Source organism: Gymnodinialimonas sp. JB5-7 (assembly GCF_055693405.1).
In genome coordinates, this window is sequence record NZ_JBVFUX010000012.1 from 1856149 (window position 1) to 1962484 (window position 106336).

General features: G+C 61.2%; 125 protein-coding genes, 2 tRNA genes, 21 pseudogenes and 1 riboswitch (2 of these 149 running past the window's edge). Of the genes and pseudogenes, 87 read left to right on the forward strand and 61 right to left on the reverse strand.

The features are described from left to right. Positions 1–380 carry the 5' portion of a nicotinate-nucleotide adenylyltransferase gene (locus ACZ1HK_RS17865; RefSeq protein ID WP_472629822.1) on the reverse strand. The gene continues 310 nt to the left of window position 1, outside the view, so the window shows 380 of its 690 coding nt (coding positions 1–380); the start codon lies at positions 378–380; its stop codon lies off the left edge, out of view. Positions 381–465: 85 nt separating this feature from the next. After that, positions 466–618 carry a hypothetical protein gene (locus ACZ1HK_RS17870; protein WP_472629823.1) on the reverse strand — a complete coding sequence of 51 codons (153 nt, stop codon included), beginning with the start codon at positions 616–618 and terminating at the stop codon, positions 466–468. Between the two features lie 486 nt (positions 619–1104). Between ACZ1HK_RS17870 and ACZ1HK_RS17875 the strand changes: the two genes are divergently transcribed. Both ACZ1HK_RS17875 and ACZ1HK_RS17880 read left to right on the forward strand, forming a co-directional pair. Then, on the forward strand, positions 1105–1740 hold the full coding sequence (locus ACZ1HK_RS17875) for a PAS domain S-box protein (RefSeq protein WP_472629824.1): 636 nt from the start codon (positions 1105–1107) through the stop codon (positions 1738–1740). Continuing rightward, a complete protein-coding gene (locus ACZ1HK_RS17880; RefSeq protein WP_472629825.1) occupies positions 1737–3065 on the forward strand; it encodes a putative bifunctional diguanylate cyclase/phosphodiesterase in 1329 nt (442 codons plus the stop codon). The genes ACZ1HK_RS17875 and ACZ1HK_RS17880 overlap by 4 nt, the downstream gene beginning before the upstream one ends. Positions 3066–3072: 7 nt before the next feature. Here the strand turns inward: ACZ1HK_RS17880 and ACZ1HK_RS17885 are convergent, their stop codons facing one another. Continuing rightward, positions 3073–3345 carry a hypothetical protein gene (locus ACZ1HK_RS17885; protein ID WP_472629826.1) on the reverse strand — a complete coding sequence of 91 codons (273 nt, stop codon included), beginning with the start codon at positions 3343–3345 and terminating at the stop codon, positions 3073–3075. Positions 3346–3515: 170 nt separating this feature from the next. On the opposite strand from ACZ1HK_RS17885, the pseudogene ettA reads away from it, so the two are divergent. The 4 genes and pseudogenes from ettA to ACZ1HK_RS17905 all read left to right on the forward strand — a co-directional run bounded on the left by ettA (position 3516) and on the right by ACZ1HK_RS17905 (position 7402). Then, a pseudogene (ettA, locus tag ACZ1HK_RS17890) lies at positions 3516–5170 on the forward strand (energy-dependent translational throttle protein EttA). 761 nt (positions 5171–5931) lie between these two features. Beyond that, the gene (locus ACZ1HK_RS17895) at positions 5932–6159 is read left to right on the forward strand and encodes a hypothetical protein (protein ID WP_472629827.1); all 228 of its coding nucleotides are present in this window, start codon (positions 5932–5934) and stop codon (positions 6157–6159) included. Between the two features lie 279 nt (positions 6160–6438). Beyond that, positions 6439–6894 carry a hypothetical protein gene (locus ACZ1HK_RS17900; protein WP_472629828.1) on the forward strand — a complete coding sequence of 152 codons (456 nt, stop codon included), beginning with the start codon at positions 6439–6441 and terminating at the stop codon, positions 6892–6894. A gap of 301 nt (positions 6895–7195) precedes the next feature. After that, positions 7196–7402 carry a cold-shock protein gene (locus ACZ1HK_RS17905; protein ID WP_368473918.1) on the forward strand — a complete coding sequence of 69 codons (207 nt, stop codon included), beginning with the start codon at positions 7196–7198 and terminating at the stop codon, positions 7400–7402. A 145-nt stretch (positions 7403–7547) separates the two neighbouring features. Here the strand turns inward: ACZ1HK_RS17905 and ACZ1HK_RS17910 are convergent, their stop codons facing one another. Together ACZ1HK_RS17910 and ACZ1HK_RS17915 are read right to left on the reverse strand one after the other, a co-directional pair. Further along, the gene (locus ACZ1HK_RS17910) at positions 7548–7751 is read right to left on the reverse strand and encodes a dodecin family protein (RefSeq protein ID WP_472629829.1); all 204 of its coding nucleotides are present in this window, start codon (positions 7749–7751) and stop codon (positions 7548–7550) included. A gap of 609 nt (positions 7752–8360) precedes the next feature. Beyond that, positions 8361–8513, reverse strand: coding sequence for a hypothetical protein (locus ACZ1HK_RS17915; RefSeq protein WP_472629830.1), 153 nt, complete (start codon positions 8511–8513; stop codon positions 8361–8363). Positions 8514–8690: 177 nt separating this feature from the next. Between ACZ1HK_RS17915 and ACZ1HK_RS17920 the strand changes: the two genes are divergently transcribed. Next, positions 8691–9230, forward strand: a complete 540-nt coding sequence (locus ACZ1HK_RS17920; RefSeq protein ID WP_472629831.1) for a DUF4329 domain-containing protein — start codon at positions 8691–8693, stop codon at positions 9228–9230. A gap of 99 nt (positions 9231–9329) precedes the next feature. Here ACZ1HK_RS17920 and gcvP read toward each other — a convergent pair whose 3' ends face one another. The 3 genes and pseudogenes from gcvP to gcvT form a co-directional block, all read right to left on the reverse strand. Next, entirely contained in the window at positions 9330–12167 is a 2838-nt protein-coding gene (gcvP, locus tag ACZ1HK_RS17925) for an aminomethyl-transferring glycine dehydrogenase (protein ID WP_472629832.1), read from the reverse strand. A gap of 65 nt (positions 12168–12232) precedes the next feature. Continuing rightward, positions 12233–12595, reverse strand: coding sequence for a glycine cleavage system protein GcvH (gcvH, locus tag ACZ1HK_RS17930; RefSeq protein WP_472629833.1), 363 nt, complete (start codon positions 12593–12595; stop codon positions 12233–12235). After that, positions 12592–13709, reverse strand: a pseudogene (gcvT, locus tag ACZ1HK_RS17935) (glycine cleavage system aminomethyltransferase GcvT). The gene gcvH and the pseudogene gcvT overlap by 4 nt, the downstream one beginning before the upstream one ends. A gap of 139 nt (positions 13710–13848) precedes the next feature. Then, positions 13849–13950, reverse strand: a riboswitch (glycine riboswitch). A gap of 74 nt (positions 13951–14024) precedes the next feature. Here gcvT and ACZ1HK_RS17940 point away from each other — a divergent pair. After that, positions 14025–14564 carry a gamma-glutamylcyclotransferase family protein gene (locus ACZ1HK_RS17940; RefSeq protein ID WP_472629834.1) on the forward strand — a complete coding sequence of 180 codons (540 nt, stop codon included), beginning with the start codon at positions 14025–14027 and terminating at the stop codon, positions 14562–14564. Here ACZ1HK_RS17940 and ACZ1HK_RS17945 read toward each other — a convergent pair. Continuing rightward, the gene (locus ACZ1HK_RS17945; protein WP_472629835.1) at positions 14561–15334 is read right to left on the reverse strand and encodes a penicillin-binding transpeptidase domain-containing protein; all 774 of its coding nucleotides are present in this window, start codon (positions 15332–15334) and stop codon (positions 14561–14563) included. The two genes, ACZ1HK_RS17940 and ACZ1HK_RS17945, sit on opposite strands and share 4 nt — an antisense overlap. Positions 15335–15393: 59 nt before the next feature. Further along, positions 15394–15810: a tellurite resistance TerB family protein gene (locus ACZ1HK_RS17950; protein WP_472629836.1), complete on the reverse strand. Its 417-nt coding sequence runs from the start codon at positions 15808–15810 to the stop codon at positions 15394–15396. Positions 15811–15907: 97 nt separating this feature from the next. On the opposite strand from ACZ1HK_RS17950, the gene ACZ1HK_RS17955 reads away from it, so the two are divergent. The 4 genes from ACZ1HK_RS17955 to ACZ1HK_RS17970 all read left to right on the forward strand — a co-directional run bounded on the left by ACZ1HK_RS17955 (position 15908) and on the right by ACZ1HK_RS17970 (position 21241). Then, positions 15908–17554 carry a lysine--tRNA ligase gene (locus tag ACZ1HK_RS17955; RefSeq protein WP_472629837.1) on the forward strand — a complete coding sequence of 549 codons (1647 nt, stop codon included), beginning with the start codon at positions 15908–15910 and terminating at the stop codon, positions 17552–17554. A 64-nt stretch (positions 17555–17618) separates the two neighbouring features. Then, complete coding sequence (locus tag ACZ1HK_RS17960; RefSeq protein WP_472629838.1) at positions 17619–18062, forward strand: DUF4864 domain-containing protein; 444 nt, start codon at positions 17619–17621, stop codon at positions 18060–18062. 303 nt (positions 18063–18365) lie between these two features. Next, complete coding sequence (locus ACZ1HK_RS17965; protein WP_472629839.1) at positions 18366–20657, forward strand: glycosyl hydrolase family 28-related protein; 2292 nt, start codon at positions 18366–18368, stop codon at positions 20655–20657. A gap of 113 nt (positions 20658–20770) precedes the next feature. Next, positions 20771–21241: a DUF427 domain-containing protein gene (locus tag ACZ1HK_RS17970; protein ID WP_472629840.1), complete on the forward strand. Its 471-nt coding sequence runs from the start codon at positions 20771–20773 to the stop codon at positions 21239–21241. 6 nt (positions 21242–21247) lie between these two features. Here ACZ1HK_RS17970 and ACZ1HK_RS17975 read toward each other — a convergent pair whose 3' ends face one another. The 3 genes from ACZ1HK_RS17975 to ACZ1HK_RS17985 all read right to left on the reverse strand — a co-directional run bounded on the left by ACZ1HK_RS17975 (position 21248) and on the right by ACZ1HK_RS17985 (position 22939). Further along, positions 21248–21769, reverse strand: coding sequence for a hypothetical protein (locus ACZ1HK_RS17975; protein WP_472629841.1), 522 nt, complete (start codon positions 21767–21769; stop codon positions 21248–21250). Positions 21770–21840: 71 nt separating this feature from the next. Then, entirely contained in the window at positions 21841–22320 is a 480-nt protein-coding gene (locus ACZ1HK_RS17980; protein WP_472629842.1) for a HugZ family pyridoxamine 5'-phosphate oxidase, read from the reverse strand. A gap of 40 nt (positions 22321–22360) precedes the next feature. Beyond that, positions 22361–22939: a hypothetical protein gene (locus ACZ1HK_RS17985; RefSeq protein WP_472629843.1), complete on the reverse strand. Its 579-nt coding sequence runs from the start codon at positions 22937–22939 to the stop codon at positions 22361–22363. A 373-nt stretch (positions 22940–23312) separates the two neighbouring features. On the opposite strand from ACZ1HK_RS17985, the gene ACZ1HK_RS17990 reads away from it, so the two are divergent. The 4 genes and pseudogenes from ACZ1HK_RS17990 to ACZ1HK_RS18005 all read left to right on the forward strand — a co-directional run bounded on the left by ACZ1HK_RS17990 (position 23313) and on the right by ACZ1HK_RS18005 (position 25282). Continuing rightward, positions 23313–24137 (forward strand): DUF6206 family protein, encoded by an 825-nt coding sequence (locus ACZ1HK_RS17990; RefSeq protein WP_472629844.1) that lies wholly within the window; start codon positions 23313–23315, stop codon positions 24135–24137. A gap of 22 nt (positions 24138–24159) precedes the next feature. Beyond that, positions 24160–24617: pseudogene (locus tag ACZ1HK_RS17995) on the forward strand (tRNA (cytidine(34)-2'-O)-methyltransferase). Between the two features lie 44 nt (positions 24618–24661). Next, positions 24662–24976, forward strand: coding sequence for a DUF5665 domain-containing protein (locus ACZ1HK_RS18000; protein ID WP_472629845.1), 315 nt, complete (start codon positions 24662–24664; stop codon positions 24974–24976). A 75-nt stretch (positions 24977–25051) separates the two neighbouring features. After that, positions 25052–25282 carry a TFIIB-type zinc ribbon-containing protein gene (locus tag ACZ1HK_RS18005; protein ID WP_472629846.1) on the forward strand — a complete coding sequence of 77 codons (231 nt, stop codon included), beginning with the start codon at positions 25052–25054 and terminating at the stop codon, positions 25280–25282. Positions 25283–25856: 574 nt separating this feature from the next. Here the strand turns inward: ACZ1HK_RS18005 and ACZ1HK_RS18010 are convergent. Then, a pseudogene (locus tag ACZ1HK_RS18010) lies at positions 25857–26378 on the reverse strand (DUF1972 domain-containing protein); the annotation flags it as partial. A 111-nt stretch (positions 26379–26489) separates the two neighbouring features. Between ACZ1HK_RS18010 and ACZ1HK_RS18015 the strand changes: the two are divergent. Beyond that, positions 26490–27140 (forward strand): sugar transferase, encoded by a 651-nt coding sequence (locus ACZ1HK_RS18015; protein WP_472629847.1) that lies wholly within the window; start codon positions 26490–26492, stop codon positions 27138–27140. Here the strand turns inward: ACZ1HK_RS18015 and ACZ1HK_RS18020 are convergent. Continuing rightward, on the reverse strand, positions 27137–27871 hold the full coding sequence (locus tag ACZ1HK_RS18020) for a metallophosphoesterase (protein WP_472629848.1): 735 nt from the start codon (positions 27869–27871) through the stop codon (positions 27137–27139). The two genes, ACZ1HK_RS18015 and ACZ1HK_RS18020, sit on opposite strands and share 4 nt — an antisense overlap. Positions 27872–28048: 177 nt before the next feature. Between ACZ1HK_RS18020 and ACZ1HK_RS18025 the strand changes: the two genes are divergently transcribed. Next, positions 28049–29413, forward strand: coding sequence for a polysaccharide biosynthesis/export family protein (locus ACZ1HK_RS18025; RefSeq protein WP_472629849.1), 1365 nt, complete (start codon positions 28049–28051; stop codon positions 29411–29413). A 278-nt stretch (positions 29414–29691) separates the two neighbouring features. Here ACZ1HK_RS18025 and ACZ1HK_RS18030 read toward each other — a convergent pair whose 3' ends face one another. From ACZ1HK_RS18030 to ACZ1HK_RS18040, 3 genes are all read right to left on the reverse strand, one after another. Beyond that, the gene (locus ACZ1HK_RS18030; RefSeq protein WP_472629850.1) at positions 29692–29904 is read right to left on the reverse strand and encodes a hypothetical protein; all 213 of its coding nucleotides are present in this window, start codon (positions 29902–29904) and stop codon (positions 29692–29694) included. Between the two features lie 207 nt (positions 29905–30111). Continuing rightward, entirely contained in the window at positions 30112–30666 is a 555-nt protein-coding gene (locus ACZ1HK_RS18035) for a hypothetical protein (RefSeq protein ID WP_472629851.1), read from the reverse strand. A gap of 47 nt (positions 30667–30713) precedes the next feature. Further along, entirely contained in the window at positions 30714–31148 is a 435-nt protein-coding gene (locus ACZ1HK_RS18040; RefSeq protein ID WP_472629852.1) for a hypothetical protein, read from the reverse strand. Between the two features lie 80 nt (positions 31149–31228). Between ACZ1HK_RS18040 and ACZ1HK_RS18045 the strand changes: the two genes are divergently transcribed. Then, entirely contained in the window at positions 31229–31582 is a 354-nt protein-coding gene (locus tag ACZ1HK_RS18045) for an MmcQ/YjbR family DNA-binding protein (RefSeq protein WP_472629853.1), read from the forward strand. Between the two features lie 103 nt (positions 31583–31685). Here ACZ1HK_RS18045 and ACZ1HK_RS18050 read toward each other — a convergent pair whose 3' ends face one another. Together ACZ1HK_RS18050 and ACZ1HK_RS18055 are read right to left on the reverse strand one after the other, a co-directional pair. Beyond that, entirely contained in the window at positions 31686–32261 is a 576-nt protein-coding gene (locus tag ACZ1HK_RS18050) for a hypothetical protein (protein WP_472629854.1), read from the reverse strand. 162 nt (positions 32262–32423) lie between these two features. Continuing rightward, positions 32424–33293: a hypothetical protein gene (locus ACZ1HK_RS18055; protein ID WP_472629855.1), complete on the reverse strand. Its 870-nt coding sequence runs from the start codon at positions 33291–33293 to the stop codon at positions 32424–32426. On the opposite strand from ACZ1HK_RS18055, the gene ACZ1HK_RS18060 reads away from it, so the two are divergent. Beyond that, positions 33280–33636 (forward strand): hypothetical protein, encoded by a 357-nt coding sequence (locus ACZ1HK_RS18060; RefSeq protein ID WP_472629856.1) that lies wholly within the window; start codon positions 33280–33282, stop codon positions 33634–33636. The two genes, ACZ1HK_RS18055 and ACZ1HK_RS18060, sit on opposite strands and share 14 nt — an antisense overlap. A gap of 3 nt (positions 33637–33639) precedes the next feature. Here the strand turns inward: ACZ1HK_RS18060 and uvrB are convergent, their stop codons facing one another. Next, a complete protein-coding gene (uvrB, locus tag ACZ1HK_RS18065; RefSeq protein WP_472629857.1) occupies positions 33640–35835 on the reverse strand; it encodes an excinuclease ABC subunit UvrB in 2196 nt (731 codons plus the stop codon). 479 nt (positions 35836–36314) lie between these two features. Here uvrB and ACZ1HK_RS18070 point away from each other — a divergent pair, with 479 nt between their 5' ends. The 12 genes and pseudogenes from ACZ1HK_RS18070 (at position 36315) to ACZ1HK_RS18125 (ending at position 43935) form a co-directional block, all read left to right on the forward strand. Continuing rightward, a complete protein-coding gene (locus tag ACZ1HK_RS18070; protein ID WP_472629858.1) occupies positions 36315–37394 on the forward strand; it encodes a hypothetical protein in 1080 nt (359 codons plus the stop codon). Between the two features lie 208 nt (positions 37395–37602). Then, the gene (locus ACZ1HK_RS18075) at positions 37603–38655 is read left to right on the forward strand and encodes a hypothetical protein (protein ID WP_472629859.1); all 1053 of its coding nucleotides are present in this window, start codon (positions 37603–37605) and stop codon (positions 38653–38655) included. Between the two features lie 139 nt (positions 38656–38794). Then, on the forward strand, positions 38795–39106 hold the full coding sequence (locus ACZ1HK_RS18080) for an ETC complex I subunit (RefSeq protein ID WP_472629860.1): 312 nt from the start codon (positions 38795–38797) through the stop codon (positions 39104–39106). After that, positions 39106–39558: a GNAT family N-acetyltransferase gene (locus tag ACZ1HK_RS18085; RefSeq protein ID WP_472629861.1), complete on the forward strand. Its 453-nt coding sequence runs from the start codon at positions 39106–39108 to the stop codon at positions 39556–39558. The genes ACZ1HK_RS18080 and ACZ1HK_RS18085 overlap by 1 nt, the downstream gene beginning before the upstream one ends. A gap of 92 nt (positions 39559–39650) precedes the next feature. Further along, a tRNA-Arg gene (locus ACZ1HK_RS18090) sits at positions 39651–39727 on the forward strand. Between the two features lie 287 nt (positions 39728–40014). After that, positions 40015–40302, forward strand: a complete 288-nt coding sequence (ihfB, locus tag ACZ1HK_RS18095; protein ID WP_472629862.1) for an integration host factor subunit beta — start codon at positions 40015–40017, stop codon at positions 40300–40302. A gap of 40 nt (positions 40303–40342) precedes the next feature. Continuing rightward, entirely contained in the window at positions 40343–40711 is a 369-nt protein-coding gene (locus ACZ1HK_RS18100) for a LapA family protein (protein ID WP_472629863.1), read from the forward strand. A 3-nt stretch (positions 40712–40714) separates the two neighbouring features. Then, a pseudogene (locus ACZ1HK_RS18105) lies at positions 40715–41358 on the forward strand (phosphoribosylanthranilate isomerase). 150 nt (positions 41359–41508) lie between these two features. Further along, positions 41509–42739 (forward strand): annotated as a pseudogene (gene trpB / locus ACZ1HK_RS18110) (tryptophan synthase subunit beta). A 26-nt stretch (positions 42740–42765) separates the two neighbouring features. Then, positions 42766–42912: a hypothetical protein gene (locus tag ACZ1HK_RS18115; RefSeq protein ID WP_472629864.1), complete on the forward strand. Its 147-nt coding sequence runs from the start codon at positions 42766–42768 to the stop codon at positions 42910–42912. A 25-nt stretch (positions 42913–42937) separates the two neighbouring features. Then, positions 42938–43303 (forward strand): annotated as a pseudogene (locus ACZ1HK_RS18120) (M20/M25/M40 family metallo-hydrolase); the annotation flags it as partial. 80 nt (positions 43304–43383) lie between these two features. Then, positions 43384–43935 (forward strand): M20/M25/M40 family metallo-hydrolase, encoded by a 552-nt coding sequence (locus ACZ1HK_RS18125; protein WP_472629865.1) that lies wholly within the window; start codon positions 43384–43386, stop codon positions 43933–43935. A gap of 74 nt (positions 43936–44009) precedes the next feature. Here ACZ1HK_RS18125 and ACZ1HK_RS18130 read toward each other — a convergent pair whose 3' ends face one another. The 5 genes and pseudogenes from ACZ1HK_RS18130 to pth all read right to left on the reverse strand — a co-directional run bounded on the left by ACZ1HK_RS18130 (position 44010) and on the right by pth (position 46202). After that, complete coding sequence (locus ACZ1HK_RS18130) at positions 44010–44396, reverse strand: DUF2237 family protein (protein WP_472629866.1); 387 nt, start codon at positions 44394–44396, stop codon at positions 44010–44012. Between the two features lie 33 nt (positions 44397–44429). Further along, on the reverse strand, positions 44430–44768 hold the full coding sequence (locus tag ACZ1HK_RS18135; RefSeq protein WP_472630873.1) for a DUF2332 family protein: 339 nt from the start codon (positions 44766–44768) through the stop codon (positions 44430–44432). After that, positions 44683–45252 (reverse strand): annotated as a pseudogene (locus ACZ1HK_RS18140) (DUF2332 family protein); the annotation flags it as partial. The pseudogene ACZ1HK_RS18140 and the gene ACZ1HK_RS18135, both read right to left, overlap by 86 nt. Continuing rightward, positions 45194–45439, reverse strand: coding sequence for a DUF2332 family protein (locus tag ACZ1HK_RS18145; protein ID WP_472629867.1), 246 nt, complete (start codon positions 45437–45439; stop codon positions 45194–45196). The gene ACZ1HK_RS18145 and the pseudogene ACZ1HK_RS18140, both read right to left, overlap by 59 nt. Positions 45440–45503: 64 nt before the next feature. Next, complete coding sequence (pth, locus tag ACZ1HK_RS18150) at positions 45504–46202, reverse strand: aminoacyl-tRNA hydrolase (protein ID WP_472629868.1); 699 nt, start codon at positions 46200–46202, stop codon at positions 45504–45506. Positions 46203–46389: 187 nt separating this feature from the next. On the opposite strand from pth, the gene ACZ1HK_RS18155 reads away from it, so the two are divergent. From ACZ1HK_RS18155 to ACZ1HK_RS18165, 3 genes are read left to right on the forward strand one after another with little or no spacing between them, the layout of a single operon-like run. After that, entirely contained in the window at positions 46390–47037 is a 648-nt protein-coding gene (locus tag ACZ1HK_RS18155; RefSeq protein ID WP_472629869.1) for an alcohol dehydrogenase catalytic domain-containing protein, read from the forward strand. After that, positions 47001–47330 (forward strand): hypothetical protein, encoded by a 330-nt coding sequence (locus tag ACZ1HK_RS18160; RefSeq protein ID WP_472629870.1) that lies wholly within the window; start codon positions 47001–47003, stop codon positions 47328–47330. Before ACZ1HK_RS18155 ends, ACZ1HK_RS18160 begins: the two co-directional genes overlap by 37 nt. A gap of 51 nt (positions 47331–47381) precedes the next feature. After that, complete coding sequence (locus ACZ1HK_RS18165; protein WP_472629871.1) at positions 47382–48023, forward strand: FkbM family methyltransferase; 642 nt, start codon at positions 47382–47384, stop codon at positions 48021–48023. Positions 48024–48080: 57 nt separating this feature from the next. Here the strand turns inward: ACZ1HK_RS18165 and ACZ1HK_RS18170 are convergent, their stop codons facing one another. From ACZ1HK_RS18170 to ACZ1HK_RS18180, 3 genes are all read right to left on the reverse strand, one after another. Next, on the reverse strand, positions 48081–48548 hold the full coding sequence (locus tag ACZ1HK_RS18170) for a DUF1203 domain-containing protein (RefSeq protein ID WP_472629872.1): 468 nt from the start codon (positions 48546–48548) through the stop codon (positions 48081–48083). Between the two features lie 77 nt (positions 48549–48625). Further along, positions 48626–49690, reverse strand: coding sequence for an agmatine deiminase family protein (locus ACZ1HK_RS18175; protein ID WP_472629873.1), 1065 nt, complete (start codon positions 49688–49690; stop codon positions 48626–48628). A 111-nt stretch (positions 49691–49801) separates the two neighbouring features. Continuing rightward, positions 49802–50458 (reverse strand): 50S ribosomal protein L25/general stress protein Ctc, encoded by a 657-nt coding sequence (locus ACZ1HK_RS18180; protein WP_472629874.1) that lies wholly within the window; start codon positions 50456–50458, stop codon positions 49802–49804. A gap of 135 nt (positions 50459–50593) precedes the next feature. On the opposite strand from ACZ1HK_RS18180, the gene ACZ1HK_RS18185 reads away from it, so the two are divergent. Both ACZ1HK_RS18185 and ACZ1HK_RS18190 read left to right on the forward strand, forming a co-directional pair. Further along, positions 50594–50965, forward strand: a complete 372-nt coding sequence (locus ACZ1HK_RS18185) for a hypothetical protein (protein ID WP_472629875.1) — start codon at positions 50594–50596, stop codon at positions 50963–50965. Then, complete coding sequence (locus ACZ1HK_RS18190; RefSeq protein WP_472629876.1) at positions 50940–51812, forward strand: MFS transporter; 873 nt, start codon at positions 50940–50942, stop codon at positions 51810–51812. Before ACZ1HK_RS18185 ends, ACZ1HK_RS18190 begins: the two co-directional genes overlap by 26 nt. Here the strand turns inward: ACZ1HK_RS18190 and ACZ1HK_RS18195 are convergent. Further along, complete coding sequence (locus ACZ1HK_RS18195; RefSeq protein WP_472629877.1) at positions 51732–52895, reverse strand: alpha-hydroxy acid oxidase; 1164 nt, start codon at positions 52893–52895, stop codon at positions 51732–51734. The genes ACZ1HK_RS18190 and ACZ1HK_RS18195 overlap by 81 nt on opposite strands. A 308-nt stretch (positions 52896–53203) precedes the next feature. Here ACZ1HK_RS18195 and ACZ1HK_RS18200 point away from each other — a divergent pair, with 308 nt between their 5' ends. The 3 genes from ACZ1HK_RS18200 (at position 53204) to ACZ1HK_RS18210 (ending at position 55357) form a co-directional block, all read left to right on the forward strand. Beyond that, positions 53204–53698: a MarR family winged helix-turn-helix transcriptional regulator gene (locus ACZ1HK_RS18200; protein ID WP_472629878.1), complete on the forward strand. Its 495-nt coding sequence runs from the start codon at positions 53204–53206 to the stop codon at positions 53696–53698. Positions 53699–53766: 68 nt separating this feature from the next. Further along, entirely contained in the window at positions 53767–54906 is a 1140-nt protein-coding gene (locus ACZ1HK_RS18205; RefSeq protein ID WP_472629879.1) for an Acg family FMN-binding oxidoreductase, read from the forward strand. Next, complete coding sequence (locus ACZ1HK_RS18210) at positions 54896–55357, forward strand: MarR family winged helix-turn-helix transcriptional regulator (RefSeq protein ID WP_472629880.1); 462 nt, start codon at positions 54896–54898, stop codon at positions 55355–55357. Before ACZ1HK_RS18205 ends, ACZ1HK_RS18210 begins: the two co-directional genes overlap by 11 nt. On the opposite strand, the gene ACZ1HK_RS18215 is transcribed toward ACZ1HK_RS18210, so the two are convergent. Together ACZ1HK_RS18215 and trpA are read right to left on the reverse strand one after the other, a co-directional pair. After that, the gene (locus ACZ1HK_RS18215) at positions 55354–55512 is read right to left on the reverse strand and encodes a hypothetical protein (protein ID WP_472629881.1); all 159 of its coding nucleotides are present in this window, start codon (positions 55510–55512) and stop codon (positions 55354–55356) included. The genes ACZ1HK_RS18210 and ACZ1HK_RS18215 overlap by 4 nt on opposite strands. 581 nt (positions 55513–56093) lie before the next feature. Beyond that, entirely contained in the window at positions 56094–56885 is a 792-nt protein-coding gene (trpA, locus tag ACZ1HK_RS18220) for a tryptophan synthase subunit alpha (protein ID WP_472629882.1), read from the reverse strand. Positions 56886–57014: 129 nt separating this feature from the next. Between trpA and ACZ1HK_RS18225 the strand changes: the two genes are divergently transcribed. Both ACZ1HK_RS18225 and ACZ1HK_RS18230 read left to right on the forward strand, forming a co-directional pair. Beyond that, positions 57015–57206: a hypothetical protein gene (locus ACZ1HK_RS18225; protein WP_472630874.1), complete on the forward strand. Its 192-nt coding sequence runs from the start codon at positions 57015–57017 to the stop codon at positions 57204–57206. Positions 57207–57222: 16 nt separating this feature from the next. Further along, positions 57223–57735 (forward strand): hypothetical protein, encoded by a 513-nt coding sequence (locus ACZ1HK_RS18230; protein ID WP_472629883.1) that lies wholly within the window; start codon positions 57223–57225, stop codon positions 57733–57735. Here ACZ1HK_RS18230 and ACZ1HK_RS18235 read toward each other — a convergent pair. Further along, positions 57732–59063, reverse strand: coding sequence for an MATE family efflux transporter (locus ACZ1HK_RS18235; protein ID WP_472629884.1), 1332 nt, complete (start codon positions 59061–59063; stop codon positions 57732–57734). The genes ACZ1HK_RS18230 and ACZ1HK_RS18235 overlap by 4 nt on opposite strands. Before the next feature lie 364 nt (positions 59064–59427). On the opposite strand from ACZ1HK_RS18235, the gene ACZ1HK_RS18240 reads away from it, so the two are divergent. From ACZ1HK_RS18240 to ACZ1HK_RS18250, 3 genes are all read left to right on the forward strand, one after another. Next, entirely contained in the window at positions 59428–59799 is a 372-nt protein-coding gene (locus tag ACZ1HK_RS18240; RefSeq protein WP_472629885.1) for a hypothetical protein, read from the forward strand. A 91-nt stretch (positions 59800–59890) separates the two neighbouring features. Further along, the gene (locus tag ACZ1HK_RS18245) at positions 59891–60886 is read left to right on the forward strand and encodes a sensor histidine kinase (RefSeq protein WP_472629886.1); all 996 of its coding nucleotides are present in this window, start codon (positions 59891–59893) and stop codon (positions 60884–60886) included. Continuing rightward, on the forward strand, positions 60883–61254 hold the full coding sequence (locus tag ACZ1HK_RS18250; protein WP_472629887.1) for a response regulator: 372 nt from the start codon (positions 60883–60885) through the stop codon (positions 61252–61254). The genes ACZ1HK_RS18245 and ACZ1HK_RS18250 overlap by 4 nt, the downstream gene beginning before the upstream one ends. A gap of 9 nt (positions 61255–61263) precedes the next feature. On the opposite strand, the gene acdA is transcribed toward ACZ1HK_RS18250, so the two are convergent. Further along, positions 61264–62457: a 3-sulfinopropanoyl-CoA desulfinase gene (gene acdA / locus ACZ1HK_RS18255; RefSeq protein ID WP_472629888.1), complete on the reverse strand. Its 1194-nt coding sequence runs from the start codon at positions 62455–62457 to the stop codon at positions 61264–61266. A 94-nt stretch (positions 62458–62551) separates the two neighbouring features. Between acdA and ACZ1HK_RS18260 the strand changes: the two are divergent. From ACZ1HK_RS18260 to ychF, 3 genes and pseudogenes are all read left to right on the forward strand, one after another. Then, positions 62552–62725 (forward strand): annotated as a pseudogene (locus tag ACZ1HK_RS18260) (helix-turn-helix domain-containing protein); the annotation flags it as partial. 58 nt (positions 62726–62783) lie between these two features. Continuing rightward, positions 62784–63356, forward strand: a complete 573-nt coding sequence (locus tag ACZ1HK_RS18265) for a LysR family transcriptional regulator substrate-binding protein (RefSeq protein WP_472629889.1) — start codon at positions 62784–62786, stop codon at positions 63354–63356. Between the two features lie 77 nt (positions 63357–63433). Then, positions 63434–64530, forward strand: a pseudogene (gene ychF, locus ACZ1HK_RS18270) (redox-regulated ATPase YchF). 51 nt (positions 64531–64581) lie between these two features. On the opposite strand, the gene ACZ1HK_RS18275 reads toward ychF, so the two are convergent. The 5 genes from ACZ1HK_RS18275 to ACZ1HK_RS18295 form a co-directional block, all read right to left on the reverse strand. Further along, on the reverse strand, positions 64582–64983 hold the full coding sequence (locus tag ACZ1HK_RS18275) for a hypothetical protein (protein WP_472629890.1): 402 nt from the start codon (positions 64981–64983) through the stop codon (positions 64582–64584). Positions 64984–65151: 168 nt separating this feature from the next. Further along, positions 65152–65583: a VOC family protein gene (locus ACZ1HK_RS18280; RefSeq protein ID WP_472629891.1), complete on the reverse strand. Its 432-nt coding sequence runs from the start codon at positions 65581–65583 to the stop codon at positions 65152–65154. A gap of 66 nt (positions 65584–65649) precedes the next feature. Next, positions 65650–65859, reverse strand: coding sequence for an SRPBCC domain-containing protein (locus ACZ1HK_RS18285; RefSeq protein WP_472629892.1), 210 nt, complete (start codon positions 65857–65859; stop codon positions 65650–65652). A gap of 37 nt (positions 65860–65896) precedes the next feature. Then, positions 65897–66130, reverse strand: a complete 234-nt coding sequence (locus ACZ1HK_RS18290) for an SRPBCC domain-containing protein (protein WP_472629893.1) — start codon at positions 66128–66130, stop codon at positions 65897–65899. Next, positions 66123–66461, reverse strand: a complete 339-nt coding sequence (locus ACZ1HK_RS18295) for an ArsR/SmtB family transcription factor (RefSeq protein ID WP_472629894.1) — start codon at positions 66459–66461, stop codon at positions 66123–66125. Before ACZ1HK_RS18295 ends, ACZ1HK_RS18290 begins: the two co-directional genes overlap by 8 nt. A 149-nt stretch (positions 66462–66610) precedes the next feature. Between ACZ1HK_RS18295 and rarD the strand changes: the two are divergent. The 3 genes and pseudogenes from rarD to ACZ1HK_RS18310 all read left to right on the forward strand — a co-directional run bounded on the left by rarD (position 66611) and on the right by ACZ1HK_RS18310 (position 69033). Next, positions 66611–67491: pseudogene (rarD, locus tag ACZ1HK_RS18300) on the forward strand (EamA family transporter RarD). A gap of 47 nt (positions 67492–67538) precedes the next feature. Further along, positions 67539–67628, forward strand: a tRNA-Ser gene (locus ACZ1HK_RS18305). Between the two features lie 141 nt (positions 67629–67769). Beyond that, a pseudogene (locus tag ACZ1HK_RS18310) lies at positions 67770–69033 on the forward strand (DUF6538 domain-containing protein). 754 nt (positions 69034–69787) lie between these two features. Here ACZ1HK_RS18310 and ACZ1HK_RS18315 read toward each other — a convergent pair. Both ACZ1HK_RS18315 and phnF read right to left on the reverse strand, forming a co-directional pair. Then, a pseudogene (locus ACZ1HK_RS18315) lies at positions 69788–70567 on the reverse strand (protein NO VEIN domain-containing protein). 247 nt (positions 70568–70814) lie between these two features. Then, positions 70815–71525 (reverse strand): phosphonate metabolism transcriptional regulator PhnF, encoded by a 711-nt coding sequence (gene phnF, locus ACZ1HK_RS18320; protein ID WP_472629895.1) that lies wholly within the window; start codon positions 71523–71525, stop codon positions 70815–70817. Positions 71526–71618: 93 nt separating this feature from the next. Between phnF and phnG the strand changes: the two genes are divergently transcribed. From phnG to phnN, 11 genes and pseudogenes are all read left to right on the forward strand, one after another. Beyond that, entirely contained in the window at positions 71619–72095 is a 477-nt protein-coding gene (gene phnG, locus ACZ1HK_RS18325; RefSeq protein ID WP_472629896.1) for a phosphonate C-P lyase system protein PhnG, read from the forward strand. Positions 72096–72110: 15 nt separating this feature from the next. Beyond that, entirely contained in the window at positions 72111–72665 is a 555-nt protein-coding gene (phnH, locus tag ACZ1HK_RS18330) for a phosphonate C-P lyase system protein PhnH (protein ID WP_472630875.1), read from the forward strand. A gap of 4 nt (positions 72666–72669) precedes the next feature. After that, positions 72670–73763 (forward strand): annotated as a pseudogene (locus ACZ1HK_RS18335) (carbon-phosphorus lyase complex subunit). Then, positions 73760–74647 (forward strand): alpha-D-ribose 1-methylphosphonate 5-phosphate C-P-lyase PhnJ, encoded by an 888-nt coding sequence (locus tag ACZ1HK_RS18340; RefSeq protein WP_472629897.1) that lies wholly within the window; start codon positions 73760–73762, stop codon positions 74645–74647. The pseudogene ACZ1HK_RS18335 and the gene ACZ1HK_RS18340 overlap by 4 nt, the downstream one beginning before the upstream one ends. Next, complete coding sequence (locus ACZ1HK_RS18345) at positions 74644–74805, forward strand: hypothetical protein (RefSeq protein ID WP_472629898.1); 162 nt, start codon at positions 74644–74646, stop codon at positions 74803–74805. The genes ACZ1HK_RS18340 and ACZ1HK_RS18345 overlap by 4 nt, the downstream gene beginning before the upstream one ends. 152 nt (positions 74806–74957) lie before the next feature. Continuing rightward, positions 74958–75257, forward strand: coding sequence for a transglutaminase domain-containing protein (locus ACZ1HK_RS18350; RefSeq protein WP_472629899.1), 300 nt, complete (start codon positions 74958–74960; stop codon positions 75255–75257). Beyond that, a complete protein-coding gene (locus tag ACZ1HK_RS18355) occupies positions 75238–75507 on the forward strand; it encodes a hypothetical protein (RefSeq protein WP_472629900.1) in 270 nt (89 codons plus the stop codon). The genes ACZ1HK_RS18350 and ACZ1HK_RS18355 overlap by 20 nt, the downstream gene beginning before the upstream one ends. After that, complete coding sequence (locus ACZ1HK_RS18360; protein ID WP_472629901.1) at positions 75504–76073, forward strand: histidine phosphatase family protein; 570 nt, start codon at positions 75504–75506, stop codon at positions 76071–76073. Before ACZ1HK_RS18355 ends, ACZ1HK_RS18360 begins: the two co-directional genes overlap by 4 nt. Next, entirely contained in the window at positions 76070–76840 is a 771-nt protein-coding gene (phnK, locus tag ACZ1HK_RS18365) for a phosphonate C-P lyase system protein PhnK (RefSeq protein ID WP_472629902.1), read from the forward strand. Before ACZ1HK_RS18360 ends, phnK begins: the two co-directional genes overlap by 4 nt. Before the next feature lie 11 nt (positions 76841–76851). Next, a pseudogene (gene phnL, locus ACZ1HK_RS18370) lies at positions 76852–77529 on the forward strand (phosphonate C-P lyase system protein PhnL). 17 nt (positions 77530–77546) lie between these two features. After that, positions 77547–78071, forward strand: a pseudogene (gene phnN / locus ACZ1HK_RS18375) (phosphonate metabolism protein/1,5-bisphosphokinase (PRPP-forming) PhnN); the annotation flags it as partial. Here the strand turns inward: phnN and ACZ1HK_RS18380 are convergent. Then, a pseudogene (locus ACZ1HK_RS18380) lies at positions 78053–78633 on the reverse strand (DUF1045 domain-containing protein). The pseudogenes phnN and ACZ1HK_RS18380 sit on opposite strands and share 19 nt — an antisense overlap. Positions 78634–78732: 99 nt before the next feature. Between ACZ1HK_RS18380 and ACZ1HK_RS18385 the strand changes: the two are divergent. Then, positions 78733–79914 carry an alpha-D-ribose 1-methylphosphonate 5-triphosphate diphosphatase gene (locus tag ACZ1HK_RS18385; protein WP_472629903.1) on the forward strand — a complete coding sequence of 394 codons (1182 nt, stop codon included), beginning with the start codon at positions 78733–78735 and terminating at the stop codon, positions 79912–79914. Positions 79915–79918: 4 nt separating this feature from the next. On the opposite strand, the gene ACZ1HK_RS18390 is transcribed toward ACZ1HK_RS18385, so the two are convergent. From ACZ1HK_RS18390 to ACZ1HK_RS18410, 5 genes are all read right to left on the reverse strand, one after another. Beyond that, complete coding sequence (locus ACZ1HK_RS18390) at positions 79919–80050, reverse strand: hypothetical protein (RefSeq protein ID WP_472629904.1); 132 nt, start codon at positions 80048–80050, stop codon at positions 79919–79921. Continuing rightward, positions 80047–80286 carry a hypothetical protein gene (locus ACZ1HK_RS18395; protein ID WP_472629905.1) on the reverse strand — a complete coding sequence of 80 codons (240 nt, stop codon included), beginning with the start codon at positions 80284–80286 and terminating at the stop codon, positions 80047–80049. Before ACZ1HK_RS18395 ends, ACZ1HK_RS18390 begins: the two co-directional genes overlap by 4 nt. Continuing rightward, positions 80261–80668, reverse strand: coding sequence for a hypothetical protein (locus ACZ1HK_RS18400; RefSeq protein ID WP_472629906.1), 408 nt, complete (start codon positions 80666–80668; stop codon positions 80261–80263). Before ACZ1HK_RS18400 ends, ACZ1HK_RS18395 begins: the two co-directional genes overlap by 26 nt. Before the next feature lie 90 nt (positions 80669–80758). Beyond that, on the reverse strand, positions 80759–81094 hold the full coding sequence (locus tag ACZ1HK_RS18405; RefSeq protein ID WP_472629907.1) for an amidohydrolase family protein: 336 nt from the start codon (positions 81092–81094) through the stop codon (positions 80759–80761). Positions 81095–81205: 111 nt separating this feature from the next. After that, complete coding sequence (locus tag ACZ1HK_RS18410; RefSeq protein ID WP_472629908.1) at positions 81206–81910, reverse strand: hypothetical protein; 705 nt, start codon at positions 81908–81910, stop codon at positions 81206–81208. Positions 81911–82261: 351 nt separating this feature from the next. Between ACZ1HK_RS18410 and ACZ1HK_RS18415 the strand changes: the two genes are divergently transcribed. The 9 genes from ACZ1HK_RS18415 (at position 82262) to ACZ1HK_RS18455 (ending at position 86711) form a co-directional block, all read left to right on the forward strand. Continuing rightward, entirely contained in the window at positions 82262–82531 is a 270-nt protein-coding gene (locus ACZ1HK_RS18415; protein WP_472629909.1) for a hypothetical protein, read from the forward strand. A 2-nt stretch (positions 82532–82533) separates the two neighbouring features. Then, positions 82534–82827 carry a PhnD/SsuA/transferrin family substrate-binding protein gene (locus ACZ1HK_RS18420; protein WP_472629910.1) on the forward strand — a complete coding sequence of 98 codons (294 nt, stop codon included), beginning with the start codon at positions 82534–82536 and terminating at the stop codon, positions 82825–82827. Next, the gene (locus tag ACZ1HK_RS18425) at positions 82796–83131 is read left to right on the forward strand and encodes a PhnD/SsuA/transferrin family substrate-binding protein (RefSeq protein WP_472629911.1); all 336 of its coding nucleotides are present in this window, start codon (positions 82796–82798) and stop codon (positions 83129–83131) included. The genes ACZ1HK_RS18420 and ACZ1HK_RS18425 overlap by 32 nt, the downstream gene beginning before the upstream one ends. Continuing rightward, complete coding sequence (locus ACZ1HK_RS18430; RefSeq protein WP_472629912.1) at positions 83094–83243, forward strand: hypothetical protein; 150 nt, start codon at positions 83094–83096, stop codon at positions 83241–83243. Before ACZ1HK_RS18425 ends, ACZ1HK_RS18430 begins: the two co-directional genes overlap by 38 nt. 79 nt (positions 83244–83322) lie before the next feature. Next, positions 83323–84144 carry a phosphonate ABC transporter ATP-binding protein gene (gene phnC / locus ACZ1HK_RS18435; RefSeq protein ID WP_472629913.1) on the forward strand — a complete coding sequence of 274 codons (822 nt, stop codon included), beginning with the start codon at positions 83323–83325 and terminating at the stop codon, positions 84142–84144. Positions 84145–84228: 84 nt separating this feature from the next. Continuing rightward, entirely contained in the window at positions 84229–85080 is an 852-nt protein-coding gene (gene phnE / locus ACZ1HK_RS18440) for a phosphonate ABC transporter, permease protein PhnE (RefSeq protein WP_472629914.1), read from the forward strand. After that, entirely contained in the window at positions 85080–85574 is a 495-nt protein-coding gene (locus ACZ1HK_RS18445; protein ID WP_472629915.1) for a PhnE/PtxC family ABC transporter permease, read from the forward strand. Before phnE ends, ACZ1HK_RS18445 begins: the two co-directional genes overlap by 1 nt. Then, positions 85528–85938, forward strand: coding sequence for a PhnE/PtxC family ABC transporter permease (locus tag ACZ1HK_RS18450; RefSeq protein WP_472630876.1), 411 nt, complete (start codon positions 85528–85530; stop codon positions 85936–85938). The genes ACZ1HK_RS18445 and ACZ1HK_RS18450 overlap by 47 nt, the downstream gene beginning before the upstream one ends. A 263-nt stretch (positions 85939–86201) precedes the next feature. After that, positions 86202–86711 (forward strand): DapH/DapD/GlmU-related protein, encoded by a 510-nt coding sequence (locus tag ACZ1HK_RS18455; protein ID WP_472629916.1) that lies wholly within the window; start codon positions 86202–86204, stop codon positions 86709–86711. 652 nt (positions 86712–87363) lie between these two features. Here the strand turns inward: ACZ1HK_RS18455 and ACZ1HK_RS18460 are convergent. Further along, positions 87364–88005, reverse strand: a complete 642-nt coding sequence (locus tag ACZ1HK_RS18460; protein WP_472629917.1) for a LysR family transcriptional regulator substrate-binding protein — start codon at positions 88003–88005, stop codon at positions 87364–87366. Positions 88006–88052: 47 nt separating this feature from the next. Continuing rightward, positions 88053–88223, reverse strand: coding sequence for a helix-turn-helix domain-containing protein (locus ACZ1HK_RS18465; RefSeq protein ID WP_472630878.1), 171 nt, complete (start codon positions 88221–88223; stop codon positions 88053–88055). Between the two features lie 137 nt (positions 88224–88360). Here ACZ1HK_RS18465 and ACZ1HK_RS18470 point away from each other — a divergent pair, with 137 nt between their 5' ends. From ACZ1HK_RS18470 to ACZ1HK_RS18505, 8 genes and pseudogenes are all read left to right on the forward strand, one after another. Further along, complete coding sequence (locus ACZ1HK_RS18470) at positions 88361–89002, forward strand: ABC transporter ATP-binding protein (RefSeq protein ID WP_472629918.1); 642 nt, start codon at positions 88361–88363, stop codon at positions 89000–89002. Positions 89003–89222: 220 nt separating this feature from the next. After that, positions 89223–89504, forward strand: coding sequence for a TOBE domain-containing protein (locus ACZ1HK_RS18475; RefSeq protein WP_472629919.1), 282 nt, complete (start codon positions 89223–89225; stop codon positions 89502–89504). After that, a pseudogene (locus ACZ1HK_RS18480) lies at positions 89504–90424 on the forward strand (carbohydrate ABC transporter permease). Before ACZ1HK_RS18475 ends, ACZ1HK_RS18480 begins: the two are co-directional and overlap by 1 nt. 228 nt (positions 90425–90652) lie before the next feature. After that, positions 90653–91333, forward strand: coding sequence for a carbohydrate ABC transporter permease (locus ACZ1HK_RS18485; protein WP_472629920.1), 681 nt, complete (start codon positions 90653–90655; stop codon positions 91331–91333). Between the two features lie 111 nt (positions 91334–91444). Beyond that, positions 91445–92701 (forward strand): annotated as a pseudogene (locus ACZ1HK_RS18490) (extracellular solute-binding protein); the annotation flags it as partial. An 87-nt stretch (positions 92702–92788) separates the two neighbouring features. After that, positions 92789–93490: a metallophosphoesterase gene (locus ACZ1HK_RS18495; protein ID WP_472630880.1), complete on the forward strand. Its 702-nt coding sequence runs from the start codon at positions 92789–92791 to the stop codon at positions 93488–93490. Further along, positions 93451–93609: a hypothetical protein gene (locus ACZ1HK_RS18500; RefSeq protein ID WP_472629921.1), complete on the forward strand. Its 159-nt coding sequence runs from the start codon at positions 93451–93453 to the stop codon at positions 93607–93609. The genes ACZ1HK_RS18495 and ACZ1HK_RS18500 overlap by 40 nt, the downstream gene beginning before the upstream one ends. A 49-nt stretch (positions 93610–93658) precedes the next feature. Next, on the forward strand, positions 93659–94645 hold the full coding sequence (locus ACZ1HK_RS18505; RefSeq protein ID WP_472629922.1) for an aldo/keto reductase: 987 nt from the start codon (positions 93659–93661) through the stop codon (positions 94643–94645). Here the strand turns inward: ACZ1HK_RS18505 and ACZ1HK_RS18510 are convergent. The 8 genes and pseudogenes from ACZ1HK_RS18510 to merF all read right to left on the reverse strand — a co-directional run bounded on the left by ACZ1HK_RS18510 (position 94642) and on the right by merF (position 100131). Continuing rightward, positions 94642–94998 (reverse strand): hypothetical protein, encoded by a 357-nt coding sequence (locus ACZ1HK_RS18510; protein ID WP_472629923.1) that lies wholly within the window; start codon positions 94996–94998, stop codon positions 94642–94644. The genes ACZ1HK_RS18505 and ACZ1HK_RS18510 overlap by 4 nt on opposite strands. A gap of 300 nt (positions 94999–95298) precedes the next feature. Then, on the reverse strand, positions 95299–95760 hold the full coding sequence (locus ACZ1HK_RS18515; RefSeq protein WP_472629924.1) for a hypothetical protein: 462 nt from the start codon (positions 95758–95760) through the stop codon (positions 95299–95301). Positions 95761–95773: 13 nt separating this feature from the next. Beyond that, positions 95774–96331, reverse strand: a complete 558-nt coding sequence (locus ACZ1HK_RS18520) for a TetR/AcrR family transcriptional regulator (RefSeq protein ID WP_472629925.1) — start codon at positions 96329–96331, stop codon at positions 95774–95776. A gap of 184 nt (positions 96332–96515) precedes the next feature. Continuing rightward, positions 96516–97699 (reverse strand): annotated as a pseudogene (arsJ, locus tag ACZ1HK_RS18525) (organoarsenical effux MFS transporter ArsJ); the annotation flags it as partial. Positions 97700–97767: 68 nt separating this feature from the next. Continuing rightward, a complete protein-coding gene (locus ACZ1HK_RS18530; RefSeq protein WP_472629926.1) occupies positions 97768–98766 on the reverse strand; it encodes an ArsJ-associated glyceraldehyde-3-phosphate dehydrogenase in 999 nt (332 codons plus the stop codon). After that, a pseudogene (locus tag ACZ1HK_RS18535) lies at positions 98763–99618 on the reverse strand (arsenate reductase/protein-tyrosine-phosphatase family protein). The gene ACZ1HK_RS18530 and the pseudogene ACZ1HK_RS18535 overlap by 4 nt, the downstream one beginning before the upstream one ends. A gap of 103 nt (positions 99619–99721) precedes the next feature. Next, positions 99722–99946, reverse strand: coding sequence for a GDCCVxC domain-containing (seleno)protein (locus ACZ1HK_RS18540; RefSeq protein ID WP_472629927.1), 225 nt, complete (start codon positions 99944–99946; stop codon positions 99722–99724). Then, the gene (gene merF, locus ACZ1HK_RS18545; protein WP_472629928.1) at positions 99922–100131 is read right to left on the reverse strand and encodes a mercury resistance system transport protein MerF; all 210 of its coding nucleotides are present in this window, start codon (positions 100129–100131) and stop codon (positions 99922–99924) included. The genes ACZ1HK_RS18540 and merF overlap by 25 nt, the downstream gene beginning before the upstream one ends. A 186-nt stretch (positions 100132–100317) precedes the next feature. Between merF and ACZ1HK_RS18550 the strand changes: the two genes are divergently transcribed. Together ACZ1HK_RS18550 and ACZ1HK_RS18555 are read left to right on the forward strand one after the other, a co-directional pair. After that, the gene (locus tag ACZ1HK_RS18550; protein WP_472629929.1) at positions 100318–100563 is read left to right on the forward strand and encodes a MerR family transcriptional regulator; all 246 of its coding nucleotides are present in this window, start codon (positions 100318–100320) and stop codon (positions 100561–100563) included. A 175-nt stretch (positions 100564–100738) separates the two neighbouring features. Continuing rightward, entirely contained in the window at positions 100739–100969 is a 231-nt protein-coding gene (locus tag ACZ1HK_RS18555) for a YnfA family protein (protein ID WP_472629930.1), read from the forward strand. Positions 100970–101672: 703 nt separating this feature from the next. Here the strand turns inward: ACZ1HK_RS18555 and ACZ1HK_RS18560 are convergent. Beyond that, a complete protein-coding gene (locus ACZ1HK_RS18560) occupies positions 101673–102575 on the reverse strand; it encodes a LysR family transcriptional regulator (protein WP_472629931.1) in 903 nt (300 codons plus the stop codon). A gap of 100 nt (positions 102576–102675) precedes the next feature. Between ACZ1HK_RS18560 and ACZ1HK_RS18565 the strand changes: the two genes are divergently transcribed. The 3 genes from ACZ1HK_RS18565 to ACZ1HK_RS18575 all read left to right on the forward strand — a co-directional run bounded on the left by ACZ1HK_RS18565 (position 102676) and on the right by ACZ1HK_RS18575 (position 104985). Continuing rightward, positions 102676–103401: an SDR family NAD(P)-dependent oxidoreductase gene (locus ACZ1HK_RS18565; RefSeq protein WP_472629932.1), complete on the forward strand. Its 726-nt coding sequence runs from the start codon at positions 102676–102678 to the stop codon at positions 103399–103401. A 125-nt stretch (positions 103402–103526) separates the two neighbouring features. Beyond that, positions 103527–104198, forward strand: coding sequence for an SDR family oxidoreductase (locus tag ACZ1HK_RS18570; protein WP_472629933.1), 672 nt, complete (start codon positions 103527–103529; stop codon positions 104196–104198). 136 nt (positions 104199–104334) lie between these two features. After that, positions 104335–104985, forward strand: coding sequence for a LysR substrate-binding domain-containing protein (locus tag ACZ1HK_RS18575; protein ID WP_472629934.1), 651 nt, complete (start codon positions 104335–104337; stop codon positions 104983–104985). Between the two features lie 28 nt (positions 104986–105013). Here the strand turns inward: ACZ1HK_RS18575 and ACZ1HK_RS18580 are convergent, their stop codons facing one another. The 3 genes from ACZ1HK_RS18580 to ACZ1HK_RS18590 are packed head-to-tail and all read right to left on the reverse strand — an operon-like array spanning position 105014 to position 105665. Continuing rightward, positions 105014–105163, reverse strand: a complete 150-nt coding sequence (locus ACZ1HK_RS18580; protein ID WP_472629935.1) for a hypothetical protein — start codon at positions 105161–105163, stop codon at positions 105014–105016. Further along, entirely contained in the window at positions 105154–105363 is a 210-nt protein-coding gene (locus ACZ1HK_RS18585; protein WP_472629936.1) for a hypothetical protein, read from the reverse strand. Before ACZ1HK_RS18585 ends, ACZ1HK_RS18580 begins: the two co-directional genes overlap by 10 nt. A 32-nt stretch (positions 105364–105395) precedes the next feature. Then, positions 105396–105665, reverse strand: coding sequence for a TetR/AcrR family transcriptional regulator (locus ACZ1HK_RS18590; RefSeq protein WP_472629937.1), 270 nt, complete (start codon positions 105663–105665; stop codon positions 105396–105398). 99 nt (positions 105666–105764) lie between these two features. On the opposite strand from ACZ1HK_RS18590, the gene ACZ1HK_RS18595 reads away from it, so the two are divergent. Continuing rightward, positions 105765–106232, forward strand: coding sequence for an ABA4-like family protein (locus ACZ1HK_RS18595; protein WP_472629938.1), 468 nt, complete (start codon positions 105765–105767; stop codon positions 106230–106232). After that, positions 106219–106336: the 5' portion of a hypothetical protein gene (locus tag ACZ1HK_RS18600; protein WP_472629939.1), read on the forward strand. 704 nt of this gene lie beyond the right edge of the window; 118 of the gene's 822 nt are visible here — the first part of the coding sequence; the start codon lies at positions 106219–106221; the stop codon falls past the right edge of the window. The genes ACZ1HK_RS18595 and ACZ1HK_RS18600 overlap by 14 nt, the downstream gene beginning before the upstream one ends.

The window sequence follows — 106336 nt, forward strand, 5'->3', positions numbered from 1 at the left end:
TCCCAACGCTGCCAACGGTGGAACTGGGCCAGATTGTCGGCCCCCATCAGCCAGACAAACCGCACACCGGGATAAAGCGCCTGCATCTGCGCCAGCGTCTCAGCCGTGTAGCGCGTGCCGATCCGCGCCTCGAGATCTGAGGCCTCAACCCGCGGATGCCGGATCAAGCCCCGTGCCGCCGCCATCCGCCGCTCCAACGGGGCCGGTCCACGCGCCTTCAGCGGGTTGCCGGGCGATACCAGCCACCACACCCGGTCCAGCCCAAAGCGCTTCAGCGCCTCGCGGCTGACATGCACATGCCCCTCATGCGGCGGATCAAAGGACCCGCCGAACAGGCCAATCACCTGGCCGGGCATCGCAAAGGGCATCTCATGGCGCATCACGCGCGCTCTCCCATGAAAAACGCGCGCCTTGATGGGGCGGCAGGGCGGGGCTGTCAATCAACCACGGCGCACCGCCCCCAGGCTACAACAGCCTGAAGGGATCCCGCGTGGGCGGGTCCCCGCTCCGCTGGTGCCGCTTGCGATGATGCGGCGGCAGGCCCACATCGCGCCGCAGATAGTCGGGGATATCGGTATCCTTGGGCTTGATTTGCCCCTCATCCAACGGCCGGATCATCCAGTCCTGGAACCGGCGCAACAGGATCAGGGGTTGAAACGTACTTTCGTCTGCATTGGTCTTTCCTTGGTTTGGGAAAGCCGCCGCGCGAAGGGACAGACAGTTTGCGATTTGGGTAGAGATACCGAAGCAAAAAGAAAGGCCGCGTCACGGGCGGCCTTCGGGATGGATTGTCACAACAACCCGTCTCTTGGCCACGCCCTAGGGGGCTTGCACTGCGCCCGCCGGGCGCATTCCAAAGAGACAAGAGATAGCCATGACAGGCTCCTTCCGGGTTTCGGTAAAGGCCGGATAGCAAAGCCCGACGGCCTCAGTCTACTCTTAAATTCGGTCAATTTCGGATGGGCGGAAGTTCACCACTTCGGTCGAATTCAGAGTTGATTAAAGTTCTAGAAAGAAAACGCATCGCCTGTCCGGCGCATTAACGGATGCTTGGGGGCGGGGGCCTAAGGTGCGCCCTTAAGGTACTAGGGCAGGTCGGCTTCCGTGCAGTGGATTGAGAGTTTTTTGGGCGATTTCAATTGGGCAGAGGCTGTGTCCAACGGTTGGCTCAGCATCTTTGTGGCGGTCGAAAGCGCCCTTGTGGCCCTGTTGCTCGTTACCTTTGCCCTCCTGCACGTCAAGATCCGGGCAGCCCGCAAAGCGCAAGGCGCATTGGAGCGCATCGAACGCGCGCTTGATGATGTCTCCGCACACGAAGCTGTCCTCCGCGCTGTGGCGCAGCACGCCAATGATGGCCTTCTGTATCAGGATATGGAGGCGCGCATCATCTGGGCCAACAGCGCCTATTGCCGAACCATGGGATATGAGCTTGAGGAGATCATTGGCCGAAAGCCGCAGGAATTCTGTTTCGCGCCCGAGGACAAGCCATCCGACAAAGAGATCGAGAATTTCCGGTTCAATCCCGACGACGACACATTCAAAACCTTCCACCGCCACCCAAATGTCCGCAAAAACGGCGAACGTTTCTGGCACGAATTCAGCCAGGCATTGGTCGAACCAAGACCGGGGAGCAGCGCGTTGTTCTGGTCTCACGCGATGTCACGCAACAGGTCCAGCGTGAGTCTGAACTCAAAGAAGCAAAAATATATCTCACACATGCCGCCGACCATGATGCTTTGACGGGCCTGCTGAACCGCTCCGCCTTTTTGCGACGGGCCGACGCGGTGTTGGGACGCGAAACCCGCGACGAGCGTCATCTGGGCCTCATTTGCATCGACCTCGACCATTTCAAAGCAATCAATGACAGCAATGGCCATGCCGCCGGTGATCAGATCCTCGTCCATGTCGCCGAGGCGATGAAAGCCGCCGGTGGGCCTGACGCGATCTGTTGCCGGATGGGCGGGGATGAATTTCTCATGGCCATGCCGGGCGTCAGAGATTTCGATGCCCTGCAAATGCTCGCCGATACTCTTCTGGAACGCATCCGGACGCCAATTGACGTGTTCGAGACGACGCTGACCTGCGGCGCCTCTATCGGTCTCGCGCTGAGTGAGGGAGCCCAGATCAGGGCTGAGGATCTGATCCGCTCTGCCGATTTCGCCCTATATGAGGCCAAGGTGCCCGGCGCCCCCTCAATTGCGCGCTACGACGCCGACCTGCACGAACGGCAGGAAAGCGAGAATGCGATGATGGAAGAATTCGTCGATGCCCTCGACAATGATGAGATCGGCTTTGAACATCAGCCCATCCTTGATGGCCGAACGGGCAAAATCCGCTCCTTTGAAACGCTGGCTCGCTGGACCCGCGCCAATGGCGAACGGGTGCCGCCAGACCGGTTCCTGCCTTTTGCAGCCCGCATAAACCGGATGACGGATGTCGATTTTGCCGCCGTGCGCGCCACCGCCTCCCTTGTAGCCGAGCTTGAGGCCCGTGGTCACCGCATCCTCGGCGCCTTCAACACCTCGTCCGAGGCATTGGCCCATCCCGATTTTCTCAGCCGGCTGGAGGAAGAGGCAAAGGCTGCCAATCTGTCCCCCGACCACATGATCGCCGAAGTGCTGGAGACAACGTTTTTCGGCGCAGATACGACCGACAACGTCGCAGCCGCGCGGATCAATCAGCTCCGTGAGAGGGGCTATTCCGTCTACCTCGACGATTTCGGTGTTGGCTATGCGGGCCTCGCCCATCTGGGCCAACTTAACGTCAGCGGCGTGAAGCTCGACCGCAGCCTGATTGCCAATGTCACCACCGAACGCTCGGCCCGCATCATCACCACCTCGATCCTGCGGCTGTGCCACACCCTTGGTGTGGGCACGCTTGCCGAAGGGATCGAAACCCGCGAACAAGCGGATTTCCTGCTCAAACACGGGTGTTACCGTCTGCAAGGCTTCGGCATCGCACGCCCAATGGGACGCGACGCCTTGATCGAAATGGTTGAACGCGGTGCCGAAATTGTCATTCCATCGGAACGTGATCGCGCGGCGGATCTCCGCGCGGCAAGCTGACGTCAGGCTATTCGTCCTCGACCTCGATCAGCCCTACCGCGTCAACGGTGATCTCGGCCCCGCTCAACGCAGCGTCCGTGATCCGACCCCAATCGTCCTGCACTACAATTGGCGCCGCCTCATCCACCACACCCCACGGCACGGTCCGCACCATCTCCGGCCCCACGCGCGCCACGTCCGGTGCCACCCGCAGCAGATCAGGCAACAGCAAAACCGCCGCCTTCACCGCCAACAGCAGCCCCACCACAATGGGCCAGGTCTTTCGTCTCGCGTCAGTCATCTCACCGGCTCCCGTCTCACCTGTTCAACACCCGTCTCCTACCCCACCAGAGACAAGCCGGCCAAGGCGGTCCCCCCGCCCTTGACAGGCCCCCCATCCACCCGATTGCCCATCCCGTCCGGCCCGCGTATGCAGGGGCAAATCGAATTCCAATCGGACGGAGCGGACCCATGGCAGCCTATCAATATGTCTACCACATGGACGGTGTCTCAAAGACCTATCCCGGCGGTAAGAAATGCTTTGAAAACATCCGCCTCTCCTTCCTGCCCGGCGTCAAAATCGGCGTCGTCGGCGTCAACGGCGCGGGCAAATCCACGCTGATGAAGATCATGGCGGGCCTCGACCCCGATTTCACGGGTGAGGCCTGGGCCGCCGAAGGCGCGCGCGTCGGTTATCTTCCGCAGGAACCGCAGCTCGATGAAAGCCTCACCGTCCGCGAAAACGTCATGCTGGGTGTCGCCGAGAAAAAGGCCAAGCTCGACCGCTTCAACGAACTCGCCATGAACTATTCCGACGAGACCGCCGATGAAATGGCCGCCCTCCAGGATGAGATCGACTCCAACAACCTCTGGGACCTCGACAGCCAGATCGACGTCGCCATGGAAGCCCTCCGCTGCCCCCCGATGACGCGCCTGTGGAAACCCTCTCCGGCGGTGAACGCCGCCGCGTCGCGCTCTGCAAACTGCTCCTCGAAGCGCCCGACATGCTGCTCCTCGACGAGCCCACCAACCACCTTGACGCTGAAACCATCGCCTGGCTCCAGCAGCACCTGATCGACTACAAGGGCACCATCCTGATCGTCACCCACGACCGCTACTTCCTCGACGATATCACCGGCTGGATCCTCGAACTCGACCGTGGCCGCGGCATCCCCTACGAAGGCAACTACTCCGCCTGGCTCGAACAGAAAGCCAAACGCCTCGAACAGGAAGCGCGCGAGGATAAATCCCGCCAGAAAACCCTCGAACGCGAACTCGAATGGATCCGCCAAGGCGCCAAAGCCCGTCAAGCCAAGCAAAAGGCCCGGATCAACGCCTACGAGGATCTGGCCTCCCAATCCGAGCGCGAAAAGCTCTCCCGCGCCCAGATCGTCATCCCCAATGGCCCCCGCCTGGGCTCCAAGGTCATCGAGGTCAACAACCTCAAAAAGGGCTACGGCGACCGCCTCCTGATCGAAGACCTCACCTTCGCGCTGCCCCCCGGCGGCATCGTCGGCGTCATCGGCCCCAACGGGGCGGGCAAATCCACGCTCTTCCGCATGCTAACCGGGCAGGAACAGCCCGACGACGGCACGCTCGAATACGGCGACACCGTCGACCTCTCCTACGTCGACCAGTCCCGCGACGCCCTCAACCCCGACGCCACCGTATGGGAAGAAATTACCGGCGGTGCGGAAATCATCCAACTCGGCGACGCCCAAATCAACTCCCGCGCCTATTGCTCCACCTTCAACTTCAAGGGCGGGGATCAGCAGAAAAAGGTCGGCCTCCTCTCAGGCGGCGAACGCAACCGCGTCCACATGGCAAAACTGCTGAAGAGCGGCGGCAACGTCCTTCTCCTCGACGAGCCCACCAACGACCTCGACGTCGAAACCCTCCGCGCCCTCGAAGACGCGCTGAGCGATTTCGCCGGCTGCGCCGTCATCATCTCCCACGACCGCTTCTTCCTCGACCGTCTGTGCACGCACATCCTCGCCTTCGAGGGCGAGGCCCATGTTGAATGGTTCGAAGGCGATTTCTCAGCATACGAGGAAGACAAGAAGCGGAGGCTCGGCCCAGACGCGCTGGAGCCGAAGCGGCTGAAGCACAAGAAGTTTGTGAGGTAGCTTATTGCCCACTCAACTTTTCATTGATGCGAACATCTACCTCGATTTCTATCGTTTTGGGAAAGACGATATATCGGAGATACAAAAACTCGTCGCGTTGGTAACGGACAGCGAAGTAGTATTGTATACAAACAAAGTGCTTCGTGACGAAGTAGACCGAATGCGAGAAGCCTCATTAGCAAAGTCGTTTTCCGAGTTCTGGAGGCAGCAAAACTCGCAGTCAAGGTTCCAAACTATTGCGACGGACTGGAGCCGCACCAATCTCTGAAGGACGCGTTAAAGGAGGCAAACAGCAAGCTTACTGCTTTAGTTGAAGACGCTAAGCAGAGAATCTCAAAACGAGAACTCCAAGCTGACTACGTGATTAGTAGTTTGCTGCAAGCATCGACTGATCTACCGGTGACCGAAGAACTTCTGGAAAAAGCGAGAAATCGAACCGAACTTGGCAATCCTCCGGAAAACATGGAAAACTTGGTGACGCTGTACACTGGGAAAGCCTTCTTTCAACCGATGAAACGAATGTCGCAATCGTCTCAAATGACTCTGATTTCGAGTCAGAACTCGAACCGGGAAAGATAAAGTCGTACCTAAGGAATGAATGGATCGATGGTCGCGGAATCTTTGCGGGTGCAGTTCTTTATAAGTCCCTGTCTGCATTCTTCCAAAACAACTACCCGGAAATCGACCTATCGAAGGAGTCGCACAAACAGGAGCTAATCACGCAACTTGAGTCTTCGGGGAGTTTCGCTACGACTCATGCCGTGATTGAGGGTTTGTCGCAGCATCAGTTCTTTACCGGGCCGCAGCTTACCAGACTGTTCTCCGCACTGGTGTACAACAGCCAAGTGAGCATGATTGCAACGGATCATGACGTTCAGAGCTTCTTTCTTGGCTTGGCTCCATCGGCCTACAAGATCGATCCGCAACTCTACACGCCAGCAGCCGAGGTTCTTCAAGTAGATGAAACGGGCTACTTTTTCGGGTTCTGACTAAATCCGTTGAAGGGTGGAGTGCGTCAAATATGAAGATCACAAGACTATCAGACCAGCCACCGACGGGCCTGGGTGCGGCGATCCAAACCTCTATTCGTGGCACTTTATCCCAGCCACACCATCGCTCCCCAACAACGAAGCGCCAAGCCTCACCAAATCGCCTGGCCCGGGGCAGGCCCGTCGATGGCGGGGCCGCTGCGCGGCTGTTAACCCGCCATGGTACTGCCGAATGAACGTCGGGATTGCGCGCCGAATGCGTGACGCTAAGCTCCCACCATGCGCCTCTTCCTCTCCATCCTCCTCGCCCTGACCCTCACCCACCCGGCCCAAGCCGAGGACACCCCCTCCGTCGCCGACGATATCAACGCCCTGAACGAGGCGCTCCAGATTCTCCTCACCGACCCCGAAGACACCTTCGCGGACCCAAACGGAGAACCGCCCGACCTCACCATCTCCCTCCGCGCCCAATCCGGCACCTGGGAAACCGACGACGCGCCCCTCACCGATGGCCGCCTCTCCCTCCCCGTCGACACCACAATCGCCCTGCAAATCATGGCGATGGACCTGATCTACGAGATGTCCTTCCCCGATATCGCGCTGGAATTCGAGGCCATCCCCGGCCGATTAGAGGTCGTCTACATCCGCTTCGCCCAGACCGGCCAATATGCCGGGACCTGCGCCCATTCCTGCGGCAGCGCGGGTGCACCGCTGGTGTTTGACGTGCATGATTGAGGACCAACCCACCCGAAAAACGGCTGGCAAATCCTTACCAAAGCCTTAACAAAATCCCTCAATTCAAACAAAAACAACCACTTAACCCCCTTGCTCACGCGTGAGCACCCCTCGGCCCCATTCCGCCGACCGGTCTCATTTTCCTTGCCTTTCGCCGCGATCCGCCCCATATGAGCCTCGCGACCGTTACCGCATCTCGTCCGCTGTCTCCTCTACCAAGGCCTCAGTCTCGATCTGCTACCCAACTGACGCCATGCCGCCGCACGCACGCGGGCGGGTTTAATACTTAGGAGATACACAGATGGCCAACGGCACTGTGAAATGGTTCAACACCACCAAAGGCTTCGGCTTCATCGCACCGGAAGAAGGCGGCAAGGACGTGTTCGTGCACATCTCTGCTGTTGAGCGTTCCGGCCTGACCGGCCTCGCCGACAACCAGAAGGTCACCTACGACCTGGAAGCCGGCCGTGATGGCCGCGAGAGCGCGGTTAACCTGACGCTCGTCTGAGCCACAGGCTCAACGCGAAAAACGAATGGCGCGCCCGATCCCGGACGCGCCTTTTTTCTTGTCAGGTGGTTGGCGCAAGATCCGTTCAGTTGAACGCAGTTTTGCGAAAAAATCCGCTCAGATGAACGCATATGCGTTCAGCGGATCAGTCCTCCAGCACAAACGTGACCTTCAGGCTCACGCGGTATTCGTCGATCTTTCCGTCTTTCACCGTGACCTTCTGGTCCTGCACCCAAGCACCCTGCACGCCCTTCAGCGTCTTGCAGGCGCGGTCGATTCCCTTCTCGGTGGCATCCTCGAAGCTCTTGTTCGATGAAGCGATAATTTCGGTTACGCGAGCTACGCTCATGTCTCTCTCCCTTGGTCGTTTTCTGGGGGATTCTGAGGCCCCCACACATCCAACCATAGCATGCATGCGCCAATTCCCGCGCAATCGTGCGCGGATCGGCCATTCTCCGCCAAGCGCTTGAAAATAGGGGAGGATGCCGTCTGCGATATCCAATATCAGCGCGCCGATATTGCGTGGCGGAGGCGGTCAGGTTGAGGCTGAGGCCATTCGAAACGCAACCCATTGGATCATAGACATGAAACGCCCCGCACAACCCCACCGCCCCGCCAATCCTATTCCAGGCCGCCCCGCGCCAACGCCCTTCAAGTTCACCGATTGGGCCGCCATCTGAAGCCGCGCACACGTCGCAACACATGGCTGTCAAGTCGGTGTAACACCCACAGACTTGTTAACCTCTTTCACCTATATTGAAACGTGAAAGGAGCCGCGCCGTGACACCGCGACACACACCGCCAAAGCAGCAACGCAAGCCGCGTCCCACACCGTTCCGCTTTACGGATTGGGCAGCAATTTAAGGCGTTTAGCTGGTAAGCTGGTCCGTAAGACGGACTTTCCCCGCGATCGTTTGGGCGTCGCGCTCCATATTGGATTTGTTGCCCGACGATCCCGTCAGAAACGGACGGAGATCAACAAGGCGACGGCAGAAATCATTGCCACCCAAAGTGTGAAAATCATCGCCATGCGGCCAAAAAGCAGCCATTCGCGCACATCGTCATCGTCACTGAGACGCTCAATCGACGTGCCTTGGATCATCTTGTCCATGCGAGACTTCATCTTTTCTTCCATGCTGGCCATGTCGTGCCTCCAAATACCGCAGTTGTTTAGACCTTAGGGCGTGTTCCTTCTGTTTCCAGCCCAAAGCCGCGATCTTTCGCGTTGCTTGCCCACCGTTCTCCGCTAACCTTGAATCAATTCACCCGCATAGGAGCCCCTTGAACCATGCGTAAGTTCTTTACCGCCTTGGTTGTCGTCGCCACCTCGATGTCCTTCGGTCACGCCGCCCAGGCACAAGATGCCCGCGAAACGGAATTCGTTATGGGTTTGATGGAGCAGATGAACCGGCTTTCCGTGACCTTCAATCGCGAAGTGTGCGGGTTTGTTTTGCAAGACAATGAAGGCAATTATTCGTCGACCAAGGCGTCCTGGGGCGGGGAAGCAAGCTGCGCATCCATGCCGCTTGAGCCCGGCATGCGCGCGGTTTCGTCGTGGCATACCCATGCGGCATGGGGCCTCGGATACGATGGCGAAGTGCCGTCGATCCAGGACGTAGAAGGCGATATGCGCTTTGGCGTGAACGGATGGGTTGGCACGCCCGGTGGTCGCCTTTGGTACGTCAACGGCACAACTGGATCGATGACACAGGTCTGCGGGCGTGGATGCCTGCCAGAAGACCCGAACTTCTTCCCCGAAGAGCATGGACCCGTGGCCGAGACCTATTCGCTCGACGGGCTTTTTGCACGGTTCGGGCGGTCGCGCTGAGGCGCCTGTGCACGCGTGCACAAGACCCTTTAGTATCTGACAAGACACAAAAAAGCTGACCTTGTTTACCTTTCAGTAACCAAGATCAGCCGTTGCGCTCTATTCCGCTGCGTCGAGATATTCCTCCACCGGAGGGCAGGTGCAGACAAGGTTCCGGTCACCCGCCACATTGTCCACGCGGTTGACCGGCGGCCAGTACTTGTCCACGCGGAACGCACCGGGCGGGAAGCAGCCTTGTTCACGGCTATAGGCACGGTCCCAGTCGCGGATCAGATCCTCCATCGTGTGGGGGGCATGGTGCAGCGGGCTGGCCTCAGCCGCCATATCGCCGGCCTCAATCTCTGCGATTTCGGCGCGGATGGCCTGCATCGCGGTGATGAAGCGGTCCAACTCGGCCTTCGTTTCCGACTCCGTCGGCTCCACCATCAGCGTTCCCGCGACGGGCCAGCTCATCGTGGGCGCGTGGAAGCCATGGTCCATCAGGCGTTTGGCGATGTCGTCGACCGTCACCCCAACCTCGGCAAAGGGACGAGTGTCTAGGATGCATTCGTGCGCCACGCGATCCGTACTGCCTTTGAAGAGGATGTCATACTCCCGCTCCAACCGCTTCGCGATGTAGTTGCCGTTCAAGATGGCGACTTTGGTGGCCTGGGTGATACCTTCACCGCCCATCAGATGAATATAGGCGTATGAAATCGGCAGGATCGACGCAGATCCATAAGGCGCCGCGCTGACCGGCCCCTCTGACCCGCCACTTTCGGGGTGACCGGGCAAATGCGGGGCCAGATGGGCCTTCACGCCGATGGGTCCCATGCCCGGCCCGCCTCCGCCATGGGGGATGCAGAAGGTCTTGTGCAGGTTGAGGTGGCTCACGTCCGAGCCCAGATCGCCGGGCTTTGACAGGCCCACCATCGCGTTCAGGTTGGCCCCATCGAGATAGACCTGCCCGCCAAAGGCGTGGGTGATATCGCAGACCTCGCGCACCGTCTCCTCGAACACGCCGTGGGTGGAGGGGTAGGTGATCATGCAGGCGGCAAGGTTTTCGCCCGCGGCCTCAGCCTTGGCGCGAAAATCCTCCAGGTCGATATCGCCATTCTCTGCGGCTTTCACGACGACAACCTGCATCCCTGCCATCTGGGCGGAGGCCGGGTTGGTGCCATGGGCAGACAGCGGGATCAGGCAGATATTGCGGTGCCCGTCGCCGTTTGCGCGGTGGTAGGCGGCGATGGTCAGAAGCCCCGCATATTCGCCCTGCGCGCCTGAATTGGGCTGCATCGACATGGCATCATACCCGGTGATGTCGCAGAGTTTGGCCGACAGATCCTCCAGCATTTCGGCATAACCTTCGGCCTGGTCGGCAGGTGCGAAGGGATGCAGGCCGCCGAATTCGGGCCAGGTGATCGGCATCATCTCGACTGCTGCATTGAGCTTCATGGTGCAGGAGCCAAGCGGGATCATGGCGCGGTCGAGCGCCAGGTCGCGGTCGCTGAGGCGACGCATGTAACGCATCATCTCGGACTCTGCGCGGTTCATGTGGAAGATCGGATGGGTCAGATAATCAGACGTCCGCAGCAGCGCCTCGGGGATGGCTGGTGTCTTGCTGGCCGGGGCCACCAGAACGCCAAAGGCGCGGCAGACGGCTTCGATATGGGCATCGGTCGTCGTCTCATCCACGCTGACGCCGATGCGGTCGCTGCCCACGTCGCGCAGGTTGATGCCACGGGCCACGGCGGCGGCCATGATGCGCGATTGCTTGTCGCCGACATGAACGGTGAGCGTGTCGAAGAAGCTGGCATTCTCCGGCGCGTAGCCGCCCGCCTTGAGGGAGGCGGCCAATCGCGTAGCACGCAGATGCACACGCTCAGCAATGGCCCGCAGACCCTGCGGCCCATGGAACACCGCATAGAAGCTGGCCATCACAGCCAGAAGGGCCTGCGCCGTGCAGACATTGGACGTCGCCTTTTCCCGGCGGATATGCTGCTCGCGGGTTTGCAGGGACAAGCGGAATGCCTTGTGTCCGTGGCTGTCCACACTGACCCCCACGATCCGGCCCGGCATGTTGCGCTTGTAGGCGTCGCGGCAGGCCATGAACGCGGCGTGCGGGCCGCCATAACCAAGAGGCACCCCAAAGCGCTGTGCCGAGCCGATGGCAATATCGGCATCAAGGGCGCCGGGTTCCTTCAGCAGGGTCAATGCCAGCAGATCGGTCGCGAGGATTGTCAGCGCCTTTGCCCCGTGAAGGGCCGCGATTTGCGGGCCGGGATCGGTCAGTTCGCCGTAGGTGCCGGGGTACTGGAAGATCGCGGCAAAGACGGCTTCGGGATCGAGTGTTTCAGTGGCGCCGACAATCACTTTGATACCAAGCGGGGCGGCGCGTGTTTCGATCACCGCGATGGTCTGTGGGTGGCAGGCCTGATCCACGAAGAAGCCGTCCGCCTTGGATTTTGCAACGCGTTTGGCCATGACCATCGCCTCGGCCGCCGCCGTGGCTTCGTCGAGCAGCGAGGCATTGGCGACAGGAAGGCCAGTCAGATCCGCCACCATAGTCTGGAAGTTCAACAGCGCCTCAAGCCGGCCCTGCGCAATCTCGGGCTGGTAGGGCGTATAGGCCGTGTACCAGGCCGGATTTTCCAGCACGTTGCGCTGGATCGCGGGGGGTGTATGGGTGTTGTAGTAGCCTTGGCCGATCATCGAAGTCATCGGCTTGTTTTTTGCCGCCAGGCCGCGCATGTGGTCGAGCAGCTCCGCCTCGGACATAGCCGGCCAGTCCAGCGGCGCATCCTGCCGGATCGAGGCAGGGACTGTGTCGTCAATCAGCGCATCAAGGCTACTCGCGCCGACAGCCTGCAACATATCCTCCATCTCGGCGGGCGAAGGGCCAATGTGGCGGCGGTTGGCGAAATCGGTCGGATCGTAGTCGGTGGTCGTCCAGGGCATGTGCTGCTCCAAAAAATCTTTTAGAAGATTTGGCTTTGTGCGAATTTTCCTACGAAAATTCAGTGCTAGTCGCTGATATGATCTTTGTATTCGTCCTCGGTCATGAAGTCGTCGAGGGCGGACGGATCTTCGACCTTGATCTTGAAAAACCAGGCCTCGCCGGTCGGGTCCTCGTTCACCAAAGCCGGATTGTCGACGAGCGTGTCATTCACCTCGACAATCTCGCCATCGAGCGGTGCCGTGATGTCAGAGGCCGCCTTGACCGATTCAATCACCACGATTTCATCGCCTTTGGCGACTTGCGTCTCAAGCTCGGGCAATTCCACAAAGACGACATCGCCCAATTGCTCGGCAGCGTGTGGGGTGATGCCCACGGTGATCGTGTCGCCATCGGCCAGCAGCCATTCATGGTCTTCGGTGAATTTCATTTGGGACTCCGTTTGTAGCCGTTTGGGGTAAAGGGCAGGGTGGTTTGGGTGACAGGCAGGCGCTTGCCGCGGACCTCACCCCATAGGGGGCGTCGGGTGGCGTCGCTGCATCAATCAGGGCAAGGGCCATGGGAGCGCCGAGGGTGGGGCCAAACCCGCCGGACGTGACGATACCGATGGGGGTTGTGGCATCCGCGCTGTCGAAGATCTCAACACCGGTGCGCATGGGCGCACGGCCCTCGGGCAGGAGGCCCGCGCGGCGGCGCATCGGGCCGTTCGCAATCTGGTTCAGGATTGTATCAGCCCCGGGGAAGGCACCGGCGCGGTCGCCGCCTGCGCGGCGCACCTTGGTGATGGCCCAGGCCTGGCCCGCTTCGATCGGGCTGATATCTTCGGACATCTCTTGCCCATAAAGCGGCAACCCGGCCTCAAGCCGCAGGCTGTCGCGCGCGCCAAGGCCGATGGGTTCTACGCGATCGTCAGCCAGCGAAGCCCGTGCAAAGTCCTCGGCCACGTCTTCCGGCACAGAAACCTCAAACCCATCCTCGCCGGTATATCCGGAGCGGCTGATCCAAAGCTCAGCCCCGTTCCAAATGTGGCGTTGGCTGTCCATGAACCGCATATCCGCAATGGCTGGGACAAGCGAGGACAGGGCGCTTTCGGCCTTTGGCCCTTGCAGCGCAAGAAGCGCGCGGCCGGTGATTTCTTCCACCCCTTCGATATGGGCGCGCAGATGGGCGGTATCGGCATCACGGCAGGCGGCGTTGACCACCAGGAAAAGCCCATCGGGCACGCGGGCGATCATCAGATCGTCCAGCACGCCGCCGGTGTCATTTGTGAAGAAACCGTATCGCTGCCGACCTTCGGCCAGACCAATGACATCCACTGGTACAAGCGCTTCAAGTGCCGCCGCCGCGTCTGCCGGCAGCATGACTTGGCCCATGTGCGACACGTCGAACAGGCCCGCATTCTCGCGTGTCCATTTGTGTTCGCCCATCACACCCAGGCTGTATTGCACTGGCATCGACCAGCCCGCGAAGGGCACGAACTTTGCACCAAGCGCTTCATGCAGCGCGGCCAGTGGCAAAGCCTTCGGATTGCAAACCCCGTCCATTTTGTCCCTTCTCCGGGACGAAGCGCCCGGCATCACCTGCACACCGCGAACGGTGCGAAACGATGCCCCCTCTGTCCTTTGGCCTGAGATCGTTATCCCTTCGGCGGAGGGCGAAACCCTCACTCTCCAGAGTATGTGCGTGCCACCACAGGTCCTTTTGCCTGAGAGATTACCGGGGCGGTTGCTCCTTCGGCCCACGGGCATGCGATTTACGCGCCCGAGCGTCTCCCTGTAGTTGCATGCGAAAGCATACCTCCACTTTTTGCAGGATCAAGAGGGATTGATAGACTGCTTCAATTGCCCCATTGGAAATGCATGAGTGATCCATATTTCTTTGGCTATGGCAGCCTGGTGAATCGTCTGACCCATGCGTACCCGGACGCTGCAAAAGCCCGTGTGAAGGGCTGGCGCAGGGCCTGGCAAGGCACGCGTCTGCGTGAGGTCGCGTTCCTAACGGCGGTGCCCGATTCGCGGAGTGAAATCGCGGGTCTGATCGCAGCTGTGCCGGGTGCCGATTGGGCGGCGCTGGACGAACGCGAACGCGCCTATGCCCGCCACCCGGTCGTGCCTTTTGGCCATGGCAAACCGGTGGAGCCGATGGTGCAGATTTACGCCGTTGAACCAACGCATGCCGACATTGGTGAACACCCGATCCTCCTGAGTTATCTGGATACGGTCATTCAAGGCTATCTGGCCGAATTCGGTGAAGCTGGGGCAGTGGGTTTCTTCAATACGACAACGGGTTGGCACCTGCCGATCCACGATGACAGGGACGATCCGATTTATCCGCGTGCGACAGTTTTGTCGGCGGAGGAACGGGCGTTTGTTGACGAAAACCTGCGCAGGGTTCGTTAGGCTACTGGCCAGACGCCGATTTCCTGCAAAAAACGCTCTGACAGGGCCAGTCTCGCGTCCCGGATCGATATCCATGTGGGGCCATTCAGGTAGAGCGCGAAGACGACTGGCGCCATGTCGGCGCGGGTCACAAAGCCCACATACCACCCCTCGGCGCCGCCACCCAAATATCCAAACCCGCCTCCGGTCTTGCCATGCAAGGTGATGTCACCGCGCTGCTCGGCGCGCGCGGCTTCCATCAGGGCGCCGCGGGCCGCATCCGAGATCCCGAGAGAGCCCTGAAGCATTTCGGTGAGGAAAGTCACCTGTTCGCGCACGGATATCTGAAGTGCACCGCTCAGCCAGAAATCATCGCTGCCGTTGGGAAGCGTGGCATTGCCATAGGACCAGTCCGCAAGGAGGCTTCGGTAGGTTTCATCCCCCACCTCCAACGCGATATCGCGAAAATACCAAACGGCTGAAGCGCGGAACGCGCTGCGCAGGCTGTGATCGCGCTGCCATTCCTCGGGCCACCAGCGCAGGGCCGGCCTGCGGGACGGGTCCCATTCGCGGGTCGCATCAAGCGACGCCTCTACGCCGGTCTCCAGCGCAATCAGCAGGTTGGGAATCTTGAACGTCGAATAGGGCCTGCGCCGCGTATCGAGGTCGCTGCCCTCCAAAATCCAGTCCCGACCGTTGGAAAGATCGACGGCAAGAAAGGCCACACTCTCCGGAAGGTCAGGCGAACGGGGCAGGGTGGTTGTTGTTTGCGCGGCTGCAGGCAGTGCCATGGCCGCCCCACAGGCCGCAGCCCCTAAGATGATGGCGCGGCGCCGCGGGCGCGGGGTTGTCACAGGGTCATGTGCCGTGCACGCGCCCCGCGCTCGATGGCGGCCGCGTGCAGCCGGTCGATATTGAGGGCATGGCGCAGCTCTTCCAGGTACCGCAGCTCGGCCTGCGCAATCGCGCCATCGGCTGCGGCCACGTCGCAGGCCAGGGCATATGCTGTTTCATAAAGCGGCTCCGGCAGGTCCTCTTTGACGAGGCCGAATAGGGCATCGAGGCCGTCTTCTTCCTCAAACAGATCAAAGACGACGTTGGCAATCCGCCGCATGCGATCCGCGTCGTAGCTGCCGAATACGGGCAGAAAGTTCACGATCTGCTCGATCGACAATAGTTCCGACGTGCGGATCGTCGCATCGGATACCGAAATCCCGACCATAACGGCCACCAAAGAATCTTCGGGGGTGAAGGAATGATCAGTCATTTCGCGCGCTCCGTTTCCAGCCTTGGCAACATTTATTGACGCCACCGGCAGTAAACAATAGGTGCCTGCCATCCCATGGGTCTTCAGGACAGATGATATGAGCGATTTGCGTGACGTTGCGATGAATTCCAAGGCTTGGGCCTTTGAAGAGGCGCGCCGCGTGCTGGATCGTTACAAGGATGGTCCGCCCGAAAAGGGTTATGTGCTGTTCGAGACGGGTTATGGGCCAAGCGGCTTGCCCCACATCGGGACATTTGGTGAGGTTTTGCGCACGACCATGGTGCGCCGCGCGTTTGAGGTGATCTCGGATATTCCGACCAAGCTGATCTCGTTCTCCGACGATATGGACGGGATGCGGAAGGTGCCCGGCAATGTGCCGAACCAGGAGGCTTTGGCGGAGCATCTGCAAAAGCCGCTAACGAGTGTGCCCGACCCGTTTGGCACTCACGACAGCTTCGGCGCGCACAACAACGCGATGCTGCGGCGGTTCCTGGATACGTTCGGGTTTGAGTATGAGTTCATCTCAGCGACCGAATTCTACAAGACCGGCAAGTTCGATGAGACACTGAAGCGCGCGGTCGAGCGCTATGACGACATCATGAAGGTGATGTTGAAGTCCCTGCGCGAAGAGCGTCAGCAGACCTATTCGATCTTCCTGCCGATCCACCCCGAGACAGGCCGCGTGCTGTACGTGCCGATGAAAGAGGTCAACGCGACCGACTACACCGTCACCTTCGATGACGAGGACGGGCGTGAGTGGACGCTGCCGGTGACGGGCGGCAATGTGAAGCTGCAATGGAAGCCTGATTTTGGCGCGCGGTGGGCGGCCCTTGGCGTCGATTTCGAGATGTATGGCAAGGACCATTCGACGAACACGCCGATCTATAGCCGCATCTGCGAAATCCTCGGGACGCCTGCACCGGTGACGTATAACTACGAGCTGTTCCTCGACGAAAACGGGCAGAAGATCTCAAAATCGTCGGGCAACGGGATCAGCATTGACGAATGGCTGTCCTATGCCTCCACCGAGAGCCTGTCGTACTTCATGTTCGGCAAGCCAAAGACGGCCAAGCGGCTCTACTTCGATGTCATCCCCAAGGCAGTGGACGAATATCACCAGCAATTGCGCGCCTATGCAGGGCAAGATACCGCGCAGCGGCTTGCGAACCCGGTCTTCCACATCCACGGGCATAATGTGCCAGCCTCCACCATGGTGGTGCCCTTTGCGATGCTGTTGAATTTGGTGAGTGTCTCGGCAGCAGAGGAAAAGGAGAAGCTCTGGGGCTTCATCAACCGCTATGCCCCTGATGCGTCGCCCGAAAAGAATCCGGACCTAGATCAGGCTGCAGGGTTCGCGATCCGTTACTACAATGATTTTGTCAAACCCACCCGGACCTTCCGCGCAGCCACCGATCAGGAACGCGGTGCCATGGAAGAGTTGATTGCCTGCCTTGGCGATGCTGATAAGGCGCTGGACGTGATCGCGCGCAAGAATGCGCAGGAGGGCAAGGATATGCCCTTGCCTGAAGTGAACTGGCAGGATGATGAATTCCTTCAGAGCATTGTCTTCGCGATCGGCAAGACCCACGGCTTCGACCCGCTGCGGGCTTGGTTCTCGGGGCTTTATGAGGTGCTCATGGGGGCCTCGCAGGGGCCACGGTTCGGTGGGTTCATCGCGCTTTACGGGATCGACGAGACCAAACAGCTGATCCGCGATGGGCTGGACGGAAAACTTTTGGGCTGAAACTTTTCCCACGCGGGCTACGTATCTTTGGGCAATGGAGTGATATGTCCAAAGGAGAAGCCTCATGCTTCGTGCCATCGCCGTTTCTATTTTCCTCGCACTCAGCCTTGCCGTTGTGGCCAATGCCCTCGCGTTGCGTCCGGCGCAAGCGCAAGAGGTTTTGCCACCCGATCCGGACATCGAGGCCGTCATAGGTGGTCAGTTCGACGCGTTCCGTGCGGAGGACGTGCTGGAGGCGTGGCAGTTCGCGAGCCCCAATATTCAAGGGCTGTTCGGCAGCCCGGAGCGGTTCGGGACGATGGTGCGGCAGGGGTATCCAATGGTTTGGAACCCCGGCGAAGTCAATTTCATCGACCTGCAGCAACTGGGTGGATTAATTGTGCAGCGGGTTGAGGTGATCGATCAGAATGGCACGTTGCACTATCTGGGATATGCCATGATCGAGACGGAAAATGGCTGGCGGATCAACGGCGTGCAGGTCTTGGACGCCCCGACCTTCGGGGCCTGACGCACGGCAGGGAGACGCTCGGCTAGCGCCCTCGCCCCTCCCGCCGTCCCGTAACACTCCCCCGGGACAGTCACTCAACTTTTTGGCGGTCCGTTAACGCCCGCTTAACCCTTCGGGCGTAATGATGGCGGGGCAATCCAAGGCACGTGGCTGTCCCAGTCAGCCGGCTTTGGGCCGTTTACAGACATTGCAAACAACCGAGGTGACCGTTTCAGGCGCCTCGGTTGCCCCTGTCCGGTCGATGGATGACACGCGATGCGGGCTTGGCCGATGCCGACCCCCGCGCGAACGAAGGGGTATGACATGAACCAGGTGATCACGGACGGCCTTATCCTGATGCCGCCGCCATTTTCCGACGGCCTTGGCGTCTGGTCGCGCCAGGATGGCACGCCGGGCAGCGATACATGGGCCACAGCACCCAATGCCGCGCTGGTCGCAGCCGATGCCGATTTCGGCGATTGCCTTGAAATCCTCAAGGCGGAGGCCACAACCCGCATCCGCTACATGTCGGAAACGCCAATTATTCCGGGCACTTACTTGCGCGTCTCTGCCCGGGTCAAAGTGCTGTCCGGCAACCTTCCCGATGTGCGCATCGGTGCTTGGCCGGGCAACGCGTCCAACAACTACGTCTCGGGCCTTGATGAATTCGGACCCTCTGTCGACATCACGTCTTACGGCTCGATTGTGACGGTGACCGCCATCCTCGGCACTGGCGATCGCGGCGGGGTGGATATGGCGTGGGGCACTGCGCCCACTTATGCGCATGTTGGCCTGGACCTGACCGGACCAAATGGCGGGCAGGTGCGCATTGAATCCATCACCGTCGAAGATGTGACATCCGTTTTCCATCGCAAGCTGATGGATTGGGTCGACATCCGCGACTATGGCGCGGTGGGTGATGGCACCACCGACGACCGCGCCGCCATTGCAGCCGCTGACGCCGCCGCCAATGGGCGCGAAGTGTTGGTGCCGGCAGGTGACTACTACATCGGCTCCAACGTCACCTTCACCAACCCGGCCCGTTTTGAAGGGCGCATCGTGGCGCCCGATACCGTCCGCGTGGCCCTTGATCAGAACTTTGATCTGGATGGCTATGCCGAGTGTTTCGGGGATGAGGTTCTTGGCCTCAAGAAAGGCCTCCAGCAGCTGTTCAACCAGTCAGAATTCGAGGCGTTCGACCTGTGCGGGCGTCGTATCACGCTGGATGAACCGCTCGACATTCAGGCCATCGTTGGCAACCGCAACACCTATGCCAACCGCCGCGTGATCCGAAACGGTCAGTTCGTGGCGGCCTCGTCCAGCAATTGGCAGGATGAGGTTAACACACGCTCGGGCGCCTGGTCGTCGTCGAATCCGTTCGAGATCACGGGTGTGTCGAACGCGGACTCGATCCCCGTCGGCTCGCTGGTGACAGCGCCGCAAGGCGTGGGGCGCGAGGTCTATGTCTCTGCCACCAATGCCGCGCAAAGCAAGATCACCCTGTCATCGCCGCTATGTGCTGCACCGTCGAACCAGACCTATACCTTCACCCGGTTCCAATACATGCTGGACTTCATCGGCTGGCTGAACCTGCAGCGCTTCATCATCTCGGACGTGGAATTCCTGGGCGGCGGCCTGTGTTCGGCGATCATGCTGCCGCTCGACGGTCTGGTCTTCCAGATCCAGGATTGCTTCTTCACCGGCCCCAAGGACCGGGCGATCACCAGTGCGGACGAAGGCTGCCAGGGCATGCAGATTGACCGCTGCCAATTCCTGTCAAACGAGCAGACGTTGAACGTGCCGGACCGCAAGTCGATCTGCTTCAACATCAACTCGTCGGACTGCAAGATCCGCGATAACCGGGCCAACAAGTTCCTGCATTTCGGTGTCATCTCCGGCTCGGGCAATATCATCACCGGCAACCACTTCTTCCAGGGTGACGGCATCGTGGAAGGCGTACGCTCCCCCGGTCTGGTGATTGCGGATGCCAATGCGAAGATGACGTTTCATGGCAACTACGTCGACAATTGCTACATCGAATGGACGAACGAGAAAGATCCGACGCCTGACTTTACCGGCGGCCTGTCGTTCCACGGCCTGTCCGTGCAGGGCAATATCTTCTTTGCCACCAACACGGCGCCTTGGATGCGGTTCATTGCGATCAAACCCTTTGGTGATGACCACTTCATCAATGGCCTCTCGATCACCGGCAACCTGTTCAAGAAAACGAACGGGGCGCAGTTGGAACAGGTGGAAGGCGTTGACGACAGCATCGCGCCGCTGGATTTGAACCGCACAGCCGATCTGCAATTCGACAGCAATACGTTCCATGGCATCGTCAAGCGTACAGAAAACCCCTGCTATATCCGCGCGACCGAGAATACGGCGACCCAGACCTGGGTCGTCGACATGTCGGGCTACACACCCTTTGGTGCACCGGTGAAATACGGCCTGTCGGTACAGCCCGATGGCCCGGTTCGCAATGGATCGAACGTGGCCCAGTTCGAGGCGCCGTGGACGCAAGGGTTCCAGGGCACCGGCGGCACAAGCTTGCGGATCGGGTGGTCACAAGCCCTGCGTGGTTCGGTCTTTGTGACGGCGCGTTGCGACAACTGACGCGGCCAATGGGCCGACGATTATGGGGCTGGAGGCCTCCGGACCAATCGCTTCTGGTCCGGGGGCTTTCCCTTGCCGATCCGGCGCGCTAGGTGGCAGCGAAGGGGAACAAAATGCTGCCTGTCGAAGACGTCCAAACCTATCCGCGCCCCCCGGCACTGGAACCGGCCGGGCATAGGCTGCGCGCCCTCTTTGCTGGCCTGCCGGTTGCCGATACCGATGCAGGGTTTCGCGTGCTGGAGACGCATCACGCCCCCACCTATTACATCCCGCCGACGGACGTGGTGATGTCGGCGCTGGTTCCGTCCAGCCGTGAGACGTTTTGCGAATGGAAGGGCAGGGCGGTCTATTTCGATCTTGTGGTCAATGGGCGCAGATCAAGCAACGCGGCCTGGGCCTATCCCGCACCGACGGCCCGGTTCAGCCAGATCCGCGATCACATCGCATTTTATGCCACCTCTGTGGACGAAGCCTTTGTGGGCCAAATCAAAGTGCAACCGCAGCTAGGCGACTTTTACGGCGGCTGGGTGACGCCCAATCTGACCGGACGCATCAAGGGCGCGGTCGGCACGATGCATTGGTGATCTGCCCTAGCTGGCGATGGTTTCCAGGTAGAGGTCGGAATTGATGTAGCGCGTCAATTCAGTCCATGTCTCGGGGTCGAGCAGGCTCAACACTTCGCCGCTCACCGAATAGCCGTAGCGGGCCGTATCGCCGCCAAAAAAGTCGAATTCCAGATGTGCGCCGTCGGTTCTCAGGGTGGCACGTTTTTCGCAATGCCAAAGGCGGCGGCCTTGGTCGCGCAGCGCCCAGATCCCGGTGATGAGCATTTCCTCTTCCGTCAGGATCGTGACCGCCTGATCGTCGGTGAAATCCCAGGCGTCGCCGGTGCCCGTTTCGATCCAAGTGCCGATCAGGCCAACTCCGTGATCCGAGGCGCGATGGAATTGGCGCTCGCCCCATATCATGGTTTTGCCGCCATCTTCGAAATGCAGCGGCTCATCCGGCTCACCGATAAGGTAGTCGCCGCTTTCGGAGATTTCATAGGTCTGCGGCTGCCCCGGAAGAAGCCAGATGCCGACGAGGCAGGGGTCGATGATTTCTTCGCTCATGGGCCGAACCATGGCACGGAAAATGAAACCTGCCTACGGCTCGGCGTGCACTCAAAGTTGACGTGAGTCCCTCAGGCCACAATATCACTGGGCACCAGCTTGAAAGCCTTGCCGAACCCGCCGTTCAACAGCGCGCTTGTGGGCATGAATTTGGTCAGCTGAAAGTCCCCAAAGTCGTAGTAAAGCTGCGCCTTTGGGTAGAGCGACAGGTAGTGTGCTTTCAAAGCTGTCTTGTCCGCCGCTTCAGCGCGCGCCTGAAGGGTCAACCTTGGATGGCTCAGCGGATCGCCCTTCGGGCCCGGCTCACCGATCAACAGGGAACAGGCAGACGATGCGGCCAGCGCCTGTGTGTGCGACGAAAGCGTTGAGATCAGGCTGAGTGGCAGGCCGTCCGGGCCCGGCACCAATGCGATCCGCGTGACCATCGGCGCCCCCGTCTCGGGGTCGGTCACGGCGAGGGCGGCAAAGCGGGCCTGTTCGATCAGGGATCTCGCAAGGGCGCGCGCGTCATCATCGGTGGGGCGGATAGGGTCGATCTTTTTGTCAGCCATGCGACAAGCTTAGCAGCGCGCCAGCCGTTGCGCGAGGTCGTCAGAAGGTGTGCCAAAGCGACAGAAACAAGCCGACATTCGTGCTGCCTTCCAGCGCGCCGCGCACACCGAGGCGCACGGTCGTCTCAGGCAAAATATCGAACGCGAAGGACGGCGATACGGTCACAATCATATCCGCCCCGGGCCATTCCTCAGCCTTGAGCGAGACGATGGCAGTTGCGCGGTCGCTGAGTGAAAACCCAAGCGTGCCTTCCGCCTGCCAGATCACATCATCCAACTCAAAGTCGTAGATCAGGGCCGCGTCCAGCGCGACCCAGCCACCCTCATGGCGGATCGGGATCGGCCAGGCGCCATCGCTTTCGCCAAAGCCCCGACCAACGGACGCGCCGAGGCGCACCAGACCATGCACCGGCCCGTCGTCAATGCGCCGCGCGCCCAGACCCGCATCCACCGCCCATTGCCAGGTCGCATCGGGCGGCGTCAGCGTATAGCGCAAAAAGCCGATGCCCATTTGGCTGACCTCGCCACCACCAATGTCGGCGCCTATGGTAAAGCTGCGCCCCAACCCGTATTCGGCATAGAGGCTTGTGTACGTCTCAGGCTCCCACAACCCTTCCATCAGGTGTGCGGGTTCTTCCTCAGCCGAGATTTGCAGGGAGATGAACAGGTCGCCGGTTTCACGCGCCCACGGCCCGGCCTGCGCGGGCGCACCTCAAAGGATGGCCGCGGTGCAAAGACCCCAAACCGTGACGCTTCCGCAACGCATGAGGAGATTTGGCCCTCACAGAGTTAACAAAACCCTAACGCGGCTTGCCCGGTCGGCGAGCCAGCCGTCATGTTGTGATCATGCCACAAGAGATTCTGGGGAATCGACGAAATGGCTTTGCTGCACTTTATGCATTTCAGAACCTGCTTTGCCTTTGGGCAATCCTCCCCCGCGTTGTTTGCTTTGATTTTGGACTCTGATTTTGGGTGATGAGTGACTGAGTTAAATGGCTGGATTCTGCGCGGCGATAGCAGATGCGGGCACGATCCAGTTGAAACCGAGGGATTACGGGCTGCCCATGCGGCCTTTGACCGGCCCGCTGGCCGGCCATGTCGTGACGGCCTATCGCGCCGGGCGCGATCTGGATGTGCAGGAAGCATTGGCCCGTCGGCATGAGGCCTATATTGATTGTCTTCGCCTCGCCGGTATCCGGGTGCCTGATACCAAGCTGCGCCTGATCGAGGATGCCGGTGCCCAACGCCCCGTCGTCGTTCAATCTGCCCTGCCTGAGGATGCGATGCTGCCGCGCCTCGTCCGCCAGGCCGGAACGCAAGCCGCCATCGGTTTGCTCGACCGCGTCGCCACAGACGTGGCGGAATTTTGGCGTCGGGTGGCCCAACGCCCCGAACGCATCGGGTTTCACACCCCGCTTGACCGGTTTGCCATGGACGAAGATGGCCCCATTTTTCTTGAGACCTTCCCACCGCTGATTTCCTACAACCGTGATGAGGTTGGACAATTGATCCAGCGTTTTGCGGATTCCGGCCTGATCCGTGGGCTCGGGAAAGTGCTACCTGGCCGTATCCGTGACATTCAGAACCGCTGGTACACCCCGGCAGGATCCATCACCACGCTGATTGAAGGGGCGTTCAAGCTGCGCCCGAATGATAGTGACGCGATCACCGAATGGGCGGAACGCTTCGCAAGCACGCGGTTGGAAGCGCCTTGGCGCGATGAGGTGATCGGCCATCTAACACGCGCCGCGCAGCGCGAAGGCCAGGTCGCCCGGCGTTGGCCGGGCCTCGGAGGGCGCGACCGCCCCCATGCCTGAGAATACCGCTGCCGGGGCCGATATGAAGGTGGTCCTTGTCCATCCCGAAATCCCCGGAAATACGGGCACCATCGGGCGCACCTGTGTCGCGCTGAACCTCGAACTGATCGTGATCCACCCGCTTGGGTTCGATCTGACCGAGAAGTCCGTGCGCCGTGCGGGTCTGGATTATTGGAAACATGTGCGACTGACCGAATATGACAGTTGGGCGGATTTCATAGCAGACCGCACCCCCAGGGAGGATCAGTTGTTTCTGTTCGAAGACGACGGCGCGGGGGCTCCGTTTATGGGCCCCATTTTCCACCAGACGCCTACCTCGTTTTCGGCAAAGAAACGAAAGGCCTGCCATCCGAGGTTCTGGAAGGTCGTGCTAACCGCACCTTCTATCTTCCCATGCTGTCGCCCCATATCCGGTCCTTGAACCTCGCCAATGCGGCGACGGCGGTGGTCTATCAGGCGATGCGCTGCTATCTGGCGTGACTTGCTGAGAATGCTAAGGTGCGCATGCAACATGGGGGCAATTCGTGAGCGATACTGAGACCATAGCTGAGAGCCAGGAAGAGGCACCGGATCTGGCAAGCGAAGTGCGCGATCTCCGCAAAGAGCTGACCTTTCTGCGCGAAAGCCGGATGTTCGTGATACATCAATCGGTTGGCCGTATCCTGATGTACCGGTTTGCGGTTGGCATGGCCGTTGGCCTTGGCACGGTTGTGGGGGCCTCGGTCCTGCTGTCGTTGGCGGTTTGGGCGCTCAGCCAGATTGAGTTTGTTCCAATTATCGGTGAATGGGCCGCTCAAATCGCAGAGCGTATCGAGGAAGCGATTGTCACCGGAAACTGACGCCCTGACATTGCGAGCGGGGGGATCGAACCTACATCTTTTGTAGTCCCAAAGCTCAAAGTGCAGGAGATGCCGATGCAATGCCCCGTCGATGGAACGCAACTTGTGATGTCAGATCGACAGGGTGTCGAGATTGACTATTGTCCGACCTGCCGGGGCGTGTGGCTTGATCGCGGCGAGCTCGACAAGATCATCGAACGCTCGGTGCCTGTCGCCGCATCGCAGGCCGCTCCGCGCGATGATTACGATCGCGGCAAGAAGAAAAAGCGGCGCGGATCTTTCCTCGACGATATCTTCGATTTTTGAGCGCTGCGGGGGCGCGAGCGACCCGTTCGATAAGGTTGAAATACTGCGACCCAATGCTGGACCAAGTGTAGTGCCTTTGCGCCAATGTTTTAAGACGTGGCCCCATGTCTCGGGATGGTGGCTGTCGCAAAGTCTGCGCCAGGTCGTGTGCATCGGAAAAATATCTGGCCTCATTGAAGGCGGTGTGGCGATTGAAAACGCAATCGAACGCGTAGATCGGTCGGCCCACATGCATCATCTCGACCAAGGAGGGGTTGGTGCCACCGGCTGAATGCCCGTGCAGGTACACGCGCGCCTTGCGGCGCAAAGCCTGCAGCGGGCCGGACGCGTAAACCGGGTCCAGCAGGCATAGGTGTGGATGGTGTCCATATCGCCTTCGCAGATCCCGACCGTAGGGGTTGTTGTCCCAATTCCCGACACAAACCAAGGGCGTGTGGGAGGTCACACAGGCCCGCAAGATCATCTCGATATTGTTTTCAGGCTCGATCCGAGAAACGGCCAGCGCATAGTCTTTTGGCAGGTTCCTCGGTAACGGCGTGTCCCGTACATTGACCGCCTGATCCCCGCCATAGGTCAGAACGTCGGCGCGCCGCCCGTAGCGGTGCCAAACATCCTCTGCAATTGCCTGGTTATCAGCAATGACGGCGTCCGCGTAGCGCACGGCCAGTCTTTCACAGAGCTTGAGGAACTTTCGCACCGGGCGCGGCCATTTCGCGCGCCGCCATTCCTGCCCATCAATATGGGCGATGACCCGCATGTTGCCGGACGCAAGGAACGGCAAAGCCATTGCGCCTGACACCCCCAGCATCAACGCGACATCAGCGCCAGCCCAATTCGCGCGCAGAAGGCTCAGAATGTCGTACGGCACGCTTGCCGCGCCGTTGGCACGGAGCGGTAGGTAACTCAGATCGGCACTTTCGAATTGCGCCGGGCGCACATCAAATGCTGGCGCGCTACAGGCCACGGAGAGGCGTTCTGTGCGTTCCGTAGCTTTGTGGTGGCGCACCAACTGCTCGGCCAAGGTCTCAAAACCGCCGTAACAGGCCGGCACGCCAACCGTGCCGAGAATGGCGATGTGCCTTACGCGTTTGGACAAACCGGGGCCTCTGCATCTTCGGTCCGCAGCAATTAAGCCGATCTTTATGAATAAGATGTTGAATGCCCGTGGTCCGGGCCGAGGTCCGGGTTCAGTGCTTTGGGGGCAAACATGACATTGGTTCCGGATTTTGATGGGCAGAGTACCGTTTGTCTGCGGTCGCCGCGTGCGCGTGGATCGTCTCTGTTCTGGCAGTCAAAAGCTGTTTTTGACGTCGTTGGCGCGCTTGCCATGCTGCCGCTGATCGCGGTTTTGTGCGCACTTCTGCTGTTGCTGAACCCTGTCTTCAACCCGGGTCCCTTGTTCTTTCGGCAGGCCCGAATGGGGCGCGATGGGCATATCTTTCACGCCATCAAATTCCGCACGATGCGTGAGGCAAAACACCATCGCGGGCCCTGTGATCCGGTCGAGATTGGGCGTCTAACCAAGCTTGGCCATATCTTGCGACGCACCGGTCTGGACGAACTGCCCCAAGCGCTGAATATCCTGCGCGGTGATATGAGCCTGATCGGCCCACGCCCGGATTGTGCCCTGCACGCGCAGGCATTTCTGGAGAGTATTCCCGAATACCGTGCGCGCCTTAGCGTAAAGCCGGGGATCAGCGGGTACGCGCAAATCACGCTCGGTTACGCCATTGGCTTTGAGGCGACGCGCGCAAAGGTACGCGCTGATCTGGACTATATCGCACACGCCGATTTTGGCCTGGATCTGTGGATCGCTTGGCGCACCGTTCTGGTCATCCTTATGGCGCGCGGCGATTAGGCCGCGATAAACGTGACCTCGCCCTCCGGGTCAATCCGCGCGGCCGTCAGACTGCCGCCGTAAACCGCTCCCGTGTCACACGCGATGCGCCCGTCTTGCGCGAACGGCGCTTCAAACGGTTGATGGCCAAACGCTACCCATTGCCCATCGGTACGCTCGACTTTCAGGAAATCATCACTCCCCCAAAGCAGCGCTTTGGTCGGTTGCGCGTCCATCGGAACCACCGGATCCGCTCCTGCATGGACCACCCAAAGCGTCCCCGAAGACCAAGTCAGCGGAAGCATTCCGATCCAATCAACAAGGTCAGAGCCCATCGCTTCTATCAAATCACCGGCGGCATCCAGCAGCCCCCAGGTGGAGCGTGTGTCGGTGCTCAGCCCTTGCCCGACGCCATAGCTCGCCATCGTCTGCAACCCGCCGTAGCGCAGCCACCGCTTGGCCGGGCCCGTTGGGTCGGCCAGAAAATCCAGCGCCATCCGTTCGTGGTTGCCCATAAGTGCAAAAATCTGGTCCGGATGTGCGGAGGTTATCTGTGACACGAACGCAAGAACCTCGGCATTTCCGTCCCCGCGATCGATGTAGTCGCCCACAAAAACCACCTTGCCTGGGCCATTCCGCGCCATGTCACTGTCGATCTGATCAAGCAGGGACTCCAGCTTGTCGACGCACCCATGCACATCGCCAATCACATACACCAAATCCTCAGGTGCCGGAGCCTGCCACCGCGCCATGATCTCGTCCTTCCCCACTCGTTGGCCCCATGCCTAACCCGTGCGTGTCCGGTTTGCATCTTCCCAGAGTTTTTTCGCCGAAACCGCCTGCGTCCCCCGCATGTCCTTTCGGTTACGGCTAAAATGCCCGACATACCGAGTCGCGGCTAGGCCGCCTGCGGGCCATGAGGGGGTGATATGAAGGTATCGTTGCGAACTGTCGTCGCGGGCATTGCAATGCTGTCATTGGCGGCATGTGGGTCGGCCTATATCTCTTCCGACATTTCTGCGGCTGCCGGATCGGATGGCGTACAGGTTGTCGAATTGTCGCCTGCGACCGTCGCACACGCAAATCGCAGCCCCTACACTCCCCAAGACTTGCCCCTTGCCTTTTCGCGCATTGCCGGTGGTGGGGGCGGTCCGCGCGGTGCCGAACGTTTGCCGGATCCGGTATTTGACGCACAAGCGCGTCCGGGCGCACTGGAAGTGCGCGTCCCACCCAGTGCCAATCCTGGCCCCTACCAGATCGGGGTCGGTGATGTTTTGCTGTTCGCAACGCCACGTGGCGAGTCGACGGCCGAGGAATTGGCCGGACTGGTCGCGGCCCAGAACCAGCGCCAAGGCTATACCGTTCAGGACAATGGCGACATCGCCATCCCCGATGTGGGTCGTATCATGGTCGCCGGGCTGACCCTGGCCCAGGCCGAGGATGCCGTGTTCGAGCGTTTGCTTGAAGCCCGCATTGATCCGTCCTTCAGCCTTGAGGTGGCCGAGTTCAACTCGCAGCGCATCTCTGTTGGTGGCGCGGTGCGCAACCCGGGCGTCGTTCCGGTCGGCATGACGCCTGTTTATCTTGATGAAGTTTTGGCCTCGGTCGGGGGGCTTTCGCTTGATGCAGATGATTTTGCCGTCATTCGTATCTACCGCGATGGCACTTTGTACCAGATCCCAACCTCCGAGCTCTATTCCGATCAGGGTTTGCAACGCTTGCGTCTTCAGGATGGTGACAGCCTCTTTGTCGACACCGCATACGATTTCGAACAGGCCCAGGCTTATTTCGAGGAAGTCATTGCCCGCGCCGAATTCAACCGGGCGGCCCGGGCGGATGCGATCAACCAGCTTGCGACAGAGGTCTCGATCCGGCGCGGCGCACTGGAAGAAAGCCGCCAGAATTTCCGCGATAGGCTTGAGCTTGGCGCAGAGGGTCAGGAATATGTCTACATCGCCGGCGAAGTGGGGGAGCCAGGGCGCTTTGCGCTTCCGTTCGAAAACCGTGCCGTCTTGGCAGATGCCTTGTTCGACGCCGGCGGCTGGAACGAAAGCACCGGCAATCCGTCGCAAATCTACCTACTGCGCGCGCAGGACAGCTCTGCCTATGTGGCCGCTGTGACGGCGTATCGCCTGGATGGCTCGAATGCGGCCAACCTTGTTATGGCGACACGGCTGGAGCTGCGTCCGGGTGATGTGATCTTTGTGGCCGAGCAGCCCGTGACACGCTGGAACCGTGTGATCGACCAGATCACGCCGTCTATCATCGGCCTTGGAACGGCGGCTGTCAGATGATCGCCAGATGGGAACGATCGCGGGTGACCCGCATGGGCAAGATCACCCATCTCCAGCACGTGCACGTCCCCCGGCACCATTGAACAACCCAGGTGCATGACTGGATGGGCTTCGCGTTGCGCAGTTCGCATCGGGTATGGGCAGTGAGGTTGGATCAGGACCATCAACGCGGCCGTTTCGCACCGCACGAAAAGAAAAGAGCGCAGCCACAAAAGCAACTGCGCTCATCAAATTCTGATACGTTTAGATCTGCTCGTGACGACGCGGCAGCAAGACGCTCAGTTCGTGCCGTCGGTCGAGTCACCGCTTGCGATGATGATACCGCCAACGACAATAGCCAGTGCGCCAGCGATATAAATTGGATCGATGCTGGTCTGCGTGCCGACGGTTACGTCGAGCTCGGAGGTCGTCGAAACAGGCTCAATGCCCTGTGCGGATGCTGCGGCGCTGAAACCAACGATGGTCGCGGCGGTCAGAAGTGCTGTCTTCATGTCAGTCTCCAAGGTTGGAAGCGCCTTGCGGCCCTAGCATTTTCCTAAACGTGTTGACGTCAGCCTATAGACGAATGCGGAGCGGAGCAACTGATGTCGCGGAAGAAGCGTGCGGATATAGCGCAATTCCGCCCAACTTTTTGACCCGAGATTGGATTTCGCGGGCGAATTTCTGCAAATGCCGGTGTGCCCTCGCGACTCACCTTCCTACAAAACCGCGCAGTCCAACCGCGCTGACAACGGCAGATTGGCGTAGCTCACACCCCGCACATCGCACTGTCCGGTCTGCTTGGCGTGGCGCGCAACCGCCTGTTCCAGGGCATGATCACTTAGGAACGGGCGCAGCGCCTCAAGATCTACCAGGCTCCGGGAGATCGACGCCGGGTGCGTCGCGACCGGCCCAGTTGAGGCGGGTCCATGCGGCACCAGACCTAGGGGCTGCTCGGAGCCAGCGCTTGGAATTGCGTGAACAAAAGCTTCCGACAGGATAGCCCGTGCGGCTTTCAACTCCGCCTCCATCTCGCTGAGATCACGCACCGCGGCGTCCATGGCGCGTTGGAGCGGCCGCGTTTGCCGGAGCCGGGTCTGCGCAAGGTCCCGCTGCATCTGCGCGAGATGATCCAGGGCTTCGACACTCTTGTCCTGCCGCAGGGCGGGGTCGGCCGCGAGGCTGGCCGCGCGCTGCACATATCGTGCCGCGCGGTGCAGCAAGGGAACTGGCAGCGCGGTGGGTTCTGACGTTGGGGACATATCATTTGGCATGACATGAGCCTCCGCGATTCCGGTTAACGCAGTCTTACCAGTTCAAATCAAACCGAAGGTGTCAGCCCGCAGGCACGGAACGCCTCAACCTCCGTCGCTGCACCCGTGAGCGAAACTGTGACGGTCGCTTCCCCGCTGAACGCGGTGGCGGTGTCGTTGAACTGCAACCCGTCGAGGACATTGCCGAACCCTCGATCCGATACGCTGAGCCTCTGCAAATCAGGCGACAAGACGTGCCGGTCCGTGCGGATCGTATTGGGCTGGGGCCCGTCGAAACGAATGCCGAATTCCGGTGCGATCGGCCAGGGCTCGGGTCCGCTGACTGTGATCGTGTAGAGCGGGACGGACGGATCGAACGTAAGCCGCATCGCCAGATCGTCTTCGACGTGGGTGAGGGTGCACAGTGCGCCGTCAAAACCAGCCTCCCAAGCTGCGGCGGGGGAGGCGAAAAGCAAGGCGAGGGCACAGAGACTAGGCTTCATCTGGCAGGAGATAGCGGGATGGTTCGAAACGGCCAGCCGTTTGGCTTGAAGTTGACCGGACGAGCGGCGAGGCTGGCGCCATGACACGCGATGAATTCAACGCCTTTTGCGGCGCGATGAAGGCCACCTCCCATGTGGTGCAGTGGGGCAATGCGGATGTGTGGAAGGTGGGCGGCAAGGTCTTTGCCTTGTGCGGCTGGAACGAAGGCGAGGATGCCTTCACCTTCAAGGTGGGCGATGTGGCGTTCGAAGTGCTGCCTGAACAGCCGGGGATCCGTCCCGCGCCCTACCTTGCCTCACGCGGGATGAAGTGGGTGCAGGTCTATGAGGCAGGCGCGATGAGCGAGGCCTCGCTGCGTGAGCATATCGAGGCGAGCTACGATATGGCGGTGGGCAAGCTGACCAAGAAGCTGCGGGCGGAATTGGGGGTGTGAGGGAATGTGCTCAAGGTTGAGCAAAGGGGTTAAGTATATGAATTATTGTGAAAAACCAGTTTTCGTTTACTTTTGGTTAAGCATGTTTTGGCGGGCCGCATCGCTATTGCGGCACCGGCAATTCAGCCTCCGGCGCGGGCGAGATCTGGTAGATCGCCTGCACCTCCAGCCCGTTCAGCGTGTAGTCGTAGCTCAACTCCTTGACCTGCCCGCTGGCCGTGTCGACGCGGTAACCGACGGTGAGCGACGGGCCGAAGGCGGCCGTCTCTCCGACCTCCCCAACGATCACATCCTGCGCTCCATCGACGGTGCAAGTGGCCGACAGAACGCCATTCGCAAGGCTCTGGCGCAGCGCCTCGATGCCCGCCGCAGCCTCGTCTGCGTCGGTCTGCCAGGCGAGCGTCCAGCCGCCCGCGCCGTCGGAATGCCACGCACCGCCATTGTAGTGGAGCGTGTCGGGCTGGCCGGGGGGCGAGACGGTTTCCACAAGGAAATGCCGGTCGGAGATGAAGGTCTGGCGGTAGACCTGCTCGGCCCCGGCCATGCGATTGGTGTTCGTCGCGGTGTAGGGGCCGTTCGCCGCGAGGTCGGTAGCGAGCAGCGCACGGAGCCGGTCGGCGCAGTCATCGGCGAGGGCGGGTGTGGGGAGAAGGAGGGTGGCAAGGAAGAGAGGGCGCATGGGCTGGCTCGTATGGTTGGCTTTGGCGGAGCGTAGCATGCAAGTCAGGCCGGAGCGCAATGGCGGGTTTCACCCACCTTACCGGTGTTCGCGGTGTACGACTGAAACGTCAACCAAGCAGGAAAAATTAGGCCCGAAAGCCCAAGAGTGGGCTTTGCGCCGTCACCGTACGATCCGCACTTGCTCGAAAGTGTGGCCATAGGCGCTGAGCGGGCCGGTGGCCTCGATGATCTCACCGGGGCGCAGATTCTGGACCACAACACCCGAGACATTGCACACACTAACGGACGCATCGGGCGCACTGGATGGAATCAAAGTGGCACATCCGCGTGAACGCCGAGACGTCGAGACACGTTCAACTTCATAGGTAAGCGTTGCTTGCGCGGTATCGACGACATAGTGCGCCGCTGACGGAATGCCGTACCAGACCGCACCGAAATAAACGGCAATCGCCATCGGAATTCCAATGACAATGCGCACGACCGGGTGGGGCGGATTGCTGTTCGGGCGCATGAAATTGCGGACGGGTGCCCGGAAGATACTTCCCACAAGCATCGGAAGGATTGCCACCACAAACACAATGGCAGATCCGGCCATCCAGTGGCTTTGGCCAAACGCGTTCCAATCGGGCAAACTGGCTGTTCGGCTGAACTTCATGCCGTAGATGGTGGCGATCAAGAGCGCCATGAAAGGCAGCATCAGAAGGACATCCAGAAGGTCAGTTTTGCGCCAAGCGACTGCATTGGGACCCGGACGGACCGATTGCTGCACCCCAGCCTCTGACTGGACTGCATACATCCTTTGACTTTGTTCTGCCGCCGCTTGGATCGCCCGCTGCTCCATCCGCAATGCGTGCTCACGCCTTGGTTCGCGCCACGCCAGTCCAAACGGGGCGATCAACAGCAGGTAGCCTATGCAAAGCAAGCCCGCCGCAGCCGCAATGACGTACGTCGTGGCCGGCGGTGCATCAAGCATGCGGGAGAGCAGGTACTGATCGCGCAGGCCGAAAACGGCAACGATGACCCACGCCAAGGCAACGATGACGATCAGAAATCTGAGGGCGCCGGGGCGCGTGATCCGGACGAGATCTGTCGTGGACGTTCGGCAACAGAAACAGAAGCGACAAGGTCACGAGAAAGGCAGAAATCCCGACCGCGAAATTGGTCTCAATCGGCAGGCCCGAGAATTTCACCTGCGTGAAGCAATAAACAATCCATGGCAACGCGGCCACGAGGCCGACGAGGCCGATAATGCGTGCGAAGATGTCGCTGACGAAAAGGTCCCACTTCATGGCGGTGCCCCTGAATTTACCCGTTCCCCTCAAGAAACGCGTGAATTCGGGCAGAGCGATGGCAGCAAAGCGCAGATTTCTTGAAACCTACCGCTTCCGCCGCTTCACATTCCCGCCGCGCTGACCCGGCCTGCCAGCCGTGGACCGCCCGCTCGCCTTCTGCGAGTCCTCGACTGCAGCCTCCACTGCCGCTTGCCGCGCCAACGGATCATCGGCGACGGCCAGTTCCACCGTCTCCAGCCGCTTCACCTCATCCCGCAACCGAGCCGCTTCCTCGAACTCCAGGTTCTCCGCCGCCTTCCGCATCTGATCGCGCAGCCCGTCGAGATGGGCTTGCAGGTTCGCGCCGACCAGCGGTTTCTCGACCTTTGCCGTCACGCGGTTCATGTCGACATCACCCTTGTAGGTGCCCATCAGGATGTCTTCGACGTTCTTCTTGACGGTCTCGGGCGTGATCCCGTGTTCCTCGTTATAGGCCATCTGCTTTTCGCGACGCCGGTCGGTCTCGCGCATCGCGCGTTCCATGGAACCGGTGATCTTGTCGGCATACATGATGACCTTGCCCTCGGCGTTCCGCGCGGCGCGGCCGATGGTTTGGATGAGCGAGGTCTCGGAGCGGAGGAAACCCTCCTTATCGGCGTCGAGGATCGCGACCAGCCCGCATTCGGGGATGTCGAGGCCTTCGCGCAGCAGGTTGATGCCGACCAGCACGTCGAAGGCGCCGAGGCGCAAATCACGAAGGATCTCGATCCGTTCCAGCGTGTCGATGTCGGAATGCATGTAGCGCACGCGGATGCCCTGTTCGTGCAGGTATTCCGTCAGGTCCTCGGCCATGCGTTTGGTCAGTACGGTGGCCAGCACGCGGAAGCCATTGGCAGCGACACGGCGGATTTCATCGAGAAGATCGTCGACCTGCATGTCGACGGGCCGGATTTCGACTTGGGGGTCAAGCAGGCCGGTGGGGCGAATGACTTGTTCGGTGAAGACACCACCCGCGCGGTCGAGTTCCCAATCGGACGGCGTGGCCGACACGAACACGGATTGGGGGCGCATGGCGTCCCATTCCTCGAACTTGAGGGGGCGGTTGTCCATGCAGGACGGCAGGCGGAAGCCGTGCTCGGCCAGCGTAAATTTGCGCCGGTAGTCGCCGCGATACATGCCGCCGATCTGCGGCACGGAGACGTGGCTTTCGTCCGCGAAGACGATGGCGTTGTCGGGGATATATTCGAAAAGGGTGGGGGGCGGTTCGCCGGGCGCGCGACCGGTGAGATAGCGGGAGTAGTTCTCGATCCCGTTGCAGACGCCGGTGGCCTCGAGCATTTCGAGGTCGAAGTTGGTACGTTGTTCGAGGCGTTGGGCTTCCAGCAGCTTGCCCTCGCCGATTAGCTGATCCAGGCGCATCTGAAGCTCCGCTTTGATGCCCTTCATCGCCTGCTGCATCGTCGGGCGCGGCGTCACGTAGTGGGAGTTCGCGTAGATGCGGATCTTCTCGAAATTGTCGGTTTTTTCGCCGGTGAGCGGGTCGAATTCCGTTATGTTTTCAAGCTCTTCCCCGAAGAACGACAGCTTCCAGGCGCGGTCCTCCAGGTGGGCAGGCCACACTTCCAGACTGTCGCCCCGGACGCGGAAAGTGCCCCGCTGGAAGGCCTGATCGTTGCGGCGGTATTGCTGCGCAACCAGATCGGCGATGACCTTGCGTTGGTTGTATTCGCGCCCCGCGAAGAGGTCCTGGGTCATCGCGCCGTAGGTCTCAACCGAGCCGATGCCGTAGATGCAGGAGACCGAGGCCACGATGATCACGTCATCGCGTTCCAGAAGCGCGCGGGTGGCGGAGTGGCGCATCCGGTCGATCTGTTCGTTAATCTGGCTCTCTTTCTCGATGTATGTGTCTGAGCGCGCGACATAGGCCTCGGGCTGATAGTAGTCGTAGTAGCTGACGAAATATTCGACGGCGTTTTCCGGGAAGAAGCCTTTGAATTCGCCGTAAAGCTGTGCTGCGAGCGTCTTGTTTGGGGCCAGGATGATGGCGGGGCGTTGGGTTTCTTCGATCACCTTGGCCATGGTGAAGGTCTTGCCGGTGCCCGTCGCACCGAGAAGCACCTGATCTTGCTCACCGTCATTCACACCTTGGCTGAGTTCCTTGATCGCAGTGGGCTGATCGCCTGCGGGGCTGAACTCCGAATGCATGACGAATTTCTTGCCGCCTTCCATCTTCAGGCGGGCACGGATGTCGTCTACGTTGCGGCCCGTTTCGGGCATGGCTTCGGGTGAATTGTTGTGCATCGGGCATCCCTTTGGTTGCCCCATAGAATGGAGCCTGACGCGCGCACTGCAAGAGGGGGCCCTGACACGTCCTGACAACGGCCTGTCAGGAGTGATCGCCACGCGTTAACCATTCTTAAGCCAATATGCCCAAAAAGGTTAACAAAATAAGGGAAATTGTGGACTCTATTCCTTTGCTTGTATCGCACGAAAAGCGTATCCAGAGCAGGCAAGCAGCAGAAGCGGTTGCCGGCCCTCGGCCGATACCCACCCACCCCTCGCTCCCTCGGCCAGGGCTGGCAACCAACCTTCCCCGACATCGCGAGTGTCCGAGTGCAAGGTGGTTTTGTGGAAAAAGCGCCCCTGTGATAGCCTCGGCGCATGTTTGATTTACGCTTTTCCCCGCGCCTCACCTCGGTCGTCTTCGCCTCTCTGATCTTTGCCGCGTCCCACGCCACGGCTGACGTCCACCCCCACGCATTCCGACGCAAGATGGCCCTGTGCAGATCGCGGGTGAGATAGAGATGGTCTTCGATTGGACGACCGACCGATGCGAGGATTACCAGATCCCTGACCTGCCGGTCCGCGCCTTTCGCGACGACACAGGCCAGATCAGCCTGATCCTGAGCCATGACAGCGCCCGGCGCATGACGGGCCCGGATTTCGACAATCTCACACTGGACTGTGCCGTCCTCATGGCCTCGGCCCATAACAGCGCGCCCGATATGTTCAGCAACGTCGAATGGATCGCCGCGACCTGGATTGAGGGGCAAACTGTCCATGCCCTTTTGCACAACGAACATCAGGGTAACCGCTACACCGATTGCCGAAGCGCCGAATACTTTCAGTGTTGGTACAACTCGATCACCTATGCGCGGTCTGACGATGCGGGCGCCACGTTTGAACGGGTAATTCCCGCGCCCGATCACCTCGTTGCCAATATCCCCGAAGAATATGCGCCCGACGAAGGTATTTTCGGGGCGTTCAGCCCGTCCAATATCATCACGCGCGACGGCGCGTATTATGCCTTCATCAAGGTGCAGACCTATCCGTTCGGGGAACAGCATGTCTGCCTTATGCGGACAGAAACGCTGGGGGACCCGGACAGCTGGCGATATTGGAATGGCTATGCGTTTGAAGGCCGATTTGCGGACCCTTACCGCGATGATCTGCGCGAACTCCGGGCCACCACTTGCACCCCCGTGGCCTTGCCGGAAATCGCGCAGATGTATGAAGGCATCACGTGGAACACGGAACTTGAACGCTTCATCCTGATCGGGACGTCCAGCGACCCGTCCCGCGAGCCAAACCCCTATGGCTTCTACTACGCCCTGTCCGAAGATCTTGTAACCTGGGAGCCGCGCGTGCCCTTGCTGGAGGTGCGCCTGCCGTGGCGGGCCGGTGGACCAGAGACGACCTATCTTTACCCGACCCTCATTGATCACGACGCACCGGGCCAGAATTTCGATACGAGCGGCGCGCAAGCGTATCTGTATTTCACGCGGCTGAATTTCGGATCAGGCCATCTGGACCGTGATTTGATGCGCGTGCGGGTCGAAATTGCGCCGGTGGCGGAGTAGTGCCGAACCCGCGAGAACCGTTGCACATGCAATTGAAGAATTCTGGACCTTACCCAAAAGAGCGCGTTTAATATGCGGTGGGCGGCCTCTAGACAGGGTGGCCCGCCAAAATTCGCACCAGACCAGACGCTAATATCTGAAGCAGGATCAGACCGGAGGTCCCGCCTTGAACGCCACCGCACCGGTGGCGCATCCGAAAGGCAGGCCCATGGCCAAGATTATCACCCGGTATTTCGACCGAGTTCAGAGCGCAAAGAACACCCGCTACGAATTGGTACAAATGCGCAATGCGCCGTCGCAGATCGTGACGATTGCCGAAACAACCGATCAGCTTGATCGCCTGCTGGCCTCTGCGCCTGTCGAAACGGCAACGGCCAAGGAATATAAGAAACGGCTCGCCAAGGGCGGCGCGGTTCTGTTGGTGCGTGCCGGCTACAAACCGCTTGGCATCGCGCGCATGGCGCGAGAGGCCGCCGCCAGCGAAGGCGCGGTGGATCTGGGGAAATTGGTCGAAGAAGTCTCGGTCCCCGACGAGGTGCGCGAACCGATGTCGAGCATCTTCACGGATCACCCAAGGTTCCTGACCAAGCCGCGTGATCCCGATAGCAAGACCTTCCACATGGCGAATTGGCCCATTCCGCTGCTCAGCCGTGGCAAGCCGTCCGAGGTTTCGATCTTTTCCAAACATGCGCGGATGGCGAGTTGGCCCATCGGCCTTGTGGCCCCCGAAAAGCCGCGGTACGGCGCGTTCCCCTTTGGCCTGTTGGTGCCCGGCAACGGCTTTATGGCGAAGTTCCCGATTGCTCACCTGGTGCCCGGCCATCGCTTCATGGCGAAGTTTCCGTTTGCCCATCTGGTCCCCGGCAAGGGTTACATGGCGAAGTTCCCGTTTGCGCATCTCGTGCCGGGTCACAAGTTCATGGCGAAGTTCCCCTTTGGCCATTTGGTGCCGGGACATGCGCGCATGGCTAACTGGCCCTTCCCGCTTTTGATTGATGGAGAGCAGGGGACGAATGCCATCGTGCCCGGCCACAAGTTCATGGCGAAGTTCCCGTTCGCGCATCTGGTGCCCGGCAAAGGCTATATGGCGAAGTTCCCGTTCGCGCACCTGGTGCCGGGCCACAAGTTCATGGCGAAATTCCCGTTTGGGCATCTCGTGCCCGGCCATCGGTTCATGGCGAAGTTTCCCTTCGCTCATATTGTGCCCGGCCACAAATACATGGCGAATTTCGTGTTCCCGCATACGCAAAAGGCCGCTTGATCCGGTCAGCAGGCGCGGGGCGTGGGCTTTGGGTGCGGCTTAGGTGCTGAACTTGGCCTGTGCCGCGACACCATTCCCGTTGCCAAGCCGGTCGTTCCTTCGCATAACGCGGTGAACGACCAGCCATGGGGCCCGACCGATGCGTGCACGTATCTACAAACCTGCAAAATCTGCCATGTCTTCCGGGCAGGCCAAGACCAAGCAATGGGTGCTGGAATATGCGCCGGCCGAGGCGCGCTCGATTGATCCGCTGATGGGCTGGACCTCGTCCGGCGACATGGACAGCCAGGTGCGTCTGCGGTTCGACAGCCTTGAAGCTGCGCAGGACTACGCCAAGGACCATGGGATCGAAGCGGTTGTGACCAAGCCTAAAGTCCGCAAGCCCAATGTGCGGCCCGGTGGCTACGGCGACAATTTCGCCACCAACCGTCGCGGTGCATGGACGCATTGATGATCGTCGAGCGGGTGGACCACCCCGATGCCGGGGTCACCGCCATTCTTGATCGCCACTACGCGCTGATGCGATCCCAATCGCCTGAGGAAAGCTGCCATGTGTTGACGGCGGAGGAGTTGCGCGCGTCCGGCGCGTCACTCTATTGCCTGCGCGATGGCGAAAAGGTTCTGGGCATCGGGGCGCTGAAGCCTTTCGGCGATGATGTTGAGCTGAAATCCATGCACACGCTGGCCGAGGCGCGCGGGCGTGGTGTGGCGCGCCTTATCCTTGATCATCTGATCGACGTGGGCCGGGCGTCTGGTGCGCGGGCGATGTATCTTGAGACCGGCTCGAAAGACCATCACGCCGCGGCGCGCACGCTTTATGAGAGAGCGGGGTTCGACTATTGCCCGCCCTTTGGCGATTATGTCGAGGATGCCGAAAGCGTCTTTATGTGCCGTACGCTGTAGTTACAGATGCACTACAAAATAATTACAGGTTCACGACACCCGAAACGGACCCGTGGACGCCCCTTCCGACCTTCGCTAAACCCGGGCATAGCGGGCCCATAGCTCAACTGGATAGAGCAGCCGACTTCTAATCGGCAGGTTGAGGGTTCGAGTCCTTCTGGGCCCGCCAAGCGTCACTCCGGGACGCGCGGCTGGCAGGGCCTCACGCAGTGAGTCCCGATACGCCAGATGCCAGGTCATTCCCTGCCCGAATCGGATTGAGCGAAACCGGGTTTCGGCCCCTCCGAGAGGTGCACTTTAGCGCATCAAGGGCGAAATCCCGCTTGGAAACAGGGATTTGGCCGCTTCTTACGGGTGAAATTGTCTGCTTTAGAGTATTCACCGTCGCGTGATGTGCATATAGTGTCGGACTATCGGGCGTGCCCGAGACCTGACGAAGATCAATGGGGATGATCTATGATACGCTCCGAGCTGATCCAAAAGCTGTCCGAGGAAAACCCGCATCTGTACCAGCGGGACGTGGAACGGATCGTCAACGCGATCTTCGAAGAAATCATCGACGCATTGGCCGATGGCAACCGCGTCGAGCTACGCGGCTTCGGCGCGTTCTCGGTCAAGAAGCGGGACGCCCGCGTGGGCCGGAACCCGCGGACGGGCGAAAGCGTTTCGGTGGAAGAAAAGCATGTGCCTTTCTTCAAGGCCGGGAAGCTGCTACGCGATCGGCTGAACGGTCACGACGGGTGACTTTCCCGACCTTGGGTCGGGTTCGGCTTAGGGGTGTGAGATGGCAATCTTTCGGTATCTGAAAATCCTTTTTCTCGTGATCGTAGCGGTCGCATTGGTTCTGTTGTTTCTGGCCAATAATGAGCCGGTTACGGTTCGCCTGATGCCGGACGCGCTAGCCAATGCCATCGGCATTCCCAACGTCTACACCACGCAATTGATCTTCGTTGTGGTCGGCGCCCTGCTGATTGGCATCATCGTGGGTTTCATCTGGGAATGGCTGCGCGAGTATCGCTACCGGGCCGAGGCCAAGACCCAACGCCGCGAGGCACAACGTCTGAATCAGGAAGTGGCGCAGATGAAGGGCCGGTCGTCGGACACCCAGGACGATGTGCTGGCCATCCTCGACCAAGCCGATACTGCCCGCTGATCCATGGCTGACATTGCAATCAAGTTCTGCGGCCTGAGCCGCCCATCTGACGTGTCCGCCGCGGTCGATGCTGGCGCGCGTTATGTGGGATTTGTCTTTTTCGAAAAATCGCCGCGCAATGTCTCGCTCGACACGGCCCGCGCCCTGGCACTCGACGTGCCGCCGGGGATCGCGAAGGTTGCGCTGACGGTGAACGCCGATGATGCGTTCCTCGATGCGCTGACGGCCACTGTTCCCCTCGATATGCTGCAACTCCATGGGGCCGAGACGCCCGAGCGGGTGTCTGAGGTGCGGGCGCGCTACGGTCTTCCGGTGATGAAAGCCATTGGCGTGCGTGCGGCTGCGGATCTGGCGGCGATCGACAGATATGCCGAGGTTGCCGACCAGCTTCTGATTGATGCCAAGCCGCCAAAAGGAGCCGATCTGCCAGGCGGCAACGGGGCGGCGTTTGATTGGGACCTGTTGAAGGCGCGCAAATACTGGACGGTGCCGTGGATGCTAGCGGGGGGCTGACGCCTGAGAACGTAGCACAGGCCACGGCGCAAACGGGCGCGCGACAGGTGGATTTGAGCTCGGGCGTTGAGTCTGAGCCTGGCGTGAAGGACCCGGGCCTTATGCGGGCCTTTGCCGATGCGCTAGCCTCCTGAGGGATTTCGCCGCGCTTTGCGCGTCGACCGCCCGGGGGCCTTGCCCCGACGCCATTGTCGCTCGGACCAATGGCGCTTCCAATGGGCGTCCCCCAAGGTATTTAAGACCAATGGACGACGAGGCGCGTTTCGAGCGCAGGGAGTGACGATATGCCGGACGATCTATTGAACAGCTTCATGACCGGCCCCGATGAAAAGGGTCGTTTCGGCGATTTTGGTGGGCGGTTTGTCTCGGAAACGCTGATGCCGCTGATCCTTGAGCTGGAGAAGCAGTACGAATTCGCCAAGACCGACGACAGTTTCTGGGCCGAGATGCATGATCTGTGGACGCACTACGTGGGCCGTCCCAGCCCGCTCTACTTTGCCGAACGTCTGACCGAGCGGTCTGGGCGGCGCGAAGATCTACCTCAAGCGGGATGAGCTCAATCACACGGGCGCGCACAAGATCAACAATGTGCTCGGCCAGATCATCCTGGCGCGGCGCATGGGCAAGACCCGGATCATCGCGGAAACCGGCGCGGGCCAGCATGGGGTCGCCACGGCTACGGTCTGTGCCAAGTTCGGCTTGAAGTGCGTGGTCTATATGGGCGCCACGGATGTGGAGCGTCAGGCGCCCAACGTGTTCCGCATGAAGCTGCTCGGGGCCGAAGTTGTGCCGGTGACCTCCGGGCGTGGCACGTTGAAAGACGCGATGAACGACGCCTTGCGCGATTGGGTGACCAATGTGCGCGACACGTTCTACTGCATTGGCACTGTCGCAGGCCCGCATCCTTACCCTGCGATGGTTCGCGATTTCCAAGCGATCATCGGCAAGGAAACCAAGGAGCAGATGATGGCCGCGGAGGGCCGTCTGCCGGACACGATCATCGCGGCGATCGGCGGTGGCTCGAACGCGATGGGCCTGTTTTTTCCGTTCCTCGACGACAAGGACGTCAACATCATCGGCGTTGAGGCCGGGGGCCACGGTGTGAACGAAAAGATGGAGCATTGCGCCAGCCTGACCGGCGGACGCCCGGGCGTGTTGCACGGCAACCGGACTTATCTTCTACAAGATGATGATGGCCAGATTCTTGAAGGCCATTCGATCAGCGCGGGTCTCGACTACCCCGGCATCGGGCCGGAACATGCCTGGCTGCACGAAATTGGCCGCGCGCAATATGTTTCGATCACCGACAAGGAAGCGCTGGAGGCCTTCCAGCTGTCGTGCGAGACCGAAGGCATCATCCCCGCGCTAGAGCCGTCGCACGCCCTGGCCCATGTGGCCAAGATCGCGCCGGACCTGCCCAAGGATCACCTGCTGGTCATGAACATGTGTGGACGGGGCGACAAAGATATATTCACTGTCGCGCGTGCCCTTGGCTGGGACATGACCGAGGCCTGAGCCGGTCAGATGGGTGAGGATCAAGGATGACAATGAATTCCACTGACCTCGCTCAAGACATGGCCGGCTGGCGAAAGCACCTCCACCAAAACCCGGAATTCGGGTTTGAGGAGGAGGCAACGGCGCAATTCGTGGCAGACCGCCTGCGTGCATTTGGCATTGCTGAGAGTTGAGACGGGCGTCGGGGGCACCGGCGTTGTGGCCACCCTGCGGGCAGGTACGTCCGACCGTACGATCGCGCTGCGCGCCGACATGGATTGTCTGCGTATCCAGGAGACAACGAACCTGCCCTATGCCTCCGCCACGCCGGGGCTGATGCATGCCTGTGGTCATGATGGTCACACCACGATGCTGCTTGGCGCCGCCGCTGTTCTGGCCCGCGAGGGCGGGTTCGATGGGACGGTGCGCTTCGTCTTTCAGCCGGCCGAGGAATGGGGGCAGGGCATGAAGGCGATGATCCGCGATGGGCTCGGGTCGCGTCTGGGGTTTGATGAGATCTACGGTCTTCACAACATGCCCGGCCTGCCGGTGGGCGCGTTTGAAACGCGATCCGGGGCCTATATGGGGGCTGAGGACAACTTCCGCATCACGGTGCGCGGGGCAGGGGGCATGCCTCTCGCCCCCATGAATGCCGCGATGCGATTGTGTGCGCCTGCGCCATTGTCGGGCAGCTTCAGACGATCGTCGCCCGCAATGTCGACCCGTCTGATCTGGCCGTGGTCTCGGTCACGTCGATCGCTGGCGACAATGTCAAGAATGCCATCGCAAGTGAGGCCGTGATCGAGGGCGATTGCCGGCATTTCGACGATGCGGTCAGTCAGCGGATCGAGGCGGCGATGCGCCGGATCGCGGGTGGCGTCGCGGCGGCGCATGCGTGCACGGCAGAGACAGACTACGACCGTGTGTTTGTGCCCTTGGTCAACGATGCTGCGGCGACAGAGCATGCGTTGTCAGCAGCGATTGCGGCATTTGGGGCGGAACACGTCAAAGGCGATGCCGCGCGCATGGGCGCGTCCGAGGATTTCGCGCAGGCGCTCGGACTGGCCCCGGGATGCTTCGCGATGATCGGCAACGGCGACAGCGCGCCGCTTCATAGTCCGGAATATGACTTCAACGATGAGGCGCTGACCCATGGCGTCACTTGGTTCAGCAAGATCGTGCGCCAGCGTCTGCCTGTGGGTGCGTCTGACCCTTGAAGGGGCGTGGCGTGGGTATTTTATAATGAAATCGGTTGGTTAACCCGGCTTATCAACCTTGATAAGCGATCCGCTCAGCTATCCGCACCGGCGGCGTGCGCCTCAAGCATCTCCATCGGGATAACCTCCAGCGCCCGCTTGTGCGTGGCCCGCAGATTGACCGGCGGGGCGGCCCCCTCTTCGGCGGCCTGCAACCAACGGCTGGCGCAGACACACCAGCCATCGCCCGGGTTCAGCCCGGCAAAGCTGTATTCGGGCCGCGGTGTGGACAGGTCGTTGCCAACATATTTCGAAAAGGCGAGGAACTCGGCCGTCATCACGCAACACACGGTGTGCGAGCCGCGATCCTCGGCGCAGGTGTCACAGCCACCATCGCGGAAAAAGCCGGTCATGGGGTCCGTTGAACACGTCTCGAGTGCCTCACCAAATACGTTGAGGGATGCGGCTTTCTTGAAGCCCATGGTCTGGTACCTCCTGCATGTACAGGCGGCCGTTCAAGACTTGGGTAATGGAAAGCGGGGGTGAGGGAAAGCCTCATCCCGCCAGTCGATCCAGGCCCCGTGAAAATCGATCCGTGCCAGGTGCCGCTGCACAGGCGCACCGCCAGCCCAAAGCGTGGCGACAAGGCCAGCGCCCGGCGTATCCTCGTCGGCCTCCATCGCCAGATGCAGAAGGGGCGCGCCTTCGTGTGGCCGCCTGACCCGAAGCCTGAATGGAGGCGGCGATGGAGGCGCGCGTGGCCTCCGGAAAATACTGCGCGGCGATGGTGGAATAGACGGTATGAAGGCCTGTCCAGGGCTGCGCCAGTCGGCGGGTAAGCCAGGGGGCCGCATCACCGGCCTCCACGCTTGTATCGGCCAGCTCTATCGCGGCGCGCGTGCGGGCAAGACGCTCCGGCTGGTCGGGCCAGAGATAGGCCAGCAGGCGCAGGCGGTCTTCCGGGTCATGTGGATCAAGCGGCGTCAGGTCGACCCCGGCGCGGTCTGTCACCTCAAATGGCACCGGCTTGCAAAAGGGGCGGTCACATTCCGGCATCAGCCTGACTTTGCTGTGCACGTCGCCGTGCAAGCCGCGCCCCATCGACAGGGCAAAGCGGTCAAGGGACAGGTTAAGCCCGGCGCTGGCCCCAAGCTCGGACAGGGTGACAGGGTGCGGCCCGACACGGCCAAGCGCCCACCAGATACCCGCGATGATGGCTGTCGCCCTGCGCACCTCATTGGTTTGCGGGGGGCGGTCGAGCCAAGCCATGATCCGCGCTTCATGGGTTTGGAATGCGGCGTCGACCGCATGACCACAGCACATCATCCGAGACGTCATTGGGCGGATAGGCCGCGATCAGGCCGGGATCGGAGCCGTCGATCACAAGGCCATGCAGCGCGCCCGCAAGGCGCAGGGGCACGGACTGGCCTGCAGCGCTGACATTGCCCTCCCACGCGAGGCAGCGGGCACCAACGGAGGTAGCGTCAGTCAGACGCGCGCCGATCAGCGGCATAAGACGTGCCATGAAGGGAGAGCCGAGGGTGGCCGTGACCTCCCCTGTCGTACGAACGCCTGACGGAGGCGGTCGCTCACCGGAACTTGTCCACCAGCTTTTGCAGGGCGCTGCGGGCGTCGGGGGCGGTCTCTTGCGGCCGCTCCTCGACCGCTTTGGCAGTTTCCTTGCTACTGTCCTTCTTGGGCGCGGACGTTGACGAACGGGGCGGCGCAGTGCGCAAGGCCACTGCGTTCAGGAATTTGCCGCCATCGCCTTCAGCCAGACGCGGCGCGCCATCGCTGACGCCACGCAGGACGTCATCGAGCCAATCCTGATCGGCCTTGGCGAAATCGCTGAGCACATAGCCCGGCACGCGGTCCTTATGGCCGGGATGACCGACACCAAGACGCACGCGGTCGTAATGCGGGCCGATATGCTGATGGATCGATCGCAAGCCATTATGCCCCGCATGACCGCCACCGGCTTTCACGCGAACCTTGGCGGGGGCGAGGTCAATCTCGTCATGGAAGACGGTCACATCGGTGCTGTCGAGTTTGTAGAAGCGCATCGCCTCACCCACCGACTGGCCGGAAAGGTTCATGAAGGTCTCGGGCTTAAGCAGCATGACCTTTTCAGACCCGAATTTGCCCTCACTCAGACTGCCCTGAAACTTGGCGCGAAAAGGGGCAAAGCCGTGATCCTCGGCAATCCGGTCCAGCGCCATCCACCCGATATTGTGCCGGTTCTTGGCGTATTTCGCGCCTGGATTGCCCAGGCCGACCCAGAGTTGCATGGCTGCGATCCTTTTCGTTCGGGGACGGTGATATGGCCCGTGAGGCGGTTTGCCAAGGCGCGGGCGGCGTGGCACGGTCGGGCGACGCGTTCTGGCCGGAGCCGAAAGATGAGCAATATTCCCGAAAAGATGCGCGCGCTGGTCCTGCACGGGGCGGGGCGAGCGGCTGTCGCTGGACGAGGTGCCGGTGCCTGAGCCCACGCGTGGCGAGGTTTTGCTGCGGGTTGCGGCGTCACCCATCAACCCGTCCGATCTGGCCATGCTGGAGGGCGAATACGGCCTCGGATGGCCCTACCCGCTGATCCCCGGCCTGGAAGGCGCGGGGGAGGTCGTGGCGTCGGGCGGTGGCTTTCTGGCCAATCGCCTGCACGGCGAGCGGGTGGCCGCCGCCGCGAACGCGCAAGGGCTGTGGGCGGAATATGCCGTGGTGCCGGCAACGCAATGCGTGGCCATGCCAGACAGTTTGAGTTTCGCGGCGGGGGCCAGCAGTTTCGTCAATCCGCTGACAGCGATTGCGCTGGTCGATGAAGTGCGCCGCGCGCGGCTAAACTGTGCGATTTCCACCGCAGCAGGTGGCGCGCTTGGCGCAATGATCCGCAGGCGCGCGGCGGCGAAGGGCGTGAAGATCATCAACATCGTGCGCAAGGACGCGCAGGTTGAGGCGCTGAAGGCCGAGGGCGCGCAATACGTGCTGAATGAGACGACTGAAGGCTTTGACGCGGCAGTTGGCGGCGCTCTGCAAGGCGCTGCGCTGCAAGATGGCGTTCGATGCCGTCGGTGGCGGGCTGACCTTTCGGCGTGGCAGAGGCGTTGCGGGGCCAAGGGCAGATCCTGATCTACGGCGGTTTGTCAGGCAAAGCCGCCACGCTCCACCCGGGTACGATGATCTTCAAAGGGCTGATTGTGCGCGGCTTCTGGCTGTCGAAATGGCTGGCGGGCAAGAACCTGCCGCAGATGCTGATGCTAACCCGCGATGTGACCCGGAACCTCGATGGCGGCTTTGCCGAAACGAAGGTCGCACGCGTGGCCTCGCTGGAGGAAGGCGTGGCGGCGCCGGGCCTTTATGAGGCGGACATGAGTGCGGGCAAGACGTTGATCGCGACGGGGGCCTTTGATCTTGGTATCTGATACGCCCAGAATTTGCCAAACTTGCCCCTTATCGCAGGCGGCATGAAAGACATGACGGACCAAGCGCCCATGGATGAGACGATGTACGAGATCAACGGTTTGCGCCTTGGTTTGCCTGCGGCGCTGGCGACCGACGCGATTGCCGAAAAGCTGCGCGAGGGCAGTTATGAGGGGGATGAGGCGCGTGCGGTGGATCGCTGCGTGCGACCCGGTTTTCGCGTGTTGGAGCTGGGGGCGGGGCTTGGCTATGTCGGCACACTTGCGGCGAAGAAGACCGAGCCTGAGAATGTGTTGTCGGTTGAGGCGAACCCCGACCTTTTGCCGGTGATCGAGGCCAACCATGCCCGCAATGATGTGGGCGATGTCAGCCTGATGCACGGTGCCGTCGTGGGCCATGCGGCGGAGGGCGCGACTGCGAAATTCCATCTGGCTGCTGGCTTCACGGGCTCCCGTCTTGGGGCCAAGGGAGGGCGTCAGGTGGAAGTGCCGTTGATCGGCTTTCACGAGCTTTTGCGCGCGCATCGGCCCCATGTCGTTTTGATGGACGTGGAAGGGGCCGAGGCGCAGTTCTTTGATCGCCCCTGGAAATGCCCGCTGCAGGTTCTGCGTGATGGAGATCCATCCCAAGCAATACGATGCAAGCGTCATCAAGAAGATCGTGGACCGGATGAGCACGATGGACATGACCTATGATCCGGTCACATCGCGCGGCAAGATCTTGGGCTTCCGTAAAGTCTGGTCCGAGGGCGCTTAGGCGCGCTCCACCAGACCGGAAAAGCACCCATGGCCCGCGTTATGGGCGTGGATGTAGCGGATGGCGGGGTTCTCGAACATCTCGTTGATAGTTGCGGCAGCGTCGCGGCCTTCGACCACGCGGCCATCGGCGATCAGGTCCCGGTCATTGAACCCGCGCAGGGACAAAAGCCGATGCGCCATAACGGGCGGGATCTCATCCACGGCCTCATAAGTCTGCGTCGCGCCTTCTTTCACGAAAATCGCATGGGTGCCGAAATAGGGCGATTTCGCCGTCTGGTAGGTGTGGTTGAGAAGGATCATCGCCTCACCCGGCTCCGCGTCTTGCATGGTGATGCGGTCGGGCAGGGCGCCTGGGCGGTCGGCGATGCGACGTTCGGCGCCGTGTTCGGCAAGGGCCTCATCGGAAAGCCCGTAGAGATGTTGGAACGGGGCGGGATCGAGGCCGCTGATACGGAAAGACATCGGGTTGCTCCTTTGGTTTGATGCCATCGTCATGGCATCTGCAAAGGGCAGGCGCGCGACCCGGATGTTGCGGGAAGTCAAACAGCAGGCAATTGCTGCGTCGCGCAGTGTATTCCGCCGCCGACTTCACCTAGCGGGTCGACATTCAGCATGACGATCTCGCGATCCGGGTAGAGGGATTGCAGCGTATCGCGCGCGGCCCGGTCCGCCGCGCGATCCCCGAATTGTGCGGCGATGACGGCGCCGTTGCAGACATAGTAGTTCACATAAGACGCGACGAAATCGTCGTTGGTGATGCGGGTATCCCAGGGATCAGCGATCTCGGTCAGGTGCAGGTCTGCCGCGCGCAGAATACCGCGCGTTTCAAACGCGGAGACACTGAACGGCTCATTCGGATCAACAGCCTCTGGCAGTTGAATGATGGCGTGGCCGGGGGCCACGAAGCGGGCCAAAGCGTCGATATGGTAGTCGGTGATGTCGAGGCCTTCGACCCCGGGTGCCCAAACCATGCGCTCGGCCCCAAGGCTGGCCAGAATGCGCGCCTCGATCTGATCTCGCGAAAGCCCGGGGTTGCGGTTGTCGATCACCCACGAGCTTTCATGCGCGATGACAAGGCCCGCGCCGTCTTGCTCCAAACCGCCAGCTTCGCCGACAACGCCGCTGTCGATCAGGGGCAGGCCCATCCGCTCAGCCACCCGCGCAGCGATCTGGCCGTCGTTGGTGTGGATTTGCTTGCCACCCCAACCGTTGAAATTGAAGCTGAGCACCGCGCGCTCGCCTGCGCCGTTGGTGAGGAAGACCGGACCAGAATCGCGCGCCCAGAGATCCTCGGTCGGGATCTCCCAAATCTCGATATCGCCCGACAAGCGCCGCCCGGCTCCAGCAACGGCCTCAGGCGGCATCAGCAGGATGACAGGCTCAAACTCCGCGATGGTATTGGCAATCTCGGCGATTGTGCCCTGAAGCTGACCCAGGAAATAGCGGTCGGGATGCACATCGCGGCTGACGGGCCATTGCATGAAGGTGGCTTCGTGCCGGGCTTCCTCGGCGGGCATGACCCAGCCTGCGCTTTGTGCGGCGGCCTGCGTGATCCCGGCCGCAAGGCCCGCGCCAATTGCGCCAAGTGTCTGTCGCCGTGTCATTCGCATGTCGCCCTCCACCACCGCGACGGTGCCAGCATTCAGAGATCAGCGCAAGAAAAGCGCCGCCCCGGGATGGAGCGGCGCTTTCAAATTCATCAGCGAGTGAAGGGCTTATTCCTCGGCTGCTGCCTCCTCGGCGGGGGCTTCTGCTTCTGCTGCGCCTTCTTCGGCTTCATCTTCATCGCTACCGCCACCGATGCCTTTGGGCGCGCCGATATTGGCGATCACGAAGTCACGGTCGATCGTGGCCTTCGCGCCGTCGGGCAGCTCAACCGAGCTGATGGTGATCGTATCGCCGATCTCCAGACCCGCGATGTCGATGGTGATCTGCTCAGGGATGTCGCCTGCGGTCACGCGCAGTTCGACTTCCGGGCGCACCATGGTCAGCGTGCCGCCCTTCTTGAGGCCGGGGCAGTTATCCTCACCGATCACCTCAACCGGAATGAAGAGGCTCACCTTCGAGGTGCGGCGCAGGCGCATGAAATCGACATGCGTGGGCAGGTCTTTCACAACGTCGCGCTGCACGTTGCGGCAGATCACGCGGACATCGTCCTGGCCTTCGACCTTGAGGTTGAAGAGCGTCGACAGGAACCGGCCCGCCTTGAGGTTCTTCAGAAGGACGTTGAAGGGGATCTGGATCGGAAGCGGATCGGCGCCGCCCCCATATACGATACCGGGCACTTTACCTTCACGGCGTGCTTGACGAGCGGCCCCCTTGCCTGTCCCCGTCCGTGCCTCAGCGATAAGATCAGGAATCTCACCAGCCATTGCTATTCTCCTAGAATTATGGACCGCCTCCAAGGGTGTCGGTCCGTGAACTGAAGTCGCGCGTATAGGGCAGGTGGCGGGCTTTGAAAAGACCCCTCTTGCGACTCAAATGGGGCCGTGCAACGGCTTGCGGCCATGAATGTTCTGTCCGCCCTTTCCGTGTCCCGCCGTCCGGTGGTCGCCTTCATGATTGTTGGCGTTTTCTGGGGGTCGTTTGCGGCGCAGGTCCCGGTGCTGAAAGCGGGGATTGAGGCGGATGACACGCTCTTTGGGCTGGTCCTTTTGGGGACTTCGCTTGGCCTGATCTCGACCATGTGGCTCGCCCCGATCTTTGACAGGGCATTGGGGCGCAATGCGATGCCGGTGGCCGGGCTGATCTTCGCAGCGTTGGTCTTGGGGCCTTCGCTTGCGCCCGGGCCAATGCTGTTTTTCCTGGCCATGGTCGCCGCTGGCTATGCTTCGGGCATGCTTGGACGTGGTGATGAACGCGCGCGTGTCCGAGCTTGAGGCGCGGCATGGACGATCCCTAATGAACGCAAACCATGCCATGTTTTCCGTGGCTTATGCGATTTCTGCTGTGTGCACCGGGGTGGCGCGCGAAGCCGGGTTCGAGCCAATGCAGATCTTTGGGACGATTGCTGTTCTGATCGTTTTCATGGCCCTGTGGCTGCGCATGGAGGTGGAGCCGATCGACGAAGAGGCCCGCCGCACCAACCGCTTTCCGTGGCCCACCGTCTTGCTGTGTGGCGCGATTGTTCTGGTGGCATTCTTCGTGGAGGCGACGGTTGAGGCCTGGTCGGCCCTGCATATCGAACGCACCTTGGGTGGTCGCGCGGCAGAAGGCGCGTTGGGGCCTGCCGTTTTGGGGCTGACGATGGCAATCGGACGATTCTCTGGCCAGGCTTTGACGGAGCGGTTTAGCGAGCATGCGATCATCATGATCGGGACGGCGATGGCGAGTTGTGGTGCGCTGATTGCTGCCGCCGCGCCGTCACCTTTGATTGCCTATTTTGGCTTTGGCGCCATGGGGTTAGGCATTGCGGCGGTGGGGCCGGTGGGCCTTGCGATCGTGGGTCGGATGGTGCGCCCGGAACACCGCACCGCCGCCGTTGCAAGGGCGGCGGTGATTGGGTTCATGGGCTTTGTTCTGGCGCCATCGCTGATGGGGTTCATCTCGGGTGCGTTTGGATCTGCGGTTGGCCTTTGTTGCGGTGGCGGCGCTTGCGCTCCTCGCGCCGCTCCTCGCGATTTACCTGCGCAGCAATGCGGCGCGCTATTCCCAGGTGTCGTGAAAACCCTTTGGGATCAGGAGGTTGTGGCGGCCCAGATCGGCGACCTGGCGCTCGCCACATAGGCCCATCGAGGTGTCGAGTTCCTTGTGGATGACCTCCAGCGCCTTCGTGACGCCCGCCTGGCCCATCGCGCCGAGACCGTAGACATAGGAGCGCCCGATCATCGTGCCTTTCGCGCCGAGAGCGACTGCCTTCAACACGTCTTGGCCGGAGCGAATGCCGCTATCGAGATGGACCTCCATCTTGTCGCCGACGGCGTCCATGATGCGGGGCAGCATGCGGATCGACGAGAGCGCGCCATCGAGTTGCCGACCGCCGTGATTGGAGACGACAATCGCGTCTGCACCCACGTTAAGTGCTTGTTTTGCATCCTCTTCATCGAGAATACCCTTGAGGATCACGGGGCCGTCCCACCAGCTTCGGAACTCCTTGATCCGTTCCCAATCCAGGCTTTGATCGAAGGCCTGCGCGGTCCATGAACTGAGCGACGCCGGATCGTCGATGCCGTCGATATGGCCCACGATATTGCCGAAGAAGCGCCGCTTGGTGCCCAACATTTCAAGGCCCCAAGGCACTTTCGTCATCATGTTTGCGATGGATTTTGGCGTCAATTTTGGCGGGGCGGAGAGGCCGTTTTTGATATCTTTGTGCCGTTGACCGAGCATTTGCAGGTCGACGGTGATCACCAGCGCGGAGCAATTCGCATCTTTCGCGCGGGCGAAAAGGCGCCGCATGAAGTCGTCATCCTTCAGCGTATATACTTGAAACCAAAAGGGTTTTTGGGTGTGTTCGGCGACATCTTCGATGGAGCAGATCGACATTGTCGAGAGCGTGTAGGGGACGCCGAACCGCTCTGCCGCGCGGGCGGCTTTGATCTCTCCATCGGCGCATTGCATGCCGGTGAGACCCACAGGGGCCAGCGCCACGGGCATCGACACATCCTGACCTAGCATCTGCGTGGCGGTGGAGCGGCCCGCCATATCGCGCGCGATGCGCTGGCGTAGGCGTATCAGGCTGAAATCGCTGACATTTTCGCGAAACGTCTGCTCGGTCCAGCTGCCCGACTCCGCGTAATCGTAGAACATCTTGGGCACGCGGCGTTTGTATATGCGCTTGAGGTCTTCAATCTCGGTGATGACGGGCATTGGCGGGATTCCTCGCGTGTGGTCAACTTTTCTTACCAATCTCGTGGGGCGGAGTCCACTGCAGGTTGCGAAGGGAAAACTGTGCTCAGCTGAGCGCATTTCCGTTCGTATGAGCGGATCTTTCCCGAAAAGTGCGTTCATCTGAGCAGATTTCGGTGCGTTCAGGGGAGCGGATCAGAATGCGTTCAGGTGAACGGAGTTAACGCGGCCTTTCCGAACCTGCCCGAACGGCGCGCATGAGGGGCGATTTGTGCAACACCCGTATCGGCCAGCTTAGACTGTGCGCCCTTAACAACGAAGAGGGTGCGATGAGTTACGAGCCAAGGGAATGGAAATTGCTGGAGCAATCCGGGCGCAACGTGCTGTTGCTTCAGGCCCAGATTGAGGCCCTTTCAAAGATGGTCGCGGGTCTGCTGGAGCTGCATCTGGGATCAAGGGCGCAAGTGGAGCATCTGCACGTGCTCGATCATCTGTGTCGCGATGGGGACGGTATGTCGATCTCTCATCTGGCGCGTGCGCTCAAATGGCCGCGCCCGACCATGTCGCGGGTTGTGAACCGGCTGCTGGTCGAGGGCTGGGTCGAGGCGGCCGTTTTCGACGACGACGCGCGCAAACGCACGATCTGGCTGACTGAGGCCGGGCACCAGCAGAGGGTGCTGCTGTTGGAGCGGGTGGCGATGGAGTTGATGAAAGTGGAGATGCATCTGCGCGCCACCAAGATCGCCAGTCTGCGGGAAGAGGCGGGAGCGATGGTGGAGGTGCTTGATGGGATTGGCAAAAAGCGACGTCGCCGGGCGCGCTGAGGGCGGACTTGCATATAGTACGACATCGCACTAAGTAATGCAACATCGTACTATATTGGAGATTCGCCATGACCCTTTCGCGCCGCAAAACCCTTGCCTTGATCGGTGGGGGCACGATCCTCGCCGCAACGGCTGCTGTTGGATATGACATCACCCGCGTGCCCAATGCGGCTGTCGCGCCCTGGGGGCAGGCCGGGCAATATGCCGACCCGCGCCTTCGTGCGCTGAGTTGGGCGATCCTCGCGCCGAATCCGCACAACAGACAGCCCTGGATGGTGGATGTGTCTCTGCCCGACACGGCGATCCTGTACGTGGACCCGGACCGTTTGCTGCCGCAGACCGACCCGTTTAACCGACAGATCACGGTTGGGCTTGGCTGTTTCCTCGAAATCCTGCGCATGGCCGCGTTGGAGGATGGGTTGGCCGTGACGTTCGACCTGTTTCCCGATGGCAGCGACGCGGCGGGGCTGGACGGACGGCCGGTGGCGATCTGCCATTTCAGCCCAACGGAGGCCGCGCCCGACCCGCTGTTCGCGCAGGTGCCGCACAGACGGTCCAACAAGGAACCGTACGACACGGCGCGCCCGGTTCCGACCGATGCTCTGCAACGGATTGCGCGCGCGCCCATGCACTTTCCCATGGGCTTCACCAATGACATGGCCCGTGTCGAGCAAATGCGCGATCAATCCCTGCGCGCGCTGCGGGTGGAGTTCGCCACCGAGCGGACGTTGCGCGAGTCGGTCGATCTGTTCCGCATCGGCCATCGCGAGGTGAATGCGAACCCGGACGGGATCGATTTCAGCGGGCCGATGTTTGAAACCTTGCGGGTGACGGGCCTGTTCTCCCGCGAGGCGTCGATGGACATGGAAGGGTTCGTGGGTCAGCAGGCGGATGCGGCTTTTGCGGAAAATATGCTGAGTGCGATGGCGCATTTGTGGCAGGTGACGCCGGACAATAGCCGCGAGACGCAGATCCGCGCGGGCCAGGATTGGGTGCGCATCAATCTGGCTGCGACGGCGAAGGGGCTTGGCCTGCAACCGCTGAGCCAGGCGTTGCAGGAATTCCCCGAGATGGCCGCGCTTTACGATGAGGTGCATGGTGATCTGGCGCCCGACGGCGGGACCGTGCAAATGTGGGCGCGCGTGGGGTATGGGCCGGAGGTGGGCGAAAGCCCGCGCTGGCCGCTGGAGGAGAAGATTGTCGGATAGCGACGGGGCAGGCGAAGGGCCGGGGCTGTATTTCCGGCTGTTCAACGAGATCGGGATTATCGAGCAACTCAGCCGCGCCGCGTTCGAGGCGCGGTTGCCTGATGGCGTGCTGGTGTCGCATTTCAGCGTGCTCAATCACATGATGCGCTTGGGAGACGGGAAAACGCCGCTGTCGCTGTCGAGCGCGTTTCAGGTGCCCAAGACGACGATGAGCCATACGCTGATGTTGCTGGAGAAGCGGGGCTGGATCGAGATGCGGCCCAACCCCGAGGACAAGCGGTCGAAGCTGGTCTGGATGACGGAGGCGGGGCGTGCGTTCTGGCAGCAGGCGATCGGGTCGCTGGGGGGTGAGATGGGCTGGCTGGCGGAGGTGTTTTCGCCAGAGGAGGCGGCCGCGTTGATGCCGGGGCTGGAAAAGCTGCGCAAGCTGCTGGACGCGCGGCGGGGTTAGGCGGCGGGCTCCAAGGCGTGCTGTTCGGCGTGCTGGTAGGCCATGGACAGGGCTGTGGCGGTGAGGACGGCACCGAAAAGGTTCAACACGGCGATCACCACGCCGACCGCGTGGTAGGGCCAAGTTCCACTGACATACCAATCCGTTTGCAGCAAATTGACCTCTGCCACGACGACGAAAAGAAACGATGAGTGCCAGAAAACAGGATTGGCCCCACGACAAGCCGTCCCATCGTTTGAAAATATGCTGTCCTCGCGCGCGAAATGGCCGCTCGTAGCGATGTCCCACCTCTTACGGACGCGGCGGGTAGGATGGTGCCTGATTGCTGGAAGGTAAATGACCATAATGAGGCCCGCTGCAAACAGCGCCGAGAAAATGACTGATCAACTCAGAGCCATATGTTGGATCGGTAGCAGTGGTCGCGATGCTGACACTTGTCCCAACGATAAACACGGGAAGGAAAACAGCCAAAAAGTAGAAAACAAACCGCCAGGTTGGAACGGATTTCGCCGCTTCTGGATTCTGTGGGTGTCACCAAAGATGGAATGATCTTCCTTCAGCAGGAACGAGCGGTGAGAGAGGAGCGCGATGAAGGAAAGCGCAACGACGAAGGTGTACAGAGAGAAGAGCGAATTGTTCGAGTATGCAAAAGCAAATTCGGTCAAGGCCAGCGAAAAGCGAAAAACACAAGGAGCCGCGAATAGGCAAACTTGAGCGCAATCAGATACATGCGCTTTCAGGCCCGGTGTGCGCCGTCCGCGAGGGATTTCACGAAGGCCAGCACCTCATCGACCGGTTTGCCAGCCGCGATCTCGGACACAATCGCCGAGCCCACGACGCAGCCGTCGGCGACCGACGCGATGGCCTCGCTGCTTTCGGGGGTGCGGATGCCGAAGCCTACGATGACGGGCAGGTCGGTCTTGGCCTTGATGCGAGCGACCTCGGGGGCGACATCTCCGGCCTCGGCCGCGGCGGCGCCGGTGATGCCGGTGATCGAGACATAGTAGACGAAGCCGGAGGTGTTGGTCAGGACCGCCGGAAGGCGGGCATCGTCGGTGGTGGGGGTGGCGAGGCGGATGAAGTTGAGGCCCGCATTCTGCGCGGGGATGCAGAGTTCGTCATCCTCCTCGGGCGGGAGATCCACGACGATGAGGCCGTCGATCCCGGCCTCCCGCGCGTCGGCCAGGAAGGCGTCCACACCACGCGAATAGATCGGGTTGTAATAGCCCATCAGCACGATGGGGGTGGTGTTATCGCCCGCGCGGAAATCGCGGACCATTTGCAGCGTCTTCTCAAGCGTCATGCCGCCTTCGAGGGCGCGCTGGCCGGCGAGCTGGATCGTGGCGCCGTCGGCCATGGGGTCGGTGAAGGGCAGGCCCAACTCGATGATGTCGACGCCCGCGTCGGGCAGGCCGCGCATCACTTGCAGGGCGGTGTCGTAGTCCGGATCACCGGCCATGATATAGGAGACGAAGGCTTTGGTGCCCGAGGCTTGCAGGCGGGCAAAGGTGTCGTCGATGCGGGTCATGGGGCGGGCTCCGAATGTGTCTTCGGCCCCGTTTGCGCGAAGGGCGGGCGGAAATCAAGCAGGGGGAAATGGGCGGCGCTTTTCCCGACAGGTCTGGACCCAATGCGGCCGCGCGCCCATGTAAGCGTCATGAACTACATCCTTGCCATATTGCTGCCGCCGCTTTCGATCTTTTTGGCCGGGCGCGTGATCCTTGGGATTGTGATCGCGCCAATCTGGCTGTTGGCGATCATCTTTTCGGGCGGGCTGACCCACCCGATGTTTGTCCTGCTGGCGTGGTTCGTGATCTTTGAGCGCCGCAATGCGGGGTTGCGCGACTAGGGGTGGCTTTGGCTGCTTGCCAAGCCCCGTCGATCGGTTGCACGTAACGCCCATGCAGATTGCCGGACGATCAGACGCCCCTTGGGACCGCCTCTTTGTGTTTCATTTCCTGTCGGCGGAACGCGATGACTGGATTGGCGACCGTCTGTCGGCGTTGCTGTCGAGAGAGGCGGACAGTGCCGGGGTGCGTGCCCATGATGTGCAATGGTCTGCGAAAGCGGGCCGGTGCGAGATTGCGGGCCGGTTCCTTGACCCCGAAACGGCAGGCGCTCTTCTGGAGGCATGGAACGCACCGGAGGGCGATGCAGCGTTCATGTGTTACACGCCCAACCATGGGATTGCGACGGTCAGTGGTGGGCAAATGGACTGGTTTGGCCTGATCTGTTTCCAGTGTTCCAACGCGGGAATTGGCGGCGCGGAGGCGACCCTCCACCCACCCGTGCCGAACCGGCAGTTGCCGGACGGGGCGGGCTTGGAGGATCACCTGCTTGCCCATTTGCCCGAGCGACCGTTCGCCCTGCGCAGCTAAGGCGTTGCCGTCAGCCGCCAGAAGCGGAGAGGCAGCGCGATCGCGGCCACCGCCAGACCCAGCATATAGCCCAACCAGACCCCCACGGCCCCGTAGTCCAACACGAAGCCGAGCAGGTAGCCCGCCGGAAGGGCCACGGGCCAGTAAGCGATCAGCGTCACCACGGACGGCCATGTATTGTCGGACATGCCACGCAGGGCGCCCAAGGCCACATCCTGAATGCCGCCGGAGACCTGTAGAAGGGCTATGATCAGGAACAGCAGCGTCGCAAGCTCAACCACCGCCGGATCGTCCGACATCGTCATCGCGAGCAGGCGCCCGCCGAAGATGAAGACCAGAGCGGCCAGGATCTGCCATACCGTGACCAGCGCAAAGGACGCTTTGAGGATGGGCCTGAGCCGTGCCGTGCGCGCACTGCCCACAGCCTGACCCACCCGGATCGAGGCCGCACCGGCCATGCCAAGAGGGATCATGTAGGCAACGCCCGCCAGCGCATTGACGATCTGGTGGGCGGCCAGCGCCTCGGCCCCCAGCCAGCCCATCATGATGCCGACGATGGCGTAGGCCCCGCCCTCACCGGCATAGCCCAGGCAAAGCGGCAGGCCTTGCTTGAGCTGCTCGGTCACATCGGCCCACGCCACGGCGACGCGCTGGCGGTAGGGGGCCATGGAAGGCGCCTTCCACAAGACCAAAGCGCCCGCCAGAAGCGAGCAGCTTTGCGACAGGATCGAGGCCAGCCCGGCCCCGAGCAGTCCCCATTCGAAGATATGGATGAAGGTGTAGTTGGCCGGCACGTTCACGACCACGCCGATATAGCTGAGGCCGACGGCGACCCATGGACGCTCCACCGCGTCAAACAGCGATTTCAGCCCGAAGAAGACCGTGAACGGAATGATCCAGACGGCCATCGACACCCAGTAGGGCAAGAGGATGGCCAGAACCTCAGGCGGTTGGCCGAGTGGGCCGAGAAGTGGGTAGAGCGCCAGCATGATCAGGGTGGATGCGGCGCCGCCGAGGGCGCACAGCCACAGACCGGACCGCAGGGCCTTTGCGACACGGACCGGGTCCTGGGCGCCGTCGCCCTGGCTGATTTGCACGGAGATCACGGTGATCAGACCCCAGAGCGCGGAAATCAGGATGATCAGCACCGCCGTGGTGATGCCCGCAGCCGCCAGCGGCACGGTGCCAAGTGGCGAGATCATCGCGGTATCCACAACGCCGATCAGCAAGGCAGCGGCGAGGCCTGCCATGAGCGGTACTGCGAGTTTGATAAGGGGCCAGAATTCGGCGCGCGTCGCACCTTGGGGGGCAAGAGTTTGGTCAGTCATGGGTCACCTGCCGGGACGATCCGGCGCAGGGATTGCGGGACGTGCCGGTCAAGGCAGGGGCGCAATCCTTTGATTTTCAACGGCTCAGATGGCTGACGGGTGTGCCGTGTGCCATCGGGAGGGGCTTAGGCCCGCGTTGGGTGATCCATGGTGAAAGTCCTTTGGGACGAAGCGTGTGCAGGCGATGTGTAGGGGATTTCGGCTGCGAGAGTCGAGAGGTGATAGGCTTGGGCTGCGGGCCTGTGTCCATTTGCTGACACCGGCAGGCCCACTGTGAGCGAAGCGGGAGCGGAAAAGGGGCTATTGCAGCACGGCGATTGAGGCGTACGCTTTGGTGCAGGCAAGGGGAGGCATAAGGCGACACATGGGCAGACGCGTTTCCGTTTCGAAAGGGCAGAGAACAAAGGTCTTTCGGCATTTTTCAAGCTCCGTTCCCAGCACGATTAATTTTGAGGCGGTTGCCGACGGTCCTGTCGGCGGCGTGGTCGAGGTGGATCGCTGGCACTGGTTCAGCTGGAAGACGGAGACGCACCCTTTGGCGGCGCACAACGCCATCGAGAAGGGATTTGCCGATGCGGACTTTGTGATCCATGTCACGCCAGACGTGGATTGCGACATCGTCTTTGGGCGCAAGACGGGCGGTGGTGCGCTGAACGCGATCCTGCTTGTGGCGGTTGTGATCGTGGCAATTGCCTTTGTCTTGATCGCCCTGACCGCGCCGCCGCCCGGCGGTTGAGCCGGATGTGCGACTTTTTCGTTGCCAGTTAACATTCTGTAAACGCGCATGAAATATGTTAAACTTTGCGCAATTGCTTGGGGTCGATCAGATGACGTCGGACTACCTTGAAATTCAAGATGACCAGCTGCGGCGTGCGGCGGCGGCGTTGGAGGCGGCCAATTTCGGCGTGTGGGAGTTTGAGCCGAAGAGTGGGCGCGCCTTCTGGGATGGCCGGGTGCGGGAATTGTGGGGCGCGTCACCCGATCAGGAGATCGACTATGATTTCGTCATCTCAAAAGTGCATGCCGACGACCGGGAATTGCATGACGCTGAGACCGCGCGGGCGCTTGATCCCGACGGCACGGGCGAGATGGATATGGAATACCGCCTGATTGCACGTGGGGATTTGCCGGAGACCTGGCTTCGCGCCAAAGCGCGGACGTTGTTCGAAAACGGCGAGGCGGTGCGCCTGGTCGGCACTGTGGAAGACATCACCGTACGCAAGCGCGCCGAGTTGCGAAATTATGTCTTGCTGCGGGAGTTGGAGCATCGGCTGAAGAACACCTTGGCCCTTGTCGCGTCGGTGATCCATCTGTCGAGGGACCACTATCAGTCCGTCGAGGCATTCTCGGACATGTTGATGGGGCGCATTCATGCGCTGGCGCAGGCGCAGGAATTGCTGCGGTCCAATGATTGGCAGGATGTTTGGCTGTCGCAGATCTGTTCGAGCGTGTTGCAGACCGTGTTGGGCGAGACGCGTCGGATCGAGACGCGGTGGGACAAGGATATTCAGATCCCTGAGCAATATGTGCAGACCTCCGCCATGGCGATTTATGAGCTTGCCACGAACTCCATCAAATACGGTGCGCTGAGTGTCGCGGAGGGAACGGTTGTGCTTTCAGGCCAGGATGATGGCACCGTGCGCCGCTTCGAATGGCGTGAACGCGGCGGCCCCTTGGTGGACGAAGGGGCATTCGAGGCAAATGGATTTGGCAGCTTGCTGTTGGGCACGATCTGGCCGCGCGAGTTGAACGGGACCTCCACCTATAAGGGTGAGGCGGATGGCGCGGTCTTCGCGCTGACATTGGACGGAGTAACACCATGACCTCAGACCGGTCAGGGATATTGGTTGTCGAAGACCAGATGTTGCAGGCGATCCATTTGTCGATGTCGTTGGAGCGTGAGGGATATGAGCCGATGGGCCCATGTTCCAGCGTCGATGAGGCATTGGACATGCTGGACACTGCGACACCGGCGGCGGCCTTGCTGGACATCAATCTGGGCGCGGGCACGACGAGTGAGCCGATTGCCGCCGAACTGGCGCGGCGCAAGGTGCCCTTTGCGTTTCTGACGGCCTATAGCCGGGATATCCCCATTGTTGAGAGTTTCCCGGACGCGATTTTCGAGGACAAGCCTGTCAACGACCTGAAGCTACGTCAGCTTTTGGGTGATCTGATGGCGCCCGCCGGCTAGCCGAGCAAGTTACTCTGCCGCGATGCGATCCGGGCGCGGGATGTGGCCGTCGCGGGTTTGCGGAGTTTTGATCCCCAAGGCCGCGCCTGCCACCTGCGTGCGCAAGATCTGCGCCGTGCCGCCGCCGATCGTGAACATGCGCACGTCGCGGTACATCCGCTCCAACGGTTCGGCATCGGAATAGCCGCGGGCACCGAACATCTGGAGCGCCGTGTTCACCACCTGAATTGCGATCTCGGACGCGAAGAGCTTTGCGCGGGCGGCTTTCGCCATGTCGGGGAAGGGGTCTGAGCTGCGCGCGGCCTCATGGAGCAGCAGGCGGGCGGCGTGGATCTGGATATCGGCGTCGGCGATCATCCATTGCAGGCCCTGGAATTCGGCAAGGGGGCGGCCGAATTGCTGACGCTCCCGCAGGTAATCCTTGGCCCGGTCGAGTGCGCCGGCTGCCACACCCATGGCAATGGTGCCCGCGCCGACGCGCTGGGAATTGTAGGCGTTCATCAGATCGGCAAAGCCACGGGCGAGGCCCGAGGGCGGCTGGAGGAGCCATTTCGCATGAACTTCGAGGTCTTTGAACTGAAGCGTCGCCTCGGGCATGCCGCATAGGCCCATCGTGTGTTCGCGGCCCTCGACATTGAAGCCCGGCGGCGGGCTTTCCGGGTCGGCGTAGACGATGAAGCCGCCAATGCCCTGTTCAGCACCCCGTTCGTCGAGCACACGCGCGAAGATCAGGTGCAGTTTCGAGACACCGCCGCCGGTGATCCAATGCTTTGTGCCGTTGAGGATATAGCTGTCGCCTTGCTTGCGGGCGGTGGTCTGCATCTCGGTCGCGGCTGATCCGGCCTCAGGCTCTGTTATGCAGATGGCGGGTTTGTCGCCGTCCAGCACGATGGGCGCGCAGAAGGCTTTCTGTTCGTGGGTCCCGTAGGCCATGACGGCGGAGATGCCGCCCATATTCGCCTCCACCACGATGCGGGCGGTGAGCGTGCAGGCGCGCGCGATTTCTTCGACCACTTCCGTGACAGTGAGGTAATCCGCGCCTTGGCCGCCATATTCGGTGGGGATCGTCATGCCCATCAGCCCGGCCTCGGTCAGGTCCTGCACATTGGGCCAGGGATAGCTGCGGGTCTTGTCCCAATGGGCCGCGCGGTCGGCGAATTTGGGGGCCAGCGCTTGGGCTTTGGCAACGAGGGGGTGGGTCATGGGTGCCTCACGGTGCTGTGATGGGTTGACCATAGGGAAGCTGTGGTTCAAATCCATGGAATAAGATTGGATGTGAAGTTCAGGGAAGTTGGATTTGCAGACGCGGGCCCTACGGACATTGGTGAAGGTGGCGCAGGTGGGCAGCTTCATCGGCGCAGCCGAGCAGTTGGGCATGACGCTGAGCGCGCTGTCGATGCAGATGAAGGCGCTGGAAGCGGAATTGGGGGTGGAGCTGTTCGACCGTTCGGTCCGGCCGCCACGGTTGACACCTTTGGGCCGGTCGGTGGTGGACGAGGCCGAGGGCGTTCTGGCAGGGCGAGGACCGGTTGTGGGAGGTCGTGCGACCGGGCGGCGATCTGGTTGGGGCCTACAAGCTGGGCTTCGTGACCACGGCGGCGGTGCGGCTCCTGCCGGGGTTCCTGAAGGCGGCGCGGGGCGGGCGGGCGACCTTTTCCGTGGAGACGGGGCTGTCGGCAGTCATTCAGGAAAAGGTCCTGACCGGGCAGTTGGACGCGGGCGTGGTGACAAATGCGGACGGGTTGCCTGACGGGCTTTCCGCGCGACTGCTGCGGCGGGAGCCGTTTGTGTTTGCCGTGCATCGCGATGTGGCGGACGACATGAAGGGCCAGACCTTCTTTCACTTCATGCCCGGCACGGGGATCGGAAAGCTGATCGCGGGCGCGATGGGAGAGCCTGCGGATGTGGTGGTTCTGGATAACCTTGAGGCGATCATGGAATGCGTCTGCGCGGGGTTGGGCTACACGCTGATGCCGGTGCCGGATGTGGAGCGGTACCTGACCGACCACGTTGTCATGCTGCCGGGACCGGAGGGCTTGCAGCGGCGGCTGGAGCTGGTGGTGCGCAAGGGAGCGCGCTGGCGCGGCGGGAAGCGGCCTTAGCGGCGTTGTTCGGGGTGCTTGCGGCGGAGAACGCCGCGCCGTAGAAGGCTGCGAATTCTCGGAAAAGGACGCGGGCGATGGGCTTCAAGATGGGCATTGTGGGCTTGCCGAATGTGGGCAAATCCACCCTCTTCAACGCGCTGACCAAGACGGCGGCGGCGCAGGCGGCGAACTTTCCGTTCTGCACGATCGAGCCCAATGTCGGTGATGTGGCCGTGCCCGATGCGCGGCTGGATACGCTGGCGGAGTTGGCGCAATCGAAGTCCATCGTGCCGACACGGATGACCTTTGTGGATATTGCGGGCCTCGTGAAAGGCGCGAGCAAGGGCGAGGGGCTGGGCAACCAGTTTCTGGCGAACATCCGCGAGACGGACGCGATTGCCCATGTGCTGCGTTGTTTCGAGGATGGCGATGTGACCCACGTGGATGGCCGCGTGGACCCGGTGGCTGATGCTGAGACCATCGAGACGGAGCTGATGCTGGCCGATCTGGAGAGCATCGAGAAGCGATTGCAGAACATCATCCGCAAGGTGCGCGGCGGCGATAAGGAGGCGGTGCAGGCGCAACGTCTGATGGAGGTCGCCAAGGCGGCGTTGGAGAACGGCCAGCCCGCACGCACCGTTGAGGTCGACGCCGAAGACGCGAAGGCGTGGAAGATGTTGCAGCTTCTGACGGCGAAGCCGGTGCTGTATGTCTGCAATGTCGAGGAGGAGAATGCCGGGACGGGAATTCTCAGTCTGCGCGCGTGGCCGAGATGGCGGCGGCGCAGGGGAACTCCCATGTCGTGATCTCCGCCAAGATCGAGGAAGAGATCGCGCAGCTTGAGGCCGACGAGGCGCAGATGTTCCTTGAAGAGTTGGGGCTGGAAGAGGCCGGTTTGGACCGGTTGATCCGCGCGGGCTACGCCCTGTTGAACCTGCAGACCTACTTCACCGTGGGCCCCAAGGAGGCACGCGCCTGGACGATCAAGGAGGGCACGCTGGCGCCGCAGGCGGCGGGCGTGATCCACGGTGATTTCGAGAAGGGCTTCATTCGGGCGGAGACGATTGCGTACGATGATTTCGTGTCTCTGGGTGGCGAGAATGCTGCGAAAGAGGCGGGCAAGATGCGGGCCGAGGGCAAGGGATATGTGGTGAAGGACGGGGATGTCCTGCATATTCTGCACAGCGGCTGAACGAAAAGCCCCGGCACAGGACCGGGGCTTTTGCGGAGTGATGGCGGCGATTTACCGACCGAAGGCCGTCACAACCGCCTGGGATCCAGGGTTCACGATGGTCTGATACTGGAACCGGATCTGGTCGATGTTGCGGACCGGTCCGCGCAGGTTGAACCAGCCGGTGCAGTTGCCGGGCCGTACGATGCGGCGCACGCCGAGGTCCTGGCTGCCACCAAGGGCAAAGCTCACATCGACATCACCGAAATGAACGGCGCGGTTGGCGACGCAGAAGCGCACCTCGCGGAAGAGGGCGGGGCCGGGGACGGAGATCACGTCGACGTCCGAAGTGTCGGCGGCAACGCGGGCGCCGAGGAATGTGTTGGCCGAGGCCGGCACGGTGGAGGCGGCGAGGCCAGCCAGCACGACGAGGGAGAGGACCTTGGGGTTCAGGGCTTTGAGGGTCAGTTTCATAAGTCTATTCCTTTGGGTTTTAAGTTTGGATCTTCAAAAGTGTTGGTGTCTGAAATGCTGTAGACATGAGGTATCACGGGGGCTGGCGGGATTTCCGTCGCCCTTTGTGTGATTTTCTTGGGGAATTTCTTCTAAGCCGCTGAAAAAGAACGCAAAGAAAGTGCAGTTTTATGCGACAGGTGCGCTGCCGACCTGCTGGTGCACCTCGATCACATTGCCCTCTGGGTCGTGAAAGAAGACCTGATGCCATTCGGCGGAGAAGGCGGTGCCGTAGTCGGAATAGGGAATGCCGCGCGCGTCGAGCATGGCGAGGAAAGCGGGCAGATCGTCGGTGCGGAAGGCGATATGCCCACGCTCGATCGGGTTGATGACCTGGCCGTTGTGGAAGGCGATGTTCAAGTCACGCTCGGCCAGGTGCATCTGCATCGCGCCGTCTGTGGCGAAACGGATCGGGCCGTTAAAGCCTTTGCCATCCTTCGCCTCGGTCCTCGGGAACTGACTGGCGGGCATATCGTCGAGACCCAGGACCTGCGTGTAGAAGGTGTGCATCCGGTCGACATCATCGGAGACGAAGTTGATGTGGTGGAATTCGAGTTTCATTTGGCGCGGTTCCCATCGGATTGTTGTCGCCATCCTGCGGGTTCCGCGCCAAATGTCACGTAGGGATCAAGCCGCCATCGTCTCGGCCAGCTTGTCGAAGGCCTGCATCCAGCCGCCTTCGCCGGGCGAGCCTGCGGGGACGCCGATGTGGCGCATGACCATGCGGGTGCCGGTGCCGTCCTCCGATAGCTCCACGTGCACTTCGGTCATCTCGGGCGTGCCGTCGGGCATGCCCATGGCGGCGGGGGAGAGGATGGTGCCGTCGGCGTCGCACATCGCCTCGGTATAGACGAGGCGGGTCTTTGGCGTGACCTCAGTATAGTTCGCCGGTGAAATACATCGTCATGGAGCGGTCGGGGCGGTCCATCTGCATAGTCACCCGCCGGGTACCGCCGACCGTCACGTCCATTTGGGCCTCGGGCACCGACATGCCCATGGGGCCATACCATTGCATGAAGAGGTCAGCCTCGGTCCAGAAGCGCCAGACCATGTCGAGGGGGGCGTCGAAGTGGCGCTCGATGCGCACGAAGCCTGCGAGTTCAGTCATTGTCTTGGTCCTTCATGTTGGAAAGGGCGGTGTCGAGCGCATCAAAGCGTGCGCTCCAGATATGGCGGTATTGCTCGGTCCAGTCGGCGATCTGCTGAAGGGGAGCAGCATTCAGCGTGCAGGGCCGGAATTGCGCGTTTTGAGAGCGCTCGATCAGGCCCGCCTTTTGCAGCACGCGGATATGCTGAGAGATCGCGGGCAGGCTCATGTCAAAGGGTTCCGCGATGTCGTTGACCGTCGCGGGGCCGGTGGCAAGCCGCGCGAGGATGGCGCGACGCGTTGGGTTGGCCAGGGCGGAGAGGGTGGCGTCGAGTTGGTTATCGGGGGTCATAATGTCTTTTATTAAGTGAGTCGCTTAATTAAGCAATATCTTAATTAAGCGGGCGTGATCCTTTGTATCATGCTTCCTGAATTGCCAAGGGCTTGGAATTGCAGTCAGGTGCGCGTCTGCCCGACTGTGCCGGGCGAGGAAGGATATCCATGAGCGCCTCTTCCGAAGACACGCCCGCAGGCTTTGGCTATGCGGTTGGTGCTTACGTCCTGTGGGGCGGGCTGCCGCTTGTACCTCAAGGCGTTGGAGCATTTGCCCGCCGCAGAGGTCGTGGCGCACCGGGTGGTGTGGTCGCTGCCGTTGATCGGGTTGCTGATCTGGGTGACGGGGCGGACGGCGGATCTGAAGGCCGCGTTTCGGTCGCCCGAAGCTTTTGGCCATGGCCACGCTGACGAGCGTGTTCATCTCGATCAACTGGGGCGTCTATGTCTGGGCGATTGCCAATGAGCGCGCGTTGGACGGAGCGCTGGGCTATTACATCAACCCGCTTTTCCTTGTGTTCCTCGGGGCGGTGTTGCTGGGCGAAAAGTTGAGCGCTTTGAAGTGGGCGGCCGTGGCCCTGGCGGCGGTTGCAGTTGTGGTTCTGACCGTGGCGCAGGGCAGCCTGCCGTGGCCCGCGCTGGCGCTGATGTTGAGCTGGGGCGGCTATGCGTTCTGCAAGCGGCGCTTGCCGATTGGTCCGAACCAGGGGTTCTTTCTGGAGGTCGCGATCCTGAGCGTGCCGGCCTTGGCCTATCTGGTCTGGCTGGGCGGCGATGGCGCGTTTCTGGGGGAGGCGCGCGATACGTGGCTACTGATGTGCGCGGGTGTGGTGACGGCGGTGCCGCTGATCCTGTACGTCAACGGCGCGAAGCTTTTGCGGCTGAGCACCATCGGCATCCTGCAATACATCGCGCCCACGCTGATCATGCTGGTGGCTTTGTTCGTGTTTGGGGAGCCCTTCGGCACGGCCCGCGCAATTGCGTTTCCGATGATCTGGGGCGCGCTGGCGCTCTATTCGGTGGCGCTGATCCGGGAAGCGCGGGCCTGACGGATTGAGACTTGTCATCCTTGATTGGCACTTATAGACGGATCGGCGGAGACGTGGCCGAGTGGTCGAAGGCGCTCCCCTGCTAAGGGAGTAGGCGGGAAACCGTCTCGAGGGTTCGAATCCCTTCGTCTCCGCCATTTTTCTCAAGATCGCTATCGCACAACATACTGATAGTGGGGTGAATTCGGCGTCTTCGCGCTAATGGCGGTGTTCGGTCCGCTTGATTTGCTGCACATTTTGCTACACAATTTGCTGCACAAACGCGGAGGGCTTCCGCCATGAGCATCGTAAAAAGAGGCCGCCTCTACCATCTCCGCCGCCGCGTCCCGCGCCGGTATCGCGAAGTCGAGCCGCGCGAAACGGTCTGGATTAGCCTGCATACCGATTCCGAGATGGTCGCCCATAGCAAGGCGGATCGCGCGTGGTCTCAGATGGTTGAGGCTTGGGAAGCGCGTTTGGCCGGGAACAGTGAAGATGCCGAGGCGCGCTATGAAACTGCCCGCGACCTCGCCCGGGCACGAGGCTTTCGCTATCTGGACGCGGGGAATGTGGCCAAACTGCCGGTCGAGGATGTTGTCGCACGCGTCGAGGCCATTCCGGCCCCGCAAACCAGCCCGACCCCGTCGAGGCCGCCGCTCTTCTCGGCACTGTTCCTGAACCCCGCATCACGGTCACCAAGGCGCTCGATCTCTACTGGACGCTGGCGCGCGAAAAGACATTTGGCAAAAGCGAGGACCAACTGCGCCGTTGGGAGGCCCTCGCAAAAAGCCATCAAGAATTTCGTTGCCATCGTCGGGGACAAGGACCTTTCCAATATCACCCGCGACGATATGCTGGACTTCCGCCAGCACTGGCTAGACCGCATCGAGGCGGACGAGGTCACGGCGAACTCGGCCAACAAGGACCTGATCCATCTCGGCGATGTGTTGAAGACTGTGAACACGATGAAGCGGCTTGGGCTGTCGCTGCCCTTGGGTGAGTTGTCCTTCAAGGAGGGCGAGAAGCAGACGCGCCCGCCGTTCAGCGAGGGGTGGATCAGGACACGCCTGCTCGGCCCGGGTGCACTGGACGGGCTGAACGATCAGGCGCGCGGTATTCTTCTCGGGATGGTCAACACCGGTTACCGCCCATCCGAGGGGGCGCGTTGACGGCAGACACGATTAAGCTGGACTGTGACGTGCCGCATATCTCGATCGAAGCCGATGGCCGACAGTTGAAGTCGCACTTCGCCCGGCGCGTGATTCCGTTGACCGGTGTGTCGCTTGAGGCCTTCAAGCAATACCCCGAGGGCTTCCCCGCTACCGCAACCGCGCCACATTGAGCGCGGTCGTGAACAAGTTCCTGCGCACGAATGGTCTGCTCGAAACGCCCCGTCACTCCTTCTATTCGCTGCGGCATGCCTTCGAGGATCGGATGCTTGCCGCCGGGATCGACGACCGGATCAGGCGCGACCTTTTCGGTCATCGGCTTGACCGGGAACGGTATGGCAAGGGCGCTTCACTGGAACATGTCGCCGAACTCGTCGCTCGCATCGCTTTCTGAGCCAGCAGCGTCCGCGCCCTGCGTTGCGCTTCTGACATCCTGCTCTCCTCCTTCGCGGTTGCGGCTAATTCCGCCTCCAACCGCTCGAAGATCGGCGCGAAGGTAGGGTCTTCTGCGACCAGCGCAGCCACCTTCACCAATGCCGCCTCGATCCGCGCGGCATCGACCGACTGGGTCGGATTGGCACAGGATCTTCGAGAGGACAGCGGCGTCTTCATGCCTATCAGCATGGAGCCATCGAGGGGCGCTGTGCAGGGGCGACAGGCGTTGGTCGCAATGCGGCCAGCAGCGGCGCGCAAATCGGACGGTTGGCCTCCTCAAGCGCCCCACTCCTGGCGGCTGCTCACAGGCGCAGTAAATGGGCGCGCCGGGGTGGTCAAATCGATCGCATGGCAGGCGCTCCGAGCCCATCAGGATGTATCGCAAGATAAAGAGGCTGGCACGGTGGCGTGCCAAGTTGTTGTTGTCGTTTATGTATTTGCGTGCCTGCTCGAAGCCCGCAGTGCCAGAAAATCCAGCAACTATCTGAAATGGAGAGCAAATCTCAGTGCCAGTGAATTACTTCTCTCGGAGTGCTGTGGCGCATTTTATTGCATGAAGCCAATAGCTTAGTGTGGCATCCTGCCGCATGGATCCTAGTGCTGCGGCGCAAAAAGCCTATTCTCAACAGATGCTTGCACGCCAAATGCAGCACCTCTTTTATCTTGCGCTCCGTTGATGAGCCTGTTTCCAGGCCGCGTCTCGCCGAAGCAACTCAATGAAAGCTTGCCTGAAAACTGGTCGCGGTCAGCGACACATGTGCGTCTAGCGGCGGGCGTAACTCGAACGCTTTGGGAGTTCGCGCGAAGTTCCAGAGACGGAACAAACACCACTCTTCGCGCCGGTCTTCTGCCATGGCAAGCTCATTGCGCGAGATATGGAATGGCGTTCGCTCCCACCCGTTCGTGGTCTTGACCTCGATCAGACGCTGCCGCCCGTCCGCATCGAAACTGGCAATATCATAGCCCGCGCCATCCCCGTCTTCTTCCGAGACCCAACGGATTTGCTGCGCAAGATCTTTCCGCCCCGCTGCAGTCAGAGTGTCGCGTTCGTGTTTCAAAACGCGCTCTTCTCCAGCCTTGCCGAGGGCGCGGTTGCGATCTTGCTGTGCGGCCACGTCGAACTTTCGGGCGATGTGGAGCATCTGCTCGAGCTCTCATCGGGCGGGGCTGGTTGGTCAGAGTCGGTGCAGGCCCGACCCAGAGTTGCGCCGCCTCTGCCATGCCTTCCATCGGCCGGGAAGAAGGTGTGCGATGCGCCCAGTCTGAGTTCATCGCCAACTAGCGTGCGACGGCGTCGATCAAGCTTGACTGGAAGTTGAACGCGGGCTTGTACCCGGTGATCCAGACCCTCACCGAGCCCCTTGAGCACGGCACTGATGTTCTGATTCTTGAATTCAACCGACCCTTCCGAACGGTTGTTAAGGGAGCGGCAGAAGCTGCCGCCGATGTGCAGCTTTGTTGTGAGGACGACCCGCCACATCGTTAGCCAGCATCGCGAAATACTCCGCGACGATCAGGTCATTCTCGGTATCCGTCCACGCTTGGCTCAACGTCACGCCAGGCTAAGATAAGGTCTGAATTGTGTCACGATGGGTGGGAAGGAGACTTTCGATGCAGTGGCGCTGCGTGCGGGGCCCGTTGGCGAAACCATCGAACCTGCGCGCTGTATCAAAGTTGCCAACGGCTCCGCTCATTGCGTCAGCCGAACGTTCGCGGCGTCTGATTGAACGCAATCGCGTTTCACGGTTCACCCATGATCAGGGTCACACGGTCGGCAGCGAACCACGTTCGGCCAAATTCGACGGGTCTGCCGGTTGCATCGACATTGATCCCCACGGCGCGCAGCAGAGGATCCCCGACCGGAACCTCCAACAGGGCTGCGTGGGTTTTTGAGGCCGCCTTGGCCGTGATCTCGGTCGATTTGCGCGTGTAGTCCGGGACGCCTTGCAATGCCAATGCAGTAGTGACGGAACCTTGGTCCGTCAGGTGCGCCAGAAGGTCGGGGAAGGCGTCCGCCGGAAACGCCGAACAGAACAGGCAAAGCGGCGCGCCGTCGGACAGGCTTACGCCTTCGTAGACATGCACCGCCGCGCCTTTGGTCAAGCCCAGCGCCTTGGCCTCTTGCGCGTTGGCTCCGCGTGTCTCGAGCAACAGGACGCGACGCTCGGCCACGCGACCGGCATCCGACAGGTTTTGTCGAAACCGGGTGCGACGCCCGATGCGATAGGGTGTGGGCACATGGCGCACGAACACACCGGCCCCGCGCCGTGAATGCACGATGTTCTGCTCCGCCATATCGGCGATGGCACGGCGGACCGTATGACGGTTCACGCCGAAGCGTTCGGCCAGTTGCACCTCGGTCGGCAAGCGCTGGCCTGGCGGGTAATGGCCTTCGCTGATGTCACAGACCAGCGTATCGCGGATGGCAGTCCAAAGGGCAGTGCGTCCCATGTCATGAAACTTTCATTCTACAAAGCTTGCACTAGGACCAGATTCGGCCGTAGCAGGTTTGTATAGTTGTATAAAAATAGACAAGTCCGCAAGATGTCGAATTCTCAATCTGATCTCTCCCCCTCTGTGGCCGCCCGCAAGCGCCGCCTGTCGGTCTTTGCCAAGGCGGGGGAGGAGGCGCTGACCCCTCTGTTCGAGCGTTTCGCCGCGGCCCATCCGATCGCCGACTACACCGTGCTGCGCGCGCCGGAGGTCGGGACCAGCATGGTGCGGGGGCGGGCGGGAGGCTCCGGTGCGCCCTTCAACCTGGGGGAGATGTCGGTGACCCGCATGTCGGTGCGCCTGCCTTCTGGAGCGGTGGGCCATGGCTATGTGCAGGGCCGCTCGAAAGGGGCGGCGCGGATGGCCGCGCTTCTGGATGCGATGGCCGAGGATGGGGTTGCCGAAAGTGTAGACGACCTTGTTACGACGCCCCTTGAGGAGGCCGCCCAAAGCGCGCGTGCGGCAAGGGCCGCCAAGGCTGCGGCAACGAAAGTCGAGTTCTTCACCATGGTTCGAGGAGAGGGTTGATGCGAGAATGCTGTTCTGGACGGGGGCCTTGCCGATCCTGCACGGGATGCCGCCTTTGCGTTCCGTGCCGCGCTTGATGCCCTGTCGCGCCCCGGCACCATTCGCCAGATTGAAGGGGCAACGGCTCCGGCCCCATGCTCCGCCGCAGCGGCGACGCTGATCGTCACGCTGTGCGATCCGACCACGCCGCTCTACGTAGCGCCGTCCCACGACACTGAGGCGCTTCGCGACTGGATCACCTTCCAGACCGGCGCGCCCTTCGCGGCGGCAAAGGATGCGGTATTTGCCATCGGAACGTGGGACGCGCTTGCACCGCTTGGCGCCTATGCCGTGGGAACCCCGGCCTACCCGGATCGCGCGGCCACGCTGATTGTCGAGATGCCAACGCTGGACGCTGAAGGCGCGGTTCTGACCGGGCCGGGGATCAAGGACACGGCGCATTTGAACCTGCCAGAGGTCGCGGCCTTCCAGGCCAATCGGGCGCAGTTTCCCCTGGGCCTCGATTTCTTCTTCACCTGCGGGGCGCGCGTTGCGGGCCTGCCGCGTTCCACCCGCGTCACGGAGGGATAGGGTCATGTATGTTGCCGTCAAAGGCGGAGAACGGGCGATTGATAATGCCCATACCTGGCTTGCCGAAGAGCGCCGGGGGGATGTGGACATCTCCGAATTGTCCACTGGTCAGATCCGCGAGCAGCTGGCGCTGGCCGTGGACCGCGTGATGGCGGAAGGCTCGCTTTATGATCCGGACCTTGCCGCGCTTGCGATCAAGCAGGCGCGGGGTGACATGATCGAAGCGGTCTTCCTGATCCGCGCCTACCGCACCACTTTGCCCCGCTTCGGGGCGAGTGCGCCCATCGACACGGGCGCCATGGCGTGTGACAGGCGCATCTCGGCCACTTACAAGGACTTGCCCGGCGGGCAGGTTCTGGGGCCGACCTTCGACTATACGCACCGCCTGCTGGATTTCGCCCTTGCCGCCGAAGGGCTGGAGCCGCAGGAAGCGCCCGAGGCGGTGACGGATGCGGGCGATCTGCCCCATGTCACCGACTTTCTCGCGCAAGAGGATCTGATCCAGCGCGAACCCGAAGGTACGGACACGCCCCGCGACCTGACGCGAGAGCCGCTCGATTTTCCGACCGACCGCCCGCTGCGCCTGCAAGCGCTGAGCCGGGGGGACGAGGGCTTTGTTCTTTCGATGGCCTATTCCACCCAGCGCGGCTACGGGCGCAACCATCCCTTTGTGGGCGAATTGCGGATCGGCACCGTGACGGTTGAAATGGATATCCCCGAGGCCTGGGGTTCGCCATCGAAATCGGCGAGGCGGTGGTGACAGAATGCGAAACCGTCAACCAGTTCACCGGCTCCAAAACCGAGCCGCCGCAATTCACCCGGGGCTATGGGCTGACCTTTGGTCGCTGTGAGCGCAAGGCGATCTCCATGGCCTTGGTCGACCGCGCGATGCGGTGGGCGGAGTTGGGCGAGGACAACGTGGGCGCCCCGGTACAGGACGAGGAATTCGTCCTCTATCATGCGGACAATGTGCAGGCCTCGGGCTTCTTGGAGCACATCAAGCTGCCCCATTACGTCGATTTCCAGTCGGAGCTTGAACTGATCCGTCGCCTGCGGACGGAGGCCATGGCTGCCCAGCATCAGGAGGCCGCGGAATGACCGACCAAGCCTACAACTTCGCCTATCTCGATGAGCAGACCAAGCGCATGATCCGCCGCGCGATCCTGAAAGGCGTGGCGGTGCCCGGCTATCAGGTGCCGTTTGCCAGCCGCGAGATGCCGATGCCCTATGGTTGGGGCACCGGCGGAGTTCAGGTCAGCGCCGCCTGTCTGACGCCCGACGATACGCTGAAGGTGATCGACCAGGGGGCCGATGATACGACCAACGCCGTCTCGATCCGCAAGTTTTTCGAGAAGACGGCGCAAGTCGCTGTAACCGAGAAAACTGGCGAAGCCACCGTCATACAGACCCGCCACCGCATCCCCGAAGAGACGCTGACCGAGGACCAGATCCTCGTCTACCAAGTGCCGATCCCCGAGCCTCTGCGCTTTCTTGAACCGTCTGAGGTTGAGACCCGGAAAATGCATAGCCTTGAAGAATACGGGCTGATGTATGTGAAGCTTTATGAAGACATCTCGCGCCATGGTGAGATTGCCACGGCCTATGCCTATCCGGTGAGGGTCGAGGATCGCTATGTCATGGACCCCTCGCCGATCCCGAAATTTGACAACCCAAAAATGGAAGGCGCCGCGCTGCAATTGTTCGGTGCGGGGCGCGAGCAACGTATCTACGCGGTGCCGCCCTATACAAAGGTCGTGAGCCTCGACTTCGAGGATCATCCGTTCGACCCCTCCAAGGCGCCGCATCCCTGCGCGCTGTGTGGTGCGGAGGACAGCTATCTCGATGAGGTCATTACCGACGATCAGGGCGGGCGGATGTTCGTCTGTTCCGACACCGATTTCTGCGGCAGCAGGCGGGCGGCGGGCTTCACGGGTGAGATGTCTGGTGCGCAAGACACTCATCTCGGGGCGGTCGGCGAATGACACGGCTTTCGGTGAAAGTGGAATGCCCCGATGATGCGCCGCTTTTGGTGCCGGTGGGCACGGCCACACAAGGGACCGCGATCACGGGCCTGACGGTCGATGGCGGACTGGTCACGCGCACCCTGCGAGAGGTGGAGCCTGGGCCTGAGCGCCGTTGAAATCGTGCCGCAGAAGGAAACCGTTTCCCTGGACTACGCGATCGAAACGGGCGGATCGGCGGCACGCTATCCCGAAACCGCCTTCCAGCCGCGCGATACGCCCTGACACGCGCGCAGCGGCGGACCTGGCTGCTGCAAGCCGGGATGTCGCCGTGCGCGCAGGTGGCGGGGCGGACGGGATCGCCGCCCTTGTCGCCGAGGCTGAGGCGCGTTTTGCCTATGCCCATCCCGAGGTGCGCTTCACGGACGGAATGGACGCGGTCCCGCATCTTGCCTGCGGTTTGACTGAAGGCTCCTGTGTGGACATCAACACCTATCTCGTCGCCAGTCTGCGCGCGGCCGGGTATGAGGCGGCTTACCTTTACGGCTACTTCTTTCCGCAAGAGCGGGGAGGCATAACGGATGACGGCCACTGCTGGGTTGCCACACGCCATGGGGGAGAGCCTCCTTGAATGGGACATCGCCCATCATCTGAAGGCGCGCCTGGGTCCGACGCGACCCGCGCTGAACCCTCGGCCAGGGGCCCGGGTGGCGGTCACGCATTCCATGGGCCATCGCTATGTGACGTCGATGGGGGCCGTGTCGCTGAAACTTCTGGGTGAGCCGATGCGTCTGACACCGGGCGAAGCACCGGAATATGTCAACCTGACCGCCCGTTTGCAGGACGATCCTGTCCTATCTCAAACCAAAGGTGCCGCATGAGCCGCGCCCTTTTCCTGACCCATGCCGAAGTCGAAATCGACACGTCGGTGCCCGTGCCGGATTGGGGGCTCAACGCCCAGGGGCGCGCGCGCCATGCCCGTTTCGCGCAGGACTCGGAGTTGGACTGCGTCCGCTCGATCTATGCCAGCACGGAGCGCAAGGCCCGTGACGCAGCCGTACTGGTGGCAGAAGCGCGCGGCCTTGACGTGGAAACTCACCCGGATCTGGGCGAAAACGACCGTTCCGCAACGGGCTATTTGCCGCCGCAAGAGTTCTGGTCCGTCGTTGACCAGTTTTTCGCCGCACCTGACGATTCGGTTCGGGGCTGGGAAACAGCACGGGCTGCCCAAGGCAGGATCGTTCGCGCCGCCAAGGCGGTGCTGGACGCCGCGCCCGGCGGCGACGTGTTGATCATCGCCCATGGTGCGGTCGGCACATTGCTGCGCTGCGCCCTGCGCGGCGTTGGGATCACAAGATCAGAAGGTCAGCCGCATCCTGGCGGCGGCTGCTGGTTTGCATTCAACCGCGCCCAATCAAGCGCGCCGACGGAATGGAGGGCGATATGAGACCGCTTTTGGACGTACGGGACCTGACCAAAGCCTACGGCGCTCGCATCGGCTGTGCCGATGTCTCGTTCAGCCTTTATCCCGGCGAGGTGCTGGGGATTGTGGGCGAGAGTGGCTCGGGCAAATCGACCCTGCTGAACTGCCTTGCGGGGCATTTGCCGCCGGATCGCGGGGAGGTCGTCTTCGACACCCGCGCCGAGGGGCCGCGGGATGTGCTGCAGATGTCCGAGCCGGAGCGACGGATGCTGGGGCGCACCGATTGGGCATTCGTACACCAAAACCCCCGTGACGGATTGCGGATGCGGGTCAGCGCCGGCGGCAATGTCGGCGAGCGGCTGATGGCCGTGGGTGCACGGCATTATGGCGAGATCCGCGAGCACGCCCTCGATTGGCTGGACCGGGTTGAGATCGCGGGGGAGCGTGTGGATGACCGCCCCGCCGCGTTTTCCGGCGGGATGCAGCAGCGCCTTCAGATCGCGCGCAACCTTGTGACCGGCCCGCGCCTGATCTTCATGGATGAACCGACCGGGGGCCTCGATGTCAGCGTGCAGGCGCGGCTTCTGGACCTTCTACGCGGGCTGGTGCGCCAGATGGGGCTTTCGGCCATCGTCGTCACCCATGACCTTGCCGTGGTGCGCCTACTGGCGGATCGGCTGATGGTGATGAAGGATGGCCATGTCATCGAGACGGGTTTGACCGATCAGGTTCTGGACGACCCGCAGGCCCCCTACACGCAGCTTCTGGTCAGTTCGGTGCTGCAGGTCTGAGGAGAGAAACGATGATTCATGTAGAAGATTTGACCAAGACTTTCACCCTGCACAATCAGGAGGCCGCCGTGATCCCCGTGATCGAGGGGGCCGGATTCTCGGTCGCTCCGGGGAATGCGTGGCGCTGACCGGTGAAAGCGGCGCGGGCAAATCGACGGTCATGCGCATTCTCTACGGAAATTATCTGGCCCAGGGCGGGTCGGTCAGGATCGGGGATGTGGACATCACCCGCGCCGAGCCGCGCGAGATCCTGCATTTGCGCCGCGAGGGTCTGGGCTATGTCAGCCAGTTCCTGCGGGTGGTGCCGCGCGTGCCGACTCTGGATGTCGTGTCCGAGCCGTTGCTGAACGTGGGCTGGAGTGAAGACGACGCGAAGGCGCGCGCGCGTGATTTGCTGGAGCGGCTGCGCATCCCCGAGCGGCTCTGGTCGCTGTCGCCCACCACGTTTTCGGGCGGCGAGCAGCAGCGCGTGAACATCGCGCGCGGCTTTGCCCATAGTTATCCGGCGCTGCTTCTGGACGAACCAACCGCCAGCCTCGACGCGACGAACCGCGAAACGGTCCTGTCGCTGATTGAAGAGGCCAAGCGGGGGCGCTGCCATCGTTGGCATCTTCCACGATCTAGAGGCCCGCGCCCGCGTAGCGGATCGGGAAGTCGACGTCTCGGCCTTCACGCCGAAGGCCGCGTAATGGCGGGGCGCTTCATCGCGGTGGTCGGACCGTCCGGTGTCGGCAAGGACAGCCTAATGGAAGGGCTTTGCACGACACGGTCTGACCTGCACCGCGTAAAGCGCGTGATTACCCGATCCCCCGAACTGGGCGGGGAGGATTATGAACACGTCTCCGAAAGCCTGTTTGCGGCGCGGGCCGCCGGTGGCGATTTCGCGTTGCACTGGAAGGCACACGGCCTGAGCTATGGCATCCCCAATGACGTGCGTAAGGTGCTGGCCAGTGGGCAGGATGCCCTGGCAAACCTGTCGCGTGGGGTGTTGCAGGCGGCGGATGATACCTTTGACGAATTGATCGTGCTGCATGTCACGGCAAGCCCCAAGATCCTGGCCCGGCGATTGGCGCAGCGCGGGCGCGAAAAGGGGCGCGAGATTGATCGCCGCCTGGCGCGGCCCAAGCCGGTGATGCCGGTGGGGTTGAAGACCATCACAATCGACAATTCCGGGCCGCTCGCGGTAAGCGTCGCGGCGGCGGCGGCGGCGCTTTACCCGGAAAGGGTGTAGCGATGGATCAGGTGAAACCCGCCGTTGGCGTCCTCGCCCATCAACGCAAGACTGTCGATGTGGAAGGGCCGTGGCAGGACCGGTTTGAGATGCGCGGCAAGCGCGGTGCGGACGGCCTCAGCCTGTTCGGTGCGGCCGGTCAGCGTCAGGTGGAAGCGGAATTCCTCCATCACGTAGGGGTAGCCCCATTGCTGCAACAGCGCCTCTTGCCGGTCGCTCAGGCCCGCCTTGCGGCGTTTGACCAACCCGCGTCCGACGGCGGCGCGCGGAAGGGGTCAAGGGCCTCGACCGTGGCAGAGGCCAGAGCGGCGAGGTCTGGCGACGGCTCGGTGGGGACGATGGCGACGAAGCCGCCCAGGCGGCGCACGTCCAGTGCGGGTATCGCGACCGGGGCCTGCTCGGTGCAAAAGCGCGTTGCGGCCTCGTGCAACGCGTCTGCTGTTTGCCCGTCTGCAAGCGGGGTGAACGGCGGCTTGATCGTTCCGTGGAAGCCGTATTTGCGGGGGGTGGATGTCAGAGCCTCGACGGGTTCCGGCAAGCCTGCCACATCCGGGTGCGGCACCGTTTCGCCCGCCGCGCTATCCCAGCCGAGCCAAGCCGAGGCCGCGTCGAAAAGCGGCCTTGTGGCACCACGTAAAGCCCGTATCGTTTGAAGTTATCCATGCCCGAGGATCCTATGCCTGAAGATGCTGCTGTCATCGCCGAACCTGTTGTTCTTGCCAATGCGGAAGTGATTGCGCCGGGGGGCGTGTTCCGGGGGCGGGTCACGCTGATCGAGGACAAGATCGCGGAGGTGGCGGAGGGCGGAGAGGTGCCTGCCGGGGCTGCCGACTGCGGTGGCGATGTGATCGCGCCTGGGCTGGTTGAGTTGCACACCGACAATCTGGAGCGTCACATCCGCCCGCGTCCGGCGGTCCAATGGCCCCATAACGCGGCGATTGTGGCCCATGATGCGGAGCTTGCCTCCTGCGGAATCACCACGGTGTTCGATGCGATCCGGGTGGGCTCGATCGAAGGAACAGCGGGCACCGGCTGGTCGCGCTATGCCCGTGATCTGGCGGACGAGGTGCTTGCCGTGCGCGCCAGCGGTGCGCTGAAGATCAGCCATCACCTACACCTGCGCGCCGAGGTTTGCTCGCATTCCCTGATCGACGAGTTGGCGCAGTTCGGCCCGGATGATCGCGTGGGCATCGTCAGCCTGATGGATCACACGCCCGGGCAACGTCAATTTGCCGACATCGGGCAGTACGCCACGTATATGCAGGGCAAATATGCCATGTCCGACGCAAGTTTTGCCGAGCATGTGCGCACCCGGCAGGCGCTCGGCGAAAAGGTGCGCGACGAACACGAGGCGGCGGCGGCGGCGGCGGCAGCCCGGTTCGGGGCGGTTCTGGCCAGCCACGACGATACGCTGGTGGAACATGTCGAACGCTCTGCGGGGTACGGCATCGCCCTGGCGGAATTCCCCACGACGCTGGCTGCTGCCCGCGCCTGCCATGACCATGGCATTGTGGTGATCATGGGCGCGCCGAACCTGATCCGGGGCGGGTCGCATTCCGGCAATGTCGCGGCGGAGAGCCTGGCCGAGGCGGGGCTTCTGGATATCCTGTCGTCGGACTACGTGCCCTCGGCGCTGCTCTATTCGGCGGTCAAACTGGGCGAGCTGTGGAACAATCTGCCGCGTGCCATGGGCACCGTCTCGTCCGCGCCCGCACGCGCGGCCGGTCTGCTTGATCGCGGTGAGATCGCCAGCGGTCAAAGGGCAGATCTGATCCGGTACCGCACCGAGGGCGGCGTGCCGATCCTGCATGAAGTCTGGTCGGCGGGTCGGCGGGTGGCCTAGGCGTTCAGCAGGCAAGCCCTGCGCCTTCCAGATAAGCTATGGCCGCCGGGATATCGCCCGCGTCGCGCAACTCCAGAACCAGATGCGGGCGCTGCGGCAGGGCTGCTAAGGCGCGGAAGACCGCGTGCCAGTTCACCGTTCCGCGTCCAGGGGCCAATGGCGGTCGGCAAAGCCATCGGCATCCTGAAGGTGCACATGGGACAGCATTTCGCCCGCATCCGTCACGAAGTAATCCACCGGCGGCGCGCCGGTCGTGCCATGGGCGTAGTGGGCGTGGCCGGTGTCGATGGAGAGCCGCACGGCATCCGAGCCAAAACTGGTCGCAAGCGCCCGGCGCCACGATGGGTCAATGTCTTCGATATTCTCGATCACGAGCGTGATCCCTTCCGCCTCGGCTCTGCGTCACGGCGGCGCGCAGGTTGTGGTGCACGCGGTCGATTGTTGCCTCGGCTGTAGAAAGCGTGTTGCCGACGCGCGGATTGTTTCCGAAGTTGAACCAATCCCAGGTCTTGTAGGGCGAATGCACAACCATCTGCGTGGCCCCAAGCGCGGCGGCTGCGTCCACCGCAGTGACCATCCGGCGTGACAGGATCGGCGCAAGCTCGGGGTCTTTGATGTCCAGCGGCAGGTCGTAGAACGGGCCGTGGATGCCTAAGCGCCCTTCGAACCCGTGCAGATGCGCACGGGCCTGGGCGACGAGCGGTTGCCAATCGCCAAGCAAAATCTCGGGCGCGCAGAAATCCTGGAATCTCAAGGTCGCGTTGGCCGTCAATCAGCCAATCGCGGTAGGTGGGCAGGTCAGCGACATTCAGCGCAGCGCCGATAGGCAAGGGTAGATCGGCCATCAGAACACCCGTTTCCCGGCGCGCCAGACCGCCTGCACCAGCGGCTGACCCTGTTCAACGCGGACGGCAACCAGATCGGCCCGCGCACCGGACTCGATCACGCCACGGTCCGACAGGCCCGCCAGATGCGCGGGCGCGCGCGTGACCATGCCGATGGCTTGCGGCAGATCGTAGGGCAGCGCCGGGTCGGCGGCGATGACGAAGGCCGCATCGAGCGGCGAGCGCGGGATGTAATCGGAGGCCAGGATATCAACGAGCCCGTGGGACAGAAGCTCGGCCACCGATACGTTCCCCGATTGCGACCCGCCGCGCAGGTAGTTCGGGGCGCCTGCCACAACCTTCAGGTCGGTGTCTTTGCGCGCCGCGCGGCCTCAAGCGTGGTGGGAAATTCCGAGATCACGCAGCCCTCGGATTTGGCCTGATCGACATGGGCACCGGAGGCATCGTCATGGCTCATCAACGGCACGCCTGTGCGGTTGGCTGCCGCCACGCAATAGGCGCGGACGGACGCGCCATGGGCCTTGGAGCGGTCGAACAGCCTCATCCATCATGCGCCGTCCCTCGGCCTCATCAACCTCCATGTCGCGGATCATGTGCCAGAACCATTTGTCGACATCGGGGCTTTGTCGGTCGCCCGGCGTGTGGTCCATCACCGAGATCAACCGGGTCATCGGCAGGTCGATGGTGGCATCGACAAGCGCCGGAGTGGCGGGGTCGGAAATCTCGCACCGCAGGTGCAGAAGGTGGTCGGCGCGGAACAGATCGCGGACCTGTGCGTCGACAAGAGCAGCGACCAGCGGTTCCAGCAATTCGCGACGCTCCTGCTTTTGCATGGAGGCCCCGACGGAGAGGCTGTCGAACACCGTCGTCGTGCCGCCCGAGATGACCACGGCATCATGGGCCAGCAGCGCCGGAAGAAACTTCCAGATGACGCCGACACGGGGGTGGGTGTGCCGCTCCACATGGTCGGTGTGGACGTCCACGATACCGGGGATCAGGTAAGCGCCGTCCAGTGCATCGCCCGCGCCGACATCGGTCAGACCCGCAATAAGGCCCCCTTCGATGGCGAGGTTGCCCTCTGAAATGCCGGTCGGCGTGACAATGCGCGCGTCGCGAAGGATCAAGGTTTCGGAATCGCTGCGGTCGAGCATCGTGGCCCCCTTTTTGATGCTGCAGAGGCCCCTGCTATCGGGCGCTGCGTAACGCAAAGATTTCGGTGTGATGAACGTTTGGTGACAAATTTGGCCCCACGATGGGCCCATTTTCCGCGAATCTCGGGTAAGGTGACCAGCCCCCCGTTTGGGGCCGGAATAAACCGACGAACTGGGCGAATTGTCCGTGAACAATTCATTATCCGACCCGCTGTCGGAAATGATCAGGCGAGTCAAAATAAAGGTTTTTCAGGCGGTTAAAAGATAGTCACTCAGTGTCATTGAACTGTTGCGGACTGTTCATTTGGCCTTCCTAGACGACCCCCGACGCTTGGGGGCGCAATTCTGACGATGTTGTCACTTCCCCGAGGTCCGAAAAACCTGAGGGATGAATTCACATGTCAAAGATCACACCTTGCCACGCTTCTGGCTGGCGCAACCGCACTGACCTCCACCGCAGCTTTTGCACAGGACGCAGACTGGCGCGAAGAGGTTCCGGTGTTCCGCATTGGCCTTCTGGGCGGCGAGAACGAAGCTGACCGTCTGCGCCAACATGCCTGCCAGGAAGCCTACCTGGAAGAGCGTCTGGGCGTGGATGTCGAGCCTGTTCCCGGCCTCTGACTATGCCGGCGTTCTGCAGGGTCTGCTGGCTGGTCAGCCTGGAATTTGCGGGCCTTGGTTCGTCCGGCTACGCGGGCATCGTTCTGCAGGACGAAACGGCGGTTGAGCCGCTCTACACCACCATGCAGATCGACGGCTCCCTCGGCTATTATTCGGTGATGTATGTGCGTGCCGACAGCGACATCGAAAGCTTCGAAGACATGGAAGGCCGTACGCTCGCCTTCGCTGACCCCAACTCCACTTCCGGCTATCTGGTGCCGTCCTATGAGCCTGGCCCAGGAAATCGGGCCGCTTGAAGGCTATTTCGGCGAGACCGGCTTTGGCGGCGGTCATGAGCAGGCCGTGGTGGCCGTGCTTCAGAACCAGTACGACGCTGGCGTGACCTGGACTTCGGGCGTGGGCAACTACGAGGAAGGCTATAGCCGTGGCAACCTTCGTTCCATGGTGGATCGTGGCATGCTCGACATGAACGAGATCCGGGTGATCTGGCAGTCGAACCTGGATAACCAACGGCCCGCGCGTGATCCGTTCGGACCTGCCCCAGGAACTCAAGGATCTGGTCATGGGCGCGATGATGTCGCTGCAGACCGAAGATCGTGAATGCTTCAACGCCATCAACGATGGTGAATCGATGGGCTACTGGCCGATCAACCACGAGTTCTACCTGCCGATCATCAACATGCGGCGTGAAATCCTGGAAGGGCAGCGTTAAGCGCAAGCCAGACAACCAAGGGCCAGCGCCACGGCGCTGGCCCTTTTTCGTGTTCCCTTTGCCGTTCGGAGCCTCTCGGATGTTGAAACTAGAAAACCTGTCACGCCGATTTGGCGACAATACGGCCGTCGCGCGGGCCAACCTTGAAATTCCTGACGGCCAGATGGTCGGCATCATCGGGCGTTCTGGCGCGGGCAAATCCACCCTGCTGCGCCTGCTTAATCGCCTGACCGACCCGTCCGAAGGCAAGATCGTTTTCGCGGGCACCGACATCGCGCAGCTCAAGGGGCGCGAGCTTCGTGAATGGCGCTCGGACTGCGCCATGATCTTCCAGCAGTTCAACCTCGTGGGCCGACTGGACGTGATCACCAACGTGCTGACAGGGCGGCTTTACACTATGCCTGCGTGGCGCTCGATGACGCAGGCTTTCACGCCGCGCGAGCGGGCCTTTGCGATTCAGGCGCTCGATCGCCTTGGCATGGCCCATACTGCCCTGCAAAGGGCCGAAACGCTGTCCGGCGGACAACAACAGCGTGTTGCCATTGCCCGCGCTTTGGCGCAGGAGCCCAAGATACTGCTGGCCGATGAGCCCATCGCCTCGCTTGATCCGATGAACGCCAAGGTGGTGATGGATGCCCTGCGCTCCATCAACCAGCAAGATGGCAAGACGGTGATCTGCAACCTGCACACGCTGGATACCGCGCGGAACTACTGTGATCGGATTATCGGCATGTCAGCGGGCAAGATCGTGTTCGATGGCACGCCGGACCTTCTGACGACGTCGATGGCGCGCGAGATCTACGGCGCCGAGGCCGAGGATTTCGATGAGGCGTCAACCTCCACCGCATTGCCCGAGACGGAGGCCGTTACGGCCCTGAAAGAGGCCGCCGCACATGTCTGATGTCCCCATGATGGGCGGCTCCGCCGCATCCAGTGGCGCAGCCCCTCCGACGCTGTCAGCGCGTTCGAGCGTCACCGCGCCGAATTGCGCGCCTCCAAACGCGGCTGGACCATTTTTGCGCTGGTGATGTTTGCGATCTGCGTTGGCCTTTCGGTCTGGATCAGCAACTTCTACCCCGAGCGGCTTGCCAGCGGCGTGCCGCGCATTTTTGAATATTTCGGCACCATCATACCGGAGCTTGAATGGGCCAACCTGTTTGAAGGGCGCGACGCGGATGGACGCGCGGTCCCCGGCTCCCTCACCTATTGGTACACGGACTTCTGGGATTACGCCCAGTTGATCTGGGAAACGATCCTGATGGCGATGACCGCCACCCTGATCGGCGCGGGCCTGGCGTTTGTGCTGTCGTTTCCGGCGGCTGCGAACCTTGCGCCGAACTCGCTGTGGATCTACTGGTTCTCGCGCCGGTTCCTCGAAATCTGTCGCGGTATCCCCGAGATCCTTCTGGCCCTGGTCTTCGTCTTCATGATCGGGATTGGTCCCTTGGCGGGTGTTCTGGCCATCGCGATCCACACAGCGGGCGCGCTTGGCAAATTGTTCGCGGAGGTGAACGAAAACGCCTCATCCCGCCCGGTGGACGGCATCACCGCCGTGGGCGGCAGCTGGCCGGAGAAGATGCTTTACGGCGTCGTCCCGCAGGTCGCGCCCAACTTCTTCAGCTACGCCATGCTGCGGTTCGAGATCAACGTGCGGGCCTCCTCCATCATCGGCTTTGTCGGTGCGGGCGGGATCGGACAGGAACTGAACCGCGTGATTTCGTTCTATTCCGACGACCGCGTTTTGGCCGTTCTGATCCTTGTCGTGCTGACGGTGACGGTGATCGACCTGATCTCGGAACGCATTCGCCATCGTTTCATCGGGCGGGAGAACCTGTGATGACAACCGCAACTTTTGATGCGCTGACCGACACGCAGATCAACGCCGCGCAGGCCGCGCAGCCGGGTGCCTTCGGGACGACCCGGGGCACCGTCAACCGGTGGGCGCCCCCGGTCATCGCAGTGATCTACGTGATCGTTTCGATGTGGTATTTCGACTTTGGCCGTCTGCTGGATGCGTCGGACCGGGTCTGGGCGCTGCTGCGAAACTTCGTGGTCTGGCGGGACATGGATGAATGGGCCTACCGTCAGATCTACGTCGGCATTTCACAGACGTTAGCGATGGCGTTCCTTGGCACGCTGCTGGGAACGCTGGGGTCGCCGTTTGTGGGATTTCTTGCGGCCAAGAACGTCATGCCGTTCGGGACTGTGCGTCAGATCGTGCGCCGCTTCCTCGACATTCTGCGCGGGATCGACTGCCGGTCTGGGCCTCGTGTTCGTGCGCGCCGTGGGCCTCGGGCCATTGGCGGGCGTTCTGGCGATCTTCGTGAGTGACCTTGGTACGCTGTCCAAGCTCTATTCCGAGGCCATCGAAAACATTGATCGCAAACAGGTGGAAGGCATCCGATCCACCGGCGCGGGGCCGCTGGCGGTGATCCGCTACGGCTACATCCCGCAAGTGCTGCCCGTGTTCATCTCGCAATCACTGTACTTCCTGGAATCCAACACCCGTTCGGCCACGATCCTGGGCACTGTGGGGGCAGGCGGCATCGGCATGATCATCATCGAACGCTTCCGCGCCTCGCTCTACGATCAGGTGGCCTTCGTGGTACTGAATGTGTTGGTGCTGATCTTCGCGATTGACTGGCTGTCCAAACGCGTCCGCCTTTGGGCCATAGGTGCGCAGGGCGAGCGATGAAGAAAGCTTTCCGAGGCGCCGACCATCCGTGCGGAGGCAGAGGTCGGCGCCGATGTCACCCTTGGCCGCTTTACCGAGGTGGGGCGGTTCACCAAATTGGCCGCCCGCGAAATGGGCGATTATTCCTACATCTGGCGATTTCGGCTACGTGATCTGGACGACAATCGGCAAGTTCACGAACATCGCCAACAACGTCCGGATCAACCCCGGCAATCATCCAACCTGGCGCGCTCTGCCAGCATCACGCGCTTTATCGCGCGTCGATGTATGGGTTTGGCGAGGACGAGGAAAATTTCTTCGAGTGGCGCAAGGATCATTGGGTCACAATCGGCCATGATGTCTGGATCGGTCACGGCGTCAGCATACTTGCGGGCGTGACGATCGGGACCGGGGCGGTCGTGGGTGCCGGGGCGGTGGTGACGAAGGACGTGCCGCCCTACACAATCGTTGGTGGCGTTCCGGCCAAACCCATCCGCCGCCGCGCTACCCCCCAGGAAGAAGTGGCCCTGCAAGAGATCGCTTGGTGGGATTGGTCTCATGACGCGTTTGCGGCAGCTGTTCCTGAATTCAGATCCTTGTCGATTGCAGAGTTCATCGAGAAGTACGCGAAGACCCAAGAATTCGATGCCTTGCGTGCCTGTGCTGGCCAATTGAACGGTTTGTTCGCTATGGCGCGTGCAAGGTTGACCAAGCTGTGGGTCACTGCACTGGTGCTACAAACGTTGTGTTTCGCAAGAAATTACTTTCTTTTCGAATCTCGATCTGCCGAATAGTGTCGCGAAATCGTTACAGATGCGCGGGGGGTCTTGATGGACATTTATGTGGCCGAGCCTGGATGAGGCGGGGAAAATTGCTGCCGTTTGGGTGAAACAAGACGGCGCTCTTTGGTCCAGGGGTGTTTGATCCCCAAAAACACAGGTTCGATCCTAAATCGCCGCGACAGTTTGCCGGCGCATCTCGCGCTGAAATTGAAAAGTGGATTGTGGCAAAGACACAGCAGACGTCACAAACGTTGTGACTGACCCGAAAAAGCCGGCGGCGACAGGGTCCTTATTCAGACCCGTCCCTGCCACCAACCATGGCTGTCTTGGCAGTGTTTTTGGCCAACCAGCGAGATGAGAATTCGCGACGAAATACGGTTTCTGTGCCGCCACGCCCTGGAGCAAAGTGCCTCAGGCGATCCGGTCGTGTAGCGCAGCGCCGCGTGGTAGAGCGGTGTGATACGGTCCATTTTTCTGCTCGAATTGCCCGTTTTCTGCCAGCTAGCGCAGGGCTGTTACAACGGTGTGACGGCCATCCGGGCAGCCGCGTTTTGCGTTGCCAGAATACCTATTCCTAATCCCGGCCTTACTCTCTGGTGTTGGCCGCTTTTGCTTCATCAGCGTGGCGGGCGCGGCCTGCAACCGGTGATCGGTCCATTGGAGGTCAGCGCGACACTTGCGCCGTCTCGGCCACGCGAAAGAAACTCTGCATCAGATGCAGGCTTGCCTTGTCGCGGTGCGCCACAAGGCAGATCGGGTAGCTTTCTTGCATTTCCTTGATCGGAACGGAAACAAGACCCTCCTCCGACGTAGCGCTGTGTTCCAGAAAGGGGCCGATGCCCACGCCATGCAGGATTGCATCCTTGACCAAGGGAAAGGACGTCATGACCAATGTGTTGGCGAGGTGAATGCCTTCGCGTGCCAAGACCTGGCCGACAAGTTTCTGGGTGAGTGAGCCACCTTCGGGCAGGATCAGGCGACGCTCGCCCAGGTCGGCCAGGCTGATGCTGCGACGTGACGCGAGCGGATCGTCGGCGCGCATATACATCACGTAGCGCAACGACATGACTTCTTGGATCAGGAAATCGGAGGAATTACGCGGCGCCGCCACCACCCCGATGTCCACGGTCCGGCTGTTCAGCAAGCGCATCGCGCTTGTCCAGTCGCACAGGGCAAACTCGATTTCGACACTGGGGCACGCCTTGGAATATTCCGCGATGAACCTCAGGGCCGGTTGCGGTGCGTTTGCAATGATCGAAAGGTGTCCGCGCCGGAGCCTGCGCGAAATCGGCAAACTTTTCGGCAATCATCTGGTCAGCGGCAAGGTATTGATCGGCAAGGGCGAACAGGTCCTCACCGGTCTTTGTCGCACTCGATACCATCACGGCCCGCCCTGACAAGTTTTGAGCCGGTCGCGTGCTCCAGGTTCTTTGAGTGCTGGCTAACAGCGCTTTGTGTCACGCCGAGCTTTCGCGCAGCCGCCGTGACCGAGCCTTCGCGCACGACATGGGCGAACGCGCTGATCTGGTGATGGCTGGGTCGGGCGGTGGGCGAGCCTCATGGGCAGAGTTTAGTCTGCATTAGTCACGCTAATATGACGTCATAGAAAAGAGTCACGCCCCTTCTACCAAGGTGTCATCAGCTTCACGGGGGTGCGGGCCATGGCATCAATTGAACTTAGCCGCATACAGAAGCGGTTCGGCACGGCCGAGGTTTTGAAGGACGTCACCCTGTCGATCGCGGACCGGGAATTCGTCACGCTGGTCGGGCCATCTGGCTGCGGAAAGTCCACGCTGCTGCGCATCCTTGCGGGGCTGGAGGCTGCCGATGGCGGCACCGTGCAGATCGCGGGGCAGGATATGACCCGTGTGCGCCCGGCGCACCGCAACCTTGCGATGGTGTTCCAGAGCTACGCGCTCTACCCGCACCTGACGATTGCCCAGAACATGGCAACGCCGCTGAAGTTGCGCGATCTTTCGCGATGGGCGCGGCTTCCCGTGATCGGCCCCTTGTCGGCCCGCAGCGCCTATCGCGCCATCGGTGAGCAGGTGCGTGAGACGGCCAGGACCTTGCAGATTGAGGCGCTGCTGGATCGCAAGCCCAGTCAATTGTCCGGTGGCCAGCGACAGCGCGCAGCCCTTGGGCGGGCGATGGTGCGCCAGCCGGTCGCGTTCCTCATGGATGAGCCGCTGTCGAACCTTGATGCGGCCTTGAGGGTACACATGCGCGCTGAACTCAGTGAGTTGCACCGCCGCCTCGGGGCGACCTTGTTTACGTCACCCATGATCAGGCCGAGGCGCTGACCATGTCCGACAAGATGGCCGTCATGATGGGCGGGCGCATTACTGCAATTCGGGCCACCCGATCAGGCCTTTGCCAATCCTGCCACATTGGACGTGGCCGAATTCGTGGGCTCGCCCAAGATCAATATCTTGCCCGGCGAGGTCGATCACGATGGTCGTGTGAGCGCCCTTGGGCGGGGTATTCCGGCCAGGCTGCTTGTCGACGGGCGGCTTTGCGAAGGTGGGCCTTCGCCCCGAGCATCTGCATCTCGACGGGGGTGCCGATGGATGGTTGGGGCGCGTGGTACACCGCGAAAACCTGGGCCACGACCTCTACTTCCACGTGGCCCTTGATGCGGATGATCAACGCCTGGTCGTGCGCGGGGCCCAGGATCGCAACGGAGCGGAGTCGCTTGGGGATGCCGTACGCGTCGGCTTCAAGCCGGACCGTGCCCTGTTCTTCGCCCCCGACGGCACGCGCCTGCACAGCGTTGTGCCCGCCAAACTTGCCGAGAGCGCGTGATGCAAAATTCCCGCGCACATCTTTGGTTCATCGCGCCCGCGCTAATACTGATCTTCCTGATCCTGATGCTGCCCATCGGGCTGGCCGCCGCGATGAGCCTGACGGACTACGCGCTTGGCAATCCCGGCTTCAACTGGGTGGGTCTGGAAAATTACGAACGCATTTTCACGCGCAGCACCTATGAACGGATGTTTGGCGCGACTTTCCGCTATGTCGCCGTCGTGGTGCCGATGTCCGTGGGGCTGGGGCTTGGGGCCGCGTTGTTGATCCACTCGCTGACCCGCTTCGGCAACTTGTACAAGACGATCTACTTCCTGCCGGTCATGGCAGCATTGATCGCCATGGCAATCGTCTGGGAATCTCGCGCTGCACCCCACGGTCGGCATCGTGAACCGCTCGCTGGAGGCGTTTTGCGGCACGCCGCTGGAGATTTGGCGCTGGCACGCGAATGGGTGCGAAAACGGCTTTCCCCTCTGGCTCAGCGACCGGGATTACGCGATCTGGACGGTCGCCTTCATTGGCGTCTGGCAGGGCTTTGGCTTCAACATGGTTTTGTATCTCGCCGGTCTGACCTCGATCTCGCCTCGCTCTACCAGGCCGCCGAGATGGACGGCGCGACCAGCGGTTGGGAGCGTTTCCGCCTTGTGACCTGGCCGATGCTTGGGCCGACCACCGTCTTCGTCGTGACCATCACGATCATCCGGTCGTTTCAGGTCTTCGACACCGTGGAGGCGTTTTATCCGCAGGGCGGGGGGCCCGGAAAATCCGTCTACGTCATGATGTTTGCGATCTACGAAAAGGCAATCCAGCAAAACCTGATGGGGATCGGGGCGGCGATAACCATCGTCTTCCTCGCCTTCGTGATGATCTTGACGCTGGCGCAGCGCTGGCTGGTCGAACGGAGGACGCATTATGTCTGAAGCTGCTTTGGGCGCATCCGCCACGACCCGTTTTGCAACGCGCGAGGTCCTCGAGCACGTTGTGCTGATCCTGGGCGCCCTTGTCGTGCTGTTGCCGTTCTATGTGATGATTTCATATTCGCTGAAAGCCCCGGCGGAATTGATGCAGAACACAGGCGGCTTCTTCGGATCACAGGCCGATTTTCTGGACGACCGCTGCATCCTTTGGGTGGGACAGAGGCCAGTTGCATGGTCAACCCCATCGCCTACAACTACGACTCGGCCTTCCGCGAAGCACCGCTGTTTCGCTACCTGCTGAACGGGATCATCGTCACCGTTTCGATTTTCGTAATCCAGGTGATTGTGGCTCTGCCCTGCGCCTATGCCTTGGCAAAGCTGAAGTTCTGGGGGCGGGATGCGGTCTTCGGCCTCGTCCTGTTCTGCCTGCTTATCCCGGTCCATGCGATTTCCCTGCCGCTTTACGTGGTGCTGGCGCAATTGGGGTTAACCAACAGCTATGCGGCGCTGGTGATACCGTGGACCATCTCGGTCTTCGGAATATTCCTGATGCGGCAATTCTTCATGACCGTACCCGATGACCTGATTGACGCCGCCCGCATGGACGGGATGAGCGAGTATTCCATCGTGGAACGTGATGTTGCCCACGGCCATACCGGCCCTGATGGCCTTCGCGATCTTTTCGATCGTGGCCCATTGGAACGATTATTTCTGGCCGCGCATCGTCATCACCGGGGACCGCTCGCACGTTCACCCTCCGCTGGGTCTGCGCGAATTTCGCGGCGATGCGGACGGTCCAATTTCGGTCCAATGATGGCGTCTGCCGTCGTGATCGTTACCCCGCTTATCGTGGCCTTCCTGCTGATGCAGAGACGCTTCATCGAAGGGATCACGCTGAGTGGCATGAAATAGACGAGCGGCCGATCACCGGCCGCTCGCCCGAGATCCCCTTACCGGGGAAACCCGAGGGACCGGACGCCCGTTCAACTGCAATCCGTTCCCGCAAGTACAGTGGAGAAAGACATGAAAACCACCCTGACCGCAATGGCGATGGCACTTGCCGCCACCGCTGCCCATGCCGACGGCCATGCCACCCCCGTGACCATCGAATTCGCCTATCCCTACAGCCACCTGTTCGATCTGACCTACGAGACGATCCTGCAGCGCTTCAACGAGGAATATCCCCACATCACCGTGGAATTCCGCGCCACCTACGAAAGCTATGAAGACGCCACCAACACCATCCTGCGCGAAGCCGTCGCCGGTGAATTGCCGGATGTGACGATGCAGGGTCTGAACCGTCAGGCCATCCTGGTGGACCGTGGCATCGCGCGGCCCCTGACCGATTTCATCGCCGCTACCGAAGGGTTCGAGTTGAACGGCTACCACGAGGCGATGCTGGATCTGGGCACCTTCAACGATGCGGTCTACGGATTGCCCTTCTCGGTCTCGCTGCCCGTGTCCTACTACAACATGGAAACGATGGCGCTGGCCGGGTACGACGAAACCAACCTGCCGACCACCTGGGATGACGTGATCGCGGCGTGCGAAGCGCTGTCCGAGGCGGGTGTTGACAATCCGATCTTCTGGGGCTGGAACATCACCGGCAACTGGTTCCTGCAGGCCCTGATGTGGAGCCAGGGCGCGCCCACGATGGTCGGCAACGATTTCCCGACCGACACGCCCGAGGGCCTTGTCGCCTTGGAAACGATGCACTCCATCTTCCGGGGCTGCAACATGCAGAACCTCGAATGGGACGCCGCCCTTCAGTCATTCTCGGCGGGTGACGTCGGCATGATGTTCTGGTCCACTTCCGCCGTTGGCGCGGTGGAGCGGAACATGGGCGATTTCACCCTGATGACCAACGAATTCCCCGGGATCACCGCTGATGGCCCGATGGGCCTTCCGGCCGGTGGCAATTCGGCCATGCTGGTCTCGACGTCGGAGGATCCGGCTGAACTGGAAGCGGCCTGGCTGTGGCTGACCTTCATCACATCCGGTGAAGGTGCGGCGGATGTGGCGCGCACGACCGGCTACATGCCCCTGAACCAGGCCGCCAATGAAATCATCCTTGCCGATTTCTATGACGAGAACCCCAACAAGGCGACCGCAGTCCGCCAAGTGGATCTGTTGCGCGAATGGCAGGCTTACCCCGGCGACAACGGCCTGGCTGCAACGCAGGTGATCTACGACTACCTCGAAGGCATCGTCATCGGCGACTACGACGATATGGAAGCGCTGCAGGAAGAGATGGCTGAAGAGGTCCAGGACCTCATGCCCGCAGACGGCTGGACTCAAGGGTGCGGCGCTTTGGGGCAACTCAAGGCGCCGCATCTAATCTCCCCAAAAAGACTGGAAAGGCGGGCGATGAAACTCCTGCAACTGACCGATATTCACCTGACCGCACCGGGTAAGACGATTGCCGACCGTGACCCGAACGAAAACTTTGACCGCGCGCTTGAGCACGCGATGCACCTCCATGCGGATGCGGACGCGTTGTTTATCACCGGCGATCTCAGTGACTGGGGTGAGGCCGACGATTACCGACGCCTCAAGACCCGCATTGCGGCGTTGCCGATGCCCGTACATCTGTTGATCGGCAACCATGATGACCGGCCCACGCTGTTGGCTGAATTCCCGGACCTTGAGGAGGGTGGCTTTGCGCAGGGACAGGTTGACCTGCCTATCGGCACAGCCCTGACCCTCGACACCTGGGGCCCAGAAAGCCATGCGGGCCATTTCTGCGCGGCCCGGGCGGACTGGCTTGATCGTCGGCTTGCAGCCTTGGAGGGCCCGGTCTGGCTGTTCATGCACCACAACCGGTGCCGATCCACGTGGGGCCGATGGACCAGATCATGCTGCTGGACGCCGAACGTTTTGCGCGCACCATTCAGCCCCATGCATCCAAGATCCGCCATATTTTCCACGGCCACTGCCACTTGCCTCTGTCAGGCAGCCTGCATGGCATTCCGTTCAGTGCGCCGCGCGGTACCAATCATCAGGGTTGGCCCGATTTCGACGCAACCCGAATGCTGTCGGGGTCCGATCTGCCGGAATCCTACGCGGTGATCTTTGCCGAAGAAGTTAGCACGATGGTGCACATGGTCGAGTACGGCTACGACGGCCCTATCCGCACCGAGAACACGCCGGACTACGCAGACTGGGACAAGCTGACGATGATCCGGTAACATCTTGTCGTCACTGCGCCAGCCACGTGTTCGAACTTTAGGGATCCCTTTGAAAACTCTGACCGCGCCAGACGGAACCCCTGCCTCGGCGCTTTGTTTTGGCTGCATGCAATTCGGCGGAACGGCGGATGCATCGGCCAGTCGCGCGCTTTTTGATGCTTGCCGTGAGGCGCAAATCACCTTCTTCGACACCGCCCACACCTACACGGATGGTAAGGCTGAACGGCTCTTGCTGCTTTGCCGCGCCCGAGCGGCGCGGCTGATCGTTGCGACAAAGACCGGGTACACTGGCGGCAGTGGGCGGGACAACATCCTGCGCCAGTTCGACGAAAGCCGGACGCGGCTGGGTATGGACATGGTCGATATCCTTTACCTGCACCGCTGGGACCCGGACACCCTGCTGGGGGAAACATTCGAGACACTCCGCGACCTCCAGAGCGCCGGGAAAATCCGCCATATCGGCGTGTCGAACTTCGCCGCGTGGCAGGTGATGAAGGCACAGGCCGCGGCCGAAAGCCTCGGTACCCGCATTGATATCCTCCAGCCCATGTATTCGCTGGTCAAACGCCAGGCCGAGGTTGAGCTATTCCCCATGGCGCTGTCGGAGGGGTTCGCGGTCGCCTCCTATTCGCCGCTTGGGGCGGGTCTGCTGACCGGCAAATATGCCTCAAACCAAGTGGGCCGCCTTTCAACGGACAGCCGTTACGCAGCCCGTTACGGGCAAGACTGGATGCAGGAGACCGCTGCATCCTTTGTGGCTATCGCGGAAGAGTTGGGCATGGATCCCGCCACCCTGGCCGTGGCTTGGGCCGCGCAGCACCCAGCCATCACCGCTCCGATCATTAGCGCGCGCAACGTGGCGCAGTTGCAGCCTTCCTTGCAGGCGCAGACTTTGTCGCTCGCTCAGGACACATATGCCCGGATCGAGGCGACGTCCGGTGCGACCGGCGCCTGCAACGGATCGGCTGGAAGAGGGTTAAGTCGACTGGTGCCTCAATTTGAGTCGGAGGCCGGCTTTTGCCCGCGCGACACCTAAGGCCTCAGCAAAGCCAGAATGTTGGCACCAAGATTGGGGCCCCGAACCAGCGAGCCGTGGCATGGTACGACCATTGACGGGACGCCAGCGGCCAGTTGCGCTTCTACCCAAGCGGTATAGGCGTTGTGGTCCTTGATCCCGTAGGTGGGAAACGTGCCAAGCATTTCGACTGAAGTCGCGATGCGGCCCGCTGGCCCCGACGGACCCTTGAAGCTGTCGCAAACGATCCACAGCAGGTCCGACGAAGTTTCACCCACGAGCCAGACTTCGCCGGTTTTGAGCCCCCATGGTTCTGCGATGCTATAGCCTTTCGGAAGCAGAGGACTGAGGAGTTGAAGCCTGTGAAAGTCCAAGCCTGTTTGTTTCGTCAGCCGGGGTCGTGCAGGCGCAGAACAGACAAGTTTTGCGTCAGGACAGGCTTCCGCAAATTCCCTAAGGCCTTTGTTATGATAGTGGTTCGGTGCGAGCAGGTACGAGACCGGGCCTATCGCGGCCAAACTTGCGAGCGCCGTATCCCCCAGGCCAAGAACCGGGCTATAGAGGCAGAGCGAACCATCGCGCAGCCGCAACGCAGTGCACCGCAAGCTGCCCTTATGGGCCGACCAGAAATCGACTTTGATTGGCGACCGGTGAAAATGCTGACAGGGCTGTGCTCATGTCGCAGTTCTGTCGCGTGCGGTGAACCACCAGACAATCAAAGCCGCCACAGCCACTTCAAGCCATGCCAACGGTAGCGCGACCGCCAGAACGGCTGGCGTAGCAAGGTTCATATTGTAGAGGGCGAGCCAAAGTATGACGAACACGGCCATCCATACGCCGGTACCGTAAAGCACGGCGCGCAGGGCAGATGCGCCAAAGATCTTCATCGCCATCCACGGGATCAGTGTCGCGCTGAGCACCAGGATCGTGTCCCACACGCCCCAGATCATGAACACAGTCAGGTTCATGGGTGCGATTTCAGGCAGCGTCGGGAATGCATTGCGCATCATGGGCATCACAAAGGCAAAATACCGCAACACCTCTGACACGTTGATCCAGAGGAAGTTGATGGCAATGGCCACTGCAAAGGGTGGCAGGTGACGGGTCGCTTCGGGCGTTTGGGCAATCGTGTTCATGGGGTGCTTTCGGCTATGAGGTCCAAAAAGGTCCGGACGGCACGGCGAAGGTCATCTCCGTCGCGCACACTTCGTGACATCGTCCATAGCCCGTTGGTGAAGATGACCATGACATCGGCCAACTTGTCCGCTGTGACTTGTCCGCCTTGGGGGCGCTGCCTTGAAGGGCGCTGAGGAAGCCCGTTCGCAGGCGGTTGTTGTGATGTTCCACCTGCGCCAAAACGTCAGGCTCGCTTGGGGCGACCTCGGTTGCGGAGTTGGCGACAAAGCATCCAGGGCCGGGTAAGCCCGCAGCTTCGCCAAGCGAGATCTGCCGTTCGAAATAATCTGAAACGCTCGACAGGTTGGCAGCTTCGGCTTCCACGTCTTCGAAAGCTGGGGTTACAACGGTCTTCTGATATTGCTCGAAACATGCCAGAAACAGGTCCTTCTTGCCGCCGAAGGCTGCATAAATGCCGTGGCGACTGACCCCTGTTGCCTTAACGAGATCATCCATCGAAGACGCATGAAACCCGTTCACCCAGAAGTGTTGAAGGGCGCGATCAGCAAGCTGCTCGGCGGTGAAGGACACGGGACGTGGCATCGGGAAAGTTTAGCAGAATGATTGTTCTGTTACAAGTGATCCGATTTGCCTAAAGGGTTGAATTGCTTCGCCTGGCACTCCAGTCGTGTTCGCAACAACGGTCCCGCCCGAAGGGTGGCGCCGCCGATGGCGGCTCATGGAGAATTAGATTTGCCGTGTCCGCCGCAGGATCAGAGTCAGGCTTCAGAAAGCCCACGGTCACAGCCGACACCGCAACCATCCCGGTCGCCGTTGCCAGCATGAAGGGTAGGCCGCCGACCTGGTAGGTCAGGCCAGACAGAACGGTGCCCGCCAACCGCCCGCCCGCATTGGCCATATAGTAGAAGCCTACATCCATCGTCACACGCTCGGCCTTGGTAAAAGCGAGGATCAGATAGGAATGCAGCGCCGAATTCACCGCGAACAATCCCCCGAAAGCAAGAAGACCAACCACGAGCGACGTGGTCAGCCATGTCTGGTGCCCCGAGGCCGCCCAGGCGGCGGCGGTTAGCGCAGCGGGGACGATAGCCAAGGCCCAGGCCCAGTGACGCGCCGCCCCGATCAGTTGCGTCTCATCGCGCGTGCTGGCCCGCAAAAGGCGCGGTGCGGTGGCCTGAACCGCCCCGTAGAGAATGACCCAGATCGCCATGAAGGTGCCGATCAGGAAGAAGGCCGCCCTGTTCCCGTCGGTCGTGCCATCGGACAGCACAGCGTAGAAATAGATCGGAATGCCGACGACAAACCACACGTCCCGCGCGCCAAACAGGAACACCCGCGCGAGCGACAGCCAGTTCACGTTGGCCGACTTTGAGATAACCTCGGAGAACTTCGCCCCTTCCGTCCTTTTGGCAGGCCCGCAGGCATCGCGATCAGGACCGCCATGAGGATGACGAAGAGGGCGACGGCCATTCCCAGTACTGCGGCTTGGAACCCAAGCGTTGCAAGAAGCGCGGCTCCGAGAAGAAAGCCAAGGCCTTTCACGGCGTTCTTTGAGCCGGTCAGCAGGGCCACCCACCGGAACAAACCATCGCCTTCGCTGGGGGCCAGGATCTTGACGGCCGACTTGGACGACATCTTGGCCAGATCCTTGGCCACTCCGCTGGCCCCCTGCACCAGCATCACGAAGGCCACGGAGGCTCCGATGGCCCAGGCCGGGTCCAGTTGCGCCAGCGCCAGAAGTGCCAGCACTTGCAGGGCCAGGCCCGCATAAAGGGTCGCGGTCAGGCCGAACCGCGCCGCGATCCACCCGGCACAGAGGTTCGTCACAACACCGGCTATCTCGTAGAGAACAAACAGATAGGCCAGTTGCACGGGGCTGAAGCCGAGCGTGTGGAAGTGCAGCAGCACCAGCATCCGCAGTGCCCCGTCGGTGAGCATGAACGCCCAATAGGCGGCGGTCACGGCGATGTAGGCCGACAGGCCTTCGGGACGGGTTTCAGTTTTGGTCACAGGCTGTCCCCGACCATCAACGCCACATCAACAAGGCGGTTGGCATAGCCCATTTCGTTGTCGTACCAGGCGTAGACTTTCACCTGTGTGCCATTGATGACCATTGTGGAGAGGGCATCCACGATGCTGGAGCGTTCGTCATTGGTGTAGTCGGTTGAGACCAGTGGGCGTTCCTCGTAGCCCAGGATCCCGGCAAGCGGCCCCTCGGACGCCACTTTGAAGAGGGCATTGACCTCTTCTGCTGTCGTCTCGCGCTCAACTTCAAAGACGCAATCGGTCAGCGATGCGTTCAGGAGCGGAACGCGGACGGCGTGGCCGTTCAACCGCCCTGTCAGTTCGGGGTAGATCAGCGTGATCGCCGTCGCACTGCCGGTCGTCGTCGGGATCAGTGAATTGAGCGCGGAGCGGGCACGGCGCAGGTCCTTGGCCGGGCGGTCCACGATGGTCTGGGTGTTCGTCACATCGTGGATCGTGGTGATTGAGCCGTGCTTGATGCTCAGGTTCTCGTGGATGACCTTCACCACCGGGGCAATACAGTTGGTTGTGCAACTCGCGGCGGTGACGATGCGATGTGCCGCAGGATCATAGATGTCGTGGTTCACGCCATAGACGATGTTGGCCGCATCGCCGTCCTTCACGGGGGCCGAGACGACAACCTTCTTCACGCCAGCCTCAAAATAGGGTGCGAGCTTGGCCTCGGTCTTGAAGACGCCCGTGCAGTCGATCACCACATCCACACCGTCAAGCGGCAGGTCTGCAATGTCGCGGGTTCCGATAAAGGGGATGCGGGTGCCGTCGATGGTGACGCTCTCCGCGTCATGGGCAAAGTCGGCCTTCCAGCGGCCATGCACCGTGTCGAACTCCAACAGATGCGCGTGCATTTCGGGATCGCCAATCGCGTCGTTGATCCAGGCGATCTGCGCGCCCCGTGCCAGCAGGGGTTTCAGGGCTAGTTTGCCGATACGGCCCAGGCCGTTCAGGGCGTAGACGGTCATGTGGCGGGTCCTTCTTCTTGTGATTGGCCCAGATCATCGACGGCCTTTTGCAAAGACAGACGGTCCAGCGATGCGATGGGCAGGTTGGTAAAACCGATCATTCGATTGCGCAGCGCACCATAGGTTTGCTGGAACGCGAGGCTCTTCTCAGCGTCCGTGCCCTCAACCTTGACCGGATCGGGCATCCCCCAGTGGGCGGTAACGGGCTGGCCCGGCCAGGACGGACATTCCTCGTTCGCGGCCCTGTTGCAGACAGTGAAGACGAAGTCGAATTGCGGCGCATCGGGCCCTTGGAACTCGGCAATGTTCTTGGACCGCAGCACCGAGATGTCACGACCCTTCTGCTCAAGCACTTCCACGGCGAAGGGGTTCAGTTCCGATTGGGGTATGGTGCCAGCCGAATATGCAATGAACCGACCCCCAGCCATGTCATGCAGGATGGATTCAGCAAAGATCGAGCGGGCGGAGTTCCCGGTGCAGATGAACAGGACGTTGAATTTGCGATCGGTCATGTCGGTCTCCTCCAATTGTGGTTGGATAAAGGCCCGGGGAACAGATTTCGGGGCGGCCCCGGCAACAGTCGATGACGAGGTAGTCGATGGTCTCGCGCGCGGCCTCCATGTCGATGGCATAGCGCAGCGATGTCCCGATGCGTTCTTGTGTCACCAAACCGGCGTGCATCAGCGCGTTCACATAGGTCGACAGCGTATTGGGCTTCAGTCCGAGCGCATGCGCCACTTCAGTCGCTGGTACGCGGTCGGGATAGCGGCGCATCAGCAACCGAAACAGGGCCAGCCGTTGCGGGTGGCCGAGGGTCGAGAGGCGATTGGGATCACTGTTTCCATAATTCATGAATATGTGAATTATGGAGGTAGTCCAAATGAAGGTTTTGTAAAACCGCGCCAAAGCACTGTGAGCGAGCACACCCAGTTGGTTTCGCGCCCTTACGTTTGAACTAGGCGCAGCAGGATTTGCCTTCCTGGATCGGCGGGCAAGGCACCGTCGCGTAGGAGCAATAGACGCAACAATCGCCTTCAAGGGGTTTCAGCACCGTGTTGCAAGACACGCATTTGTAGAACCACTGGCAGGCATCCGTCGGCATCGTTTCGGTCTGAGCATGCCCGCACGATGGGCAGGTTAGCGTGGACTCCAAAACTACTTGTGTTTCTTCCGCAGCCATAGCGCATACCCCGTCAGTATCAGAAATCCTGCCAGAACCGGCAGTAGGACCGCATCATTGTAGACAACCCCGAGAAGACCGGTCAGCCCAAGGGCCGTCAGTACGATCGGCAGCAGCGGCGTGAAGCAGCACAGGATCGCCAGGATCGTGCCGCCAATGCCAAGGGCCAATAATTTGTTTCTCATCGGGTCGCTTCCCATCCATCACACATGACGCGACGTGCGGCACCTTCGCGTGTTCCTGCCACATCCCGCCAAGATCATTAACTGGGACTCCCAAATGGCAAAACACGGCGAGGTGCAACGCGTTCGACATCACGCAGCATTCATGGCAACCTGTAGCCGCTACAGGAGCAAGAGGAGTTTGTTCACATGGTTGCGATTGGCGAAGCGTCCCGCCTCAGCGGTGTGACCATCGAGACGATCCGCTACTATGAGCGCGAAGGGATTATCGCCAAACCGGGGCGAACGGCGTCCGGGAGGCGAGCCTATTCGGATGTCGAGATATCGGAACTCCGCTTCATCAAGCGATGCCGCGATCTTGGGTTCCGCCTCAGTCATGCGGTGGAACTTTCGCAACGTGTCCAAGACACCAAACACTTCTTGCCGAACCGTTGAAGCCATGGGCACGCGGCATCTGAAAGAGGTGCGGTCGAAGATTATCGAGCTTGAAAAGCTGGAAAAGGCTTTGACGGAATTGGTCTCGAATTGCTCCGACGGCAGAAACGAATGTCCTCTGTTGGGGGCTCTCGCTTCATGATTAAGGCCTACGATATTTTTGCTCTCGCCGCGCTTGCTGAAATCGCGGGGGTGCTTTGCCTTTTGGGCATATGTCAGGTTGGACAAGTCGCCGGTCTGGTTGATCCCGGGAACCGCATGCCTTGTCCTGTTCGCCTACGTGCTCACCCGAGCCGACCCCGAACTCGCGGGCCGCGCCTATGCTGCATATGGCGGTATCTATACGCGAGTTCGATGGCTTGGCTCTGGATCGTGGAAGGAACGCGCCCTGACCGATGAGATTTGATGGGAATGACAATCTGTCTGGTCGGCAGTCTTGTGATCTTGTTGCCCGCCCGAGCTTGACCGTTCTTGAAGTCGCCAGGCCGGCCTAACCCTGGGCACACCAAAAGTGATCTGAATGGCTGTTACGTCGCAGACAGCAGTTCCGTCCGTACAATGAGCAATCGCGGGACATGCCACGTTGGAGGTGTTGCGAGTTTTCAGTTCCAAGGGCCGCGTCAACGCTTGTGGTTGGAGGCGCAACCTCCACCTTCGGGCGGATAACGTGGACTCAAAAGACGCGATGAAGAGAACGTCGATGTAGGGATTTACTGGCATTCAGGTGAGCCCCGCTGGTCTCGCGAATAATCAGCATCTTTAAAGAGGTCATCCTGCTTGACGGTTTTTGAACACGAGGACCAACATAATTTTGCTGCACAATATGCTGCACAATTTGCAACTCGGCGAAGAGCATATTATAATAAAATCAATTATTTAGAATTCTTCTCTAGATTTGAGTACGGACTTCGTCTCCGCCACCATGGCATACTCGTCGGATTGATACGGTCGCTTTGGGCGGCCTTTTTCTTTTGGTTGGCGGATCGGCCCGGCCGCGCGTAACGGACAGGTGGTAACGGCCCAGAGGAGACATCCAGCGCACCGTCTGAATGCTGCAGCTGCTGCGCGCTTAAGGGGCCTTCACTGAAGTGCGAAACCCGCTGGCTGAGTTAAACACTCGGTTTCAAGGCCGCCCGAAGAAAGTCGATCGTGACGCGCACTTTCTGTGGCAGGTAACTACGTGACGGATAAAGGACCCACGCCGCAGTATTGAATTCCGTCGCAGTGCATTCCAAATCCGGAAACACATCGACCAGTGTTCCCGCTGCAATATCGTCATTGACGAGCCAGCCCGCCAGCAGAGCCGGGCCTAGCCCATCAAGCGCAGCACGGCGCAGCGACAATGCGTTGGCGATGATGACGTTTCCGGACACAGGGACTTCGATCGGGGCTTCACCCGCCGTCCGAAATCGCCACCGCGTTCTAAAATCTGGAAGCGCGAAGCGAAGGCAGTTGTGGTGCTGCAAATCCGCTGGCACCGAAAGCAGGTCGCTGTTTGCCAGATAGTCTGGCGACGCCACGACGCGATACCTCGTGTCCATCAACTTTGTACTGATCAGGTCGCCTGCCGGTGCCGGGGCAAGACGGATCGCCAAGTCGATTGAGTTTGCCAGCAAGTCCAGGTTTGCGTCGCTTGGGAGAATCTCAAGCGAAATATTCGAGTATCGCGAAGTGAAGTCAGCAAGATGTGGCACAACACAGGTATGCGCAAAGGCGACTGAGGTTGTTAGGCGCACTGTCCCCGCCGGCTGGCGCGACACGGCGCGCGCGTCATCTTGGGCATGGTCCAACTCCTCCAGCAGTGGCATCAGCCGGGCAAGATAGACTTCGCCCTCCTCCGTGACCGACAAGGATCGCGTTGAGCGTTGGAACAGGCGCAGCCCCAAATCCACCTCCACCGCAGCAACGGTGCGCGATACCGATGACGGATCCACCGTCAAAACACGTGCGGCAGCCGCGAAACTCCCCTGCTGAGCGACGAGCGTTACAATTCTGAGCGCCTCGATATCCATTCATGCGAAATTTGCACGACTATCATTCTTTCGGAAGCATTTTTTGCTGAATGTAGCACGATTAACTCTAGTGCATCGCAACGCTACTTGGAGAGCACCCATGCAAATCGAAAACTCAGTCGCCCTGGTCACTGGAGCAAATCGCGGCGTCGGTCGCCAATACGTCAAACGGCTGATCGAGCACGGTGCAGGCAAAGTCTACGCCGCCGCGCGCAATCTCGACGCCCTTGGCGGCACGATCGCGCTCGACCCTCAGCGCGTTGTGCCGCTCGCGCTGGATGTCACCGACACACGCATGATCGAAACGGTCGCAACCACGGCAAACGACGTCACGCTTTTGATCAACAACGCCGGGTCGCTGACTTTTGGCGGAGCGCTTGAAGTATCCGACGCAGGACTGGCACAGGATATGGCCGTGAACAACGATGGCCTGCGCGACATGACACGCGCCTTTTCCCCAATTATCGAGGCAAACGGTGGCGGTGCTGTGGTCAACATGTTGACGCTGTTGTCTTTTGTCAGCGCGCCTGGGTTCGCCGCATATAACGCGTCCAAGGCCGCCGCATGGTCGATGGCCATGTCCTTGCGGGCCTATCTGCGCCCCAAAGGCATTCAGATCATCAACGCGTTTCCTGCTGGCATCGACACTGACATGCTGGCTGGCGTCGATGCACCCAAAGACAGTCCCGAGGCCGTTGTCCGCGATGTCTTGGCCGCCGTAACGGCGGGTGAAGAAGACGTCTATCCTGCTTCGGCCTCAGATGTCTTTGACGCGTGGCGCGCGGATCAGAAAGCCGTCGAAGCCGCCTTTGCCGAAATGATGTGATCCCTAAGAAACCAAAGGTATAGTTGGATGAACCAAGTCAGCACCAAAACCGTCGTCATCACCGGCGCAAGTCGCGGGATCGGGGAAGCCGCTGCGCGGCACTTTGCGAAAGGGGTGCGACTGTCGTGCTTGCTGCACGCTCGGAGGCGCGGATCAACAAAATCGCAAAAGAGATCGGCGATGCGGGTGGTGCCGCAATGGCGATCCCATGTGACGTGAGCCAATCCGCAGATGTTGAGCGTTTGATCGAGACGGCACTTGAAAAAACCGGTTCGATCGATGTGCTGATCAACAATGCCGGCACGATTGATCCCATTGCTCGACTAGCCGACAGTGACCCCAAGGCCTGGGGCCAAATCGTAGATGTCAATCTCAAGGGAGTTTACCACGGGTTGCGTTACGCCATTCCGAAGATGGTCCGTGCGGGCGGCGGTACGATCATCAACATCAGCTCGGGCGCCGCAACGAGCGCGCTTGAAGGATGGAGCCATTATTGCGCGACCAAAGCGGCAGTGCTGTCGCTGACACGCGTGGCGCATAAGGAATATGGCGATCAAGGTGTGCGTGTTGTCGGCCTGAGCCCCGGGACGGTCGCGACCGATATGCAAGTGGCCATCAAAGCATCTGGCATCAACCCGGTCAGCCAGCTTGACCCTGACTCGCATATCCCGCCGGAATGGGTGGCCAAGGCACTGATGTGGCTTTCTGGCCCCGAGGCCGACGCACATCTTGGAACCGACTTTTCCATAAAGACCGACGAAGGCCGTGCAGCCGTAGGGCTTGCGGCACCGCTGTAACGGCAAGGCGGCCCCGCTACTTGAAAGACGAGGTCGCCTTCGCGGGCGGCCCGTTGCTGCCATTGGACGTGACATTGAGATGCTGCCGTCGAAGGCCGCAGTGCCGATATGCGCTGCATGCGGAAGGTCACGATCTTTGGGTGGCGCGGGACTGATTGCGAAGGGACCGGTCACGGTCTCGATGAACGCCAGCCTTCTGACCTATGTCGCGGCAGATGCTGTGGCGATTTTGCGCGCGCGTCATCCGGACATCTCGCTGACGTTTTTGGTTGGAGACGAGTTTGCCGATCTCGACCGGAGAGATTCCGATATCGTCTTGCGGATGCAGGACGCGCCGGCGCCTTCCTTTTTCGGACGACGGCTTTGCCAGGTTCGCTCAACGGTCTTCGTGTCCAGGAAGGCGCATTCGATCATTCAACGTGGCGACGCGCCTTTGCCCGTGGTGGGATGGGCCAGTACCGCGGCTGTGGAACGAACGTTTGCATCGCTCGGTTTCGACAAGGTGCGGGTTGTGGCGACCGTTTCCGACCTCCAAGCGCAAGCCGCGATTGCGCTTGCGACGCATGCTGCGGTTGAACTGCCTTGCTACCTCGGAGACGCCCACCCCGAATTTGTAAGGCTGGCTCCGACCCGCCTGCGGGATCTGGTGACGTTGTGGATCCTCACGCATGACAGCTTGCGCAGATCGCCCCGGATCAGAGCAGCCTTCGAAGCGCTTTCATCAGCCGTCCTGGATCGGCGAGAGTTGATCGAAGGCGCATCGATGTCGCCGAACGCAGAGAAGTGAAGCATGTGACCCGAAAAGGCTGCCGGTGTCAGTCCTCACTACGACGCTGACCTTGGAACGGGTCTGGTCGTTTTTCGGCCACATCCGGCCGGTAGCCGAAATCGGGCATGATCTCGTCCATTCTGAACGGCGGAGAACCATCATCTTCGCGCCGGATCTCGCCGTCGATCAGCAGCATTGCGTATCCGTGCACGAGGCTCCAAAGCATCCATTCCGTGCGCCAAGGCCCCCCGACGCCTCGGCTTTGTCCCAATCAAGGCCATGGGCGACGTCGCGCAAAACACCGTAACTTGCCCAACCCGCCTGCTTGAGTTCGGGGTCTTCCGCCAGATGGAAGGAACTTGTGAACATGAGCTTGAATAGTTCGGGGTTTTCCAAGGCGAACCGCAGATATCCGTTGCAGGCCGCATCTAGGCGCGCTTTCCCAGGGGGTGATCTTCTACACCCCGTTGCATCTCGGCGGCGTGGCGGTGGTACCCGACCGTCGCCATTGCAGTCAGCAATCCGCGCAGCCCGTCGAAGTGATTCTTGGGTGCGGTGTGGCTTACACCGACCCGTGCCGCGATCGAGCGCAGTGAGACGGCCTCAAGCCCTTTTTCTTCAAGCTCTGCCAGGCCAGCCTCAATCAAAGCCACTTTAAGGTCGCCGTGATGGTACTTTTTTCTGTTTTCTTTCAGCATGGTAGCGCCTCCATATTTCCAATGTAAATTTTTCTTCTGGACATTACAAGAGATGGCACTCAATAAGTTACCAATGGAAATTTACAGTGGTGATATGAAATGACTCCAGAACTCCTCTTCTCTCACGTTGGGTCCGCCGCGATGGCTGGGTGGGCTTTGCTTATTCTTGGTCCACGGCGCTTTAAGTGGTTCAACGCACTCCCGCTTTGGATCATCCCTGCGGGTCTGTCTGCCGTCTATGCCGCGCTGATCTTCAGCCGCTTCTCGGGCATGGGTGGGGGCTTTGACAGCCTTTCCAATGTCGCCACGCTTCTGGCCGACGACTGGGCGCTGCTTGCCGCCTGGGTGCACTTTCTTGCCTTTGATCTGTTCATCGGGGCGGTGATGGCGGCCCGGATGGACCGCGTCGGCGTCGGTCGCCTCGTTCAGACACCGATCCTGCTGTCGATCTTCATGCTCGGGCCGCTCGGCTTTCTGATCGCCGCCCTGACCGAGCTGGGCCTGCGCGCCCGGCGTATTCCAACACAAACCAAATCCCTGGAAGGAACGCATCATGTCTTTGCTTGAAACCAATCTGCCCGCTGTCCAGGCCCCAACGCCGACACAATTCACCACGCTCACGGTTGTGGCAATTGTCCTTGCCGCCCTGTCCATCCTCTGGGGCTTTGTGG

Coding starts and splice junctions, on each gene's coding strand:
- ACZ1HK_RS18245 (WP_472629886.1), top strand. CDS start 59,891: ATGACGTCGGACTACCTTGAAATTCAAGATGACCAGCTGCGGCGTGCG.
- ACZ1HK_RS18060 (WP_472629856.1), top strand. CDS start 33,280: ATGACCCACGCCAAGGCAACGATGACGATCAGAAATCTGAGGGCGCCG.
- ACZ1HK_RS18040 (WP_472629852.1), bottom strand. CDS start 31,148: ATGAAGCCTAGTCTCTGTGCCCTCGCCTTGCTTTTCGCCTCCCCCGCC.
- ACZ1HK_RS18130 (WP_472629866.1), bottom strand. CDS start 44,396: ATGGGCTTCAAGAAAGCCGCATCCCTCAACGTATTTGGTGAGGCACTC.
- ACZ1HK_RS18550 (WP_472629929.1), top strand. CDS start 100,318: ATGGTTGCGATTGGCGAAGCGTCCCGCCTCAGCGGTGTGACCATCGAG.
- ACZ1HK_RS17910 (WP_472629829.1), bottom strand. CDS start 7,751: ATGAGCGTAGCTCGCGTAACCGAAATTATCGCTTCATCGAACAAGAGC.
- ACZ1HK_RS18080 (WP_472629860.1), top strand. CDS start 38,795: ATGCGTGCACGTATCTACAAACCTGCAAAATCTGCCATGTCTTCCGGG.
- ACZ1HK_RS18025 (WP_472629849.1), top strand. CDS start 28,049: ATGAAGGTATCGTTGCGAACTGTCGTCGCGGGCATTGCAATGCTGTCA.
- ACZ1HK_RS18185 (WP_472629875.1), top strand. CDS start 50,594: ATGAATGTTCTGTCCGCCCTTTCCGTGTCCCGCCGTCCGGTGGTCGCC.
- ACZ1HK_RS17990 (WP_472629844.1), top strand. CDS start 23,313: ATGGCTGGATTCTGCGCGGCGATAGCAGATGCGGGCACGATCCAGTTG.
- ACZ1HK_RS18360 (WP_472629901.1), top strand. CDS start 75,504: ATGAGCCGCGCCCTTTTCCTGACCCATGCCGAAGTCGAAATCGACACG.
- ACZ1HK_RS18530 (WP_472629926.1), bottom strand. CDS start 98,766: ATGACCGTCTACGCCCTGAACGGCCTGGGCCGTATCGGCAAACTAGCC.
- ACZ1HK_RS18205 (WP_472629879.1), top strand. CDS start 53,767: ATGACCCTTTCGCGCCGCAAAACCCTTGCCTTGATCGGTGGGGGCACG.
- ACZ1HK_RS17905 (WP_368473918.1), top strand. CDS start 7,196: ATGGCCAACGGCACTGTGAAATGGTTCAACACCACCAAAGGCTTCGGC.
- ACZ1HK_RS18275 (WP_472629890.1), bottom strand. CDS start 64,983: ATGAAACTGACCCTCAAAGCCCTGAACCCCAAGGTCCTCTCCCTCGTC.
- ACZ1HK_RS18170 (WP_472629872.1), bottom strand. CDS start 48,548: ATGTCTTTCCGTATCAGCGGCCTCGATCCCGCCCCGTTCCAACATCTC.
- ACZ1HK_RS17940 (WP_472629834.1), top strand. CDS start 14,025: ATGAGTGATCCATATTTCTTTGGCTATGGCAGCCTGGTGAATCGTCTG.
- gcvH (WP_472629833.1), bottom strand. CDS start 12,595: ATGAAATTCACCGAAGACCATGAATGGCTGCTGGCCGATGGCGACACG.
- ACZ1HK_RS17960 (WP_472629838.1), top strand. CDS start 17,619: ATGCTTCGTGCCATCGCCGTTTCTATTTTCCTCGCACTCAGCCTTGCC.
- ACZ1HK_RS18100 (WP_472629863.1), top strand. CDS start 40,343: ATGGCAATCTTTCGGTATCTGAAAATCCTTTTTCTCGTGATCGTAGCG.
- ACZ1HK_RS17950 (WP_472629836.1), bottom strand. CDS start 15,810: ATGACTGATCATTCCTTCACCCCCGAAGATTCTTTGGTGGCCGTTATG.
- trpA (WP_472629882.1), bottom strand. CDS start 56,885: ATGACCCGCATCGACGACACCTTTGCCCGCCTGCAAGCCTCGGGCACC.
- ACZ1HK_RS18485 (WP_472629920.1), top strand. CDS start 90,653: ATGGTCAACCCCATCGCCTACAACTACGACTCGGCCTTCCGCGAAGCA.
- ACZ1HK_RS18495 (WP_472630880.1), top strand. CDS start 92,789: ATGAAACTCCTGCAACTGACCGATATTCACCTGACCGCACCGGGTAAG.
- ACZ1HK_RS18345 (WP_472629898.1), top strand. CDS start 74,644: ATGACACGGCTTTCGGTGAAAGTGGAATGCCCCGATGATGCGCCGCTT.
- ACZ1HK_RS18165 (WP_472629871.1), top strand. CDS start 47,382: ATGACGGACCAAGCGCCCATGGATGAGACGATGTACGAGATCAACGGT.
- ACZ1HK_RS17915 (WP_472629830.1), bottom strand. CDS start 8,513: ATGGACAAGATGATCCAAGGCACGTCGATTGAGCGTCTCAGTGACGAT.
- ACZ1HK_RS18035 (WP_472629851.1), bottom strand. CDS start 30,666: ATGCCAAATGATATGTCCCCAACGTCAGAACCCACCGCGCTGCCAGTT.
- ACZ1HK_RS18050 (WP_472629854.1), bottom strand. CDS start 32,261: ATGCGCCCTCTCTTCCTTGCCACCCTCCTTCTCCCCACACCCGCCCTC.
- ACZ1HK_RS18145 (WP_472629867.1), bottom strand. CDS start 45,439: ATGGCACGTCTTATGCCGCTGATCGGCGCGCGTCTGACTGACGCTACC.
- ACZ1HK_RS18135 (WP_472630873.1), bottom strand. CDS start 44,768: ATGCGGCCCCCTGGCTTACCCGCCGACTGGCGCAGCCCTGGACAGGCC.
- ACZ1HK_RS18455 (WP_472629916.1), top strand. CDS start 86,202: ATGTATGGGTTTGGCGAGGACGAGGAAAATTTCTTCGAGTGGCGCAAG.
- ACZ1HK_RS18515 (WP_472629924.1), bottom strand. CDS start 95,760: ATGAACACGATTGCCCAAACGCCCGAAGCGACCCGTCACCTGCCACCC.
- ACZ1HK_RS18030 (WP_472629850.1), bottom strand. CDS start 29,904: ATGAAGACAGCACTTCTGACCGCCGCGACCATCGTTGGTTTCAGCGCC.
- ACZ1HK_RS18415 (WP_472629909.1), top strand. CDS start 82,262: ATGTTGTCACTTCCCCGAGGTCCGAAAAACCTGAGGGATGAATTCACA.
- ACZ1HK_RS18195 (WP_472629877.1), bottom strand. CDS start 52,895: ATGCCCGTCATCACCGAGATTGAAGACCTCAAGCGCATATACAAACGC.
- acdA (WP_472629888.1), bottom strand. CDS start 62,457: ATGACCCACCCCCTCGTTGCCAAAGCCCAAGCGCTGGCCCCCAAATTC.
- ACZ1HK_RS17920 (WP_472629831.1), top strand. CDS start 8,691: ATGCGTAAGTTCTTTACCGCCTTGGTTGTCGTCGCCACCTCGATGTCC.
- ACZ1HK_RS18540 (WP_472629927.1), bottom strand. CDS start 99,946: ATGGCTGCGGAAGAAACACAAGTAGTTTTGGAGTCCACGCTAACCTGC.
- ACZ1HK_RS17975 (WP_472629841.1), bottom strand. CDS start 21,769: ATGAGCGAAGAAATCATCGACCCCTGCCTCGTCGGCATCTGGCTTCTT.
- ACZ1HK_RS18590 (WP_472629937.1), bottom strand. CDS start 105,665: ATGCTGAAAGAAAACAGAAAAAAGTACCATCACGGCGACCTTAAAGTG.
- ACZ1HK_RS17900 (WP_472629828.1), top strand. CDS start 6,439: ATGCGCCTCTTCCTCTCCATCCTCCTCGCCCTGACCCTCACCCACCCG.
- ACZ1HK_RS18295 (WP_472629894.1), bottom strand. CDS start 66,461: ATGACCCCCGATAACCAACTCGACGCCACCCTCTCCGCCCTGGCCAAC.
- ACZ1HK_RS18340 (WP_472629897.1), top strand. CDS start 73,760: ATGACCGACCAAGCCTACAACTTCGCCTATCTCGATGAGCAGACCAAG.
- ACZ1HK_RS18420 (WP_472629910.1), top strand. CDS start 82,534: ATGCCGGCGTTCTGCAGGGTCTGCTGGCTGGTCAGCCTGGAATTTGCG.
- ACZ1HK_RS17945 (WP_472629835.1), bottom strand. CDS start 15,334: ATGGCACTGCCTGCAGCCGCGCAAACAACAACCACCCTGCCCCGTTCG.
- ACZ1HK_RS18430 (WP_472629912.1), top strand. CDS start 83,094: ATGGGCGCGATGATGTCGCTGCAGACCGAAGATCGTGAATGCTTCAAC.
- ACZ1HK_RS18250 (WP_472629887.1), top strand. CDS start 60,883: ATGACCTCAGACCGGTCAGGGATATTGGTTGTCGAAGACCAGATGTTG.
- ACZ1HK_RS18075 (WP_472629859.1), top strand. CDS start 37,603: ATGGCCAAGATTATCACCCGGTATTTCGACCGAGTTCAGAGCGCAAAG.
- ACZ1HK_RS18580 (WP_472629935.1), bottom strand. CDS start 105,163: ATGCTGCTGATCGACGGCGAGATCCGGCGCGAAGATGATGGTTCTCCG.
- ACZ1HK_RS18200 (WP_472629878.1), top strand. CDS start 53,204: ATGAGTTACGAGCCAAGGGAATGGAAATTGCTGGAGCAATCCGGGCGC.
- ACZ1HK_RS18290 (WP_472629893.1), bottom strand. CDS start 66,130: ATGACTGAACTCGCAGGCTTCGTGCGCATCGAGCGCCACTTCGACGCC.
- ACZ1HK_RS18560 (WP_472629931.1), bottom strand. CDS start 102,575: ATGGATATCGAGGCGCTCAGAATTGTAACGCTCGTCGCTCAGCAGGGG.
- phnG (WP_472629896.1), top strand. CDS start 71,619: ATGTCGAATTCTCAATCTGATCTCTCCCCCTCTGTGGCCGCCCGCAAG.
- ACZ1HK_RS18595 (WP_472629938.1), top strand. CDS start 105,765: ATGACTCCAGAACTCCTCTTCTCTCACGTTGGGTCCGCCGCGATGGCT.
- ACZ1HK_RS18005 (WP_472629846.1), top strand. CDS start 25,052: ATGCAATGCCCCGTCGATGGAACGCAACTTGTGATGTCAGATCGACAG.
- ACZ1HK_RS18425 (WP_472629911.1), top strand. CDS start 82,796: ATGAGCCTGGCCCAGGAAATCGGGCCGCTTGAAGGCTATTTCGGCGAG.
- ACZ1HK_RS18285 (WP_472629892.1), bottom strand. CDS start 65,859: ATGTGCGACGCCGACGGCACCATCCTCTCCCCCGCCGCCATGGGCATG.
- ACZ1HK_RS18410 (WP_472629908.1), bottom strand. CDS start 81,910: ATGCTCGACCGCAGCGATTCCGAAACCTTGATCCTTCGCGACGCGCGC.
- gcvP (WP_472629832.1), bottom strand. CDS start 12,167: ATGCCCTGGACGACCACCGACTACGATCCGACCGATTTCGCCAACCGC.
- ACZ1HK_RS17985 (WP_472629843.1), bottom strand. CDS start 22,939: ATGGAAGGGTTGTGGGAGCCTGAGACGTACACAAGCCTCTATGCCGAA.
- ACZ1HK_RS18045 (WP_472629853.1), top strand. CDS start 31,229: ATGACACGCGATGAATTCAACGCCTTTTGCGGCGCGATGAAGGCCACC.
- ACZ1HK_RS18180 (WP_472629874.1), bottom strand. CDS start 50,458: ATGGCTGGTGAGATTCCTGATCTTATCGCTGAGGCACGGACGGGGACA.
- ACZ1HK_RS17965 (WP_472629839.1), top strand. CDS start 18,366: ATGAACCAGGTGATCACGGACGGCCTTATCCTGATGCCGCCGCCATTT.
- ACZ1HK_RS18235 (WP_472629884.1), bottom strand. CDS start 59,063: ATGACTGACCAAACTCTTGCCCCCCAAGGTGCGACGCGCGCCGAATTC.
- ACZ1HK_RS18190 (WP_472629876.1), top strand. CDS start 50,940: ATGAACGCGCGCGTGTCCGAGCTTGAGGCGCGGCATGGACGATCCCTA.
- ACZ1HK_RS18385 (WP_472629903.1), top strand. CDS start 78,733: ATGCCCGAGGATCCTATGCCTGAAGATGCTGCTGTCATCGCCGAACCT.
- ACZ1HK_RS18015 (WP_472629847.1), top strand. CDS start 26,490: ATGACATTGGTTCCGGATTTTGATGGGCAGAGTACCGTTTGTCTGCGG.
- ACZ1HK_RS18470 (WP_472629918.1), top strand. CDS start 88,361: ATGGCATCAATTGAACTTAGCCGCATACAGAAGCGGTTCGGCACGGCC.
- ACZ1HK_RS18355 (WP_472629900.1), top strand. CDS start 75,238: ATGGGGGAGAGCCTCCTTGAATGGGACATCGCCCATCATCTGAAGGCG.
- ACZ1HK_RS18020 (WP_472629848.1), bottom strand. CDS start 27,871: ATGGCGCGGTGGCAGGCTCCGGCACCTGAGGATTTGGTGTATGTGATT.
- ACZ1HK_RS18225 (WP_472630874.1), top strand. CDS start 57,015: ATGAACTACATCCTTGCCATATTGCTGCCGCCGCTTTCGATCTTTTTG.
- phnC (WP_472629913.1), top strand. CDS start 83,323: ATGTTGAAACTAGAAAACCTGTCACGCCGATTTGGCGACAATACGGCC.
- ACZ1HK_RS18240 (WP_472629885.1), top strand. CDS start 59,428: ATGGGCAGACGCGTTTCCGTTTCGAAAGGGCAGAGAACAAAGGTCTTT.
- ACZ1HK_RS17870 (WP_472629823.1), bottom strand. CDS start 618: ATGATCCGGCCGTTGGATGAGGGGCAAATCAAGCCCAAGGATACCGAT.
- ACZ1HK_RS18280 (WP_472629891.1), bottom strand. CDS start 65,583: ATGAAACTCGAATTCCACCACATCAACTTCGTCTCCGATGATGTCGAC.
- ACZ1HK_RS17980 (WP_472629842.1), bottom strand. CDS start 22,320: ATGGCTGACAAAAAGATCGACCCTATCCGCCCCACCGATGATGACGCG.
- ACZ1HK_RS18175 (WP_472629873.1), bottom strand. CDS start 49,690: ATGACACGGCGACAGACACTTGGCGCAATTGGCGCGGGCCTTGCGGCC.
- ACZ1HK_RS17885 (WP_472629826.1), bottom strand. CDS start 3,345: ATGACTGACGCGAGACGAAAGACCTGGCCCATTGTGGTGGGGCTGCTG.
- ihfB (WP_472629862.1), top strand. CDS start 40,015: ATGATACGCTCCGAGCTGATCCAAAAGCTGTCCGAGGAAAACCCGCAT.
- pth (WP_472629868.1), bottom strand. CDS start 46,202: ATGCAACTCTGGGTCGGCCTGGGCAATCCAGGCGCGAAATACGCCAAG.
- ACZ1HK_RS18500 (WP_472629921.1), top strand. CDS start 93,451: ATGCTGTCGGGGTCCGATCTGCCGGAATCCTACGCGGTGATCTTTGCC.
- ACZ1HK_RS18085 (WP_472629861.1), top strand. CDS start 39,106: ATGATCGTCGAGCGGGTGGACCACCCCGATGCCGGGGTCACCGCCATT.
- phnK (WP_472629902.1), top strand. CDS start 76,070: ATGAGACCGCTTTTGGACGTACGGGACCTGACCAAAGCCTACGGCGCT.
- uvrB (WP_472629857.1), bottom strand. CDS start 35,835: ATGCACAACAATTCACCCGAAGCCATGCCCGAAACGGGCCGCAACGTA.
- ACZ1HK_RS17955 (WP_472629837.1), top strand. CDS start 15,908: ATGAGCGATTTGCGTGACGTTGCGATGAATTCCAAGGCTTGGGCCTTT.
- ACZ1HK_RS17970 (WP_472629840.1), top strand. CDS start 20,771: ATGCTGCCTGTCGAAGACGTCCAAACCTATCCGCGCCCCCCGGCACTG.
- merF (WP_472629928.1), bottom strand. CDS start 100,131: ATGAGAAACAAATTATTGGCCCTTGGCATTGGCGGCACGATCCTGGCG.
- ACZ1HK_RS18565 (WP_472629932.1), top strand. CDS start 102,676: ATGCAAATCGAAAACTCAGTCGCCCTGGTCACTGGAGCAAATCGCGGC.
- phnF (WP_472629895.1), bottom strand. CDS start 71,525: ATGGGACGCACTGCCCTTTGGACTGCCATCCGCGATACGCTGGTCTGT.
- ACZ1HK_RS18445 (WP_472629915.1), top strand. CDS start 85,080: ATGACAACCGCAACTTTTGATGCGCTGACCGACACGCAGATCAACGCC.
- ACZ1HK_RS18115 (WP_472629864.1), top strand. CDS start 42,766: ATGACAATGAATTCCACTGACCTCGCTCAAGACATGGCCGGCTGGCGA.